This window comes from Egicoccus sp. AB-alg6-2, from assembly GCF_041821025.1.
Lineage (GTDB): Bacteria > Actinomycetota > Nitriliruptoria > Nitriliruptorales > Nitriliruptoraceae > Egicoccus.
The window spans coordinates 113,633-228,975 of the sequence record NZ_JBGUAY010000004.1 but is presented as its reverse complement, the minus strand read 5'-3'; the positions used below and the strand labels follow the sequence as shown (position 1 = coordinate 228,975).

General features: G+C 72.0%; 98 protein-coding genes and 1 tRNA gene (2 of these 99 running past the window's edge). 64 read left to right on the top strand and 35 right to left on the bottom strand.

Annotated features, from left to right (window positions below; genetic code table 11):
* Positions 1 to 957, bottom strand: the 5' portion of a protein-coding gene (locus ACERMF_RS08330) for an MFS transporter (protein ID WP_373668596.1). 432 nt of this gene lie to the left of the window's left edge; only the first 957 of its 1,389 coding nucleotides appear in the window; it begins with the start codon at positions 955 to 957; the stop codon falls past the left edge of the window.
* A 252-nt stretch (positions 958 to 1,209) separates the two neighbouring features.
* On the opposite strand from ACERMF_RS08330, the gene ACERMF_RS08325 reads away from it, so the two are divergent.
* The 5 genes from ACERMF_RS08325 (at position 1,210) to ACERMF_RS08305 (ending at position 5,426) form a co-directional block, all read left to right on the top strand.
* Positions 1,210 to 1,611 carry a BlaI/MecI/CopY family transcriptional regulator gene (locus ACERMF_RS08325; protein WP_373668595.1) on the top strand — a complete coding sequence of 134 codons (402 nt, stop codon included), beginning with the start codon at positions 1,210 to 1,212 and terminating at the stop codon, positions 1,609 to 1,611.
* 5 nt (positions 1,612 to 1,616) lie between these two features.
* The gene (locus tag ACERMF_RS08320) at positions 1,617 to 2,987 is read left to right on the top strand and encodes a M48 family metalloprotease (protein ID WP_373668594.1); all 1,371 of its coding nucleotides are present in this window, start codon (positions 1,617 to 1,619) and stop codon (positions 2,985 to 2,987) included.
* A gap of 86 nt (positions 2,988 to 3,073) precedes the next feature.
* Positions 3,074 to 3,301 carry a preprotein translocase subunit SecG gene (gene secG / locus ACERMF_RS08315; RefSeq protein ID WP_373668593.1) on the top strand — a complete coding sequence of 76 codons (228 nt, stop codon included), beginning with the start codon at positions 3,074 to 3,076 and terminating at the stop codon, positions 3,299 to 3,301.
* A 38-nt stretch (positions 3,302 to 3,339) separates the two neighbouring features.
* Positions 3,340 to 5,238 carry an ABC transporter substrate-binding protein gene (locus ACERMF_RS08310; RefSeq protein ID WP_373668592.1) on the top strand — a complete coding sequence of 633 codons (1,899 nt, stop codon included), beginning with the start codon at positions 3,340 to 3,342 and terminating at the stop codon, positions 5,236 to 5,238.
* Between the two features lie 104 nt (positions 5,239 to 5,342).
* Positions 5,343 to 5,426: transfer RNA gene (locus tag ACERMF_RS08305), tRNA-Leu, on the top strand.
* Between the two features lie 155 nt (positions 5,427 to 5,581).
* On the opposite strand, the gene ACERMF_RS08300 is transcribed toward ACERMF_RS08305, so the two are convergent.
* Genes ACERMF_RS08300 through ACERMF_RS08280 form a run of 5 tightly spaced genes read right to left on the bottom strand, consistent with a single transcriptional unit; the run spans position 5,582 to position 10,257 of the window.
* Positions 5,582 to 6,607 carry an NAD(P)/FAD-dependent oxidoreductase gene (locus ACERMF_RS08300; protein ID WP_373668591.1) on the bottom strand — a complete coding sequence of 342 codons (1,026 nt, stop codon included), beginning with the start codon at positions 6,605 to 6,607 and terminating at the stop codon, positions 5,582 to 5,584.
* Entirely contained in the window at positions 6,604 to 7,155 is a 552-nt protein-coding gene (locus ACERMF_RS08295) for an isoprenylcysteine carboxyl methyltransferase family protein (protein ID WP_373668590.1), read from the bottom strand. The genes ACERMF_RS08300 and ACERMF_RS08295 overlap by 4 nt, the downstream gene beginning before the upstream one ends.
* Entirely contained in the window at positions 7,152 to 8,240 is a 1,089-nt protein-coding gene (locus ACERMF_RS08290) for a type III polyketide synthase (RefSeq protein WP_373668589.1), read from the bottom strand. The genes ACERMF_RS08295 and ACERMF_RS08290 overlap by 4 nt, the downstream gene beginning before the upstream one ends.
* Positions 8,228 to 9,427: a geranylgeranyl reductase family protein gene (locus tag ACERMF_RS08285; protein WP_373668588.1), complete on the bottom strand. Its 1,200-nt coding sequence runs from the start codon at positions 9,425 to 9,427 to the stop codon at positions 8,228 to 8,230. The genes ACERMF_RS08290 and ACERMF_RS08285 overlap by 13 nt, the downstream gene beginning before the upstream one ends.
* Positions 9,424 to 10,257, bottom strand: a complete 834-nt coding sequence (locus ACERMF_RS08280; RefSeq protein WP_373668587.1) for a UbiA family prenyltransferase — start codon at positions 10,255 to 10,257, stop codon at positions 9,424 to 9,426. The genes ACERMF_RS08285 and ACERMF_RS08280 overlap by 4 nt, the downstream gene beginning before the upstream one ends.
* A gap of 181 nt (positions 10,258 to 10,438) precedes the next feature.
* Here ACERMF_RS08280 and ACERMF_RS08275 point away from each other — a divergent pair, with 181 nt between their 5' ends.
* From ACERMF_RS08275 to ACERMF_RS08265, 3 genes are all read left to right on the top strand, one after another.
* Positions 10,439 to 12,103: a LuxR C-terminal-related transcriptional regulator gene (locus ACERMF_RS08275; protein WP_373668586.1), complete on the top strand. Its 1,665-nt coding sequence runs from the start codon at positions 10,439 to 10,441 to the stop codon at positions 12,101 to 12,103.
* 124 nt (positions 12,104 to 12,227) lie between these two features.
* On the top strand, positions 12,228 to 12,821 hold the full coding sequence (locus ACERMF_RS08270) for a GNAT family N-acetyltransferase (RefSeq protein ID WP_373668585.1): 594 nt from the start codon (positions 12,228 to 12,230) through the stop codon (positions 12,819 to 12,821).
* A complete protein-coding gene (locus ACERMF_RS08265; RefSeq protein ID WP_373668584.1) occupies positions 12,818 to 13,675 on the top strand; it encodes a class I SAM-dependent methyltransferase in 858 nt (285 codons plus the stop codon). Before ACERMF_RS08270 ends, ACERMF_RS08265 begins: the two co-directional genes overlap by 4 nt.
* Before the next feature lie 16 nt (positions 13,676 to 13,691).
* On the opposite strand, the gene ACERMF_RS08260 is transcribed toward ACERMF_RS08265, so the two are convergent.
* From ACERMF_RS08260 to ACERMF_RS08235, 6 genes are all read right to left on the bottom strand, one after another.
* On the bottom strand, positions 13,692 to 15,875 hold the full coding sequence (locus ACERMF_RS08260; protein ID WP_373668583.1) for an alpha/beta fold hydrolase: 2,184 nt from the start codon (positions 15,873 to 15,875) through the stop codon (positions 13,692 to 13,694).
* A gap of 14 nt (positions 15,876 to 15,889) precedes the next feature.
* The gene (gene mddA, locus ACERMF_RS08255; RefSeq protein WP_373668582.1) at positions 15,890 to 16,678 is read right to left on the bottom strand and encodes a methanethiol S-methyltransferase; all 789 of its coding nucleotides are present in this window, start codon (positions 16,676 to 16,678) and stop codon (positions 15,890 to 15,892) included.
* 28 nt (positions 16,679 to 16,706) lie between these two features.
* The gene (locus ACERMF_RS08250; RefSeq protein ID WP_373668581.1) at positions 16,707 to 16,889 is read right to left on the bottom strand and encodes a hypothetical protein; all 183 of its coding nucleotides are present in this window, start codon (positions 16,887 to 16,889) and stop codon (positions 16,707 to 16,709) included.
* 15 nt (positions 16,890 to 16,904) lie between these two features.
* Positions 16,905 to 17,297: a carboxymuconolactone decarboxylase family protein gene (locus ACERMF_RS08245; protein WP_373668580.1), complete on the bottom strand. Its 393-nt coding sequence runs from the start codon at positions 17,295 to 17,297 to the stop codon at positions 16,905 to 16,907.
* Positions 17,298 to 17,367: 70 nt separating this feature from the next.
* Entirely contained in the window at positions 17,368 to 20,862 is a 3,495-nt protein-coding gene (locus ACERMF_RS08240; protein ID WP_373668579.1) for an AAA family ATPase, read from the bottom strand.
* Positions 20,863 to 20,957: 95 nt separating this feature from the next.
* Positions 20,958 to 21,125, bottom strand: a complete 168-nt coding sequence (locus tag ACERMF_RS08235) for a hypothetical protein (protein ID WP_373668578.1) — start codon at positions 21,123 to 21,125, stop codon at positions 20,958 to 20,960.
* Positions 21,126 to 21,264: 139 nt separating this feature from the next.
* On the opposite strand from ACERMF_RS08235, the gene ACERMF_RS08230 reads away from it, so the two are divergent.
* The gene (locus ACERMF_RS08230) at positions 21,265 to 24,432 is read left to right on the top strand and encodes an adenylate/guanylate cyclase domain-containing protein (RefSeq protein WP_373668577.1); all 3,168 of its coding nucleotides are present in this window, start codon (positions 21,265 to 21,267) and stop codon (positions 24,430 to 24,432) included.
* On the opposite strand, the gene ACERMF_RS08225 is transcribed toward ACERMF_RS08230, so the two are convergent.
* The gene (locus tag ACERMF_RS08225) at positions 24,392 to 25,435 is read right to left on the bottom strand and encodes a cyclic nucleotide-binding domain-containing protein (protein ID WP_373668576.1); all 1,044 of its coding nucleotides are present in this window, start codon (positions 25,433 to 25,435) and stop codon (positions 24,392 to 24,394) included. The two genes, ACERMF_RS08230 and ACERMF_RS08225, sit on opposite strands and share 41 nt — an antisense overlap.
* Before the next feature lie 85 nt (positions 25,436 to 25,520).
* Here ACERMF_RS08225 and ACERMF_RS08220 point away from each other — a divergent pair, with 85 nt between their 5' ends.
* Complete coding sequence (locus tag ACERMF_RS08220) at positions 25,521 to 27,431, top strand: caspase domain-containing protein (RefSeq protein ID WP_373668575.1); 1,911 nt, start codon at positions 25,521 to 25,523, stop codon at positions 27,429 to 27,431.
* A 13-nt stretch (positions 27,432 to 27,444) separates the two neighbouring features.
* On the opposite strand, the gene ACERMF_RS08215 is transcribed toward ACERMF_RS08220, so the two are convergent.
* Positions 27,445 to 31,110 carry a CHAT domain-containing protein gene (locus ACERMF_RS08215; protein ID WP_373668574.1) on the bottom strand — a complete coding sequence of 1,222 codons (3,666 nt, stop codon included), beginning with the start codon at positions 31,108 to 31,110 and terminating at the stop codon, positions 27,445 to 27,447.
* A gap of 178 nt (positions 31,111 to 31,288) precedes the next feature.
* Here ACERMF_RS08215 and ACERMF_RS08210 point away from each other — a divergent pair, with 178 nt between their 5' ends.
* Positions 31,289 to 32,464 carry an FAD-dependent monooxygenase gene (locus tag ACERMF_RS08210; protein WP_373668573.1) on the top strand — a complete coding sequence of 392 codons (1,176 nt, stop codon included), beginning with the start codon at positions 31,289 to 31,291 and terminating at the stop codon, positions 32,462 to 32,464.
* Between the two features lie 52 nt (positions 32,465 to 32,516).
* On the opposite strand, the gene ACERMF_RS08205 is transcribed toward ACERMF_RS08210, so the two are convergent.
* Positions 32,517 to 33,089, bottom strand: coding sequence for a hypothetical protein (locus tag ACERMF_RS08205; protein ID WP_373668572.1), 573 nt, complete (start codon positions 33,087 to 33,089; stop codon positions 32,517 to 32,519).
* A 169-nt stretch (positions 33,090 to 33,258) separates the two neighbouring features.
* On the opposite strand from ACERMF_RS08205, the gene ACERMF_RS08200 reads away from it, so the two are divergent.
* The 6 genes from ACERMF_RS08200 to ACERMF_RS08175 all read left to right on the top strand — a co-directional run bounded on the left by ACERMF_RS08200 (position 33,259) and on the right by ACERMF_RS08175 (position 41,604).
* Positions 33,259 to 38,208 carry a HAMP domain-containing protein gene (locus tag ACERMF_RS08200; protein ID WP_373668571.1) on the top strand — a complete coding sequence of 1,650 codons (4,950 nt, stop codon included), beginning with the start codon at positions 33,259 to 33,261 and terminating at the stop codon, positions 38,206 to 38,208.
* Positions 38,205 to 39,071, top strand: coding sequence for a protein-glutamate O-methyltransferase CheR (locus ACERMF_RS08195; protein ID WP_373668570.1), 867 nt, complete (start codon positions 38,205 to 38,207; stop codon positions 39,069 to 39,071). Before ACERMF_RS08200 ends, ACERMF_RS08195 begins: the two co-directional genes overlap by 4 nt.
* On the top strand, positions 39,068 to 39,655 hold the full coding sequence (locus ACERMF_RS08190) for a chemotaxis protein CheB (protein WP_373668569.1): 588 nt from the start codon (positions 39,068 to 39,070) through the stop codon (positions 39,653 to 39,655). The genes ACERMF_RS08195 and ACERMF_RS08190 overlap by 4 nt, the downstream gene beginning before the upstream one ends.
* Positions 39,652 to 40,026 carry a response regulator transcription factor gene (locus ACERMF_RS08185; protein ID WP_373668568.1) on the top strand — a complete coding sequence of 125 codons (375 nt, stop codon included), beginning with the start codon at positions 39,652 to 39,654 and terminating at the stop codon, positions 40,024 to 40,026. Before ACERMF_RS08190 ends, ACERMF_RS08185 begins: the two co-directional genes overlap by 4 nt.
* 153 nt (positions 40,027 to 40,179) lie before the next feature.
* Entirely contained in the window at positions 40,180 to 40,587 is a 408-nt protein-coding gene (locus ACERMF_RS08180; RefSeq protein WP_373668567.1) for a hypothetical protein, read from the top strand.
* 51 nt (positions 40,588 to 40,638) lie between these two features.
* Positions 40,639 to 41,604 (top strand): L-threonylcarbamoyladenylate synthase, encoded by a 966-nt coding sequence (locus ACERMF_RS08175; protein WP_373668566.1) that lies wholly within the window; start codon positions 40,639 to 40,641, stop codon positions 41,602 to 41,604.
* 38 nt (positions 41,605 to 41,642) lie between these two features.
* Here ACERMF_RS08175 and glgP read toward each other — a convergent pair whose 3' ends face one another.
* Positions 41,643 to 43,757 (bottom strand): alpha-glucan family phosphorylase, encoded by a 2,115-nt coding sequence (gene glgP, locus ACERMF_RS08170; RefSeq protein ID WP_373668565.1) that lies wholly within the window; start codon positions 43,755 to 43,757, stop codon positions 41,643 to 41,645.
* Between the two features lie 272 nt (positions 43,758 to 44,029).
* On the opposite strand from glgP, the gene ACERMF_RS08165 reads away from it, so the two are divergent.
* Positions 44,030 to 45,127, top strand: a complete 1,098-nt coding sequence (locus tag ACERMF_RS08165; RefSeq protein ID WP_373668564.1) for an AI-2E family transporter — start codon at positions 44,030 to 44,032, stop codon at positions 45,125 to 45,127.
* On the opposite strand, the gene ACERMF_RS08160 is transcribed toward ACERMF_RS08165, so the two are convergent.
* Positions 45,124 to 46,578 carry a DUF885 family protein gene (locus ACERMF_RS08160; protein WP_373668817.1) on the bottom strand — a complete coding sequence of 485 codons (1,455 nt, stop codon included), beginning with the start codon at positions 46,576 to 46,578 and terminating at the stop codon, positions 45,124 to 45,126. The two genes, ACERMF_RS08165 and ACERMF_RS08160, sit on opposite strands and share 4 nt — an antisense overlap.
* A 227-nt stretch (positions 46,579 to 46,805) precedes the next feature.
* On the opposite strand from ACERMF_RS08160, the gene ACERMF_RS08155 reads away from it, so the two are divergent.
* Positions 46,806 to 47,579, top strand: coding sequence for an SDR family oxidoreductase (locus ACERMF_RS08155; protein WP_373668563.1), 774 nt, complete (start codon positions 46,806 to 46,808; stop codon positions 47,577 to 47,579).
* A gap of 33 nt (positions 47,580 to 47,612) precedes the next feature.
* On the opposite strand, the gene ACERMF_RS08150 is transcribed toward ACERMF_RS08155, so the two are convergent.
* The gene (locus ACERMF_RS08150; protein WP_373668561.1) at positions 47,613 to 48,053 is read right to left on the bottom strand and encodes a universal stress protein; all 441 of its coding nucleotides are present in this window, start codon (positions 48,051 to 48,053) and stop codon (positions 47,613 to 47,615) included.
* A gap of 12 nt (positions 48,054 to 48,065) precedes the next feature.
* Complete coding sequence (locus tag ACERMF_RS08145) at positions 48,066 to 49,652, bottom strand: sodium/solute symporter (RefSeq protein WP_373668560.1); 1,587 nt, start codon at positions 49,650 to 49,652, stop codon at positions 48,066 to 48,068.
* A gap of 242 nt (positions 49,653 to 49,894) precedes the next feature.
* Between ACERMF_RS08145 and ACERMF_RS08140 the strand changes: the two genes are divergently transcribed.
* The 10 genes from ACERMF_RS08140 to ACERMF_RS08095 are packed head-to-tail and all read left to right on the top strand — an operon-like array spanning position 49,895 to position 58,089.
* On the top strand, positions 49,895 to 51,694 hold the full coding sequence (locus tag ACERMF_RS08140) for a protein kinase (RefSeq protein WP_373668559.1): 1,800 nt from the start codon (positions 49,895 to 49,897) through the stop codon (positions 51,692 to 51,694).
* Positions 51,694 to 52,779 carry an NAD-dependent epimerase/dehydratase family protein gene (locus ACERMF_RS08135; protein WP_373668558.1) on the top strand — a complete coding sequence of 362 codons (1,086 nt, stop codon included), beginning with the start codon at positions 51,694 to 51,696 and terminating at the stop codon, positions 52,777 to 52,779. Before ACERMF_RS08140 ends, ACERMF_RS08135 begins: the two co-directional genes overlap by 1 nt.
* A gap of 7 nt (positions 52,780 to 52,786) precedes the next feature.
* Positions 52,787 to 53,317: a hypothetical protein gene (locus ACERMF_RS08130; protein WP_373668557.1), complete on the top strand. Its 531-nt coding sequence runs from the start codon at positions 52,787 to 52,789 to the stop codon at positions 53,315 to 53,317.
* The gene (locus ACERMF_RS08125; RefSeq protein ID WP_373668556.1) at positions 53,314 to 53,568 is read left to right on the top strand and encodes a monovalent cation/H+ antiporter complex subunit F; all 255 of its coding nucleotides are present in this window, start codon (positions 53,314 to 53,316) and stop codon (positions 53,566 to 53,568) included. The genes ACERMF_RS08130 and ACERMF_RS08125 overlap by 4 nt, the downstream gene beginning before the upstream one ends.
* Positions 53,565 to 53,879, top strand: coding sequence for a monovalent cation/H(+) antiporter subunit G (locus ACERMF_RS08120; protein WP_373668555.1), 315 nt, complete (start codon positions 53,565 to 53,567; stop codon positions 53,877 to 53,879). The genes ACERMF_RS08125 and ACERMF_RS08120 overlap by 4 nt, the downstream gene beginning before the upstream one ends.
* The gene (locus ACERMF_RS08115) at positions 53,876 to 54,115 is read left to right on the top strand and encodes a DUF4040 domain-containing protein (RefSeq protein ID WP_373668554.1); all 240 of its coding nucleotides are present in this window, start codon (positions 53,876 to 53,878) and stop codon (positions 54,113 to 54,115) included. The genes ACERMF_RS08120 and ACERMF_RS08115 overlap by 4 nt, the downstream gene beginning before the upstream one ends.
* Positions 54,112 to 54,882, top strand: coding sequence for an MnhB domain-containing protein (locus tag ACERMF_RS08110; RefSeq protein WP_373668553.1), 771 nt, complete (start codon positions 54,112 to 54,114; stop codon positions 54,880 to 54,882). Before ACERMF_RS08115 ends, ACERMF_RS08110 begins: the two co-directional genes overlap by 4 nt.
* Positions 54,879 to 55,238 (top strand): NADH-quinone oxidoreductase subunit K, encoded by a 360-nt coding sequence (locus ACERMF_RS08105; RefSeq protein WP_373668552.1) that lies wholly within the window; start codon positions 54,879 to 54,881, stop codon positions 55,236 to 55,238. The genes ACERMF_RS08110 and ACERMF_RS08105 overlap by 4 nt, the downstream gene beginning before the upstream one ends.
* Entirely contained in the window at positions 55,231 to 57,036 is a 1,806-nt protein-coding gene (locus ACERMF_RS08100; protein ID WP_373668551.1) for a complex I subunit 5 family protein, read from the top strand. Before ACERMF_RS08105 ends, ACERMF_RS08100 begins: the two co-directional genes overlap by 8 nt.
* 54 nt (positions 57,037 to 57,090) lie before the next feature.
* Complete coding sequence (locus tag ACERMF_RS08095) at positions 57,091 to 58,089, top strand: aldo/keto reductase (RefSeq protein ID WP_373668550.1); 999 nt, start codon at positions 57,091 to 57,093, stop codon at positions 58,087 to 58,089.
* Here the strand turns inward: ACERMF_RS08095 and ACERMF_RS08090 are convergent, their stop codons facing one another.
* The gene (locus ACERMF_RS08090; protein ID WP_373668549.1) at positions 58,090 to 58,506 is read right to left on the bottom strand and encodes a hypothetical protein; all 417 of its coding nucleotides are present in this window, start codon (positions 58,504 to 58,506) and stop codon (positions 58,090 to 58,092) included.
* A 185-nt stretch (positions 58,507 to 58,691) separates the two neighbouring features.
* Here ACERMF_RS08090 and pgmB point away from each other — a divergent pair, with 185 nt between their 5' ends.
* From pgmB to ACERMF_RS08050, 8 genes are all read left to right on the top strand, one after another.
* The gene (gene pgmB / locus ACERMF_RS08085; RefSeq protein WP_373668547.1) at positions 58,692 to 59,351 is read left to right on the top strand and encodes a beta-phosphoglucomutase; all 660 of its coding nucleotides are present in this window, start codon (positions 58,692 to 58,694) and stop codon (positions 59,349 to 59,351) included.
* Entirely contained in the window at positions 59,348 to 59,743 is a 396-nt protein-coding gene (locus ACERMF_RS08080; RefSeq protein WP_373668546.1) for a DUF6220 domain-containing protein, read from the top strand. Before pgmB ends, ACERMF_RS08080 begins: the two co-directional genes overlap by 4 nt.
* Complete coding sequence (gene yaaA, locus ACERMF_RS08075) at positions 59,740 to 60,504, top strand: peroxide stress protein YaaA (protein WP_373668545.1); 765 nt, start codon at positions 59,740 to 59,742, stop codon at positions 60,502 to 60,504. Before ACERMF_RS08080 ends, yaaA begins: the two co-directional genes overlap by 4 nt.
* A gap of 106 nt (positions 60,505 to 60,610) precedes the next feature.
* Positions 60,611 to 62,122 (top strand): sodium-dependent transporter, encoded by a 1,512-nt coding sequence (locus ACERMF_RS08070; RefSeq protein ID WP_373668544.1) that lies wholly within the window; start codon positions 60,611 to 60,613, stop codon positions 62,120 to 62,122.
* The gene (locus tag ACERMF_RS08065) at positions 62,119 to 62,247 is read left to right on the top strand and encodes a MetS family NSS transporter small subunit (protein WP_373668543.1); all 129 of its coding nucleotides are present in this window, start codon (positions 62,119 to 62,121) and stop codon (positions 62,245 to 62,247) included. Before ACERMF_RS08070 ends, ACERMF_RS08065 begins: the two co-directional genes overlap by 4 nt.
* A gap of 140 nt (positions 62,248 to 62,387) precedes the next feature.
* Positions 62,388 to 64,352 (top strand): AAA family ATPase, encoded by a 1,965-nt coding sequence (locus tag ACERMF_RS08060; protein ID WP_373668542.1) that lies wholly within the window; start codon positions 62,388 to 62,390, stop codon positions 64,350 to 64,352.
* A gap of 218 nt (positions 64,353 to 64,570) precedes the next feature.
* The gene (locus tag ACERMF_RS08055; RefSeq protein ID WP_373668541.1) at positions 64,571 to 66,310 is read left to right on the top strand and encodes a bifunctional UDP-sugar hydrolase/5'-nucleotidase; all 1,740 of its coding nucleotides are present in this window, start codon (positions 64,571 to 64,573) and stop codon (positions 66,308 to 66,310) included.
* A gap of 118 nt (positions 66,311 to 66,428) precedes the next feature.
* Positions 66,429 to 66,839, top strand: coding sequence for a putative signal transducing protein (locus ACERMF_RS08050; protein ID WP_373668540.1), 411 nt, complete (start codon positions 66,429 to 66,431; stop codon positions 66,837 to 66,839).
* A 26-nt stretch (positions 66,840 to 66,865) separates the two neighbouring features.
* Here the strand turns inward: ACERMF_RS08050 and ACERMF_RS08045 are convergent, their stop codons facing one another.
* From ACERMF_RS08045 to ACERMF_RS08030, 4 genes are all read right to left on the bottom strand, one after another.
* Positions 66,866 to 67,684 (bottom strand): DUF3097 family protein, encoded by an 819-nt coding sequence (locus tag ACERMF_RS08045; RefSeq protein WP_373668539.1) that lies wholly within the window; start codon positions 67,682 to 67,684, stop codon positions 66,866 to 66,868.
* 42 nt (positions 67,685 to 67,726) lie between these two features.
* Complete coding sequence (locus tag ACERMF_RS08040) at positions 67,727 to 68,263, bottom strand: beta-class carbonic anhydrase (RefSeq protein WP_373668538.1); 537 nt, start codon at positions 68,261 to 68,263, stop codon at positions 67,727 to 67,729.
* Positions 68,260 to 70,860 carry an aminopeptidase N gene (gene pepN / locus ACERMF_RS08035; RefSeq protein ID WP_373668537.1) on the bottom strand — a complete coding sequence of 867 codons (2,601 nt, stop codon included), beginning with the start codon at positions 70,858 to 70,860 and terminating at the stop codon, positions 68,260 to 68,262. The genes ACERMF_RS08040 and pepN overlap by 4 nt, the downstream gene beginning before the upstream one ends.
* A 92-nt stretch (positions 70,861 to 70,952) precedes the next feature.
* Positions 70,953 to 71,723: a crotonase/enoyl-CoA hydratase family protein gene (locus tag ACERMF_RS08030; RefSeq protein WP_373668536.1), complete on the bottom strand. Its 771-nt coding sequence runs from the start codon at positions 71,721 to 71,723 to the stop codon at positions 70,953 to 70,955.
* A 171-nt stretch (positions 71,724 to 71,894) separates the two neighbouring features.
* On the opposite strand from ACERMF_RS08030, the gene ACERMF_RS08025 reads away from it, so the two are divergent.
* Complete coding sequence (locus ACERMF_RS08025; RefSeq protein WP_373668535.1) at positions 71,895 to 73,691, top strand: long-chain fatty acid--CoA ligase; 1,797 nt, start codon at positions 71,895 to 71,897, stop codon at positions 73,689 to 73,691.
* A 160-nt stretch (positions 73,692 to 73,851) separates the two neighbouring features.
* Positions 73,852 to 75,015 (top strand): CAP domain-containing protein, encoded by a 1,164-nt coding sequence (locus tag ACERMF_RS08020; protein ID WP_373668534.1) that lies wholly within the window; start codon positions 73,852 to 73,854, stop codon positions 75,013 to 75,015.
* Between the two features lie 33 nt (positions 75,016 to 75,048).
* On the opposite strand, the gene ACERMF_RS08015 is transcribed toward ACERMF_RS08020, so the two are convergent.
* From ACERMF_RS08015 to ychF, 3 genes are all read right to left on the bottom strand, one after another.
* Positions 75,049 to 76,458: an ABC1 kinase family protein gene (locus ACERMF_RS08015; RefSeq protein ID WP_373668533.1), complete on the bottom strand. Its 1,410-nt coding sequence runs from the start codon at positions 76,456 to 76,458 to the stop codon at positions 75,049 to 75,051.
* A gap of 67 nt (positions 76,459 to 76,525) precedes the next feature.
* Entirely contained in the window at positions 76,526 to 76,714 is a 189-nt protein-coding gene (locus tag ACERMF_RS08010; protein ID WP_373668532.1) for a hypothetical protein, read from the bottom strand.
* Positions 76,715 to 76,782: 68 nt separating this feature from the next.
* On the bottom strand, positions 76,783 to 77,880 hold the full coding sequence (gene ychF / locus ACERMF_RS08005; protein WP_373668531.1) for a redox-regulated ATPase YchF: 1,098 nt from the start codon (positions 77,878 to 77,880) through the stop codon (positions 76,783 to 76,785).
* 160 nt (positions 77,881 to 78,040) lie between these two features.
* Between ychF and nucS the strand changes: the two genes are divergently transcribed.
* Together nucS and ACERMF_RS07995 are read left to right on the top strand one after the other, a co-directional pair.
* Complete coding sequence (nucS, locus tag ACERMF_RS08000; protein ID WP_373668530.1) at positions 78,041 to 78,700, top strand: endonuclease NucS; 660 nt, start codon at positions 78,041 to 78,043, stop codon at positions 78,698 to 78,700.
* A gap of 225 nt (positions 78,701 to 78,925) precedes the next feature.
* A complete protein-coding gene (locus ACERMF_RS07995; RefSeq protein WP_373668529.1) occupies positions 78,926 to 80,023 on the top strand; it encodes an S-layer homology domain-containing protein in 1,098 nt (365 codons plus the stop codon).
* On the opposite strand, the gene ACERMF_RS07990 is transcribed toward ACERMF_RS07995, so the two are convergent.
* From ACERMF_RS07990 to ACERMF_RS07970, 5 genes are all read right to left on the bottom strand, one after another.
* Positions 80,020 to 80,571, bottom strand: a complete 552-nt coding sequence (locus tag ACERMF_RS07990) for an NUDIX hydrolase (RefSeq protein ID WP_373668528.1) — start codon at positions 80,569 to 80,571, stop codon at positions 80,020 to 80,022. The two genes, ACERMF_RS07995 and ACERMF_RS07990, sit on opposite strands and share 4 nt — an antisense overlap.
* Positions 80,568 to 81,926: a class I adenylate-forming enzyme family protein gene (locus tag ACERMF_RS07985; protein WP_373668527.1), complete on the bottom strand. Its 1,359-nt coding sequence runs from the start codon at positions 81,924 to 81,926 to the stop codon at positions 80,568 to 80,570. The genes ACERMF_RS07990 and ACERMF_RS07985 overlap by 4 nt, the downstream gene beginning before the upstream one ends.
* 70 nt (positions 81,927 to 81,996) lie before the next feature.
* The gene (locus ACERMF_RS07980) at positions 81,997 to 82,794 is read right to left on the bottom strand and encodes a chlorite dismutase family protein (RefSeq protein WP_373668526.1); all 798 of its coding nucleotides are present in this window, start codon (positions 82,792 to 82,794) and stop codon (positions 81,997 to 81,999) included.
* Between the two features lie 47 nt (positions 82,795 to 82,841).
* On the bottom strand, positions 82,842 to 83,447 hold the full coding sequence (locus ACERMF_RS07975; protein ID WP_373668525.1) for a 2,3-diphosphoglycerate-dependent phosphoglycerate mutase: 606 nt from the start codon (positions 83,445 to 83,447) through the stop codon (positions 82,842 to 82,844).
* A gap of 82 nt (positions 83,448 to 83,529) precedes the next feature.
* Entirely contained in the window at positions 83,530 to 84,861 is a 1,332-nt protein-coding gene (locus ACERMF_RS07970; RefSeq protein ID WP_373668524.1) for a M15 family metallopeptidase, read from the bottom strand.
* 255 nt (positions 84,862 to 85,116) lie between these two features.
* On the opposite strand from ACERMF_RS07970, the gene ACERMF_RS07965 reads away from it, so the two are divergent.
* The 3 genes from ACERMF_RS07965 to msrA all read left to right on the top strand — a co-directional run bounded on the left by ACERMF_RS07965 (position 85,117) and on the right by msrA (position 90,462).
* Positions 85,117 to 87,927, top strand: coding sequence for an aconitate hydratase (locus ACERMF_RS07965; RefSeq protein WP_373668523.1), 2,811 nt, complete (start codon positions 85,117 to 85,119; stop codon positions 87,925 to 87,927).
* A gap of 52 nt (positions 87,928 to 87,979) precedes the next feature.
* Positions 87,980 to 89,722, top strand: coding sequence for a DEAD/DEAH box helicase (locus tag ACERMF_RS07960; RefSeq protein ID WP_373668522.1), 1,743 nt, complete (start codon positions 87,980 to 87,982; stop codon positions 89,720 to 89,722).
* Between the two features lie 101 nt (positions 89,723 to 89,823).
* Positions 89,824 to 90,462 (top strand): peptide-methionine (S)-S-oxide reductase MsrA, encoded by a 639-nt coding sequence (msrA, locus tag ACERMF_RS07955; protein WP_373668521.1) that lies wholly within the window; start codon positions 89,824 to 89,826, stop codon positions 90,460 to 90,462.
* 110 nt (positions 90,463 to 90,572) lie between these two features.
* On the opposite strand, the gene ACERMF_RS07950 is transcribed toward msrA, so the two are convergent.
* Entirely contained in the window at positions 90,573 to 91,499 is a 927-nt protein-coding gene (locus ACERMF_RS07950) for a DUF389 domain-containing protein (protein WP_373668520.1), read from the bottom strand.
* Between the two features lie 136 nt (positions 91,500 to 91,635).
* Positions 91,636 to 92,211 (bottom strand): GrpB family protein, encoded by a 576-nt coding sequence (locus ACERMF_RS07945; RefSeq protein WP_373668519.1) that lies wholly within the window; start codon positions 92,209 to 92,211, stop codon positions 91,636 to 91,638.
* A 71-nt stretch (positions 92,212 to 92,282) separates the two neighbouring features.
* On the opposite strand from ACERMF_RS07945, the gene yihA reads away from it, so the two are divergent.
* The 7 genes from yihA to ACERMF_RS07910 all read left to right on the top strand — a co-directional run bounded on the left by yihA (position 92,283) and on the right by ACERMF_RS07910 (position 101,478).
* A complete protein-coding gene (gene yihA / locus ACERMF_RS07940; protein ID WP_373668518.1) occupies positions 92,283 to 92,882 on the top strand; it encodes a ribosome biogenesis GTP-binding protein YihA/YsxC in 600 nt (199 codons plus the stop codon).
* A 114-nt stretch (positions 92,883 to 92,996) separates the two neighbouring features.
* Positions 92,997 to 95,450, top strand: coding sequence for a glycoside hydrolase family 65 protein (locus ACERMF_RS07935; protein WP_373668517.1), 2,454 nt, complete (start codon positions 92,997 to 92,999; stop codon positions 95,448 to 95,450).
* 109 nt (positions 95,451 to 95,559) lie between these two features.
* Positions 95,560 to 96,747, top strand: coding sequence for an ATP-binding protein (locus tag ACERMF_RS07930; RefSeq protein WP_373668516.1), 1,188 nt, complete (start codon positions 95,560 to 95,562; stop codon positions 96,745 to 96,747).
* 3 nt (positions 96,748 to 96,750) lie between these two features.
* Positions 96,751 to 97,692 (top strand): tRNA (adenine-N1)-methyltransferase, encoded by a 942-nt coding sequence (locus ACERMF_RS07925; RefSeq protein ID WP_373668515.1) that lies wholly within the window; start codon positions 96,751 to 96,753, stop codon positions 97,690 to 97,692.
* A gap of 184 nt (positions 97,693 to 97,876) precedes the next feature.
* Complete coding sequence (gene arc, locus ACERMF_RS07920) at positions 97,877 to 99,673, top strand: proteasome ATPase (protein ID WP_373668514.1); 1,797 nt, start codon at positions 97,877 to 97,879, stop codon at positions 99,671 to 99,673.
* A gap of 58 nt (positions 99,674 to 99,731) precedes the next feature.
* Positions 99,732 to 101,219 (top strand): depupylase/deamidase Dop, encoded by a 1,488-nt coding sequence (dop, locus tag ACERMF_RS07915; protein WP_373668513.1) that lies wholly within the window; start codon positions 99,732 to 99,734, stop codon positions 101,217 to 101,219.
* Positions 101,220 to 101,277: 58 nt separating this feature from the next.
* The gene (locus ACERMF_RS07910) at positions 101,278 to 101,478 is read left to right on the top strand and encodes a ubiquitin-like protein Pup (protein WP_373668512.1); all 201 of its coding nucleotides are present in this window, start codon (positions 101,278 to 101,280) and stop codon (positions 101,476 to 101,478) included.
* 406 nt (positions 101,479 to 101,884) lie between these two features.
* Here ACERMF_RS07910 and ACERMF_RS07905 read toward each other — a convergent pair whose 3' ends face one another.
* The gene (locus tag ACERMF_RS07905; protein WP_373668511.1) at positions 101,885 to 103,516 is read right to left on the bottom strand and encodes an ATP-binding protein; all 1,632 of its coding nucleotides are present in this window, start codon (positions 103,514 to 103,516) and stop codon (positions 101,885 to 101,887) included.
* A gap of 207 nt (positions 103,517 to 103,723) precedes the next feature.
* On the opposite strand from ACERMF_RS07905, the gene prcB reads away from it, so the two are divergent.
* From prcB to ACERMF_RS07840, 13 genes are all read left to right on the top strand, one after another.
* Positions 103,724 to 104,563 carry a proteasome subunit beta gene (gene prcB, locus ACERMF_RS07900; RefSeq protein ID WP_373668510.1) on the top strand — a complete coding sequence of 280 codons (840 nt, stop codon included), beginning with the start codon at positions 103,724 to 103,726 and terminating at the stop codon, positions 104,561 to 104,563.
* Between the two features lie 44 nt (positions 104,564 to 104,607).
* Positions 104,608 to 105,300 (top strand): proteasome subunit alpha, encoded by a 693-nt coding sequence (gene prcA / locus ACERMF_RS07895; RefSeq protein ID WP_373668509.1) that lies wholly within the window; start codon positions 104,608 to 104,610, stop codon positions 105,298 to 105,300.
* Between the two features lie 74 nt (positions 105,301 to 105,374).
* A complete protein-coding gene (pafA, locus tag ACERMF_RS07890) occupies positions 105,375 to 106,733 on the top strand; it encodes a Pup--protein ligase (RefSeq protein ID WP_373668508.1) in 1,359 nt (452 codons plus the stop codon).
* A gap of 100 nt (positions 106,734 to 106,833) precedes the next feature.
* Positions 106,834 to 107,895: a helix-turn-helix transcriptional regulator gene (locus tag ACERMF_RS07885; RefSeq protein ID WP_373668507.1), complete on the top strand. Its 1,062-nt coding sequence runs from the start codon at positions 106,834 to 106,836 to the stop codon at positions 107,893 to 107,895.
* Positions 107,892 to 108,818: a helix-turn-helix transcriptional regulator gene (locus tag ACERMF_RS07880; RefSeq protein WP_373668506.1), complete on the top strand. Its 927-nt coding sequence runs from the start codon at positions 107,892 to 107,894 to the stop codon at positions 108,816 to 108,818. The genes ACERMF_RS07885 and ACERMF_RS07880 overlap by 4 nt, the downstream gene beginning before the upstream one ends.
* Positions 108,819 to 108,921: 103 nt before the next feature.
* Positions 108,922 to 109,284: a hypothetical protein gene (locus ACERMF_RS07875; RefSeq protein ID WP_373668505.1), complete on the top strand. Its 363-nt coding sequence runs from the start codon at positions 108,922 to 108,924 to the stop codon at positions 109,282 to 109,284.
* A gap of 95 nt (positions 109,285 to 109,379) precedes the next feature.
* The gene (locus ACERMF_RS07870) at positions 109,380 to 109,619 is read left to right on the top strand and encodes a hypothetical protein (protein WP_373668504.1); all 240 of its coding nucleotides are present in this window, start codon (positions 109,380 to 109,382) and stop codon (positions 109,617 to 109,619) included.
* A gap of 54 nt (positions 109,620 to 109,673) precedes the next feature.
* Positions 109,674 to 109,892, top strand: a complete 219-nt coding sequence (locus tag ACERMF_RS07865) for a twin-arginine translocase TatA/TatE family subunit (protein WP_373668503.1) — start codon at positions 109,674 to 109,676, stop codon at positions 109,890 to 109,892.
* On the top strand, positions 109,876 to 110,661 hold the full coding sequence (gene tatC, locus ACERMF_RS07860) for a twin-arginine translocase subunit TatC (RefSeq protein ID WP_373668502.1): 786 nt from the start codon (positions 109,876 to 109,878) through the stop codon (positions 110,659 to 110,661). The genes ACERMF_RS07865 and tatC overlap by 17 nt, the downstream gene beginning before the upstream one ends.
* Positions 110,658 to 111,326 (top strand): hypothetical protein, encoded by a 669-nt coding sequence (locus tag ACERMF_RS07855; RefSeq protein WP_373668501.1) that lies wholly within the window; start codon positions 110,658 to 110,660, stop codon positions 111,324 to 111,326. The genes tatC and ACERMF_RS07855 overlap by 4 nt, the downstream gene beginning before the upstream one ends.
* 116 nt (positions 111,327 to 111,442) lie before the next feature.
* Positions 111,443 to 114,196 (top strand): DEAD/DEAH box helicase, encoded by a 2,754-nt coding sequence (locus tag ACERMF_RS07850; RefSeq protein WP_373668500.1) that lies wholly within the window; start codon positions 111,443 to 111,445, stop codon positions 114,194 to 114,196.
* 68 nt (positions 114,197 to 114,264) lie between these two features.
* Positions 114,265 to 115,194, top strand: coding sequence for a diacylglycerol kinase family protein (locus ACERMF_RS07845; protein ID WP_373668499.1), 930 nt, complete (start codon positions 114,265 to 114,267; stop codon positions 115,192 to 115,194).
* Positions 115,195 to 115,287: 93 nt separating this feature from the next.
* Positions 115,288 to 115,343, top strand: the start of a protein-coding gene (locus ACERMF_RS07840) for a M24 family metallopeptidase (protein WP_373668498.1). The gene runs 1,063 nt beyond the window's last position; the window shows 56 of its 1,119 coding nt (coding positions 1–56); it begins with the start codon at positions 115,288 to 115,290; the stop codon falls past the right edge of the window.

Below are 115,343 nucleotides of genomic sequence, written 5' to 3'. Positions count from 1 at the left end.
CAGCGACCCCGTCGCCCCGGCCACGAACAACAGCCCGAAGGCGGCCTGGCCCAGTTGGAGGACCGACTCGGGGCCGACGACGAACAACGCGAGGATGGAGTAGCCCATCATCGTGGCACCGTTCATCGCGGCCGTCAGCAGGGCGAAGGTGCGCAGGAGGCGATGCTGTCGCAGCCACGCCAGCCCCTCACGGATCTCCGCGACCGCCCGGGGGCGCCCGGGGGAGGAGATGGTGCCGGCCGGGCTGGCCACGGAGGGGTCGGTGGCGACCTGGTCGCCATCGGCGGGCGCGAGCGACTCCGCCTCGACCGACAACCGCGTCGTGCGGCGATGTGCACGGGAATAGGTCCCGGTCATGGCGAAGATCAACCCGGCCGAGACCAGGAAGGTGCCGGCGTCGAGCAGGATGGGCAGCGCCGCCGCGAGGCCGAACAGGTAGGCGCCGAGTGCGGGGCCGACGAACTGGTTGGTGACCACCTCACCTGCGAAGAGGCGGCCGTTGGCCTTCTCGAGCTGGTCGCGGCGGACCACGGCGGGCATCAGGGCGTTGGCGGCGTTGTCGAACAGCACCTCGAAAGTGCCGAGTCCGACCGCGACCGCGTACAGCAGCCAGACGTTGGCGACGTCGAGGACGATGGCGGTGCCGAGGAGCGCCATCAGCGCGAAGCGGACGAGATTGCACAGATACATCAGCCGGCGACGGTCGACACGGTCGGCGATGACGCCGGCGTGCAGGGAGAACACCAGCCACGGCAGCCGGCCAGCGATGGCGACGCCGGCGAACAGCATGGGGTTGCGTGTCAGCGCCTCGGCGAGCAGCGGAATGGCCGCGGAGTCGATCCCGTCGCCCAGATTGGAAACGGTGGAGGCGGTCCACAGCTTCCGGTAGTTGGCCCCCAGCCCACGCGGCCGCGCGGGGTCGGCCTGGCTCCGCGCCGTCCCGCCTCGTTGGCCCACGTTCGACAACTTCGCTCGCCCCTTCGGTGGCCGCCTCCTCCCACGACCCGCGTGTGGGCGTCCCCCACGCCGGGGGAGACGATAAGGAATGGCTAGTCCCCACCGCTCCCCGGGGCGCTTGGCGCACGGCGGCACGACCCACGCCGTCGCCTCGTGCGCGGATGCGATCGGTCCTGTCCAGCGGGCCGGATGCCGGCTAGCATCGGGCGCGGAGACGTGGGCCACGGACCTGCGGAGAGGCGAGGTGTGCGCGTGACACGACGCAACGAACCCCTGGAGACGCTGCTCGGCCCGCTGGAGCAGGAGGTCATGGACGTCTCGTGGCGCCTCGGCGACGCCACCGTCCGTGACGTGCACGACGAGCTCGCTCGTGTACGCAACATCGCCTACACCACGGTCATGACCACCATGGCCCGGCTCGCGAGCAAGGGGCTGCTCGAGCGCGACACGGCCGGACTGGCCCACCGCTACCGCCCGGCCGTCAGCCGCGAGGACTACGCCCAGTCGGCGGTCGGGGACGTGCTCTCCTGGCTCTTCGAACGCTATCCCGAGCCCGCAGCCGCGTATCTCGCCGACGTCGTCGACGACGTCGACGGGGTCACGCTCGACGATCTCCGGGCAGCGGTCGAGCGCCGCCGTAGCGCCGAACGCTGACGCCCGTGGACCTCGGTGTCCTCCTGACGCTGCCGCTGGAGTCGGTGGCGGTGCGTGCGGTCCTCGCGACCGTGGGCAGCATGCTGCTCGTGCGCAGCCTGCTGCGCACCGGCCTCCGAGCGCCATCGGTGCGCGTGGCGACGGCCATGGCGCCGGCCGCGGCCGTCGCGGGCGTGGTGGCGCTCACCTGGGGCAGCCTGCATCTGCCGTCGCTGATGCTGCCCGTGGACGGTGCCGACGCGCTGCCGATCCCGGTCCGGGACGGCTACCTCCACTTCGCCCCGATCGCCGCACCGCTGCTGGTGGGCGTGTGGGCCTCGGTCGCCGGCGTGAGGCTGTGGCGGCGCGGCCAGGTGTTCCGGTCGGCGCGACGTCACGCGATGCTCGCCCGGCGCGAGGGCACCGCCGCCCCGCAGCTACAGGCGATCACCGAACAGTTGGCGGCGCGCCTGCGTGTGCCGGCGCCGGCGGTCGCGTTGCTTCCGGCGTGCCCCGGCGGGGCGCTCGTCGTCGGCACGCGGCGCCCGGTGGTCCTGCTGGGGCAGGACCTGCTCGAGCGGCTCGATCCGGCCGAGCTCGAGGGGGTCCTCGCCCACGAACTCGCGCACGTGCGCCGGCGCGACAACCTGGTCTCGGGGGTGCTCGGCGCGGTTCGCGACCTCACCTTCTTCGTTCCGGGAGGGGGCTGGGCCGTCCGGCAGTTGCACCGGGAACGCGAGCTGGCCGCGGACCAGGTCGCGGTGGCCGTCACCGAACGGCCGGGCGCGCTCGCCAGTGGGCTGCTCAAGGTCATCGAGGCCGGACCGTCGGTGTCGCATCCGTGTGCGGCCCTGGCGCCCGGCGGGTCGCTGGTCGACCGGGTCCGGATCTTGGTGGAGGAGCAACCGCCGATCTCGCGTCCCCGCAAGATCGCCGAGTCGTTCGCGCTGACGGGCACGGTCGTGCTCGCCGTCGCCGGTGCGCTCGTGGTCCCGGGGGTGCTCACGGGCGCCGAGCACGAACGTGACGCGGTCGCGCTGGTCTGGTCGGGAACCGCGCCGACCGTGGCCGAACGCAATGCCGAACCCGTCGTGCCGGCCCGCGCCTTCGACGTCTACCGGCGCAGCCACCTCGACGTCGGCAAGCCCAGCGTGACGGGTTACGCGCAACTCGACGAGCGCAGCTACGAGAACCGGCGCAGCACCCTGCGTGCCTGCGGCGTCGACGGCGCCGAGTGCCCCGTCGGCGAACGCCGCGTCGGACTCGGCCTGCGTCCGCGCCCCGACATCCGCGTCGACGATGCGTTGACGCGACGGTGGTCGAACCCCACGCCGGTGGTGGCCGGCCAGGGCCGCGAGGGGTTCCGTGCCTACTGGCTGCCGCTCGCGCCCCAGTGACGCCTGCGGGCAGGCGGCGGCAGGGAGCCCTTCGCCGCTGCTACCCTCGCCCCACTTCCGTCCCGTGACCCTCCGGGGGACCACCCGTGCTCGTCGGCATCCTCGTCACCCTCCACGTGCTGCTCTCGCTCGTGCTCATCCTGTTCATCCTGCTCCACCGTGGGCAGGGCGGCGGGCTCTCCGACATGTTCGGTGGCGGGGCGGGCGGCGGCCTGCAGGGCTCGGCGGTCGTCGAGCGCAACCTCGACCGGCTCACGATCTTCACGGCCCTGCTGTTCGGCGCCACCAACTGCGCACTCGTCGTCCTGCTCTGACCCCTTCCGCCACGGCGCGCCGGCTGGCGGCGTTCGTGATGGGAACGTTGCTGTTCGGCGCCTGCACGGGTGGTGCGGTGGGCGACCCCGAACCGCCCGCCACGGCCCCGACCCTGCCGTCGGCGGGCGCCACCGGTGACGCGTCCGGGGGGACGCTGCGGATCGGCCTGGCGCTCGACCCCGTCAGCATCGACCCGCGGTTCGTCGCCGACGACGAGGGCGAGTTGGTCGTCGGCTCGCTCTTCGAGCCGCTGGTGACCTTCGACGAGCGCCTGCAGGTCGTGCCGGCGGCCGCGACGCACTGGGAGATGCTCGACGAGGGCGCACGGTGGATCTTCCACCTGCGGGAGGCGCAGTTCCACGACGGCACGCCGGTCACCGCACGGGACTTCGTCCGCACCTTCACCCGGCTGCTCGACGGGGCGGCGCGCCCGCCGTCCTACCTCGGTTTCCTGCTCGAGTCGGTCGAGGGAGCGGCCTCGGCCCAGCAGCGCGGCGGCACGGTGTCGGGCCTGCGTGCCATCGACGAACGGACGCTGCAGATCGAGCTCGTCGGCCCCGAGCCCGGGTTCCTGCGCACCCTGGCCGACCCGAGCCTGGTGCCGGTCCCTGCCAGCGCCGACGAGGACCTCGAGGCGTTCGCGCTGCAGCCGATCGGCAACGGTCCCTTCGCGATGCGGGAACCGCGCGAGCCGGGGCAGTTCCTGCGGCTGGCGCGCTTCCCCAACCACCACCGGGCCCCGCTGCTCGACGAGGTCGTCCTGTCGGTGTACGCCGAGAGCGCTCCCCAGGACCAGCAGTGGGACGACCTGCTGGCCGGGCAGCTCCACGTGGCCCAGATCCCGCCCGAACGGATCGAGCCGGCCCGCGATCGCTTCGGCACCTCTCCGGACGGCTACCGCGGGCCCGGACTGCTCGACGGCATCACGGCGACCGTCTACCTGTACGGCTTCGACACGTCCCGGCCTCCCTTCGACGACGTGCGCGTCCGACGTGCACTGTCGCTGTCGATCGACCGTCCCCGGCTGGCCGGGCAGGTGCTGGCCGGCTCACGCGTCGCCGCGTACGGCATCGTCCCGCCGTCCGTGCCCGGCGCGCAGGCCCGCGCCTGCGCCTATTGCCGCCACGACCCGGTGCAGGCGCGGTCGCTGTGGCAGGAGGTCGCCGCGGAGTACGCGGCTGCCGAGGCCGAAGGGGCCGAGGATGGCGAGGCCGGGGGGGTGACCGGGGAACCCGGCGAAGGCGCTGAACCCGGTGAGGTCACCGCCCCGGACGACGCCGCCGGCTCGGACGTCGCCGAGGACCCCGACGACGGGGACGAGCCCACCGATGCCGCCGGTGACGGCGACGATCCCGAGGCAGCGGAGGGAGCCGAGGGCGGAGAAGGTGGAGCCGAGGCGGACGATGGGGACGAGGAAGGTGTCGAACCGGCGCCGCTGCCCGACGAACTCGCACGGATCACCCTGACCCACAACCGCGGTCGGACCCACAGTGCGGTCGCCGAGCGGATGGCCGATGACATCGAGGCGGCGCTGGGGATCACGGTGGACCTCGAGGCCCTCGACCTGGGTCCCTTCGTCCAGCGTGTGCGCGAGCGGGGGGCCGGCGTGTTCCGCATCGGGTGGGAGAGCGGTGACCCCAGCCCCGGCGCCTACCTACGCCCGTTGTTCCACAGCGGCGAGATCGGCCGCGAGAACCTCACCGGGTACGCCGACGAGCGGGTCGACGCGCTGCTGGACGAGGCGAGATCGCTGGAGCAGCCCGCCGCGGCGCGGACCCGCTACCGCGAGGCCGAGCGCCTGATCCTGCAGGACCAGCCGGTCCTGCCGTTGCTGTGGTATCGCCAGCCGCGCGTGGTCGCTCCCGAGGTCGAGGGGCTGCGGTGGGCCCCCTTCGGCCGCATCGACCTGACCGAGGTCCGCGTCGTCGGAAGCTGAGCCGATGGCCGCCTCGGACAAGCCGCTGCGAGGACCTGCGCATTGGCGGGGGGTGGCCCCAGCGGCTACGCTTCGCGACTCCGCGGGCGGTCTCGCCCGCACACGCGCGAGTGGCGGAATAGGCAGACGCGCACGGTTGAGGGCCGTGTCCTCGAAAGAGGGTGGAGGTTCAAGTCCTCTCTCGCGCACTTCATGGCACGACCGGTCACTGCGGCCGGTCCGACAACCACACCGAAGCGCCCCCGACCGAGGTCGGGGGCGTTTTCGTCGGCCGTGCACCAGGTCGACACCCTCGTCGCGAACCCCGCGGCTGGCGGGTCCGCTCAGGTCGACGGCGCCGCGGTCACGTGGGCCTCGCGATGGCGTTGACCGCCGCGGAGAACACCCCGGGCAGGCGCTCGGCGGTCGGGACCAGCGCCCGGCGGATCGGGTGCAAGCGCGTGGCGCTCAGCAGCGAGGCCGTCAGCAGGCGGTACCGCCGCGTGATGGTGTGCCACTCGCGCTCGTAGCGGCTGGGGTCCTCGGCCACGATGGCGGCGACGGCCGCCCGAGCCTGCAGCACGGCCATCGCCACGCCTTCGCCGGTGAGGGCGTCGACGTAGCCGCCGGCGTCCCCGACGAGCAGCACCCTTCCGGCCACCCGCGACCGGGCCCGCTGGCGCAGGGGACCGGCGCCGAGGACGTCGCCGATCGGGGCGGCGTCGCGCAGCCGCGCCCGCAGGAGCGGGAACCGGGTCAGATGGTCGTCGAACGCGCCGCGTGCGGAGGTCAGCATGGCGACGCCGACGACGTCTGCGGTCACGGGGGTGACGTAGGCCTCGACCGACTCGGCCCAGTGCACCTCGACGTACGACGTCCAGGGCGGAAGCCGGTAGTGCCGTCGCACGCCATAGCGCCGCCGAGGGGAAGGTCGCCCGTCGAGCCCGAGTGCGCGCCGGACCGGTGAGTGGAGTCCGTCGGCGGCGGCGACGTACCGGAAGCGCTGACCGTCGACCGCCACTCCGTCAGGATCCTGTCGGATCTGCCGAGCGCGCCGCTGTTCGAAGGAGATCCCGGACGCCCTGGCCGCGGACCGCATCGCCGCGTGCAAGGTGGTGCGGCGGACGCCGCGGCCGAGCCCGCTTCGGAACGCCGCCTCGACGGCGCGGTGCCCGGCCAGGTAACGGATCCCGACGAGGTCTTGGCCGTCTGGCGCGATCCCGAGGTCCGCGAGCGCGGAGACCGCACCGGGCATCAGCCCCTCCCCGCACGCCTTGTCGATGTCGCCGGAACGTTTGTCCCACAGGGTGACGTCGAGCCCTGCACGCGCGGCGTGGAGCGCGGTGGCCAGCCCGGCGGGGCCGCCTCCGATCACGAGGAGGTCGCTCAAGGCGCCAGCTCCGCGGCCGGCGGTCCTGCGCGTGCCGCGGACGGCAACGCGTGCAACGCCCGGTTCTCGACGCGGATCCGTACCGCCAGCAACACCGCGTTGCCGAGCGTGAACACGACCGCGGTGATCCAGGCGGAGTGCACGAGCGGCAGCGCGAACCCCTCGACGACGACCGCCACGTAGTTGGGATGGGACAGGTACCGGTACGGGCCACCGGTGACCCGCGGCAGCCCCGGTACGACGATCACGCGGGTGTTCCACTGGCGGCCGAGCGTGCAGATGCACCACCATCGCAGCGCCTGGGCCGCGAGCACCAGCGCGAGCATCGTCCATCCGAGGGCCGGGACGAACGCCGGCCTCCGCAACCACACCTCGACCAGGGCGCCGACCAGCAGACCGCTGTGGATCACCACCATCACCAGGTAGTGCCGCCGACCCGTTTCCACCCCGCCCCGAGCGAAGCTCCACGCCGCGTTGCGCTTGGACACCACCAGCTCGGCCAGTCGCTCCAGCCCGACGGCGACGATCAGCAGCGTGAACCAGGTCATGTGGCCGCCTCTGGCATCCGGAGCAACACGAGTTCGGAGCAGAAGCCCGGCCCCATGGCGAGCATCAGACCGTAGGATCCCGGCCTCGGTGGCCGGTGCTCGAGGGTGTCGGCCAGCACGTGCAGCACCGACGCCGAGGACAGGTTGCCGATCCGGGCCAGGGAGTCCCAGGTCACCTGCAACGCCTCCCGCTCGAGTCCGAGACTCTCCTGCAGGGCCTCGAGCACCTTGGGTCCTCCCGGATGGGACACGTACCACTCGATGTCCTCCTGCGTGAGCCCGCAGTCGGCGAGGAACGTCCGGACGTCGTCGCCGACGTAGCGGTGCACGAGCGCCGGCACGCTGCTGTCCAGCACGATCTTCAGTCCACTCGCGCCGACGTCCCAGCCCATCGTCCGCTCGGAGTCGGGGTAGAGCCGGCTTCGGGCGCCGAGCACCTCCGGTTGGGGCGTGGTGGGCCGGTGGTCGATCGCGCGAGCGCGCTCGGCGCCGACGGCGACGACGGCCGCTGCGCCGTCGCCGAACAGCCCGCTGGCGACCAGGTTCGCCAGCGAGTCGTCGTCACGCTGCAGGGTGAGCGAGCACAACTCGACCGCCATCAGCACCGCCACGCCGTCCGGGCGTCCGCGCAGGTAGTCGTGGAGTCGTGCCACCCCGGATGCGCCGGCGACGCAGCCCAGTCCGACCAGCGGCATGCGCACGACGTCGGGACGCATCCCGATCAGGGCGGCGACGCGTGCGTCGAGGGAGGGAACCGCGAGGCCGGTGACGGTCGCGGAGACGATGAGATCGACGTCGTACGGGGTGAGGTCGACGGCCTTCAGTGCGTCGGTGACGGCCCGGGCGCCGAGTTCGACACCGGCCCCGATGAACACGTCGTTGGCCGCGGTGAAGTCGGCCAGTTCGGCGTACCGCTCCAGCGGCAGTGCGAGGTGCCGCGTCCGGACCCCGGCGTTGCCGTGCAGACGCCGTACGAGTCGGTCGTCGACGGCTGCGCTCAGCAGCGTGTCGGTGAAGGCCTCGGTGATCTCTGCCTGGCTGTACCGGTGCTCGGGGAGGATCCCCTGGACGCTCAGGATTCGCATGCTGGTGTGTCCTCGTGGTCGGTCCGGCGTCCTCGGATGCGCCGGTCGAGGGTGGCGCTCCCCAGCTCGCGGGTGAGCCCACGGACCATGATGGCCGTGATGCGCCCGCGCGCCAGCCCGAGTTCGACCAGGTCGTCGAAGACGCGCTGCTCGGCGGTGGCTGCCCGCAGTCCCGCGTCGATCACCCGGGGATGGCGGCAGAGCCACGCCGCTGCCGCCACGTGGCGGAGGTGGCCGGCCAGGAGCGTCTTCGTGGTCCGGGCGTAGCGTGCACCCGCGGTCGCGGGCTCACCCGCGACCAACGCCTCGGCGGCGGCTCGACCTGCGGCGAGCCCGGTCGCGACGGCGTAGTAGATGCCCTCGCCGGTCATCGGGTTCACCAGCCCCGCCGCGTCACCGGCGAGCAGAATCGGCCCGTCGGGTGGACGCCAGCGCCCCGTGGAGAGGGGCAGCTGGTGGCCCTTCCAGCAGCCGGGCCCGCCCTCGGTCGCCCCCGGCAGCAACGTTTCGAGCCGCTCCATGAGCTGGCCCCGGTTGGGACGGGCACGCTGGCCGCCGAGCAGTTCGCCGTACCCCACGTTGGCGAGGCCGTCGCCGCGGTCGAAGGACCAGGCGTATGCCGGCTGCCGTGCGGTGTCGTAGACGATGATCTGTGCATTGGAACGGTGCGACGGCGTGGGGGAGTACCCGCGGAGCGCGACCGCCATCGGGCCTGCGGGCAGGCCGAGGGCCTGCCGGACGCTCGAGTGGGCCCCATCCGCGCCGACGACCGTCCGCGCCTCCACCTCCCCGTCCAGCACGACCGGGGAGCCCTGGGCGACGTCGCGGACCCGGTGACGCAGCAGTGTCGCGCCCGCTGCCTGCGCCGCGTCGACCAGTCGCAGGTCGAATTCGGTCCGCGGGATCACCCACGTGGGTCGCACCATCTCGCGGTCGACGCCGAGGGAGCCGCGGTCGAGTCGCAACCGGGGCACCGGCACGTGGTCGTCGACGATCCCCGTGACGCCGGCCCCGACGAGGAGGTCGATGACGCGCGGGGCGATGCCGTCGCCACAGGACTTGTCGCGGGGAAATCCGGCGCGGTCGAGCAGCGCCACCCGGAGCGAAGGCGCGGCGCGAAGGGCGCCGATGGCGGCGGCGGAACCGGCCGGTCCGGCGCCCACGACCGCCAGGTCCCAGGCCGTCATCCGGCGACCACGGCGAGGAGCGCGACGTCGACGAGCGCGATCGCGACCGCCGCGTTGAACGGCGTCCTGCCGTCGGCGAACAGGGCCACGGCGGCGAGCGCGACCACGACGGCAAGTGCCGTCCACCCCCAGACGGTCGGTGCGTCCGCGGGGCCGAGGACCGCGACCGCGGATGCGAGGACCAACAACGCCGTGGCGATGACCCGACTCGGGACGGCGCCCAGCCGGTGCGGAAGCCCCTGCACGCCGGTGGCCGCGTCGTCCTCGAAGTCGAGGAGCGTGTTCAGGAAGTGCGCGGCGACCCCGAGCGCCGCCGCGGTGCCGACCATCCACGCCGGCGGCCACCGGGACGGGCTGCCCGCCAGGCTCACGACGGCGGGCAACGAACCGAACGCCACCGCGTACGGCAGCCAGGACCAGGCGGTCGCCTTGAGGTGCACGTTGTACAGGTGACCGAAGGCGACCAGGAGCGCCAGGTGGGTCAAACCGCTGCGCCAGCCTGCCAGCATCGACAGCGCCACGCAGACGACTGCCGCCACGATGAGCCAACGGAGCACGAAGGAGGGCGTCAGGTCGCCGTTCGCCAGCGGCTTGTCCGCTCGGCCGACCTCGCGGTCCCGATGGACGTCGAGCAGGTCGTTGCCCCAGCCGATGGTCAGCTGCCCCGCGAACACGGCCCCGGTGACGACGGCGCCCTCGGCGGGGGAGAGATCGTGGGCGAGGGCCAACAACGCCGTGATGGTCGTCACCGCGACCGACGGGCCGACGTGCGCGGCGCGGAGGAGCAGGACGAGGTCGGCGCGACGGTTCGCTTCCGCGCCGGTGGTCACCGTGCCGTCCGCGTCGCGGTGGCGCGCGCCGGAAAGGAGTTGCGGCGGACCGTCATGGCCCGACCCTACGTGACCCGCCCAGCTCAGGGAAGCGGTGGCCGTTGCCGACGGCGGGTGTCGGAGGACGCTGCCATACTCGGAGTCGAGAGGAGGTCGTCATGGGGACGGCGCAGGTGGCCCCGTGACCGACGCCGAGGTGGCTGGGTCCGCCCGCGGCGACGGGGATGTCCTCGACCGCGCCCGGGAGGCCTACGTGCGCCGCGACTGGGTCACGGCGCGCGGTGACTTCACGGAGGTCCGCCGTACGCGCGACCTGCACCCCGACGACCTGTACGCACTTGCGAACTGTTCCTGGTGGCTCGGCGACCTCGACGCCTGCCTCGCGCTCCAGCGGCAGGTCCACCAGCGCTACCTCGACCTCGACGACCCGGTCCGTGCGGCGCTCGTCGCGATCGACGTCGGCTACACCCACCTCATCCGCGGTGAGGAAGCGCAGGGGTCCGGCTGGATCGGCCGTGCCGTGCGGCTGCTGGAGGACCGGACCGACACGATCGAGTACGGCTTCCTCGAGTACCTCGACTTCGAGTCGGCGTTCCGGGCCAGCGATCCCGATGGTGCCATGGAGGCGGCGCGGCGTGTCCAAGCGCGGGGCCGGCGGTTCGCCGACCCGACGCTGACCGCCCTGGGGGTGCTCGGTGAAGGACGGGTCCTGGTGCGCCGGGGTGAGGTGGCGGCGGGCATGGCGCTGCTCGACGAGGCGATGGTCGCCGCCATGTCCGAGGAGCTCGACCCCGGATGGGCCGGCAACGTCTACTGCCATCTCATGGTCGCCTGCCACGAGATCGCCGACCTGCGTCGCGCAGGCGAGTGGACGCAGGTGACCGCCGACTGGTGCCGGTCCATGCCCGGGGCCGGCCCGTTCATGGGCATCTGCCGGGTCCACCGGGCCCAGATCCTGCAGGTACGGGGTGACTGGGACGCCGCGGAGGGCGAGGCGGTCCACGTCTGTGGGGAGCTGGCGCACTTCGACGTCGAGATCGTGGCCGAGGCACGGTACCTGCTCGGTGAGCTGAAACGCCTTCGCGGTGACCTCGCGGGGGCCGAGGCGTCGTATCGCGAGGGGCACCGGTTGGGACGCGACCCGCAGCCGGGCCTGGCGCTGCTGCGCGTCGCCCGCGGGGAGGCGGACACCGCCTACGCCTCGCTCCACGCGGTCCTCGCCGCGACCGAAGGAGACCTCTGCGGACGAGGTCGGCTCCTGCCGGCAGCGGTCGAGGTGGCGCTGGCCGTCGGCGAGTCGGACCAGGCCCGGCGCTGGAGCGGGGAATTGCGCGACATCGCGCGGCGCTACGGCACCACGGGGTTCACGGCGGCGGCCCTGCAGGCGGAAGGTGCCGTGCTCCTGGCTGGTGGCGAGGTCGAGGAGGCCCGGCGCGTCTTGCGCGACGCGCTGCACGCGGCGCGAGAACACGAGGCGCCCTACGACGTCGCCCGGATCCGCCTGCTGTTGGCAACCGCCTGCGAGCAGCTGGGGGACCGGGAGTCGGCGCTCCTCGAGCGCGACGCCGCAGCCGAGGTGTTCGCGCGGCTGGACATCGCCGATCCGAGGTCGCGACTCGGCCGCCGATCGTCACCGGCGGGACTCACCCCTCGCGAGACCGAGGTGCTCGCCCTGGTGGCGGAGGGACGCTCGAACCAGGACATCGCGGCCGAACTGGTGCTGAGCATCCGCACGGTCGAGCGGCATCTGGCGACCGTCTACCAGAAGTTGGGGCTGCAGGGCCGCAGTGCCCGGGCCGCGGCGGTCAGCTTCGCCCTCCGCGAGGGGATCCTCACCCGCCGATGACGCAGCGGACCGACGCGCCCACGGCGCGGACGGAACCTACGTGGTCGTTTGCGTGCCAGCACCCAGGTGGGGACCGGGCGTCGTCCGTAGGTTCGACCGGGTCCCTCGTTCCAGGAGAGAACCGATGCGCGCCCCCGTCACCGAAGTATCCACCCCGCCGCCCGCCCTCCAACGGGAGCGGAGCATCGCGACCCTGGTCGTGGCCTTCGCCGACGACCCCGTCATCCGCTGGTTCCTTCCGGACGCGCCCAGCTACCTGCGCCGCTTCCCGGAGCTGCTCGACCTGTTCGCCGAGACGGCCCTGCAGGCGGGTGACGTCGATGTCGCCGGCCAGGATGCCGGCGCCGCGTTGTGGCACGCACCCGACGCGCAACTCGACGACAAGCGGCTCGTCGGCCTGATGTACGCGACGGTCGCTCCCGAGCGTCGCCCTGCGGCGTTCGGCATGCTCGAACAGATGGCGGAGCACCATCCCACCGAACCGCACTGGTACCTGCCTTTCATCGGGGTCGACCCCACGTGTCAGGGGCAGGGGCACGGCTCGCGGTTGCTCGAGCAGGGCCTGGCGCGGAGCGATCGCGACCGCCTTCCGGCCTACCTCGAGGCCAGCAGCCCCAGGAACCGGGCGCTCTACGAGCGCCACGGCTTCGTCGCCTTCGCCGAGCTCCAGGTGGCCGACTCACCGCCGCTGTGGCCGATGCTCCGGCTGCCCGCATGACGACCATCACCGAGGACGTGGATCCCATGGGCACCCAGCCGTCGCTCACTCCCGCCGCGGCCTATCAGGCCTACTACGGTCCGGCCATCTTCGAGCCGCTGGCTTCCATCCTGCTCTCGCGCGCGCGGCCGTCACCGGGCGAATCCGTGTTGGACGTCGCCTGCGGCACGGGGATCGCCACGCGGCGAGTCGCAGTGAGCGTCGGAACCACCGGGCGGGTCGTCGGTGTCGACGTGAACCCGGCCATGCTGGACGTGGCCAGGGCCGTCACCTCGGAGACCGACCTCACGGTCGAGTGGCAGCACGGCGACGGAACCGCGCTGCCGCTGCCCGACGCCGCCTTCGACCTGGTCCTCTGCCAGCAGGGGCTGCAGTTCTTCCCGGACCGGGATGCGGGGGCGCGCGAGATGCGACGGGTGCTCCGCGTGGGGGGACGCGCCGTGATCGCCGTCTGGCAGGGCCTCGAGCACCATCCGTTGTTCGCCGCGCTCGCCGACGCCGAGCTTCCGGAGCTGGCGCGTTTCGACGTGCAGGCCTCGTACGGCGACCTGGTCGCCCCCTTCTCCTTCGGCGACGCGGCGGTGCTCCGCGACCTGTTGGTGGCGGCCGGCTTCCGGCAGGTCGAGGTGGTGCAGGCGTCCGTCGTGGCCCGCTTTCCCGACCCCGACCGCTTCGTCGAACGCCTCGAGTACGCCTACGCCGCCGTCGTACCCGCCTTCGCCGAGGACCCCGCCGCGTTCGCCGGCTACCTCGAGGCCGTCGACCGGAGGACGAGAGACGTCGTCGACCGCCACCGGGACGGCGACCACGTCGTCATCCCGATGCAGACCAACATCGCCATCGCGCGCGGGTGACCGGCACGCCGAAGCTTCACAGCAAGTCGGCGAGCAGCGCGGCCGCCCGGGCGGCTCCGTCGGTCTCGACCGGGCGGTAGTGCACCTCCCGACCGATCTCGCGGGCGATCAGTCCGGCGAGGTGATCGGGGTCGGCCTGGGCATACTCCAGCCGCCGGCCCGCCCGGTAGCGGTCCAGCCGATGGCGGACGTGGTGGTTCTGCTCGAAGTGGTGGCGCAGCGGCACGTACACGAACGGCCGACGTGCGGCCGTCAGCTCCATGCACGTCGTGAGCCCGCCCTGCACGACGGCGAGATCGCAGGCCGCCAGGTGCCGGTGGAGCTCGGGGACGAAGCTGCGCACCTCGAGGCCGTCCTGCCGAGGCAGTTGGTCGGCCGCGATGCGTGGCCCGGTGACGACGACCATGCGAAGCCCCGGCACGTGCCGGCGCGCGAGGGGGAGGGCCTCGATCGTCCGTCGTAGCAGGTCGACGCCGACACCCGACCCGCCAACGGTGACGAGGCAGACCTGTTCGTCCGGTGCGTAGCCGAGCTCGGCTCGCAGCGACTCGCGGTCTTCGACGTGGGCCGGGTCGAAGCCGGTCACGTACCCCGGGAAGTCGTAGTGCGCGCGCGTCCAGCTGCGGATCTCGGGCAGGTCCGGCCCGAACCGCAGCGGGACGACGTCGGACGGGTTGCCGACGAAGATGGCGCGGTCGCGCACGTTGGGGAACCGTTCGATGTGCTCGATCATCTGGGCGTTGACGTCGGATGCCACGAGCGCCTCACGGACGTCGGCGTCGACCGATCCGGAGGGTGGCCAGCGGCCGCTGCCCGGCATGGGAAGCATCCCGACGAAGTCGGTGAACCAGGCGTAGGCGAAGCGCTTCAGCTCGGGGTTCTCGTGCAGGAAGTAGTCGACGTCCCAGGCTTCGTCGCCCACGACGAGGTCGTAGTCACGCTCGGTCGTCACCTCGTCGAACAGCATGAAGTTCGCCACGAGGATCTCGTCCATCTCGCGCAGCGCCTGGAAGCAGTGCAGGTCGTGTTCACCGGCCTCCGCCTCGATGTGGCTGGACTCGTTGGCCAGCCAGCGACTCGCCGGATGGATCGTCTCGCCGGCTCGCTCGAGCACGGCGGTCACGGGGTGTTGGGCGAGCCACTCCACCTCCACGTCGGGGTGGTGCCGGCGAAGTTCCTGCGCGATGGCGAGGTCCCGACGCGCGTGCCCGAGGCCGATGGGTGAGGAGAGGTAGAGCACCCGCTTCGACCGGCCGGTGGCGCGGCGCCAGCGGAGGTGCCCGGCGGGGGCAGGTCCGAGCCGCGCCACGAACCGTCGGATGGCGAGGTTGACGGCGACGGGATCGCGCGCGGCGGGCAGGTGGCCGCCGCCCTCGAGCACCAGGAGCTGTCCGCGCGTCAACGCGGCCAGCCGCTCGGCGCGCCTCAGCGGCGACACGTGGTCGTGGTCGCCATGGATCACGAGCACGGGACAGCGGACGCGTCCGCACGCCTGCTCGAGTTCGGATCGGTCGGGGGCCTTCTCCCCGGCCTGCTCGGCGGCCAGCACATCGGGCGTGGTGTCGAGTCCCCACGAGACGCAGTCCTCGATCTGCTTGGTCGAGTGCGCCTCGGGAAAGCACTGGCCGAAGAAGAACCACAGGTAGTCCTCGTGGTGGTCCCGCATGTACCGCAGGTCGTGCTTGGCCCAGTGCCGGGGCGGATCGCTCCCGCCCAGGGGGACGGCCGATGGCGGGAGGGTCGGCGTGGGGGCGTCGGTCCCGGTCTCGCCGCGCTCCCGGGCTCCGGCCTGGTCGGCGAGGTCCAGCGACGGTGCGATGAACACGCATCCGAGCACGCGTTCGGGATGCTCCGCGGCCAGGGCGAGCGTCCAGTACGAACCCTTGGACAGCGACACGATGCAGGCGCGGGCCGTCTCGGTCGCGTCGAGGACCGCGAGCGCGTAGGCGCACTGGGTGTCGTGGAAGTAGGCGGCGGGATCGAGTGGGCGCGCCGACCGCCCGTTCCCCGGGCCGTCGTAGGTCACCACCCGGAAGTGGCGGGCGAGGTAGGCCAGCTGCGGCTTCCAGAACCGTCGGTGGATCAACGTCCAGGTGGGGAGCAGGAGCAGCGTGGGCGAGCCCGTGCCGTGCACCTCGTAGTGGATCTTGACGCCGCCGTGCTCGACGTACCCCTCGACGTCGGCCTCTCGCGCGCGCATCTCCCCGCCCTCCCTCAACCATCCTGCGCAACGGAGGCGCCGACGTCCACCGGTACCTGCCCACGGCCGTGACGGCGACGTAGCCGCGGGACGAAGCGGGGCACCTCGGCCTCGTAGCGGCGATACGGCTCACCGAGCTGTGCACGCAGGTCGTGCTCCTCGAAGCGCACGCCGACGACGATGTAGGCCGTGCCGAGTGCCGCGAACAGCAGGCGACCCTGGCTCATGTCCGGCGTGGCCCAGAACACGATCAGGAAACCGACCATGATCGGGTGGCGCACGAAGGCGTAGAGCAGCGTGACCCGGAACGGCGGGGGCGTGTGGCGGCGCTCGCGGGCACGCGCCACCACCTGCCGCAGACCGAACAGTTCGAAGTGGTCGATCAGGAAGGTGCTCGCCACGACGACGATCCAGCCGAGGGCATAGGTGGCCCACAGCAGCATGCGTGGCACCGCGGCCTCCACCGTCCACACCGGCGTGGGCAGCGGTCGCCACTGCGCGAGCAGCAGGATCAGCACCAGGCTCGCCGCGAGCACGAACGTGCTTCGTTCGAGCGCCGGCGGGACGAATCGCGTCCACCACCGCTTGAAGGCCGGGCGGGCCATCACGGTGTGCTGCAGGGCGAACAGGCCGAGCAGTCCTGCATCCACCAGCACCGCGAGCCAGACGGCGCCCACCGCACCGTCGTCGATGCCACGGGGCACGAATGCATTCGCCAGGAACCCCATCGTGTAGGCGAATGCTCCCAGGAACACGAGGTAGGCGAGCACGCCGTACCCCACGATCATCACGCTGCGCGTCATCGTCTTCTCCCATGTTCGACGTCGTGCGTCAGCTGCGGTTGACGGCCTCGTCGTAGCGGTCGAGCACCGCACGCAGCTGCTTCCTGGCATCGGGCGGCAACTCGCCCTCCGCCCCCGCCTCCGCCCAGCGGGCGGCCGAGATCAGCGCCGCGAGCTCGAGCGGATGGAACGTGACCCGCCAGGCCGTCGGTCGCATGCGCTCGAGCTTCACGGCACCACCTCCCGGTCAGGCGCTGAGGTGCTCGCCGATCTGGGCCAGCTCCTCCGCGAACCGGCCTTCGTCCTCGCGCATGCCGTTGAGATAGACGCTCCACCCGACCGTGTACTTGGCGAGGTGGACCGCTTCCTGGATCTCTTCCTCGGTGGCGCCGAACAACTTCGCGGCTTCGGTGTGGAACAGGGTGCAGTAGCGGCACCGCGTCTCCGCGTGGACCGCCAGCATCAGCAGTTCCTTGTACTTGTTGGGGATGACGGTCTCGCCGAGTTCCATCCGCCGGAACAGCTGCCACTCGTGGTCGAGCGTGTCCTCCGGCAGCGTGCTGAAGAAGCTCGGGACGAGCCCGAGCGTGTCCTTGATCTCGGCCTCCACCTCGCTCGTCGGTCGTGCGGTCGTCGTCATGCCGGTCCTCCTTATCGGGTGTCCGGACACCGTGACAGGAGCTGTTGCAGCGCCGTTGCAGAGGAGCGGATCAGCCGGCAGGTTCACCGCTGGGCTCGGTGCGGCGGCGGGCAGCGACGGCTAGCAGCCCTGCCCGCAGACCGGCGTCGGGGATCGAGGCGGCGACGACTTCGAGGTGGACCGTCGCAGCCGCCTCCTCGCCGGTGGTCCGCTGGTGGTCACCCTCGTGTCGCTCGAGGTGGGCAAGCGCCTCGTGGAACTCCCAGGCGAGCGGGCGCAGGGATGCCTGCTCCGCCAGGCGGACGCCCTCGTCGAGGCACCGGCGTGCCGCTCGGGCGTCGCCGTCCAGCAGCCGCGCTCGTCCGCGGAGCAGGCGGTCGCTGGCGACCACCTCGACCCAACCGGACCGCTCCGCGGCCGGTCGCAGCCGGTCCAGCAGTTCGAGCGCTTCGGCGAGCGCTCCCTTCGCGATCAGCAGCCGAGCGACCGCACCATAGGCGTGGGCCGCATGGAGAAAGGCCGTGCCCGGGGGGGTTCGCACCTGGTCGAGCAACCGTGCTGCGCGGGCGAGATGACGGTCCGCCGTGCAGACGTCGCCCGCCCGCCAGCAGGCGAGCGCGAGGTGGCTGACACACCGCAGCAGGTAGCTGTCCATGCCGTCCCGTTCGACGGCTGCCAGACCCGCCTCGAGGGTGGCGATCGCCGCTTCGTGCGCACCCGCGTCACTCAGCACCCACCCGAGCATGGCGTGCGAGAACGCCGTCCACCAGGGGTGGTGCCCCGCGATCGCGGCCCGACCCGCGCTCCCGGCATCGTCGACGGCTGCCCCGTAGTGGCCGCGGGCGCGGTGCAGCCAGGAACGTTGGGCGAGGAACAACGATCCCCACGGGTGGCCGGTACGGCGGTTCAGGGCGAGCGCGCGCGCCAGCACCAGGTCGGCTTCTCCCCAGTTGGCCGCCGCCAACGGCGGGATGACCGACTCGAAGACGCACCACTGCAGCAGCGTCAGGTCGCCGGTCTCGTGCAGCAGCGCCTCGAGTTCGGGCAGGACGCGACGCAGTCGCGCCACGTCGCCGGTGTAGGCGCCCACGTTCTTGACGGCGTCGAGTGCCACCGCCGTCGTCCGCGCGTCCTCGATCGCTCGCGCGCGGCGCAGGGCACGCTCGGCCATCTCCGCCGCGAGGTCGAACCGGGTCCGGTTGGTCCACACGACCGCGATCCGGCCCATCAGGTCGACCTCGAGCGGTCCCAGGGCGGCCGACTCGGCCACCGCGAGTCCCACCTCGAGGTAGGGCAGGCAGTCGGAGGAGGGTCGACCCAACCCGACGATGACGTCACCACCGAGTGCGCGGAGCGCGGCGGCCTCCAGCTCCGGCCGGGCGCTTCCGCGCGCGAGTTCCGCGGCGGTCTCCAGGTCCTCGAAGGCACCCTGGTAGTCGGCCAGGGCCTCCCGGACCCGGGCGCGGCCGAGCCGGGCACGGGCGATGCCGACGGGGTCGGCGGCGGCCTCGCCGGCGACGATGGCCCGGTGCAGCAGTTCCTCGGCGTCCCGGTTGGCGTAGCGCTCGGCGGCGCGGTCGGCTGCGGTCAGCCAGGCCACGTGTGCCGCGGCCCAGTCGCCCACGGCTGCCGCGTGGTTCGCGGCCGCTTCCGGTTGGCCGATCAGCAGCTCGGCGGCGCGCTGATGGCGCAGTCGTCGAACCGCAGCGGGCGTGTCCTGGTACACGATCTCACGCGTCAGGTCGTTGCTGAACCCGAACCTCGGTCCCTCCTCGACCACGAGCCCGGCCGACATCGCCTGCTCGACCCGCTGGGCCGCTGCGTCGGGTGCGAGCCCGAGCAGTGCCGCCAGCGTCTCGAGGTCGAAGGTCGCCCCGAGCACCGCGGCCGTGCGGAGCAGGTGCTCGACGTCGGGACCGGCACGCTCGACCCGTCGCAGGACCGCCGCGCGCAGCGACGACGGCACGGGCGGTTCGGCGACGTCGGGTCCGGCCTCGGCCAGCGCGCGCAGCGACTCCACGACCGAGAGTGCGTGCCCGCGCGTGAGCGCGAGGATGCGTGGCAGGAACCGCTCGGCACCGGCCCGCTCGACGAGCGCGGCGACGGCCCGGTCCGAGAGTCGCCCCACGTCGAGGACCTGCGCGGTCGAACCGAGGTCGGCGAGCACCGACCGGCCCTCCTCGGCGCGGACGGTGGCCAGCACGAGCAGCCGGTGGTCGCTGGTGTGCCGATGGATGTAGTGCAGCAGCTCGACGGTCGCCGCCCCGGCGTGGTGCAGGTCGTCGACGAAGACCACCACCGGCCGCTGGGCGGCGAGCTGTCCGACGAGGAAGGTGATGGCCTGAAAGGTCCGTTGCCGCGCGACCTCGGGGTCTGCGCGCTCGCGTGCGGGAGTTCCGAGGAGCTCCTCGAGCTCCGGCGAGAGCGCGGCCAGGGCGGCGGCCCAGGCCCCGGCCGACTCCCGGACGCGCGCTGGCGGCGTCTGCCGGACGAGCTCGTGCACCACCTCGACGATCGGTGCCAGCAACAGCGAGCGCTCCGCCTCGTAGCACCGCACCCGCGCGACGGTGCCGCCGGTGGCCTCGGCGGACGTCAGCAGTTGCAGGGCCAGTCGGGTCTTGCCGACGCCGGCTTCCCCGACCAACAGCACCATCCCACCCCGGCCCCCGGCGGCCTCGGACCATCGACGCTCGAGTTCGCGCAGTTCGGCGGCCCGGCCGACGAACTCGCCAGCCGCAGGCTCTCCGGGGGAGACCGATGGTCGACCGAACGCGGGCACCGGGTCCGGCGACTCCTCGCGCAGGAGCGCCGTGTGGACCCGTAGCGTCTGCACCGACGGGTCGGTGCCCAGCTGTTCCGCCAGCGCACGCCGGAGCCGATCGAACGCGACGAGCCCGACGGGCGGTTGACCGCGCAGCTGGGCCGCGCGCATCACGGCCCGCGTCGCCTCCTCGTCCAAGGGGTCGTCCGCGCAGGCGGCCTCGGCGAGCTGGAGTGCGACCTCGTGGTCACGCAGCAGCAGGGCCGCGTCCCAGCCGACCCGCCGCAGCGTACGGCGCAGGGTGAGCAGCGCGGCACGGTGCGGTTCGACCCACGGCGCATCGGTCTCGTCGGCGAGCAGCGCGCCGCTGCCGACGAGCTCCAGTGCACGGGTCGCCGCGGACAGGGCGAGCGAAGGTTCCCGCGCGTCGAGACGTGCGACGGCGACCCGTGTCAGCCGTTGCGCTTCGCACAGATCCGTCTCGAGCGACGGATGCATCAGCAGCCGGTATCCGCCTGCGGCGCCCTCGAGGAGATCGCTGCCGAGCCGCGCACGCAGGCGGCTGACGAGGCTCGCGACGGTGCGCTTCGCCGTCGCGGGTGGGGCACCGTTCCAGAGGATGTCCTCGATGCGGTCCAGCGACACCACCTCGTCGGGGTGCAGGAGCAGGACCTGCAGCAACGTCCGTTCCTTGCGGCTGCCGAGGTCCCGCAGCGGCAGCCGGCGGCCGCCGCGGGACACCGTGAACGGGCCGACGAGGTCGAAGCGCAGGCGTTCGGACGTCGGCGACCGCTTCGCGCCCACGACGTTCCCACCTGTCCGCCGGTTCCTCCCGACACCAGCATGGCAGGCGCGACGCGAGGGAGCGACCGATCAGGGGATCTCGGCGTGCCCGGGCGTCACGCGACCCGCAGCCGGCCCTTCGCTCCCTTGCCGTCCACGTCCTGCCACCACTGGGCGATGGCGGTGTAGAAGGACGCGAGGTCGTCGACATGCACGTGCACCGAGACGGGCACGAACTCGTTCGCGGTCAACTGGTCCATCTCGCCATACACGTTCTCGCTCACGGCTCCCCTCCGGTTCCCCGTGGACACGCGCCACGGTGCGGGCGACGCTAGCGGCGACCCCCGATCGGGGTGACCGGACGGCAGGACGTTTCTCCCGGGCGCCGGCCCGGCGGAAACGCCCCGGGAGTACGCTTCGTCGGTGGACACGTGTGGGACGTGTGGGGAGCAGAACCCGGCGCACGCCAGGTTCTGTCTCGGCTGCGGTCAGCCGCGGCACGCCGGCGACGACGAGGCTCGGAAGGTCGTCACGGTGCTGTTCGCCGACGTGGTCGGGTCGACGGACCTCGGCGAACGGCACGATCCCGAGGCCTACCGCGCCGTGCTCAACCGGTACTTCGAGCGGATCCAGACCATCGTCTCGCGCCACGGCGGCGTCGTGGAGAAATTCATCGGCGACGCCGTGATGGCCGTCTTCGGCCTGCCGACGGTGCACGAGGACGACGCGCTCCGGGCCGTGCGCGCCGCCGTCGAGATTCGCGACGAGGTGGAAGGGATGGCGGCCGCCGCCGTCCCTGGACGTGTGACCCTGCAGTGGCGACTGGGTGTGAACACCGGTGAGGTGCTCGTCGGCGGCGCCGGTGGGCGCACGCTGGCCACCGGTGATGCCGTCAACGTCGCGGCCAGGCTCGAGCAGGTCGCGGCGCCCGGGGAGGTCCTGATCGGTGAGACCACCTGCGGACTGGTGCGTCATGCCGTGGTCGTCGACGTCCTCGAGCCGCTGCGCGTCCGCGGCAAGGCGGCGCCACTGCGTGCGTACCGGGTGCGCGAGGTCGACGCCGGTGCCGTCGCCCAGGCGCGCCGGTTCGACCTGCCGTTCGTGGGCCGCGAGGCCGAGCTGGAGCTGGTCGCGTGGACCGTGCGTCGGACGCTGCAAGCCGGCGCACCCCACCTGCTCACCGTCTACGGGGCGGCCGGGATCGGCAAGACCCGGCTCGCGACGACCGCCCTCGAACAGGCGCCCGTACGGACGCTCTACGGCCGGTGTCTGCCCTACGGCGACGGGGTCACCTACTGGCCCCTGGCGGAGGCGCTCGCATCCGCCGCCGGCATCACGGACGCGGACACGCAGGAGGAGATCCACGACAAGCTCGCGACGCTGGCAGGTGGAGCGGTCCCATCGGAGACCCTGTCGACCGCCGCAGCGGCGGTGGGTCTGACCGACGCGGTGCTCTCGGTCGATCCCGACGATGCGCTCGCCGACCTTCTCGCCGCCTGCGCCGGCGACGCTGGTCTCGCGATCGTGATCGACGACCTCCACAACGCCGAACCGCCACTGCTCGACCTGCTCGACCGCCTCGCCCGGTCGCGATCCGGTCCGTTGCTGCTGCTGGGGATCGCCCGTCCCGAACTCCTGGAACACCGGCCGGGTTGGGCGGGCGGCACGACCGGCGCGCTGTCGCTCACCCTTGCTCCCCTCGAGGATCGTGACGTCGCCCGCCTGGTCGACGACCGCCTGGATGGGCCGGTCGACCCCCTCGCCGTCGAGCGCCTGACCGCAGCCGCGGCGGGCAACCCGCTCTTCCTCGAGGAGCTCGTCGCCACCCTGGTCGAGGCCGGATCGCTGCGCCGGACGACCGACGGCTCGTGGTCGTTGGCCGAACCCGAGGGGCAGCTGGCCCTGCCCGCCAGTATCCACCTGCTGCTCGCCTCCCGTATCGACCGCCTCGACGCCGAGGACCGCGCGTTCCTGGGGCGCGCGGCGGTCTGCGGCGAGGCGTTCTCGTGCGACGCCGTCGCGGCACTGACCGCGGAGGCCGAGCACGACGACGTGGTCGCGCGGGCCGAGCGACTCGTGGACCGCGAGCTGTTGCGCCCGGGCCCCGAGGGCTACGAGTTCCGGCACAAGTTCGTCCGTGACGCGGTCTACGCCGGGTTGCCGCGGCGGCTGCGTGCCGATCTGCACGAACGGCACGCCGCCGCGCTCGAGGCCAGGTCACCCAGCCCACGCGTCGACGAGTTCGTGCTCCTGCACCTCGAGCGGGCCCTCGACGAACGCGTACGGCTCGAGCCGACCGACGTACGCATCGGGCTGCTCGCGACCCGACACGGCCAGCGTGCCGCCGACGCAGGGTGCCGCGCCCTCGCACGTGGTGACATGCCCGCGGCCGTCCGGCTCCTCGGCCACGCCGTCGACCGCCTTCCTCCCGACGATCCCCGCCTGGCCCAGCTGCTCACCGATCGCGGCCGCGCCTTCGCCGAGGTCGGGAACTTCGCCGCAGCCGAGGACGAGCTCCGGCGCGCCATCCGCACGGCCGAGCTCGCGGGTGACCGCCACGTCCGGATGCATGCGCTGCTCAGCGCCGCCTGGGTGCGCTCCAACGTCGATCTCGACGGTTGGGCGGCCTACGCCACCGAGGTGTCCGACGAGGCCATCGCGGTCTTCACGGCCGCCGCCGACGATCGGGGTCTCGGTCGGGCGTGGGGGCTGCGCGCGGAGGTCCACTTCCTGCGGGGGCGGTTCGCCGACGCCCTGCAGGCGATGGAGCGGGCCGAGAGCCACGCGCGCGCCGCGGGTGATGAGGCGGAGGAGCGGGAGAATGCCGTCGCGGCCGCATTCGTCCTGCCGCTGGGGCCGTGGCCGGTGGAAGAGGCGCTGGCCCGGTGCACGTCGTTGCTCGAGCGCTACGCCGGCGAGCCGGCCCTCGAGGCCCGCGTCCTGCAGATCGTGGCCCTCCTGCGGGCGATGTCGGGGGAGGGTGATGCTGCCCGGGACGCGCTGGTCGGCGCGCAGGTGCGCTTCGCCGAGCTGGGGCAGCGGTACTGGGCGGCGGCGGCGACCGTGTTGCAGGGGCATGTCGAACGGCTGGTCGGCGTGCCGGAAGCAGCTCTCGATGCCCTGCGATCCGGCATGGCGCTGCTCGAGGAGATGGGCGACCACGCCCAGGCGGCCGTGGTCGCCGCGACGGTCGCGGTCTGCCTGCCGGACCCGGACGACCCCGAGGTCGTCCGACTCACCGAGCAGGCACGGCGCAACGCCGCGGCGGACGACGTCGAGGCCCAGGTGCGTCTGCGTATGGCGGAGGCCCGTCTCGCCAGGGGGGCCCGGGACCATTCGGCGGCGGTGACGTCGGCGCGGGACGCCGTCGCCATCGCCTCGACCACGGACAGTCCCGTCCTGCAGGGGGATGCGTCCCTGCTGCTTTCGGAGATCCTGGTCGACGAGGGTTCGCCGGCGGCCGCCGCCCGTGCGCTCGACGTCGCCGAGGACCGCTACGCGGAGAAGGGCCACGCGGTGGGGCTCCGTGACGTGGCGCGGCTCCGTGCCCTCAGCTCGACCGGTGCTCCTCGCGCCGGTGACCCTCGCTGAGCTCGGCCAGCGCTGCGCGCTCGACCTGATCGGCGGCGACCACGGCGACCTTGGCGCGGGTCGTCGCCCGCAGCGTCGCGGTGCGCCGCTCACCCTCCAGGACGGCCCGTTCCCCGAGGATGGCGCCCGGCCCGAGCTCCGCCACGGGTTCCCCGTCCACCTCGACCATGAGCAGCCCGTCGAGCAGGAGGAACAGCGCGTCGCCGGGCTCGCCCTGCTCGACCAGGGTCTCCTGCGGTTTGAGCGTGCGGAACGCTGGTTCCTTCCCACCGCGCATGACCGTCTCGGACAGTCGCCGCTCCAGCGCCGACTCCGCGGGTACGAGCACGGGCGCACGGTCGTCGCCGGTGCCCCAGGGCGTCTCACCGGTCAGGGTCTCGCCCGCGAACTCCAGCAGCCCGAGTACGCCGGTCTTGGCCACCAGCCGGCCCTCGCCGTCGTAGAGCCAGTGGCGCGGGAAGGGGCTGGCCTGGACGATCTCCTGCTCGGCCCGTCCATCGGCATGGAGGGTCAGCGCCAGGGTCGTCCACACCGGTGGCGCCACCACCTGTACGTAGGGCTTGCGTTTCACCGGACGGGGCATGGGCACGCCGGTGCGGCACCCGACCGTCTGCAGGAATCGCACCGAGGTCTCGGTGACCTGGGGCGCGGGCTGCTCGATCGGGTGCTCGACCGCGGCGAACGACACGTCGCGCTTGCCGAACGAGAGGGTGGTGACACCCATGTGGAACGTTCCGTCGTACCCGTGGTCGACGATGCGACCGTCGCGTACCTCGATCCAGGCGCTGAGGCGGTTCGCGAAACGGAAGGCGTTCTGCGCCTGTAGTGCGTCAAGGTCGGTGACGACCTCGGGTGGCGGCGGATCGAAGTGCGCCAGGCCCAGGTCGAACGCCGCGCGGACGACCGGTGGCATCGATTCCGAGGGGATCCACGACAGCACGAGTGCCGACGACTCCACCCTGGTGCCCGTCCCCGTCCCCTCGACCCCCGTCGCCTCGCCCATCCCGAAGCCCCCTCTGCCGTGGTCCTCAGGTGGCATCATGCACGGGTCGGCCGACGACGACCAGCACGAACCGCGAGGGCGGACGATGAACGCACCGCTCTTCGCGCTCCTGGTCGGTGTCGATCGATACTCGCATCCTGACGTCCCCGGCCTCGCGGGCTGCGCCAACGACGTCCGGGCGATGCGCCAGGTACTCGTCGACACGTTCGACGTGCCCGGCGACCACGTCGTCGAACTGGTCGACGAGGAGGCGACCAGGTCGGCGATCGTCGAGGCGTTCGCGACCCATCTGCGCGCACGTGGGGAGGCGTGGCAGCGTGTCGGCGGGGGGACCGAGCCCCCGGCCTTCCTGTTCTACTTCAGCGGCCACGGGTCCAGGGCACGCGACGTCACCGGCCGGGAGCCCGACGGCTACCACGAGACCATCGTGCCCCACGACGCGCGCCATCCCGACGTCTACGACATCCGCGATCTCGAACTGGCGGCGTGGCTCGAGGACCTGCCGGGCGAGAACACGACCGTGGTCCTCGACTGCTGCCACAGCGGTTCGGGGACGCGCGGCCGCCGAAGTCAGCGTGTGCGGGCCGTCCCTCCCGACCCGCGCCCGCAGACCGATCTGCTCGATCGGCAACGGTCGCCGACCACGCGTTCACGGACGCGCGGCGTGACGACCGGTGGACCGGTCAGGCACGTGCTGCTCGCCGCCTGCACCGCCGAGCAGGAAGCCTTCGAACACGTCGGTGACGACGGCACCGTCCGCGGCGCCTTCACGTACTTCCTCGTCCCGCAACTGGCCGCGATGGGTGCGGGGCCCCGGTTGACCTACCGGCAGCTCCACGAGCGCGTTCGCTTCGCGGTCAACGACGCACGGAGGAACCAGACGCCACAGTGCGAGGGCGACGTCGACCGCCTGGTCTTCGACCATCGCCGCCGCCCCTGGAGCGTCCAGGCGGCCGTCATCGGCATTCGTCGAGAGCGGGTCTGGCTCGACGCAGGCCGGGTGCACGGTCTGACGCCGGGCAGCACGATGGCGCTGGAGCGAGCAGACGGCAGATCCGCGATCGTCGCGCTCGAGCACGTCGAGCCGGTTCGGTCCGCCGGTCCGGTGCTCGGCCGGGTGGCACTGCCGGAGCGGGGCACCGGTGCACACCTCGACCGCCTCGATCTCGGGGCTCACCGGTGGCGGCTTCACGTCACTGCCGCCGACCAGCCCGCGACGGCGTCGTTCGTCGCCGCGATGAGATCGGGACCCCTGGCCGGCGTGGTCACCCACGCGGACGCCCTCGACGACGCCGACATGGTCGTCACCGTCGAGGATGGCCGGCTCCTCCTCGCGGACGCTTCGGGGCGGCGGCTCGTCGCCGCCGACGACCCACTGGCGTTCGTCGCCGCGGTCGCGCACGTGGCGCGATTCGCGTGGCTGTTGCGTTCGGAGCGGCCGACGCTCCAGCGTGGAATGCCGCCGCCCGTCCACCTCCGGGTGAAGGCGCTCGTGGCGGACACCTTCGGCGAGCGACAGCTCACCGAGGTCTCCCGGCGCCCGGACGGCGCGCACGAGGTCGTGGCGGGTACACCGCTCGTCGTCGAGCTCGCCAACGACGCACGGGTGCCGCTGTACGCCGCGCTGATCGCGTTCACCTCCGATTGGGCCGTCACCGTGCTCCACCCGTCCGTCCGGGGCGCACAGGACCGAATGGCACCCGGCGCAACCGTCACCGTCGGCGGCGCACCCGAGCGGTCGTTGACCGCATTCCTGCCGGACCACGCCGACGAAGCCATCGATCACCTGCGGGTCGTGGCGACCACCCACGCGACCTCGTTCGATGCCCTTGCGCTCGCTCCGCCGCCAGCGGAGTGGTCGGCCGCCGGCCCGCTCCCGCCGCCCCCGACCGGCCGTGAGGCCCTTGCCGAGACCGCGACGCCGCCACGCCGGGGAAACGGCGTGCCGAGCCTGTGGGTCACCACCGACGCCGTGCTCGTCACCCGAAGGGACTGAGAGCGGCTCGTGCTCATACGGGCGCGGCTGGGCCTGCCGGGTGTGCACCGACGTAGATGAACGGGGCCCAGTGGTAGGGGTGGGTCCGTGGGATGGCCGGCGGCCCACCGCTGGCGAGCCCGCGCGGCATCGACGCGTCGGGGAGCCCCGCGGCGAGTTCCTGGACGGCGTCGCGATGGCCGGCGGCGTCCAGCGAGCGGTACCAGCGCTGTCCTTCGCGGAGGGCCGTGACCGGATCGCTGCCCGCGGCCACGGTGGCGGCGAACCGGGACATGAGCAGGCCCGTCGACACGTCGTCGACGGGCCACAGGCTGACGACCGCCGACGAGACGCCGGCTGCCAGCAGTGCCCGGGTCATGCCGAGCACCTCGTCCCCTCCCGCCAGCTGCCCGCGGCCGCTCTCGCATGCCGACAGCACCACGAGTTGGGCCGACATGCGGGCCCCGATCAGGTCGACCAGTCGCAGCGCGTCGCCGCGTGCGAGCAACAGCGCGCTCGCGGCAGGCACCGCGACGTCGACGTGGGCGTGCGTCGCCAGATGCACCAGGCCGGCTCGGCTCAGCTCCGCCCGAACGGCGGCGGTGGTGGCCTCCGGCCCGGTGAGCAGCACCGGGTCGTCGAGCCACCGGGCGACGGCGACCGCCTCGGCCCGGGCGTACGGGAGCGGCGGTTGGGGCACGGGCGCACCGCCGGTCAGCGACCGCAGCACCATGTCCTCGGGGTCGCCGACCACGAGGCTCCCGCCGCCGCGCGCCACCACCGGTGCGCGCAGATGTGACAGGGTGGTCGCGCTCGGCACCACGGCCACCGGTGCCCGCTCGAGGAGGACGTCGTCGCGCCAGGGGAGGGCGTGGAGCGGTGCCGCGTGGCCAACGCCCGTCGGCACGAACGTGAGGCGGTCGGCGTCGTCGAGCACGTCGGCAACGGGATCGAGGAGCAGTCGTGCCGCCGATCGCCCGGCTTCGACCCAGTGCCCGCCGGTCGCGCAGCCCTTCGAGAAGGCCAGCAGCGTTCGTGTGAGGTCGCGGGCGTCGACCCGCTGTCGGTGCGCGATCGCGAGTCCCTCCGGTGTCGCCGCGAAGGTCAGCAGGTCGTCGTCCACGAGGAGGTGGCTCACCAGGACGGCTCCCGGCGTCAAGGTGGCGCACACCTGCTCGAGCGTCACCTCGGCGGGCGGCGTCATGGCGTGCGCGACCGAAGGGGCCCGCTCCTGCAGTGCGTCCGTGGCGGCGAGCAGCTCCCGTTCCGCCTCCCGTAGCCGGTCGTCGAGTTGGCCGACGGCGCCCTCGTTCCGGTGTTCCTGAACCTGCGTGAGGAGGAGCTGCTGCCAGAGCGAGACGCGTGCGCTTGCGGCCATCCACGCCGCGACCAGATCGTCGGCGTCACCGTCGTCGGCGCGCGTCCGCACCAGGGGACTGGTGGCAGCGAGCAGCTCGGCGAGGGCGCGTGCCCTGCCCGTCTCGGCCAGCACGAACGAACGCTCCGCACGAGGGCCGGAAGGGGTTGCGACCGGGGCGGACGTTTCGGCCAGTCGGAGCTCGGTTCGCGCCGCCCGCCCGAAGACGCGGGCAGTGCCGGCGTGCAGGGCCGTCCTGGCTTCGTCGCGCGCGAGGTTGGCGGCGCGGTGTCCCAATGCCTCGATGGCGACGGCGTGACGCTCGGCCGCCCGGGCGTGCTCGCCTCGTTGTTCGGCCACGTGCCCCTGGTCACTGAGCAGCTCCCAGGGCCGCGTCTCCGCGTGCCACCAGCCCGGCTCGTGGGCATCGAGCGCGTCGAAAGCCTCGGCGGCCGCGTCGAAGAGCTCGACCCGGGTCAGGAACGCCGCTTCGCGCCGCAGCCGTCCTCCCCGCGGGTCGGGCAGGGCCGGAGCGTCTGCACCGAGCGCGGCGCGCAGTTGCTCCTGCAGTGACTGCTGCTGCGCTTCGACCGCGGTCTCGTGCGCGTGGTAGGCGGCCAGGGCCTCGTGTGGCCGTTGCAGTCGGGCGAGGGTGACGGCCCGGCCGAGGTCGTCGCCGGCGGCGTCCGCCGCCGCGAGCGCCACCCCGTACCGCTCCGCCGCGACGTCACTGGCGCCGTCGTCGCGGGCGCGGTCGCCCTCGGCGAGCGCCGCGTGCAGCTCTGCGCCGACGATCGCCGTCTCCGCCATCGTCCGGAGTTGCCCGTCGAGCAGATCGGCAGGATCGCCCGCTGGCTCCGACGGCTCCGCGCTGAGCAGGTCCTGCAGCCGCATCGCGGACCGACGGAGAGCGGCTGGTTCGCCGCCGCCGAGGGCGAGTTGATGCAGCCGTTGGCCGAGCGAGATCGCGCGGCGCCACGCGTCGCGACCGAACGTGGGGTCGACGAGCCGGGGGTGGAGCTCCTGCAGCGCGCGATCGAACTCGTGCGCCGCCGAGTGGGCGTCCCCGACGGCGGCCGCCACCACGCCCCGGTCGGCCAGGCTCTGGCTGCGCTGCAGCCTGGCGTCGAGTCCGGCGAAGATCCGGCCGGCGAGCGCGTGGCAGGTCGAGGCGCGGTCCGGATCTCCGGCGCGCACGAGGAACTGCCTCCCGGCCCGCGCGAGCAGCAGCCCGAGCCCGAACGCCTGGCTGTAGCTGCCGGTCGAGATGCCCCACGCGGCCACCTCCTCGGGCAGCGACAGCGAAGCCGTGGATCGTCCCGCTCCGGTCCGGGCGAGCAGCGTGTGGACCTGTGCCGTGCGGAGGAGCCACGCGTCACCGGCTGCGGCAGCCTCGTTCGCCGCACGCTCGGCGAGTTGCACGGCCGCCGTGTCGTCGCCCGTCAGGCGTGCGAGCAACGCTTGCCGGAGCGCGACGGCCACCAGTCCACGCGGTGCGACCGCCCGTGCGTAGGAGGAGGCGGCCGCCTCGTACGCCGCCGTCGCTACCGGGACGTCGACGGCGGCGGGGTCGGCCTCGGCGTACTCGACCGCCCACGGCAGCTCGCTGGTGTCGCCGGCGGCCTCCGTCAGGGCCAGGTCGGCCGCCAGCGGATGCGAGAACGGTGCCAGGACCAGGTCACCCCTCAGCAGATCACACGCCGCCGCCGCAGCGTGGTCGTCGCGGCCGATCGCCTCGCGAGCCACGTCGTCCAGCAGGCGCTCGGCTGCTGCCCGGTCGCCGACGAGATGGAGGAGTTCGGCACGCCATCGCAGGACGGCAGCGGCGAGTGACAGCTCGTCGGCATCGACGGCCCGCTGGTGGAGGTCGGCGAGTTCGTCGAGGGCGCCCTGGCCGACCTCGGCCGCGTCCACCTGGAGCATCGGTGCACGCAACTGGGAGCGCACGAAGCGCAAGCGCGGAGCCATCCGCGTCAGCACCAGCTGTTCCAATTCGACGAAACCCGGCTCCTGGTCCGGCACCGCCGGGTGCGAAGCAAGTTCGGGCCAGCGCGCGAACACTTCGAGTCCGTCCGCCACGGTGTCGCCCGGGAAGGTGTTCGACCGCCGCGTGGCGGCCCACGCCGCCCAGGCTGCTGCGCGGCCACGCGTCCTCTCGTCGCCGCCGCGTCCTGCCTCGCGCAGGTGCACCACGGCGGACGCCGCTTCGCCGGCGAGGGCGTCGACGATGCCACGCAGCAACGGGTCGGGCGCACACTCGTCCAGGGCGGCCGCGGCGGCCGCGGGGCTCCCGCGCAGGTCGTCGGCCAACAGCGAGCCACCGAACGCGGCGGTGACGGCCACCTCGAGGTCGGATCGTTCCCCACGAGCCGATGTCGTGCCCACGCTGCCCCCGCACGCCCCGTGGTGGCTCACCCGGGGCCCTCGGCAGTTGTACCCGGCGCGGGACCGTGACGGGCGGATTCGATCGGCGTACCGTGGCTCCTGGCACACGACGGGGGTCGGGTGCGAGGAGGGGACCATGGCGAGCCTCCAGGCGCCGGTGGTGGTCGTCGGCGCGGGCATCGGCGGCCTCACGACGGCCATCGCACTGGATCGGCTCGGGCTGCCCGTCGAGGTCTACGAGCGGGCCCCGGCGTTGGCCGAGGTCGGGGCGGGGATCGGCCTGTGGCCGAACGCGGTCCGGGCACTCGACCGCCTCGGCGTCGGCGACGCCGTGCGGAGCCTGGCCGTGCCGGGCACCACGGGCAGCGCCCGGACGCCGTCGGGCAAGGTCCTGCTCACGCTGCCAGCGGAGTCGCTGCACGTGCGCTACGGCGCGCCGACGACGGGCGTCATGCGGGCCGAGGTGCAGCGACGCCTCGCCGAGCGGTTCGGAACCGACCGCATCCACCTGGGGCGCGAACTGGTGGGCTTCGAGCAGGAGGACGAACACGTCCGCGCCCGCTTCCTCGACGGCAGCGACGTCGAGGGCTCGGTCCTCGTCGGCGCCGACGGGCTGCGCTCGACGGTACGGAGCAAGCTCCTCGCCGACGGCCCGCCCCGGTACCGGGGGGACACCGCCTGGCGTGGTCTTGCCCCGTGGCCGGCGGACGAACCGCTGGACGACGTCTTCGAGACGGTCGGTCGGGGAGCGCGGTTCGGCGTCTTCCCGCTCCACGACGGCCGGATCATGTGGTTCGCCGGCGCCGTGCGGCCCGAGGGAGAACGCGACGGGCCGGACGTGCTCGACCGACTGCGGACACGGTTCGCCGACTGGCACCATCCGATTCCGCGGGTGCTCGAGCGAACCGACCCGGCCAGCATCCTCCGCAACGACATCTACGACCGTCCCGTCGGGCGCCGATGGGTCGACGGGCGGGTCGCGCTGCTCGGCGACGCGGCGCATCCGATGGGGCCCGATCTCGGCCAGGGCGCCTGCCAGGCGATCGAGGACGCCGAGACGCTGGCGCTCGCGCTCCGCACCTTCGTGGAACCGCGGACCGCGTTGCGGGTCTACGAACGCATTCGCGTCCGACGGGTCCGCACCGTCGGACGGATCGTCGGCGCGACGAGTTGGCTCGCGAGCCGCCAGCATCCGGTCGTGTGCTCCGTACGGGACGCCGTACTGGCGGCGACCCCGTCGGCGGTGGCACGTCGGCAGACCGAACTGGTCGCCGGCTGGGACCCACCCGAGCGGCTCCGCGCGCCCGCCTGAGCCCTCACGACACACGCCACGTTCGCCGCGGTCCGGCTGCTGCCGATCCGCGTCAGTCGAGGTGCACGGTGTCGGTGGCGTCGACGCGGGTCACGTACCCGTCGGTCGTCACCTGATCGCCCGTCATGCCTTCGCCGTTCTCGCCGTAGCGTTCGCGCACCTCGGCCGGCTGTTCGGCACCGACCAGCTCGGTCTGGAACGCGACCCACACCTCCACGTCGCCGGCGGGCCAGTCGCCCAGGTCCTGGCTGAAGGTGTAGGTGCCGTCCTGCACCTCGGTGTAGCCGTCGATCACCTCGAAGGTCTCGTCATGTCGGAGCTCGAAGGCGAGCAACGCGCCGTCCGGCACCGTCGCCGTGCCCTCGGCGGTCACCGCACCGTCCTCGACGGTTGCCGAGACGGTGACGGCGACGTCCGTGGACGTTTCCTCCACGTCCTCCACGTCCTCCGGGTCGACGGTCGTCGCCGGCGACGAGTCGTCCTCCGCCGGTTCTGCGTCCGTACCGGCATCCGCCGTGGGCCCGACCGCGTCGTCGACCGCGATGCCACAACCGAGGAGCACCGAGGCGGTGAGCGCCAACGCGCCCGAAGCGCGTCGACGGCCGTGCTGCGCCGATCCGACCATGTCCTCCCCGATCCCGCTCGCCCTGCACGCTATGCCGCCCAGCCGCGGCGCGCAGCGGCCGACCGCCCGGGGCGTGACGACCGACGGACCGACCGGGTCGCAGGCGCGGCTAACGTCGCGGGCCGATGGCGGCGCCGTGGCGGCACGTCGCCCGACGTCAGGAGCGGACTTGACGAGCAAGCAAGCGGTCAGCGGGCGGGCCGGATCCTCCGGGGCGGCCGACGGCGGCCTGACACTGGCCGAGCAGGAGCAACTGCTCGAGGCCCTCGAGGCCGCGGTGGAGGGGGACTTCACCCAACGGCTGCGTTTCCGTCGCGACGGCGTGGCGGGTGAGCTGTCGGCCACCTTCAACGAGTTGATGAAGCGGCGGGTGGCCGTCACGGACGAGCTGCGCCGCGTGAGTCAGCGCGTCGGTCGCGACGGACGCATCAACGAACGCGCCTCGGTGGGCCGCGTCGGAGGTGGCTGGGACGAGCAGATCGAGGCGCTCAACGAGCTCATCGACCACCTGGTGCAACCGATCTCGGAGATCTCGCGCGTCCTCACGGCCATCGCGGAGGGCGACCTCGGACAGCGCTTCTCCCTCGACGTCAACGACCACAAGATGAGCGGCGAGTTCCTCAGCATCGGCCGCAGCGTCAACAAGGTCGTCGACCAGCTGTCGGCATTCGCCGACGAGGTCACCCGGGTCGCCCGCGAGGTCGGGACCGAGGGCAAGCTCGGAGGTCAGGCCCGGGTCAAGGGCGCGGCGGGAACCTGGCGCGACCTGACCGACAACGTCAACTCGATGGCGCGCAACCTCACCGACCAGGTCCGCAACATCGCCGAGGTGACCACGGCCGTCGCCCAGGGCGACCTGTCGCGCAAGATCACCGTCGATGCCCAGGGGGAGATCCTCGAGCTCAAGACGACCGTCAACACCATGGTCGATCAGCTCTCGGCGTTCGCCGACGAGGTGACCCGGGTCGCCGGCGAGGTCGGCTCCGAGGGGAAGCTCGGCGGTCAGGCCCGGGTCAAGGGCGTGTCGGGGACGTGGAAGGACCTGACCGACAACGTCAACTCGATGGCGCGCAACCTCACCGACCAGGTCCGCAACATCGCCACGGTCGCGACCGCGGTCGCGCACGGTGACCTCTCCCAGCGCATCACGGTCGACGCCCAGGGCGAGATCCTCGAACTCAAGACCACGCTCAACCGCATGGTCGACCAGCTGTCCAGCTTCGCCGACGAGGTCACCCGGGTCGCCCGCGAGGTCGGCTCCGAGGGCAAGCTCGGGGGGCAGGCGCGGGTCAAGGGCGTGTCGGGGACGTGGAAGGACCTGACCGACAACGTCAACTCGATGGCGCGAAACCTCACCGACCAGGTCCGCAACATCGCCGAGGTGACCACGGCGGTGGCCCAGGGCGACCTCAGCCACGAGATCACGGTCGACGCCCAGGGCGAGATCCTGGAGCTCAAGGACACGATCAACCGGATGGTCCGGCAGCTGTCCAGCTTCGCCGACGAGGTCACGCGGGTCGCCCGCGAGGTGGGGACCGAGGGCAAGCTCGGCGGTCAGGCCAACGTCGCGGGCGTGTCGGGGACGTGGAAGGACCTGACCGACAACGTCAACTCGATGGCGCGCAACCTGACGGACCAGGTCCGCGACATCGCGGCCGTGACGACCGCCGTCGCGCAGGGAGACCTCAGTCGCGAGATCACGGTCGACGCCCAGGGCGAGATCCTGGAGCTCAAGACCACGCTCAACCGGATGGTGGGGCAGCTGTCGAGCTTCGCGGCCGAGGTCACGCGGGTGGCCCGCGAGGTGGGGACCGAGGGCAAGCTCGGTGGCCAGGCCACGGTGGCGGGGGCGTCGGGCACCTGGGAGGACCTGACCGACAGCGTCAACTCGATGGCGCGCAACCTGACCGACCAGGTCCGCAGCATCGCCACGGTCGCGACCGCGGTCGCCAACGGTGACCTGTCGCAGGAGATCACCGTCGACGCCCAGGGCGAGATCCTGGAGCTCAAGACCACGCTCAACCGGATGGTGGGGCAGCTGTCGAGCTTCGCCGCCGAGGTCACGCGGGTCGCCCGCGAGGTGGGGACCGAGGGCAAGCTCGGCGGTCAGGCCAACGTCGCCGGGGTCTCGGGGACGTGGGAGGACCTGACCGACAACGTCAACCAGCTCGCCGCCAACCTCACCACCCAGGTCCGCGCGATCGCCGGGGTGTCCACCGCGGTGACCCGCGGTGACCTCAGTCAACGGATCGAGGTCGACGCCAGCGGTGAGGTGGCCGAACTCAAGGACACGATCAACCAGATGATCGTGAACCTGTCCCGGACCACGGAGCAGAACACCGCCCAGGACTGGTTGAAGACCAACGTGGCCCGCATCTCCACGATGTTGCAGGGCCAGCGTGACGTCGGTGCCGTCGCCAGCCAGGTGATGTCGCACGTGACGCCGTTGATCGACGCGCACAGCGGCGCCTTCTTCTGCCCCCAGCTCGAGGACGGGGCGCCCGAGGCCGAGACCGAGCTGCGTCTCGTGGCGAGCTACGCCTATTCGCAGCGCCGCTCCGTCTCCAACCGGTTCCGTCTCGGGGAGGGGCTGGTCGGCCAGGCGGCCGTCGAGCGCATCCCGATCCTGGTGACCGACGCGCCCGAGGAGTACGTGGTGCAGTCCGGCCTGGGCGAGGCGCGCCCGGTCAACGTGCTCGTCCTCCCGATCCTGTTCGAGGGGGAACTGCTCGGCGTCCTCGAGTTCGCGTCGTTGCGCGCCTTCGACGACGTCGCGAGGCAGCTGCTCGACCAGCTCGCCGAGACGCTCGGCATCGTGTTGAACACGATCCAGGCCACGATGCGGACCGAGGAGCTGCTCGAGCAGTCGCAGGGCCTCACCCAGGAACTGCAGGCACAGTCCGAGGAGCTGCAGGCGCAGCAGGAGGAGCTGCAGCAGACAAACGAGGAGCTCGAGGAGAAGGCGGAGCTGCTCGAGGCCCAGAAGCGCGCCATCGAGCTGACCAACGCCGAGATCGAACGCGCCAGGGCCGAGGTCGAGGACCGGGCCGAGCAGCTCGCGCGGTCCTCGCGATACAAGTCCGAGTTCCTGGCCAACATGTCGCACGAGCTGCGTACGCCGCTCAACAGCATGCTGATCCTGTCACGCCTCCTCGCCGACGACGGCGACGGCCTCAACGGCGAGCAGCGTGAATTCGCCGAGACCATCCACCGCTCGGGCAACGACCTGCTCGAGTTGATCAACGACATCCTCGACCTGTCGAAGATCGAGGCCGGGCGCATGGACGTCGAGGCCGAGCTGGTCACGCTGACCGATGCGATCGAACCGGTTCGTCAGGGCCTGGCCCAGGTCGCGGCCGACAAGGGGCTCTCCCTCGAGGTCGATCTCGCGGCGGCGCCCGAGTCGATCTACACCGACGTCCGGCGGCTGCAGCAGATCCTCAAGAACCTGCTCTCGAACGCCATCAAGTTCACCGACACCGGCGGCGTCCGTGTCGAGGTGACCAGTGATCTCGACACCGATCCGGTTCCGACCGGCCTGGGCGGCGGCGACTACGTCGCCTTCCGGGTGATCGACACCGGGATCGGCATCAGTGACGAGCAGCGGTTGGTGGTGTTCGAGGCGTTCCAGCAGGGCGACGGTTCCAAGAGCCGTCGTCATGGCGGTACGGGCCTCGGCTTGTCCATCAGCCGTGAGCTGGCCGCCCTGCTCGGTGGCGTCATCACGCTCGACAGCACCCCGGGCGAGGGCTCCACGTTCTCGCTGTACCTGCCCATCACCTACACGGCGGATCAGCGAGCCACCCCCGCCGCGCACGAACCGTCCGCGCAGCGACTCACGCTGATCCCGACCGATGCGGCGGCGGCTGCGCCCAGCGAGGACGGCGTCGTGGCCACCGAAACGCCGAGTCACCTCGACGATCGTGAGCACCTGCGGGCCGGTGATCCGTGCCTGCTCGCGATGGTCGCGGACGAGGAGCAGGCCGAGCGCGTCGTCCGGCTCGCACACGCGAAGGGTCACCGCGTCGTCGTGGCCCTGGATCGGTCGGCGGGATTCGCGCTCGCGACCGGCTTCCGGCCCAGCGGCATCCTGCTGGACGCCGGCACCCCGGCGGAGTCGTTGACGACGCTGACCTATCTCAAGCGGCGTCGCGAGACGCGGCACGTCCCGGTCTGCGTCGTCGGCGGCGACGAGGTCGAGCGCATGGCGTTGCGCACCGGTGCCGCCTTCACCACCGGACCCGAACCCAGCGACGAGGCCCTCGACCTGGCCATCGGGCGGGTCATGTCGCTCGGGCTGAACACCGACCGCAAGGTGCTCGTCGTCGAGGACGACGACGCCGCGCGCCGCGCGGTCAGCGAGTTGATCGGCCGTGGCGAAGGCATCGAGGTCGTCGACGCCGGTGGCCTCGACGGTGCCCGCCGCGAGCTCGCCGAGGGCGACGTCGACCTGCTCGTCCTGGACCTCCACCTCGCGGGCGAGAACGGGTTCGACCTGCTCGAGGAGATCCGCGACCACGACGAGTTGCGCACGCTGCCGGTGATCATCCACACCGGCAAGGAGCTGGGGCGGGACGAGGAGGCCCACCTGCGCCGGTATGCGGAGACGATCGTCGTGAAGACGGTCGGCTCGACGGCCCGCCTGCTGGACGAGGCCCTGCTGCACCTGCACCGTGCGCCCTCGGCGTTGCCCGAGGAACAGCAGCAGCAACTCGAGGAGCTGTACGCCGCAGACGAGGCCCTGCGCGACAAGCGCGTCCTGGTGGTCGACGACGACGAACGCAACGTGTACGCGCTCACCCGTGCGCTCGAGGCCCAGGGGATGATCGTCGAGGCAGCCGAGCACGGACGGGCGGCGCTCGACCGGGTCGCACGCGCCGGGGTCGCCTACGACCTCGTGCTCATGGACATCATGATGCCGGAGATGGACGGCCACGAGGCGACCCGGCAGTTGCGCCAGCATCCCGGATACGCCGAGACGCCGATCATCACCCTGACCGCGAAGGCGATGCGCGAGGACCGGGCCGAGAGCCTGGCCGCGGGCGCGTCGGACTTCATCACCAAGCCGGTGGACATGGACCAGCTGCTCTCGCTGCTGCGTGTGTGGCTCTACCGATGACCGACGCCGACGACCTCGCCGCACGTCCTTCGGGCATGGCGCCCGAGGACGTCGAGGACGTCGAACTCGACGTGCTGCTCGAAGCGGTCACCCGCGTGTACGGCTACGACTTCCGCAACTATGCCCGGGCGTCGTTGCGCCGCCGCCTGTGGCGGCGCGTCACCGCCGAGGGGCGGAGCAGCCTGAGCGGGCTGCTCGAGTGCGTGTTGCACGACCCGCAGGCGATGGAGCGGCTCCGGGTGGACCTGTCGGTCACCGTCACCAGCATGTTCCGCGATCCGCCGTTCTTCCTGGCGCTGCGCCGACAGGTGGTGCCCTTGCTGGCGACCTACCCGTTCGTTCGGATCTGGGTTGCGGGCTGCGCCTCGGGCGAGGAGGTCTACTCCCTGGCGATCGTGCTCCGCGAAGAGGGGATGGGCGATCGCGTCCGCATCTACGCCACCGACGTCAGCGACCCCATCCTCGACCATGCCCGTGACGGCCGGGTCGCGCTGGACAAGATGCGCGCCTACTCCTCGAACTACCTCGAGGCCGGAGGGCGCGACGGGCTCTCGCGTTACTACACCGTCGACGGGCGTTGGGCACGGATGGACCCCTCCCTGCGCGACGGGGTCGTGTTCGCACGCCACAATCTCGCCACGGACGGCACGTTCAACGAGTTCCACCTGATCCTGTGCCGCAACGTGCTGATCTACTTCGACCGCACCCTGCAGGAGCGCGTCCACCGCCTCTTCGACGCGAGCCTGGTCGATCTGGGGCTGCTGGCACTCGGGGCGCGGGAGTCGCTCGTCGGATCCGTGCTCGAGGAGCGCTATGACGCCCTCGACACCGAAACCAGGCTGTACCGGAAGATGGGGGCGTGAGCGAGGTTCGGCGTCTGGTCGCCCTGGGTGGGTCGTGGGGAGGCATCACGGCGTTGCAGACGATCCTGCGCCGACTCGATCTGCCCGACGACGCCGCGATGGTCGCGGTGCTGCACCGGCAACCGGTCAGGAGCCCGCTCGTCGACGTCCTGACGCGGGGCAGCGGCTACCCGGTCGAGGAGGCCGAGGACAAGACGTCGTTGCGGCCGGGTAGGGTCTACGTCGCTCCGCCCGACTACCACCTGCTCGTCGAACCGGGCTGGCTGTCGCTCTCGACCGAGGAACCGGTCCGCTACAGCCGGCCGTCGATCGACGTGCTGCTGGAGTCTGCGGCCGACGCGTTCGCGGACCGAGTGGTCGCGGTGATCCTCACCGGCGCGAGCGACGACGGCACCGCCGGGGCACGAGCGGTACACCGTCGCGGAGGAACGGTCATCGTGCAGGATCCGAAGTCGGCCGAACAACCGGTCATGCCTCGATCCGTGGTCGAGGCGGGGCTCGGCGACCACGTCGCCCCCTTGGGCGATCTCGCGGCCGTGATCGCCGCCGCGGTCCGTGGCCGCAGCCGGAAGGGGCCGGCGTGAGTGCCACCCGGATCCTGATCGTCGACGACGATCCACAGTTCCGGCACCTCGTGCGTCTCGTGCTGCGCCAGGCCGACGACTTCGAGTTCGTCGGCGAGGCGGCCGACGGCCAGGCCGGTGTCGAACAGACCGAGGTGCTCCGGCCCGACGTCGTCCTGCTCGACCTCATGATGCCGGGCATGGACGGTTTCCACGCCCTGCCGCTGATCCGTTCGGCACATCCGGACACGTCCGTCATCGTGCTGACGGCCCTGGACGCCGACGAGGCGGCCGAAGGCATGCTGCTGGGCGCGAGCGGGTTCGTGGAGAAGCGCCACATCACCGAGCGGCTGGAACCGCTCATACGTCGCTGTGCGGATCGCTCCGGCTGACGCCGGAGCGCCGGCGACGTGCCGGCGTACGGCGGGCGTGTCCAGTTCAACGTGCACAGCCCACGTCCGAACGCCGCCCTCCGGGATCCGCTGCCGTCTACGCGGCGCCACACTGAGACCCCCCGGGACGCCGGAGCACGAGGGAGGATGCGGATGTCGGTGCGCGCCGTACCTCTCCGCCGGCTCGCCGTCGACGGCAGGGACCCCCTCGTCGTCGAGGGAACCGATGCGCATCAGCCGGACCTGCGGCAACTCGCGCGGCAACGCGACGGGACCGGGGACCCGTTCCGGATTCGTGTCGAGTTGGAGCCACATCGGCCCGAGCGCCTGCTGGCGGCGCGCGAGGTCGGTGTCGTCGGTCCGGGCGGGCACGAGCTCGGGCTGTTGCCGCCGAGCGTCGGCGAGGAACTGCATGCGGGCCTGCAGTTGCTCGCCTCGCTCGAACCGCCCTACGTGCTCAGTTGCGAGGCTCTCGCCTGGCACGCGCACGGACGTCCCGACGGTGATCTCCGCCTGACGCTGTACCTGGACCTCGACGAGATCGGTCGGCTCACCGGTTGAGCGGCGTCGCCCGGTCCGTCGACGCTGTCCTACCCTCCCGGGCGCCCGACCGTGGATCCGCCGTTGGACAACGTCGTCGCCCCGGACGCGCACGGCCTCGCCCGTGCGTGCGCGGCGCTGTGGGCCGGCGAGTTGGTCGGATTCCCCACCGAGACCGTCTACGGGCTCGGTGCCGACGCCATGGACGAGTCTGCGGTCGCCCGGATCTTCGCCGCGAAGGGCCGGCCGGCCGACAACCCGCTCATCGTCCACCTGCCCGACGCCGAGCACGTTGGCCCGGTGGTCGATGCGTGGACGCCCCTCGCCCGGCGCCTCGCCGAGGACTTCTGGCCCGGCCCGCTGACCCTGGTCCTGGACGCCGCGTCGCAGCTGCCCAGGGTGACCACCGGGGGGCTGGCGACCGTGGCGGTGCGCGTCCCCGACCATCCCGTCGCCCAGACGCTCCTGTGGGACGTGGGGCGCCCGCTCGCGGCGCCGTCGGCGAACCGCTCGGGACGCCCCTCGCCGACCGAGGCCGCGCACGTGTCCCAGGACCTCGGCGACGCGGTGCGGGTCGTGCTCGACGGTGGCCCGTGCCCCGTCGGCGTCGAGTCGACGGTGGTCGACGCACGTGGACGGGTGCCGCTGGTGCTGCGCGAGGGCAGCATCACCCGCGAGGACCTCGGGGCAGCGGAGACGGTGACCGACGGTGACCGACTGCGCGCCTCACCAGGTACGCGTTATCGCCACTACGCGCCCACCTGTCGGGTGGCGGTGGCAGCTGCGGGAACCGCCGCGGCGACCGCCCACCGGCTGATGGGCGAGGGTGTCACGGTCGGACTCGTCGCGACCGAGCCGCCACCGCCAGGCGTGGTCGGTGTCGCCCGATTCGTCGATGCCGCGGACCTCGCGCGTCAGCTGTACGCGGCGCTCCGGACGGCCGAGACCGCCGGGGTCGGCGTGGTCGTGGTCGAGGCGGTCGGCGAGGCCGGTGTCGGCCGTGCGGTCATGGACCGGCTGCGGCGCGCCGCCGGCTGAAGCCGGTCGGCGCGCCCCCGGGCGTGTGTGTCGGATCGCTACGCGACCTCGAACTCGGGCTCGAGCAGGCCGTAGGCCTGCGTGACGTAGTCCGCCACCATGCGGTGGGTGGAGAACTGCGGCGAGAGCAGCGCGATCGCGTCACGCATCATCTCGACCCAGCGTGTCGGGACGCCGGCGTCGTCGCGGCGGTAGAAGGTCGGGACCAGCTCATCGGCGAGCAGGTGGTACAGCGCGTCGGCGTCCGCGGCCGTGCGCTGGTGCTCCTCGCCGTCCTCGCGACGATCACCGATCGCCCAGCCGAAGCCGGCCGCGGCACGGGGGGCGAGGTCCGCGATGGCCTCGTCCCACCAGCCGTCGAGGATGGACAGGTTCAGCACGCCGTTCATGGCCGCCTTCATCCCGGACGTGCCCGAGGCCTCGAGCGGGCGGAGCGGGTTGTTGAGCCAGACGTCGACCCCGGCGACCAGCGACCTGGCCAGCTCGAGGTCGTAGCCCTCGAGGAAGACGAGGCGACCCTTGAGTCGTGGATCGCGCGAGAGGCCGACCAGCTGCTGGATCAGGTGCTTGCCGGCTTCGTCGCGAGGATGTGCCTTGCCCGCCACCAGGATCTGCACCGGGCGTGCGTCGTCGCCGACGATGCCGGCGAGACGGTCCAGGTCGTGTGCGAGCAGCGTGGCGCGCTTGTACGTCGCGAAGCGACGCGCGAACCCGATCGTCAGCGCGTCGGGGTCCAGACCGCGGCCGTCGTTGCCGATGCCCAGCCGACGGCTCTGCGCGCTGAGCCGGTCGCGGGCCTCACCGACGAGCCGTCGACGCGCCGCGACGTGCGTCCGCCACAGCACGGCCGGTTCGACCTCGCGGATGCGTTCCCAGGCCTCCGGCCCGGCACTCGTCCGCCAGCCGGGGCCGAGCCGGGCGTCGAAGAGATCCGCGAGCTCCCCGCCGACCCACTGGCCGGGGTGGACGCCGTTGGTGACGTGCCCGATCGGGACCTCGGTCACCGAGCGCTCGGGCCACAGGCCGGCCCACATGCGTCGCGAGACCTCACCGTGCAGGCGCGCGACGCCGTTCGCCTTGCCGGCGAGCGCGAGCGCGAGCACCGTCTGCGACCAGCGATCGTCGCCGGCCCCCGTGGCGAGATCCCACAGGGCGCGGAACTCGACGCCGAGCTGCTCGGCCAGCGGGGTCAGGTGATAGGCGGCGAGGTCCCAACCGAAGGCGTCGTGGCCGGCAGGGACCGGCGTGTGGGTCGTGAAGACGAGTTCGCCCCGCACCAGCTCGATCGCCGTGCTCAGGGAGTGCCCGCCCACGAGGTGGTGCCGCAACCGCTCGATGCCGGCGAACGCGGCGTGGCCCTCGTTGAGGTGGTGCACGTCGACGTCGATGCCGAGGGCCGCCAGCAAGCGGGCGCCGCCCACGCCCAGCACCAGCTCCTGGCGCAGACGCATGTCGTCGTCGCCGCCGTAGAGCTGGCCCGTGACCTCGCGGTGGTGCGGCTGGTTGTCCGCCACGTCGGTGTCGAGCAGGTACAGCGAGACGCGGCCCACGGCGACGTGCCAGGCCTGCACCGTGACGACGCCGTCACCGAGCCCGACCTGGACGGTCACGCGGCGGCCGTCGGTGTCGAGCACGGGGGAGACCGGTGCCACCTCGAAGTCGTTGCGGGCGGGGTCGGCATGCTGCCAGCCCGAGCTGTCGAGGCGCTGACAGAAGTAGCCGTCGCGGTAGGCGAGCCCGACCGCGACCAGCGGGATGCCGAGGTCGGACGCCGACCGCAGGTGGTCCCCGGCCAGCACGCCGAGGCCGCCGGAGTAGGTGTGCAGGCTGTCGGCCAGGGCGAACTCCGCCGAGTAGTACGCGACCACCCGCGACGGGTCGCCGCCGGCGCGCCGGTACCAGGTGTCGTCGCTGTCGAGGTACTGCTGCAACTCGTCGGCGGCGTCGTGCACGCGCGCGCCGTAGCCCGGTCGCTCGACCGCGGTCTCGAGCCGTCCGGCGGCCTCCTTCAGCAGGCGGACGGGGTTGCGGCCGGTGCGTTCCCAGGCGGGGGGGTCGAGTTCCTCGAGGACGCGGCGAGCCGGTCCGTACCACGCTGAGCGCAGGTTGGTGGCGAGCCGTTCGAGGTCGGCGGCGAGGCGGGCACGATGCATCGGGAGATCCTGACGAGGGCGCCGCCACGGTCGGGCGACTCCTGGTGGACGTCGGCGGACCGGACCGCGACTCCAGGGGCGATGGTCACGGATGCCGAGGACGTCCGGCTGCTGCACGTGCGACGGTCGCGACGTGTCGGCCCAGCGTACGGGCGCGCGCCTGCGCTGGCGCGCGGCAGCGCGGAACTGCGCCGTCCCCGACCAAGGTCGGTGTCCCGGTGCGGGTACCGCCGCGCCGAGGTCCTACGGTCGGCGGGGACCCAGGAGGCCGCGTGAGCGACCAGCAAGTTCCGCCCCCCGGCGCACAACGCCTGTGGCGAGTGGGTCGGAGCGCCTGGGCGTGGCTGGGCATCCTCGGGATCGCCGCCGTCGTCCTGTACGTGATCTCCACCGTGTCGCTGTTGGTGATCCCCGTCGTGCTGGCGCTGTTCCCGGCCACGCTGCTGCGCCCGGTCGCGGACGCCCTGCGCAAGGTCAACGTGCCGGACGCGCTGGCCTCGCTGTTGGCCATCCTGCTCGCCATCGGGGTCATCGCCGGCGTCATCGGCGCGATGGTGCCGCTGGTCGCGGGCCAGATCCCCGAACTCGTCGAGTCGGCGAGCGAAGGGGTGGACGAGATCGAGGCCTGGCTCGACCGCGAGCCCTTCGGCCTGCAGGTCGGCGGCGTCGCCGACCTGATCGAGACCGCCCAGGAGCAACTCGGCGACATGGGGGAGTACGCCGGCCAGGCCGCGGAGGCGGCCTACGCCGCCTTCGAGGCGTTGATCGCGTTCGTCCTGCTGTTCGTGGTGCTGTTCTTCTACCTCAAGGACGGTCGGCGGCTGCGCGACGGGTTGGTCGCCACGGTGCCCGAACGCGGCCGGGCGCGCGCCCGCCAGGTGTTGGACCAGGCCTGGGACACCCTGGGGTCCTACTTCCGCGGCCAGCTGCTGGTCGCGTTCGTCGACGCGGTCTTCATCGGCATCGGCCTGGTGATCCTCGGTGTGCCGCTGGCGCTGCCGTTGGCGGTCCTGATCTTCTTCGGTGGGCTCTTCCCGATCGTGGGTGCGGTGACGACCGGTGCGCTGGCCGTCCTGGTCGCGCTCGCCGACGGCGGCCTGACCACCGGCCTGATCGTGCTGGGCCTGGTGCTGTTGGTGCAGCAGCTGGAGAGCAACGTCCTGGAGCCGCTGATCCTCGGTCGCGCCATCCACATGCACCCACTGGTCGTGCTGCTCGCGATCACCGCCGGTGCCATGCTGCTGGGCATCCTCGGGGCATTCCTGGCCGTCCCGGTCGCCGCGATCGTGGCGCGGATCCTCGACGACGTCCGAGCCGGCCCGCCGCCGCCGTTGCCCGCCGACGCGGTGCCCGCCCCCGGCGACAACTAGGGCGTGAGCGCCGCCGGCAGCAGTCCGAGCGGCGGTGCGCCGAGCGCGAGCACGGCCTCGTGGAACCGCCGCAGCGTGAAGCCGGGGCCCCACTCCCGCCGCGCCTGGTCACGCAGCCGGAGCAGTTCGAGCTTGCCCCACGTGTAGCGGCCGTACGTGGGATCGAAGGTCGCCCGGGCCGCCTCCGCATCGGCGGGAGCCTCGCGCAGCAGCGCGTCCGTCCGAAACCGCGTCACCGCCTCGGGCACGGTCATGGTGCGCCGATGCAGCCCGATGGCGACGGCGAGCCGGGTCACCCGCAGCAGGGCCTTCAGCGCCACGCCGGCACGGAACCGTGGATCGTGGTCGCGATAGCCCTCCTCGACCAGCAGCTCCTCCGCGTAGTGGGCCCAGCCCTCGACGAACGCCGAGGAGTGCAGGCTGCGACGCACGTCGCTGTCGAGGTGTCGCAGGGCGCGCCCGTGCGAGAAGTGGCCCGGGGCGACCTCGTGCACGGTCGTCGACGGCAACGTGGTGTAGGAGAACGCCGACAGCCACGAGCGCTGCAGGTGCTCGTCCCAGGCCGGGTCCGGCGGCGTGATGTAGTACCAGGACGGCCCGTCCGGCTCGTAGGGGGCGGCCCACGACATCATGGCCGTTGCCCAGCGCCGAGACGGAGGACTGGGGGCCACCTCGCAGCGGCCGCCCCAATCGGGCAGCAGGTCACGTTCGTCGACCCAGGCGATCACCTCGGCGGTGAGCGCCCGCGCCGTGGTCAACACGCCGTCGGCGTCGGGATGGTCGTCGAGAAGGCGCCCGACCACCTCGGCAGTCGGGGCGTCGGGGTCGATCGCACGGCACGCCTCCTCGAGCAGCGCGCGCAGCCGGTCGCGCTCGCGGTCGGCGGTCTCCTCCAGCGCGCCGAGGTCGACGTCCATCGCCTCGCCGGCGCCCAGCCAGCGTGCCAGGACCTCGCCCCCGAGGGCCGCGTCGGGATCGCCGTCGCGGGCGAAGCGCTCGAGGTGGCCGACCAGCCGTCCGTGCGCGGCGATGGCCTCGGTCGCCTCCGGCTCGGCGGGATCGATGCCGACGGCCACGCCGTGGACCGAGCGCAGCAGGCCCTGGGCGAGTGGTGCCGGGACGCGGTCGAGTGCGCCGAGACCAGCTTCGATGGTCGCAGGCCAGGCGGCGAGGTGCTGCCGTCGCGCGGCCGCCCGCTCGGCCTCCGGGGCGTAGGGACGGGCGTAGCCGGAGACGTCCAGTGCCTGCAGCAGCGGTCGTGCGCTGCGACGATGCATACCCGCCTCGCCGTATTCGACGCGGACGAGGTCCTCGAAGGCGGCGAGGTGCGCCTCTTCGTGCGCGTCGGACAGGGGGGTGCCCCCAAGGCCCGCGACGGTGGCCATGACGCCGTCCGGTGAGAGGTCGGGGACCCGCCCGTCGAGGTCGTGGCGGCCGGCACTCTCGCGCATCGCCGGCAGCAGCAGCGGCTCCAGCTGCCGGAGCCGTTGGGAGAAGCGGTCGCGGTCGGGACGGTCCGGATCGGTCACGGGCGGCTCCCGGGTCGGGGACGGCGATGCTGGCAGTCGCGACGCGTCGGCGCGGCCGGGTACCCGGCCATTGGTGCGGTCGCCGGTGCACGCCGGCGGTGCGGGTCGCGCAGGCTCGACCTTCCCGCCCCGTCAGCAGGAGCGTCGCCATGATCCGCACCGCAATCGTCACCGGCGCGAGTTCGGGGATCGGCAAGGCCACCGCCGTCGTCCTGGCCGAGGCGGGCTACGACGTCGGGCTCACCTACAGCGCCAACGAGGACGGTGCGCGGGAAACGGCGCAGGAGATCGAGGAGCTCGGTCGACGCGCGTTCGTGGCGCAGCTCGACCTCAGCTATCCGCAACGGGGACCGGACGTCGTGGCGGGGCTCGTCGAGCAGCTCGGCCACCTCGACGTCCTGGTCAACAACGCCGGCGAGGGTTCGGGGACGCCGTTCCTCGAACAGGGGCTGGACGAGTGGCGACGCGTGCTCGACGTCGACCTCACCGGCGCCTTCCTCGTGATGCAGGCGGCCGCACGACACATGGTCGAGCGTGGTCAGGGTGGTCGTATCGTGGCGGTCACCTCGGTGCACGAGCACGTGCCGCTGGTGGAATCGTCGGCCTACTGCGCCGCGAAGGGCGGCCTGGGCCTGCTGCTGAAGGTGATGGCGCTCGAGCTCGGCGAGCACGGCATCACGGTCAACGCCGTTGCGCCGGGCGAGATCGCGACGAAGATGACCGGGCAGCACGACGAGCAGCCGGAGCCGGGCAGCCGCCCCGGGCTGGCGATCACCCGTCCGGGCGACGCGTTCGAGATCGCGCACGCGGTGCGCTACCTCGCCTCCCCGGAAGCGTCCTACACGACGGGGGCGTCGCTGAACGTCGACGGTGGCCTGCTGCTGATGGGGGCCGAGGCGAACCGCCGCCTCGCCGCCTCCTGACGCCGCACGGCTCGCGCGCGGCGGACCATCCGCTCAGCTGCGCACGACGAGCACCGAGCCAGGAGCCTGCCGAACGGTGCTGCCACCGGCCGGCGTGAGCACGCGGTCGACGAGCGAGCCGCTGCGGCTGCCGGCGCCGACCACCAGCAGGCCGGCGTGCAGTTCGTCCTGCACCGCCGCCAGGACGCGGTCGGTCCGTTCACCGTGACGCAGATGGGTGCCCGCGACCTCGTAACCCGCTTCGGCCGCGGCGCCGGCTTCGCGTTCGAGCAGTGCCGCGCCCTCGTCCTCGGTCGTGCGCCGCTGGGTCGGCGTCATCGGCCGTCCTCGCAGGGGCGACGCCGTCACCTTGGCGTGGACCAGGTGCAGCGGTGAGTTCGTGGCGCGACAGATCTCCACGGCCGCCAGCAGCGCGGCGCGGCTGCGGGCGGTGCCGTCCGTGGCGACGAGCACGGGGGTCGGGAACAGCGTCATGCGTGCGCCTCCTCAGATGAACGGGACCACGACCGCGACGGTCAGGACGAGCAGGGCGAGCGACAGCCAGCGGTAGTTCTTGTAGACCGGTTTGCCCTGCAGTTCCTCGCTCTCCCTGGCCCAGGTGCCGCGGTCGAAGACGACCTCGGAGATCGCTTCGCGGTCGGGAGCAGGCGTGGCGAGGGAGATGCCGACGAGGCTCGCCACGCTGAGCACGACCATGATGCCGGTGGCGTAGAGGAACTGGATGTCGTGGAGGTCGAAGATCTCGCCGGCGAAGAACCCGGCGATGCCCAGCGGCGTCACGACGACCAGGGTCCAGAACGCGCCCTGGGCCGATGCCCGCTTCCAGAAGATCCCACCCAGCAGGACGATCACGACCGGCATGGTCACGTAGCCCAAGAACGACTGGAAGTACTCCACGAGGGTGTCGAAGCCGAGGATCACCGGAGCCCAGGCGGCCGCGATGACCATGAAGACCCCGACCATGATGCGTCCCATGCGCAGCAGCTGCTGCTCGGAGTACTCCTTGTCCCGGGTCTTGACGAAGTCGTTGATGACCAGGCTCGAGGCGCCGTTGAGGACCGAGTCGAGCGTGGACATCAGGGCGGCGATCAGTGCGGCGACGATCAGCCCGCGCAGGCCGACGGGGATGAACTCGAAGATGAGGGCCGGCCAGGCGAGGTCCGGGTCCTCGAGGTCTTCGAAGACGGCCCGCGCCAGGATGCCCGGGAAGATCAGCAGGACCAGCAGGGGCAGCTGCATCAGCCCGGCGAACAGCGCGCCCCAACGCCCGTGGTCGAGGTTCTTGGCGGCCAACACGCGCTGGACGACCACGTGGTTGGTGACCCAGACGTAGAACCCGAGCCAGATGGCCCCGGTGAAGATGCCGGGCCACGGCAGGAAGTCGTCGTCGGGCGGCGGGGCGACGGTGAAGCCGCCCTCGGGGGCGAGCTCGGGGATCGCGCCCCAGTCGAAGTCGAACTCGCGGAACACCAGCACGAAGATGACGCCGCTGGCCACGAACAGCAGCACGCCCTGGATCGTGTCGGTGATCATGACGGCCTTGAGCCCGCCCAGGATGACATACACACCGCCGAGCAACGCGATCGCGATGATGTGCACCATCAGCGGGACGTCGGGGAACAGCAACTGCAGCACCAGGGCACCCGCGAACATGGCACCCGCGGAGTCGATGAGCATGCCCGAGATCACCGTGAAGCCGGAGAAGGCGTAGCGGGAGCGTCGGTCGTAGCGCTTCTCCAGGAACTCCGGAACGGTCTGGATCTTCGATTGCAGGTAGATCGGCAGGATCAGCACCGCGAACGCGAGCAGGACCAGCGTGGCCATCCACTCGAAGTTCCAGACCGCGATGCCGGTGTCGTACCCGGCGCCGGCCAGGCCCAGGAACTGGGTCCCCGAGAAGTTGGTGACGATCAGCGAGAACCCCACCAGGGGCCAGGCCATGCCGCGACCGGCGAGGAAGTACCCCTCGGAGTCCTCGGTGCCGCGAGCGACCCAGAAGCCGATGGCCAGGATGCCGACGACGTACAGGCCGATGATGACCAGGTCGATGGTCTGGAGCTCGAACTCGGGCATCCCGCCTCCTGTCGGTGGTCGCTCGTCGCGGTCCGCACCGCGACCCGTGCCGGAGCCAAGTCGGCGGTGACCAGCGGCGCGGCGGCCAGGACGGTGTTCGACCACCAACCTGGTCGCGCCCAGCCCGGCGAGGTGGTGCCGCCACTCGGGAGACGCCCCGCCAGACCGCCCTGCGCGTCGTCGCCCGTTCGGCGGTGACGGACACACGCCCGTGCATCCGACGGACGCTTTCCTCGGGGACGATGACCCCCACGAGCCCTCCACTGCGTGTCGGCGGACGCTATGAACTCGTCCGCCGCATCGCCCGTGGCGGCGGAGGGACGGTGTGGGAAGCCAACGACGAGGTGCTCGACCGCGTGGTCGCGGTCAAACAGGTGGAGATTCCCGACGAGCTCTCCGACGACGAACGGGATCGCCTGCGCCGACGGGTGATGGCCGAGGCCCGTGCGGCGGCGCGGCTGGAACATCCCGCCGTGGTCGTGGTCCACGACGTGCTCGACGGCGACGACGTCGTCAACCTGGTCATGGAGCACGTCGGGGCGCCGACGCTGCGGGAGGTGGTCCAGCAGCGCGGCCCACTCCCCGAGACCGCGGCCGCAGCCATCGGCTACGGCCTGCTCGACGTGCTCACCGAAGCGCACCGGCGCGGCGTGGTCCACCGGGACGTGAAGCCGAGCAACGTCTTCGTGCTCGACGACGGCAGCGTCAAGCTCGGCGACTTCGGCATCGCCGCCCTGGCGGGGGAGGTCAGTCTGACCCGCACCGGCGTCGCGCTCGGATCACCCAGCTATCTCGCCCCCGAGCAGGCACGTGGAGAATCCGCGGCGCCGCCGGCCGACCTGTGGGGGCTCGGGGCGACGCTGTACTACGCGGTCGAGGGTGCGCCGCCGTTCGATCGCCGGACGGCACTCGCCACGGTGCACGCGGTCGTCAACGAACCGATGCGACCGTTCCAGCACGCCGACGCCCTGCGCGAGCCGTTGACGGCGCTGCTCGACAAGGATCCATCGGCCCGCCCCGATCCCGCGCGGGTGCTCGCCCTCCTCGCCGCCGTCGCCGGCATCCCGGCCAGCGCCCTGCCCCCAGCGGCCGAGCCGACCGCAACGTCGGCGCCGGTGACCGCGCCCCTGCCGTCACCGCTACCCGCCGCCGAACCGGCGTCGGCGCCAGGGGCGCCGTCGGATGACGAGGACGAGGTGGTGCGCGCCTCCGAACCCGGGCACGGCGTCGGCCGACGGGCCTGGCAATGGCTCGTGCCGGCCGCGCTGCTGCTCGTGTTCGCCGTCGTCGCGTTCGCCACGCTCGGCGGCGGGACGGATGGGGCCGAGGACGAGCCGCCGCTCGCCGACCGCCCCGACGGCACGTCGGATCCGACCGAGCAGGACAGCGCTCCGACCGATGGTCCCGCGGCACCGGAGCAGGACGAGCAACCGGAAGCCGACGAGGACGCGACGGGAACGGACGATGCGCCGGTGTCCGACGACCCCGGGGAGTCGGTCGACGTGACGGCGGAACCGACGGAGCCCGACGAAGCGCCCGACGGCGGTGACGGCGCCGCGGCCCCGACCGGCGGTTACGTCATTCCCGAGTCGTCGCCACCGGGCGACTGGCAGGTCGTCGAAGGGCCGACCTACCGGGTCGCGGTACCGGCGGGCTGGCAGGAACGCGCCGCCAGCGGCAACCGCACGGACTGGGTGGAGCCGGGTACGGGCGCCTACCTGCGCATGGACTGGACCGACGCGCCCGCCTCCGACCCGTTGGCCGACTGGGAACAGGCCGAGGCCGGCTTCGCGCAGCGCCAGAGCGACTACCAGCGTGTCCGGCTCGAGCCGGCGACCTACCGCAACTGGGAGGCCGCCATGTGGGAGTACACCTACACCTCCGGCGGCGCGGCGCTGCACGCCATCAACCTCAACGTCCTCGCCGACGACCTCGGTCACGCGTACGCGCTCAACCTGCAGGCGCCGGCCGGCGAGTGGGACCGCATCGCCGACCAGTTCCCGGCGATCGCCGGCAGCTTCGAACCGACGGTGGGCGGCTGATGCGGGTCGTGGTGTTCGGCGCGACGGGCAACGTGGGCACCAGCGTGGTCCGGGTGCTCGCCGCGGACCAGACGGTCACCCAGGTGGTCGGGGTGGCCCGCCACCTCCCGGCGGTCGAGCCGCTTCCGCAGGTGGCGTGGCGGGTGGGCGACGTGACCGACCCCGGTGGCGTGCGTGCGCTGGTCCGAGGTGCCGACGCGGTCGTCCACCTCACGTGGTTGATCCAGCCCAGCCGCGACGAGACCCGGTTGTGGCGCGTCAACGTCGAAGGAAGCGCGAACGTGGTGGCGGCCGTCGAGGACGAGGGCGTCTCCGCACTCGTCCACGCGTCCTCGATCGGCGCCTACTCCCCGGGCCCCGCCGACGGTCGCCCGGTCGACGAGTCCTGGCCCACCCACGGCATCGCAACGTCGTCGTATTCCCGCGAGAAGGCCTACGTCGAGCGTCTCCTCGACGCGTTCGAGGCCAGGGAGCCCTCGCGGCGGGTCGTGCGCCTGCGCCCGGCGCTGCTGTTCAAGGCCGAGGCGGCCGCACGCATGCGGCGGCTCTTCCTCGGTTCGCTGTTTCCCAAGGCACTGGTCCGACCGGCAGCGGCCCCGATCGTGCCCGACATCCCGGGACTGCGCTTCCAGGCGCTGCACACCGGCGACGTCGCCGAGGCCTTCCGGCTGGGGGTCGTCCGCGAGGTGCGCGGGGCGTTCAACCTCGCCGCCGAACCCGTCCTCGACCTCGCCACCGTCGCCGAGGTGCTCGAGGCCCGCACGGTGCGGGTGCCGGTGCGCCTGGCGCGGGCGGCGACGCGCGCCACCTGGACCGCCCGGCTCCACCCGGTCGACGTCGGCTGGTTCGACCTGGCGTTGCGTTCGCCCGTGATGGACACGACCCGGGCGAGGACCGAGCTCGGCTGGGTGCCGCGACTGAGCGCCCGCGACGCCCTCCGGGAACTGCTCGCCGGCCTGCGTCACGGCGCCGGCGGGGCCACCCCGGCGCTGCAACCCGACGACTGGCGTGGACGCGTCACCGAGCTCGCAACCGGTCAGGGCGCCCGGGAGATCGACCCGCACCCTGACACCCCGATCGGCTGAGGCACCCATGGACGATGGCAGCGAGGGCACGGGGCGCCGTGGCACCGGGGGCCGGCTCCTCCTCGAGGGCGTCCTCGTCGCCGGCATCTGGCTCCTGTTCGCCGGCAGCCTGCACTGGCACGACCTGCTGGCGGCGGCCGCCCTGGGCGTGGCCGCGACCGTCGGCGGCGCGGCGTTGCGGCGTCGCGTCGGGCACCGCCCCGCCACGGTCGCGATCTGGCTGCCGTTGCTTCCGTCCGTCGCCGTCGGCGTGCTGCGCGACAGCTGGACCGTGTGCCTCGCGCTCGTCGACCTCGTGCGCGGCCGTCCGGTCGGCGGGCGCATCGAGCAGGTGGCCTTCCATCCCGGTACGCCGGACGGAGACGGGGATTCGGCCGCCCAGGCGACCACGCGCCGGGTCGTGGCGACCATCGCCACCACGCTGCAGCCGAACTCGATCCTGGTCGGTTTCGACCGCGAGGCCGGCACGGCGATCCTCCACCTGCTGCGGCCCACCGACGCCCCGAGCATCGACCGGCGTCTCACGGAGCCACGATGACGACCCCCTGGGTCGTGGCGGCCGGTGTCCTGTTGTCCCTGCTGGCGGTGGGCTCGATCACCGTGCTGCGCGGAGACACCCTCGCGCGGGTGGTCGGGCTGCAGCTGGCCAGCGTGCTGTCGCCGATCATCGCCGTGGTGGTCGCGATCGCGACGGGCCGTCACGTCTTCCTCGAGGTGGCACTCGCCCTTGCGGTGCTGTCGCTTGCAGGCTCCCTGGTGTACGCGCGCTCCCTGGAGCGGTGGCTGTGACGGTGGTGGCCGCGCTCGCGCTCGCGGTGGTGGTCGCCACGGCGTTCGTCGCCGTCGGTGGTGTGCTCCTCGCCGACGACGCCCTCGACCAACTGCACTTCCTCGGGCCCCTCGCACACGTCGGTTCCGCCGCGCTGGTCGTGGCCAGCCTGGCGACCTTCGGCCCCGGCGCCACCACCGGGCGCGTCGCCGTCGTCGTCGGTGTCCTGCAGGTGGCCGCTCCCGTCGCGACGCACGCGACCGCCCGGGCCGGCCTCGTCCGTGGCGACGTCGACCGTCTGCGCGGTCATGCCCCGGACCTCGTGGAATGACCATCGCCCGGATCCTGGCGGTCCTGCTCGCCGGCGTCATCGGCACCGCCGTCGTCCTCACCCGCGACGTCGTGCACCAGGCCCTGGTGTACGGACTGTTCGGGCTCGTGCTCGCCCTGGTGTTCCTGCTCTACCAAGCGCCGGACGCCGCCCTCGCGCAGGTCGTCGTCAGTGGCCTGGTCGTGCCGCTGCTGATCTTCGTCACGCTCGCCGAGCTCAAGGGACGGGCCGAGTGAGCCTCGATGCCGGCGCTGCCCGCCGCCGCCTGCTGGTCTTCGCCGCGGCGTCGGGTGTCCTCGTGATCGCGTTCCTGGTGGGCCTGGCCGACCTCGCACCGGCGAGCTCGGCCGAAGGCGACCTGGCGGCGGCGCTGGTGGACCGCGCCGTCGAGCGACGCTCGCCGAACACCGTCTCGGGCGTACTGTTCGACCTCCGTGCCACGGACACGCTCGGCGAAGCACTGGCGCTCTTCGCGGCCTCGGCCGGGCTGCAGCTGGTGCTGCGGGAGCTTCCCGACGAGCGCCGCCGCCGCACACCGCGTCGCGGTGCACCCGGCCGTGACGCCCCGCCGACCTCCGACGCGGTCCGTGCCGCGGCCCTCGCCCTGGTGGTCCCGACCGCCGTCTTCGCGGTCTACGCCACCTTCCGAGGCCACCTCAGCCTGGGCGGGGGGCTGCAGGCCGGCGCCCTGGCCGTCACCGCGCTGGCGCTGGTGTTCCTCGCCGGCCGCTACCGCGCCCAGCGCCACTTCGCCCCCGACCGGCAACTGGACCTGCTCGAGGCCGTCAGCCTCGGTGGCTACGTCGTCGTCGGCCTGGCGGGGCTGGTCGTCGCGGGCGCCTTCCTCGCCAACGTCCTGCCGGTGGGCAGTCTCGGCGTCCTCGTGTCGTCGGGAACCATCCTCGCCCTCAGCCTGCTGGTCGGCATCGAGGCGGGCGCCGCCGTGTTGCTGATCGTGGCCGAGGTCCAGGAGGAGCCGCTCGAGCGGGAGGAAGGCGGGTGAGCGCGTTCGTCGAGATGCTGCCCGTGGTCGTCGCCGCCTGGCTGGTCCTGGTCGGGCTGTACGGCATCGTCACGACGCGCGACCTGCTGCACGCGGTGCTGTGCACGTCCCTGGTCCACTCGGGCGCCTGGTTGCTGCTGGTGGGCGTCGGGTACGGCGCCGGGACGACGGCGCCCGTGGTCGACGACGACCTCGCCGAGGGCGCCGTCCTCGCCGACCCGCTCGTCCAGGCGCTCACCGTCACCGACATCGTCGTCGGGGTGGCCGTCAGCGCGCTGCTGCTCGCGTGCGTGGTCCGGGTGCAACGCCGCTTCGGTTCGCTGGACCCCTCGGAACTCGACGTGCTGCGTGGCTGACGGGACCGGGCTGCTGCCGTTGCTGCTGGCGATCCCGCTGTTGGGGGCCGCGCTGACCCGCCTGCCCCGCGTGCACGGCACCCGCGGCGTCCCCGATGCGATCGCGGTCGTGGCGGCCGCCGCGACCGCAGGCGTGGGCGCGATCGTGACGTGGCGGTCGATGCAGGGACCGATCGTGCACCACCTCGGCGGCTGGGCCCCACTCGACCGCCTGCCCGTCGGGATCCCGCTGGTCGCCGACCCCATCGCCGCGGGTTTCGTGACCCTCACCAGCCTGCTCATCGGCGTGGTGTTCGTGCACCTCGCCGCGGCCGGCGCGCGGGGCGGTGGCCTCACGCACGTCCTGACCGGGTTGCTGCTGGCCGCGGCCAACGGGTTCCTGCTCGCCGGGGACCTGTTCACGATGTTCGTGTTCCTCGAGTTGCTTGGCATCACCGTCTACGCCATCACCGCCGGGAAGACCGACGACCCCGCGGCGCTGCCCGCCGCCATGAACATGGCGGTCACCAGCACGATCGGCGCCGTGCTCCTGCTCATCGGCGTGGCGCTGCTGCACGCGCACCTGGGCACCCCCAACCTCGCGGCGATCGCCGAGGTGATCGACGGACGCGCCCTGGGGACGGGCGCTGGCCTGGCGGTGGGGCTGCTGGTCACCGGCCTGGCCGTGAAGGCGGGGCTGACGCCGTTCCACTTCGCCCACGCCGACCTGCACACCGCCACCACCGTGCAGCACGCGGGCCTCTTCGGCGCCATCCTGCTGCCGTTGGGGATCTATGGTGTGGCCCGCGTCAACGTCGTGGCGCTGGGCAGCGGCGACGCCAGCGGCCCGGTCGCACAGCTGCTCGTGGTCGGCGGCGCGGTGACCGCCGTCGTCGGCGGGGTGCTGTCGCTGTGCCAGAACCACCTCAAACGGCTGCTGGCGTTCTCGAGTGTCTCGCACCTCGGGGTGACCGCCGCGGGACTCGGCGTGACCACCTCGGAAGCCACCGCCGCGGTCGGGCTCTACGTGCTCGGCCACGCCCCGATGAAACTGGGGCTGCTGCTCACCGCCGCCCTGGTGCTCCACCGGACGGGTGCGCTGCAGGTGGGCGAGCTGTCGGGACGCGCGCGCGAGATCCCGCTGGCGACCGGGCTGCTGGCGGTCGGTGCACTCGCCCTGGCGGGTGCACCACCGTCGGGGCTCTTCGCCGGCAAGGCGGCCCTGAGCGAAGCGGCGCAGGCCTCCGGTCAGTACCCCCTGATCGTGGTGTTGTCGCTGTCGGCGGTGCTCACCGGCGCGGCGCTCATGCGACACGTCGTCCACCTCGTGACGGGTTGGCCCGTCCCCGCGGACCCGGCGGGCAGGGTGGCGGAGGCCGACCACGAGCCGCATGCGGACCGCTCGCCGACCCTCGCGCTGCTCCCCCTGTCGCTGGTCGCAGCCGGGCTGCTCACCGGCGTGCTGCCGGGGCTGCCCGACGGTGCGGCCGTCGCGGCGACGTGGTTCCACGACCAGGGCGCCTACGTGGCGGCGGTGCTCGACGACGCCGTGGCCCCGGGCCGCCCACACGTCGAGGGCATCGACGTGTGGAAGCGCAGGGCGGTCGGCAACGGGGTCCTGGCGACGCTGGCGGCGGCGGCCGGCGGCGTGGCCGTGGCGCGGTGGCGCGGCGCCCGTCCGCCCGGTCGCCTCGGCGCGCCGGTGCGTGCGCTACGTGGCCTGCACACCGCGCACATGGGGGACTACACGGCGTGGCTGAGCGCCGGAGCGGCGGTGACCGTGGCATGGATGGTGCTGTCCGGCCGCGGTGTCGGCTAGCCGCCTCGCCGCTCGACTGGTACCTGTCGCCGTCCGCGACCACGAGGAGCCCGCATGACCGACGCCCCACGACCTCTGGGCCGCATCGGTCGCAGCGTCCCCCCGATCGGCCTCGGTTGCTGGCAGTTCGGTGGCGACTGGGGCCGGGTCGGCGACGACGACGCCCTGGCCGCCCTGCACGCGGCGGTCGAGGCCGGGGTGAGGCTGCTGGACACGGCCGACGTCTACGGCGACGGCCGCAGCGAGCGGCTCGTCGCACGACTGCGTCGCGATCTGGGCAGTGACGCCGATGCGTTGTTCGTCGCCACCAAGGTGGGGCGCCGTGCCGACCCGCACGTCCCCGAGGCATACACGCCGTCGGCCCTGCGTGCATGGGTCGAGCGCAGCCGCGAGAACCTCGGCATGGACGCCCTCGACCTGGTGCAGTTGCACTGTCCGCCCCCCGAGGTGCTCGACGACGACGCGGTCTTCGCCGCGCTCGACGACCTGCAGGCGCAGGGCGTCATCCGTGCCTACGGCGTCAGCGTCGAGACGGTCGCCGAGGCGACGCGAGCGATGCAACGCCCCGACGTCGCGAGCCTGCAGGTCATCGTCAACGCCTTCCGGCAGAAACCGGTCGACGAGGTCCTTCCCACGGCGGCCGAGCGGAAGGTCGGCATCCTCGCCCGGGTGCCCCTCGCCAGCGGGCTGCTGTCGGGCCGGTACACCGTCGACACCGAGTTCGCGCCCGACGACCACCGCAACTTCAACCGCCACGGCGAGGCCTTCGACGTCGGCGAGACGTTCGCCGGCGTGCCGTTCGAGGTCGGCGTCCGTGCGGCGCGCGAGTTTGCCGCCCTGGCCCCGGATGGCGTGTCGCCGGCACAGCTCGCCCTGCGCTGGCTGCTCGATCGCGACGCGGTGACGGTGGCCATCCCGGGTGCGCGCAATCCCGAGCAGGCGCGCAGCAACGCGGCGGTCATGGACCTGGCCCCGCTGGACGCGACGACCACCGCGGCCATCAGCGACCTGTACGACCGGCACGTGCGCGAACACGTCCACGACCGCTGGTGATCAACGCGTGAAGGTCTCCGGCCCGTCCGGCAGCTCCACCACGACGCCGACGACGCGGAACGTGCCGTCCGCGTCGGCTTCGAGGTCGACGGTCTTGCGCCCGAGCCGGTAGTCCTCCGTGAGCGCCATCTGCTCGTCACCGCGACGTCCGATGCGCACGTCGGGAGCCAGTTCGTCCTCGGCCAGCCCGAGCATCGCCTCGGCGACCTCGCGTTCGGCCTCCGCGTCGAACACGTCGCCGGTGTCGTTCCCGCCGAGATCGGCGTCGACGCAGTCGGGCATGTCGGGCGCGCACATCCCCGCGGCCGGGTCGGTGCCGACGTCCGAGGCGGCTGTCTGCGCGGCATCGCCGCCGCACCCGGCCACGACGAGTGCCAGGGCGGCGACGGCGGCTGTCAGGTGGGCCTTGCAGGTCATCGTCGACGCCTTTCCGGTCCGCGGACCGTCCTTCGGCACCGCGCTCTACCGGTGTGACGTCCGAGGTGTGCGTCGGGTTGCGAGGTCGCCGCCCGACGTCGGGGACTCGTCGCCTGTGCCGGTTGGCCGCGCCGCCACACGGGCAAGTACCGTGCCGCCCACTTCGCGAGCGACTGGATCCGACCGTGCCCGACGTGCGTCCGCGCGCCGTCATCTTCGATCTCGACGGTGTCCTCACCGACACCGCGGAACAGCACTACCTCGGCTGGCAGCGGCTCGCCGACGAGGAATCGCTGCCCTTCGACCGTGCAGCCAACGAGGCCCTGCGCGGGCTGTCGCGACGTGAGTCGCTCCTCGCGCTGCTCGGCGGTCGCGAGGTCGACGAGCCCACCCTCGAGGCCTGGATGGAGCGCAAGAACCGCTACTACGTCGAGTCGCTGGCCGACATGGGGCCGGCCGACGCTCTGCCGGGCGCGGTCGAGCTGGTCGAGGACGCCAGGCGCCGTGGTTGCCGGGTCGCGATCGGCTCCTCCAGCAAGAACGCGCCGATCGTGCTGGACAAGCTCGGCATCGCCGACCTGTTCGACGCCGTCGCGGACGGCAACAGCGTCGAGCGCGCCAAGCCCGCGCCGGACCTGTTCCTGGAGGCGGCGCGGCTGCTGGGCGTCGCCGCCGGGGACTGCGTCGTGGTGGAGGACGCCGCCTCGGGCGTGGACGCGGCGCTGGCTGCCGGGATGACGGCGGTCGGTGTCGGACCCGCCGATCGGGTCGGCCACGCCGATTACCGCTTCGACCGCACCGCGGACGTCGATCTGGGCGTCGTCCTGCAGGGGAACCCGTCATGACCGCGACGACCGAGCGATCCGACGTTCGCACCACGCTGATGCGGGTCGTCGCGTGGCTGGTGGCCGCCGGCATCCTGGCGCAGGCGGTGCTGGCCGGCCAGGGACTGTTCGTCGACGGCGCGCTGTTCGGCCTGCACGGCGGAATCGGTCACGGCGTCCTGCTGCTGTCGGTCGTCCTGGTCGCGCTCGTGCTGCTGACCGGGACGACGCGGACGACGCTGGTGCTCGCCGTCCTGCTGGTGCTGGGCCTGATCGGGCAGACGGGGCTCGGCTACGCGGGGCGCCGATCGGGGATCGCCTTCGCCTCCTCCCTGCACGTTCCGCTGGGCGTGACGCTGCTGGGGGTGTCCGTCGCCATCGCCGTCCTCGTCGGCCCGCGGCCACGGGCGTGAGTCGGCCGCTCGTCCTGCTGCCGCCGTCCAAGGGCAAGGCGGTCGGCGGCGACGGGCCGCGCTACGAGGACGTCGTCGCGTGCGACCGCGGCCCCCTCGCAGCCGCGCGGCGCGTGATGCTGGACGCGGTGCTCGCCGACGTGCGCGACCTCGGTGGCGCCGAGGTGGCACGGCTCGCCGGGGTCGCAGCCGAGCGGGCCGAGCAGGCACGGGGCCAGCTGCTGGCGCTGGCCGACGCGCCGACCCTGGCGGCGCACGCCCGCTACACCGGCGTGGTCCACGGCAACGCTGGCCTGGCTTCGCTCGACCCCCGGGCTGCGGGTGCCGACGTGCGGGTGGTGTCGCCGCTGCTCGGCCTGGCGGCCCTCGACGACCCGACCCCGGACTACCGCCTGGAGTTCACGGCACGCCTGCCGTCGCTCGGCGGCGTGGCACCGTTCTGGCGGGCCCGGGTCTCCGGGCTGCTCGCGGAGCTCGGTGCCGGACGGCGGGTGTGGGACCTGCTGCCCGGCGAGCACGCACGCATCTGGGAGCCCGGGGTGCGCGACGCACTGGCGGACCTCGTCGCCGTCAGCTTCGTACGCCCGGACGGGCGGCCCGCAAACGCGGCGAGGACGAAGGTCTGCAAGGGTCGGCTCACCGCGGTGCTCCTGCACGCCCCCGACCTCGACGCCCCCGGTCTCGCACGTCGCGCCAAGCCGGGGGAGGGCTGGACGCTGCGGGCGGAACCGGGCCGCGTGATCGCCACGTGCCACCTCTGAGGTCGACGCACGCACCGCGTCGGGGCACCCGCCCGGGGCGGCCATACGCAGCGGCGTCCGAACTGACCTAGCTTCGCGCACGTCCTTCGGCACCGACGAGGTTGGCATGGAACGAGAACGTGAGCAGTGGGGGACCCGCGCCGGCTTCCTGCTGGCGGCGATCGGCTCCGCGGTCGGCCTCGGCAACATCTGGCGCTTTCCCTATGTCGCCTACGACAACGGGGGCGGCACCTTCCTCGTGCCCTACCTGATCGCGTTGCTGACCGCGGGCATCCCGATCCTGGTGCTCGAGTACGCGCTCGGGCACCGGTTCCGTGGCAGCGCGCCGCTGGCGCTGCGGCGTCTGCACCGCCGTGCGGAGTTCCTCGGCTGGTGGCAGGTCGGGGTCTGCTTCCTGATCTCGAGCTACTACGCCGTCGTGATCGCCTGGGCCGTGGCCTACACCGGGTTCGCCTTCGACCTGTCCTGGGGCGACGATCCCGAGACGTTTCTGTTCGAGAGCTACTGGGCTGCGACCGAACCGTGGCAGCTGGGCGGCGTCCGGTTGGGCGTTCTGCTGCCCCTGATCGGGATCTGGGCCGTGACCCTCGCCGTCCTCGTCGGTGGCGTGCGCCGCGGGGTCGAGCGGGCGAACCGGGTCCTGATCCCGCTGCTGCTGGTCACCTTCGGGGTCCTGGTGGTGCGGGCGCTCACCCTGCCGGGCGCCACGGACGGCCTCGAGGCGCTCTTCGCCCCGGAGTGGGGCGCCCTCGGCGACAGCAGCATCTGGGTCGCGGCCTACGGGCAGATCTTCTTCTCGCTCTCCGTCGGCTTCGCGATCATGATCACGTACGCCAGCTACCTGCCGCGACGAGGCGCCGATCTGACCACCAACGCGTTCATCGCGGGCTTCGCGAACTCGTCGTTCGAGCTGCTGGCCGGACTCGGGGTCTTCGCAGCGATCGGGTTCCTCGCCGGCGTCCAGGGCGTCGGGGTCGGCGACGTCGCGGCGGGTGGCGTCGGGCTCGCCTTCGTGATCTTCCCGGCGATCGTGTCGGAGTTGCCGGCGTTGAACCGGTTGTTCGGGGTGCTGTTCTTCGCCTCGCTGGTGGCGGCGGGGCTCTCCTCGCTCATCTCGATCACCGAGGCCAGCACCTCGGCCGTCATGGACAAGTTCGGGTGGTCGCGGCCGCGCGCGGTCGGCGTCTTCGGCGGCGCGACCGCCGCGATGTCGCTGGTGTACGCGACCGGCCTCGGCCCGACGCTGCTCGACGTGGTCGACAACTTCGTCAACAGCTTCGGCGTCGCGGCCGTGGGGCTCGCCCAGGTCGTCGTCATCGCGTGGTTGCTCCGCCGGCTCGGGGAACTGCGGCGACACGCCGACGCCGTGTCCGAACTGCCGCTCGGCCGCTGGTGGACCATCGCGCTGGTCGCTGTCACGCCTGTGCTCCTGGGGGCGGTGACCCTCGACAACCTGCGCCGCGAGCTGGCCGAACCCTACGAGGGGTTGCCCACGGAATTCCTCGTCGTCTTCGGCTGGGGGGCCGCCGCACTCGCCGTGGTCATCGGCGTGATCTTCACCGCCCGGCCCTGGCACGATCCCGCCGTCACCGACGACGAACCCGAGGTGTCGCGATGAGTACCGGTGCCGTCGTACTGATGGTGCTCGCCCTGCTGCTCGTCTGGGGTGGGTTCGCCGCCAGCATCACGTTCGCCGTCATGCGCTCGCGCGGTCGTCGAGCACTGGGCGGACGCGACACCTGACGGCCAAGCGGCCGTTCCGGGCGACAGCGCGCGCACGAGCGCGCGCCTGGACAGCTGTTGGCCGTTGGCCGAAGCCGAGGGTCCGCCACCGCCGTTCACTGTGCGTGGAAGAGCAGCCGCGGAGCGTAAGAGGTGGGCGCATGGGGAGCGAGTCGGTGGCATCGACCGGAACCGGGGCGAGCGCGAGCGTGGCCTCGGCACTCGGGGGTGCCTTCCTCGGCTCCTCGTCGGCCGACGTCGGCACGGCCCGTGAGCAGCGCCGTCAGGCCCGGTTGCGCCGGCTCGCGCTGCTGCTGTCGTTGCCGCTGCTGTTCCTGTGGTACCGGATCCTCGACGGGCGCCCGTTCCAGGTGTTCGCGTTGCCCGGGATGCCGGAAGACCCGATCCTCTACGTCATCCCGGCCGTGTTCGTCGTCGCGATCCTCGTCATCGTCGCGATGCCGCTGGCCAGCGGACGCTCGCCGCACCTGACGTTCCGCCCCGAGCAGATCGAGGTCGGTCTCGCCGACGTCAAGGGCATCGATCCGATCGTCGAGGAGGTCGTGCGCACCCTCAACACGTTCATGGGCTACGCACGGTTCCGCGACCAGCTCGGCGGTACCCCACGCCGGGGCCTGCTCTTCGAGGGACCGCCGGGGACGGGCAAGACCCACCTCGCGAAGGCGTTGGCCCGCGAGGCGGGGGTTCCGTTCCTGTTCGTTTCGGCGACCAGCTTCCAGTCCATGTGGTACGGCGCGACGGCCCGCAAGATCCGGGCCTACTTCCGGGCACTGCGCAAGGCCGCACGCAAGGAGGGCGGCGCGATCGGCTTCATCGAGGAGATCGACGCGATCGCGACCGTCCGCGGCGGCATGAACGCGACCCCGATCGGGACCCTGCGCGTCGAGGGGATGATGAGCGAAGGCACCGGCGGGGTCGTCAACGAGCTGCTGATCCAGATGCAGTCGTTCGACCAGCCTCCGTGGTACGAGCGGGCGCGCAACACCGTCACCGACGGTCTCAACAGCCTCCTGCCGGCCCACCGTCAGCTGCGACGGCGCCCGTCGGTCTACAACAACCTGTTGCTGATCGCCGCGACGAACCGCGCCGACCGGCTCGACCCCGCCATGCTCCGCCCGGGCCGCTTCGACCGCCGACTCACGTTCGAGCCGCCGGCCCGGGCGGCCCGGCGCGACCTCGTCGACCACTTCCTCGGCCGGAAGGCGCACGCCGACGAGCTCGGTGGGGACGAGTTGCGCGACGCCCTGGCGGCGCAGACCTTCGGCTACACGCCGGTGATGATCGAGCATCTCCTCGACGAGGCACTGCTCAACGCGCTCCGCGACGGCCGCGACGCCCTCAACTGGCGTGACGTGCAGTCGGCCCGCCTCAACGAGGAGGTCGGCATGAAGCACCCGGTCGCCTATACCGAGCACGAGCGCCGGGTCGTCGCCACCCACGAGGCGGGGCACGCCACGATCGCCTTCCTGACCCGGCGGCGCAAGCTCGAGATCCTCTCGATCGTGAAGCGCTCCGGCTCGCTCGGCCTGCTGGCCCACGGAGATCTGGACGAGGTCTACACCCGCTCGCGCAGCGAACTGCATGCCCTGGTCGACATCGCCATGGGCGGCATGGCGGCCGAGGAGCTGTACTTCGGCGAGTCCTCGACCGGACCCAGCGGCGACCTGCAGGCGGCAACGCGGGTGGCCTGCGAGGCCATCGGCGCCGCCGGTATGGGTGGCAGCCTGGTGTCGCTCGCCGCCGTCGAGAACGGCCCGCTGGGCGACACCAACCTGGTCGGGCGCACGCTCGCGGACCCCAACACCCGTCCCGAGGTCGACCGGCTGCTGGCCGTTTCGAAGGCCCGGGTGCGCGCACTGCTCGACGCCAACCGTCACATCCTCGAGGCGCTCCGGGACGCGTTGCTCGACCGCGACGAGCTCGTCGGCGACGAGATCCTGGAGGTGGCACGCGCCGCCGGTGCGCCGGTCACCGACGGACTGCAGGTCGAACGGCGCGGCCAGGACCGCCGCCGCAACGACCACCTCGCCGACGGCGACCTCGACGCCCCCTGGCTGGAGGTTCCCCCCGACGCCGATGCGACGGACGGGCGCGTCCGCCGCTGAGCGGCCGCCCCGGCCGCCCCGACGTGTGTGGAGTCGAATTGCGGCACAGGATCCGTCGGTCGCGCCTAGACGACAACGACCGGGATGGCCATGCCGGGCGCGGTCGGCGCGCCGGATCGCCCCCGGCGATCAGCAAGTCTGGGCCTTCAGGGGGAATTCAGGTTTGATGGCGGTGGGCCGGAGCATCCGGCCGCTCCGCCGATCACCGAGGTACCAACGTGTCCGGACCTTCACGTGTGTGGCGGCGGGCGGCGCCTGCTCTGGCCGCCTTCGCCGCGCTCTCCATCGCCGTACCCAGCGTCGCTGCCGCTGCGCCCGGCGGCATCCCCGGCCGGCCGGCAGCCAAGCCGAAGCCGCCGATCGAGGTGCAGATCCTCGCGCTCAACGATTTCCACGGCAATCTCGAGGGTGGCACGCTGAACACCGGCGGCACTCCCTCGGGTGGTGCCGAGTACCTCGCCACCCATGTGGCGCAGAAGCGGGCCACGAACCCGAACACCGTGGTCGTGTCCGCCGGTGACCTCATCGGCGCCAGTCCGCTGCTGTCCGCACTGTTCCACGACGAGCCGACGATCGAGGCGATGAACGCCATCGGCCTCGACATCAATGCGGTGGGCAACCACGAGTTCGACGAGGGAGCCGAGGAACTGCTGCGGATGGCCAACGGTGGCTGTCGCGAGGGCGAGGCAGGCGATGTCTGTCGCGAGCTCCGGACCTTCACCGGGGCCGACTTCGACTTCCTCGCCGCCAACGTCCGCTGGGAGGACACCGGGAAGACGGTGTTCCCGCCCTACGTCGTCAAGGACTTCGAGCGCGGCGCCAAGATCGCCTTCGTCGGCATGACCCTCGAGGGCACGCCGACCATCGTCACGCCCGAAGGTGTGGCGGGGCTGACGTTCGCGGACGAGGCCGACACGGTCAACGCGCTGGTGGGCGAGCTCGAGCGACGTCGTGTCGAGAACATCGTGGTGCTTCTGCACGAGGGTGGGTTCGCTGGTGGCGGCATCAACGGTTGTACCAACATCTCCGGCCCCATCGTCGACATCGTCAACCGCATGCATGCCCAGATCGACGCGGTCATCACGGGCCACACGCACGCCGCGTACAACTGCATCATCAACGACATCCCGGTCACGAGCGCGTCGTCCTTCGGGCGGGTGCTGACGGACATGGACGTCACCATCGACCCCGACACCCGTCGGATCACCAAGATCAAAGCGAACAACGGCATCGTGACCCGCGACGTCCCGCCAACGACCGCGATCACCGACATCATCGAGCGCTACCGGCCGTTCTACGCGCCGCTGGCGAACCGGATCATCGGCCTCATCCAGGGCGGCACGGTCATCAGCCGCAGTACCGATGCGGCCGGCGAGTCACCGATGGGGCGGGTCATCGCCGACTCGCAACTCGAGGCGACGACGCCCGCCCATCTCGGCGGCGCCCAGGTCGCCTTCATGAACCCGGGCGGTGTGCGCGCCGACCTGGTGGGCAATGCGAACGGCGAAGTGACCTACGAGGCGGCGTTCACCGTCCAGCCGTTCGGCAACAGCCTGGTCACCATGAACCTCAGCGGAATGCAGATCGACCGCATGTTGGAGGAGCAGTTCTGCGGCGGCAACGACGGCGTACGGGCCGGGCACAAGGTGCTGCAGGTCTCCGCTGGATTCACCTACACCTACGACGGGCTCGCTCGCGGTACTGCGAACTGCGACGACGCGAACGCCGTCGCCTTCGAGTCCATCCAGCTCCACGGCCAGCCGCTGGTCGCCACGCAGATCTACCGCGTGACGGTCAACAGCTTCCTTGCAACGGGCGGGGACAACTTCCCGGTGCTGGCCCAGGGCACCAGCCGGCTCGGTGGGGCACTCGATCTCGACGCCCTCGAGTCGTACTTCACCGCCCGCCCTGAGGGCGTTCTCGCGCCGACGGACCCACGGATCACACGGCTGAACTGAGGCTCCGGGCTCTGTGGAGTCGTTCGGCCATACTGGTCGAACGACTCCACGGACCAGGCTGGGCTCCTGCCCGTGGCTGGCGTCGTACCCTGCTCGGGGACGACGACGCGGAGGCGGCATGGCCAGGATCGACCGGTTCACGAGCCGCACCGAGGCCGAGCTCGCGCGGGCCGTGCTCGAGGCGAACGGCATCCACGCCTACGTGTCCGGCGACGACGCCGGCGGGTTGCACCCCGAACTGCCCTACGGCATCGGTGGGACCGCCGTGGTGGTCTCCGACGACCACTACGCGGACGCCATCGCCCTGCTCGACCACGAGTACGGCGCGGACCCGGCCGACGCCGCGGCGCTCGAGACGGAGGCGCTCGCCTCCGGCGGCGAGGTGCGCGACGACGTCCGTTCGCGGGACACCGCCGACGCAGGGACCGCTCCGCGGTCGAACTGGCGGCCTGCGGTCGTCGTGCTGCTCGTGGTCACCCTCGTCGTCGCCGTGCTCGCCACCGACGCGATCTCGACCCTGCTCGGCTGACGGGCGCGGGGGCCCGCCGGTGCCGGTCATGACGTCGGCGGCTCGGTCACGAAGTCGATGAGCTCCTCGACGGCACGGATCAGCGAGCGGTCGAGATCGCGCCAGGTCGTCACCGACGTGCGGATGCGGCGCCACACCTCGTGGTGATCGGGGAAGCCGAGTCGCCGAGCCACCCCCTCCTTCCACGGCTCGCCGTGGGGGACCTCGGGCCAGGCGTCGATCCCGATGACCTCCGGCCGCACGGCCTGCCAGACGTCGACGAACGGGTGGCCCGTGACCAGCACGTGGGGGTGACGGACCGTCGTGGCGATGCGCGACTCCTTGGTGCCACCGACGAGGTGGTCGAGCAGCACGCCCAGTCGGCGCTGCGGCCCGGGTGCGAAGGCGCGCACGACGGCGTCGAGGTCGTCGGCACCGTGCAGCACCTCGACGACCACCCCTTCGACGCGCAGGTCGTGGCCCCACACCTGCTCGACGAGTTCGGCGTCGTGCACCCCCTCGACGAGGATCCGGCTGCTGCGTGCCACCCGGGCGGGGGCGTCGGGAACGGCCACCGACCCGCTGTTGGACACCGGCGCGGCGGTCGGAGGCGCGGCCGGGCGGGACGGGGCGACGAGCTTGACCTGGGTGTCGTCGACGCGGAACAGGCCGGGCTCGAGCGCGAAGCGGCGTTCACGGCCACGACGATCGCGCAGCACCACCTCGCGCGCGGTGCAGCCGACGACGCTGCCGACGAACCCGCCGTCGGCCTCGACCACCAGACCACGCGTCACCGTCACGGTCGGCACGACCCGGCGATGGGCACGCGGATCGGCCAGGACGTCGTCGCCGTAGGGGTCACGCATCGCGGTGATCGCGGTCGGTGGTCGCCGTCGAGCTGATGCCGGTCACACCGGAGGCGCCGCCTCCGGCGCCACGACCTGCTCGAGCGCACCCGTCTCGACGTCGAACAGATAGGCGGCCAGTCCGAACCCGTCGGGGCGGTCCGGCCACTCGAGCAGGGTCCGTGCATCCTCGCGCAGCGCCTCGCGTGGGTCCCGGAAGGTGCCCCACTCGCGACCCGCCGGGGCCCGCCCCATCGTGGCGGCGAGTCGTTCGTCGATGGTGCCCGCGGGGTCCAGCACGCCGCAGTTGGTGTGCGCGATGAGGGCCACCGACCGGGTGTGCAGCAGATGCGTCGACAGCGCCAGCGACCGCAGGACGTCGTCGGTGACGCGGGCGCCGGCATTGCGGATCACGTGGGCGTCGCCCAGCTCCAGCCCGAGCACCGCGAACACGTCGATGCGCGCGTCCATGCAGGTGACGACCGCGAGGTGTCGCGACGGCGCCACGGGCACCATGTGGTGGCCGCCTTCGCGCGCGTAGGCGTCGTTGGCCGCGGCCAACTCGTCGAAGATCGCCAGGTCGGCGTCGTGGCCGCTCATGCTGCGGCGTCGCAGGCGCGGGCGTCGAGCGTGCGGACGAGGGTGTCGCGCTGCTCGAGCAGGACGCGTCGCAGGGGACGGAGCAGATCGTCGCGCTGCAGCGTGGTGTCCACGGTCTCGAGCAGGTCGGGCGAGGCGGCCCACTGCGGGAACATGCCCTCGGAGAACTCCAGTGCCCAGTCCAGCGACCGGTCGCGCCAGACCCCGTCCAGCGCTTCGAAGTACCGCGCGGTGTAGGGCGCCAGGACCTCGACCTGGTCGAGCTGGCTGAATCCGCCCCACAGCTGGCGCGACACCGTGTGCGACAACGAGGTGTCCTCGATGAGTTGACGCCAGGCGGCCTCCTTGGCCTCGGCGCTCGGCCGTACCGCCCGGGCGGTCGCCGCCTGTCGACGGCCCAGGTCGGTGTCGTCGCGTTCGAGTTCGGCCGCGATCCGTTCCTCGCCGACGACGCCGGCGCGCGCGAGGGCGGTCACCAGGTGCCATCGCAGGTCGGTGTCCACCTCGACGCCCTCGAAGCTCAGATCGCCGTCGAGCAGGCGCTGGACGTCCGCGATCTGCGTCGCGTCGGTGCGAGCGGTGGCGGCCCAGTGCCGCAGCACCGCCAGCTGGTGGTCGCTGCCCGGCTCGAGCTCGCCCAGCAGGTCACGGGCGTGCATCGTCAGGCGGCGCAGCAGGCTGTCCCGGGCCGAGGGCGCCGCGTAGCGTTCGGCCGCTCCGACAGCCCGCAGCAGCAGGCGCTGCAGGACGCCCACCTCGGACTCCGAGGCGACGTTGCTGACGACGAGGTCCACGTAGCGGCTCGCCGGCAGGCGTCCGTCGCGCACCATGTCCCAGCTGGTCGCCCAGACGAGGGCGCGCGCCAGCGGGTCGACCAGCGCGTGCAGGTCGGTGGTCAGCACGCCGGTACTGGTCGGGTCGAGCTCGACCTTGGCATAGGTCAGGTCGTCGTCGTTGACCAGCAGGACGTCGCCGGCCGCGACGCCGACGAGGTCCTTGACGCTCGTACGCTCGCCCTCGACGTCGAGTTCCACGCGCTGGTCGCGCACCAGACCGGCATCGGTGCGGCGGTACACGCCGACGGCGACACGGTGGCTGCGCAGGATCGGCTGCTGGTCGGGGACGCCGGGCAGGCCGTGCCACGTCGGCGCCGGGGCCGACTGCACGATGGTCACCTCGGCGTAGGTGCCGTCGTCGGCGAGCTCGATCTCGGGGGTGAGGGTGTTGACCCCCGTGGTGAGCAGCCATTGGTCGCGCCAGGTGGCGAGATCGCGGCCGCTGGTGCGCTCGAGTGCGGCCAGGAAGTCCCCGAGGTCGGTGTTGCCCCAGGCATGGCGCTGGAAGTAGTCGCGCACGCCGGCCAGGAAGGCGTCCTGACCGACCCAGGCGACCAGCTGACGCAGCACCGAGGCGCCCTTGGCGTAGGTGATGCCGTCGAAGTTCTGGTGCACCGACTCGACGTCGGGCATCTCGTCGGCGACCGGGTGGGTCGACGGGAGCTGGTCCTGCATCTTCGCCCACGCCTTCTCGGCGTCGAGGAAGGTCACCCAGGCGTTGGTCCAGCGGGTCGCGTCGGCCTGGGACAGCACGGCCATGAAGGTGGCGAACGACTCGTTGAGCCACAGGTCGTCCCACCAGCGCATGGTGACCAGGTCGCCGAACCACATGTGCGCCATCTCGTGGAGGATGGTCTCGGCACGCCGCTCACGGTTGGCGTCGGTGACCTTGCTGCGGAAGATGTAGACCTCCGAGAAGGTGATCGCGCCGGGGTTCTCCATGGCGCCGGCGGAGAACTCGGGCACGAACAGCTGGTCGTACTTGCCGAACGGGTAGGGGGCGTCGAACACGTCCTCGAAGTAGTCCAGGCCCTGCTTCGTCACGGTCAGGATCTCGGGCGTGTCGAGGTAGTCCGCCAACGAACGTCGGACGTAGACGCCGAGCTCCATGCCACGGTGTTCGTCGGTCACCGTCGCATAGGAGCCGGCGACCACGGCGGTGACGTAGGTCGACAGCACGGGCGTCGTCTCGAACACCCAACGTCCTGCCTCGCCCTCCTCGGGACGCTGCACCGCGCGACCGTTGGAGACGACCACCCATTCCTCGGGCGCGTCGACGCTGAGCGTGAAGGTCGTCTTCAGGTCGGGCTGGTCGAAGCAGGGATAGACCTGGTGGGCCTCGAACGGCTCGAACTGGCTGTGCAGGTACACCCGGTCGTCGGTGGGGTCGACGAAGCGGTGCAGCCCCTTGCCCTCGTGGCGGTACGCCATCGTCGCGACCACGGTCAGCTCGTGCTCGCCGGCCGGCAGCTCGGGCAACCGGATCCGCGTGGGCTCGATCACGGCGTCCGACAACGCGCGGCCGTCGAGCTCGACGCGCTCGACCTCACGCGCGGTGCAGTCGAGGAAGGTGCTGCCCTCGGCGGCCGTGCGGAACCGGATCGTCGAGGTGGCACCGAAGGTCTCCGCCCCGGTCGTCAGGTCGAGGTGGACCGTGGTCCGGACGTCGCTGACCAACGCGGCACGTTCACGCGCTTCGTCACGGGTGAGGTTCTCCCGAACGCTGCCGTTGCCGGCATCGGGGGTGGTGTGGCTGCTCAAGGTCGACGTCCTCGGAGAGCTGGCGGAAGGCGGCAGGCTAGGGGAGCGACACCACCCGACGGCAACGTCGGCGAGCGTCCCTCGCCCGTGGCTCACGTCCCTGCCGGGTCGCCGTGTCGTCCGGCTCCGGCCCGGAAGCGGGCGACGGCGGCCATGCCACCGTCCTCGATGGCCGCCATCCCGCCGTCGTGCTCGGCGAGCAACGCCTCGGGCAGGGCCCGGTCGAAGGCCGCGCGCGTGCTGGCGAGGTCCGCCGACAGCGTGCGTTGCGGCAGGGCGGCCAGTTCGGAGGCCAGGGCGACGGCCGCTTCGAGTGCGCTGCCCGGGGCGACGACACGGGTCACCAGGCCCATGGCGAGGGCCTCGTCCGCGGCTACGGCCCGGCCGGTCAGCACCAGGTCCAGGGCGCGCCCCATCCCGACGACGCGGGGCAGGCGGGCGGTGCCGCCGTCGATCAGCGGGACGCCGAAGCGGCGGCAGAAGACCCCGAGGACGGCGTCCTCGGCCGCGATGCGCAGGTCGCACCACAGCGCCAGTTCGAGGCCGCCGGCGACCGCATGGCCCTCGATGGCGGCCACGACCGGCTTGCCCGGGCGGCGGCGGGTCGGCCCCATCGGGCCGAGATCTGAGCGTTCGAGCCGGTTGCGGCGATCCGGGTCCTCGAGTGCGTGCAGGTCCGCCCCCGCACAGAAGGTGCCGCCCGCGCCGGTGAGGACGATCACGCGTACCTCGGCGTCGGCGTCCGCCGCCTCGACCGCGGCGAGCAGGGCGTCGGCCGTCGGCCGGTCGACGGCGTTGCGGACCTGCGGCCGGTCGATGGTGACGACGCGCACGGCTCCGACGGTCCGTTGCAGCACGTTCATGGAGGAGTCGTTCCTGCAGGCGGCGAATACCGGAGTTCGGCAGGTGCGCGACCGTAGCGGCCGGACCCGCCGCACCGCCCCGCAGCCTGCGGTTCGGTGGATGCTGCTTGCTAGGCTCGAACGCGATGTCCAGGCGAGTGGGACGACGCCGACGAGGCGAGGGGAGTGGTCATGCAGGAGTACACGAGTCCGGGTGAGGTCACGATCGCGGACGATGCCAATCTGACGCGTCCGCTGTTCGAGGCGGCGCGCACGTCACCGGACCGCATCGCCGTCTCCCACCGGGTGGGCGACCGCTTCGTGGACTGGACGACGCGCCAGTTCGTCGACGAGATCAAGGCCGTGACCAAGGGCCTGATCGGGCTCGGCATCGAGCCGGGACAACGGGTGTGCATCATGTCGGCGACCCGGCTCGAGTGGACGGTCCTGGACTACGCCATCTGGAGCGCGGGCGCGGTCACCGTGCCGATCTACGAGACCTCCTCGGCGGAGCAGGTCGAGTGGATCGTCTCCGACTCCGACGCCGTCGCGATCGTGATCGAGACGCCCGAGCTGCGAGGCATCTACGACGAGGTCGCCGGCAAGCTGCCCAACTGCGGTCACGTGTTCGTGATCGACGAGGGCGGGATGGACGCCATCAAGGCGGCGGGCGCGGACGTCAGCGACGAGGACGTCGATGCCCGCGCGACCGCGGTGACGGCGGACGACCTGGCGACACTGGTCTACACCTCCGGGACGACGGGCCGGCCCAAGGGTTGCGAGCTCACGCACCGCAACTTCGTCTGGAACGTCGCGCAGAGCGAGGCGTCGATCAGCGAGCTGATGCGGCCGGGCGAGACGACGCTGCTGTTCCTGCCGCTGGCCCACATCTTCGCGCGCTACATCCAGGTCGCGGTCATCAACGCCGGGGTCAAGCTCGGCTACTCGACGGGCATCCCGCAGTTGCTCGAGGAACTGGGGCTGTTCAAGCCGACCTTCCTGCTGGCGGTGCCCCGCGTCTTCGAAAAGGTCTTCAACGGGGCACAGCAGAAGGCGCACGCGGACGGCAAGGGCAAGATCTTCGACAAGGCGGCGGCGGTCGCCGAGCAGTTCTCGCGGGAGCAGGCGGCGGGCAAGGTCGGACTCGCCACGAAGGTCCAACATGGCCTGTTCGACAAGCTCGTCTACGGCAAGCTCCGCAATGCCATGGGCGGCAACGTGCGGTACGCCGTCTCGGGTGGCGCGGCGCTCGGCGAGCGGCTGGGCCACTTCTTCAACGGGATCGGCATCCTGATCCTCGAGGGGTACGGCCTCACCGAGACCACCGCGCCGGCCACGGTGAACCGTCCCGACGCCTACAAGATCGGCACCGTCGGCAAGCCCCTTCCCGGCGCGTCGGTCAAGATCGCCGACGACGGCGAGATCCTGCTCCGGGGCGGCAACATCTTCCGCGGCTACTACCACAACGAGGACGCCACCAACGAGGTACTGGAGTCGGACGGCTGGTTCCACTCCGGCGACATCGGTCAACTCGACGGTGAGGGCTTCCTGCGCATCACCGGCCGCAAGAAGGAGATCCTGGTGACCGCCGGCGGCAAGAACGTCGCGCCGGCCATCCTCGAGGACCGGATGCGGGCCCACGCCCTGGTGAGCCAGTCGATGGTGGTCGGCGACAACAAGCCGTTCATCGCCGCGCTGATCACCATCGACCCCGAGGCGTTCGGCGGCTGGGCCGAGGCCAACGGCAAGTCGGGCAAGACGGTGGCTGACCTCGTCGACGACGCCGACCTGCGCGCCGAGGTGCAGAAGGCCGTGGACGAGGCCAACCAGGCCGTCTCCAAGGCCGAATCGATCCGCACCTTCCGGATCCTGCCCGAGGACTTCGAGGTCGGGGTCGAACTGAGCCAGAAGATGTCGGTGAAGCGCCACGTGGTCAGCGAGAAGTACGGCCACGTCATCGACGACATCTACGCCACCGCGAAGTCGTAGGGGCGCGTGACCCCGGGGTCCCGATGCGGCGCACGACCTGCGCCGCTCGGGACCCCGCTGCGTGCGGGAACTCTCCGCCGGCCGGGGTCGTTGGTACAGGAGGTCGATCTGGGACATACGTCCCGGTTCTCGCTCCCGTTCCCGACGATCGCAGGAATGCATGCTGCACTCGCGCCGTCCGTTGTCGCTGTTCGCCCTGCTGTCGGGCCTGCTCGGTCTGATCGCCACGCTGCTGATCGCGAGCCCCGCTCCCGCCGAGGCCGCGCGGGCACGCAGCGCCGACGAGTCCGCGGCCGAACGGCACCTGGTCGCCGAGCACAACCGGATCCGCTCGGGGGCGTCGCGCGCGTCGCTCACCGCCGCCTCCGACCTGACCGAGGCGGCCCGGGCCTGGTCCGACGAGATGGCGCGGACGGGCACGTTCGTGCACAACCCCTCGGTCGGGCGGCAGATCTGCTGCTGGACCGCGTGGGGCGAGAACATCGCCTGGGCCGGTCCGGTCGACGCCATCGGCGGCTGGAAGCCGACGGCGGACCGGATCATGCGCGGGTGGATGGACTCCACCGGTCACCGCGACAACATCCTGTCGTCGACGTTCGACGAGGTCGGGATCGGTATCAGCGTCGCCGCCAACGGTCGCATGTACGCCACCGCGGTCTTCCGCCGCGCGGACGGTTCCGCGAAGACCTCGAGTCTGCCGACGCCGACGGTGCGCAGCGGGGACGCGGCGTGCCCCGCCGGCTCCGTCCCGACCTCCGGGTTCACCGACGTCGGGCGGTCGCAGACGCGGGCGGTCGACTGCCTGGCCTGGTGGTCGGTCGCCGAGGGCACGACGGCGCACGCGTTCTCGCCCGGCGGTGACGTCACCCGGGCGCAGTTGGCGACCTTCGTGACCCGGGCGATCGAGCGCAGCGGCGGTCGTCTGCCCGCTGCCCCGCTCCGCTTCGCGGACGTTGACGCCAACTCCTCCCATGCCGACGCGATCGCCCGGCTGGCGGGCGCCGGCGTGGTCGGCGGCTTCGGCGACGGCACCTTCCGGCCGAGCGCCACCGTCGAGCGCGACCAGATGGCCTCGGTGCTGGTCGCCGCGGCGGAGTACCGCACCGGCCAGCGGTTGCGTTCGCCCTCACGCGACTGGTTCCTCGACGACGCCGGTACGCACGAGCGCGCCATCAACCAGGCGGCGGACGCGGGGTGGACCGCCGGGGACGGCAACGGCCACTTCGGCCCGTCGCAGGGACTGCAGCGCGGCCACCTGGCGCTGTTCCTGACCCGGTGGCTGGACACCATGGTCGCCGAACACGGGGCACGGCTCCCGAGCTGACCGCCGGGTGAGCCCGCGGGCGGCGGTGCCGGTTCAGGCCGGGGGATCGACCGTGGGTTCGCGCGTGTGCCACCACGCCGCGTCCAGCTCGCCGAGTGGGGTCGCGGGCGGCGCGTCGGGATCGACGTACTCGTCGCGGATGGCGCGCCAGTCGTTGGTGGCGCCGAGGCGCCCGAGCACCGAGTTGAGCCCCCACTGGATCCGGTTGAGCAACAGGTAGTCCGGCGGCAGGTTGAGCTTGCGCAGGACGTCGCTGTACGGGCTGCGTGGATCCGTCGTCGAGCGGATCACCTCGGCCGCGTACTCGGGGGTGAAGGTGAACGGCTGGTCCGCCACGACCGGACGGGTGTAGAGCCGGAACCACGCGTGGACCAGGTCCTCGTCGACGCGGGCCGTCTTGGGCAGGAAGCCGGCCTGGCGCAGCGCCTCGAGGGCCTCGCCGCGGTCCGCGCGGGCAACCGATTCCTCCACGGCGCGCATCGAGTCGTAGCGCTCACGGGTGAACATCTTCACCGAGCCGTAGTCGATGAACGCGACGCGGACCCCGCCGTCGGCGGCCGAACCCTCGGGCTCGATGAGATAGTTGCCCGGATGCGGGTCGCCGTTGAACAGCCGGAAGCGGCCGATGGAGCCGAAGGCGTAACGGAAGACGATCTCGCCCACCCGTTGACGCGTGGCCTCGTCCGCCGTCTCGGCGACGTGGTCGAACTTGGCGCCGTGGATGCGCTCACTCACGAGCACGCGCCGGCGGCACAGGTCGCCGACGATGTCGGGAACCCGGATGAACGGATGGTCGGCGTACCGGGTGGCGAACGCCCGCTGGTAGCGGGCCTCGCGCTGGTAGTCGAGCTCGTCGTCGATCCGCTCGCGCAGCTCGTCGAGGAGCGGCTCGATCTCCTGGTTCGGCGCCATCATCCGGGCGATGGGCCGGAACGTCTCGGCGTTGCGAAGGTCCGATCGCACCGCTTCGGCGACGCCCGGGTACTGCACCTTGACGACGACGTCACGCCCGTCCTCGAGCGTGGCCGCATGCACCTGCCCGATCGAGGCCGCAGCGAGCGGCTTGCGGTCGAAGGCGGCGAACACCGTCTCGGGGGCGGCGCCGTACTCCTCGCGCAAGACCTGGTCGATCGCGCCGGGATCGAACTCCGGGGCGGCGTCCCGCAACTGGGCCAGGGCCTCGTGGTAGACGTTCTTGACGTCGGGCGGCAGGTCGAGATCGACGAAGCTCAGCAGTTGGCCGAGCTTCATCGCGGCCCCCTTCATGTCACCGAGGACCTCGGCGAGGTTGGCGGCGAGCTCACGGTGGGCCGCGTCCTCCCCGCCCGGACGCCCGGCCAGCTCGCGCGCCTTCGCGCCGGCGAACCCCGAAGCGCCGCGCACGCCGGTGCGGGCGAGCCGCGCACCGCGCTGGAACCGTCCGCCGAGTCCTCTGCCTGCCACACCTGGTGCCGTTCGTCGGGGCTGCGAAGGTGCCGCACGGTTCGTACCGCGGCGGACGCGCGGTTGGCTACTCGGCCATCTCGGCCAGCGGGTTGCCCTCGGCGCGGGCCTGGGCCAGTCGCTCGGCAAGTGCGGCGCGGCGCTCGTCGTTGAGGCAGGCACAGCCGACCTCGAAGGGGCCGTAGTGCCTGACGTCGACGCGGTGGGTGGGACAGGCGGCCACCTCGAGTCGGGTGATGGGCTCTGTCCGGGCCATGCGAATCGCCTCCAGGTGTCGCCCGCTCGGGGCGGCTCGTTGCGGTGGGTGTCGGACGTCTGCGGCCGTCAGACGTTGAAGCGGAAGTGGACGACGTCGCCGTCCTTGACGATGTACTCCTTGCCCTCGATACGCAACCGGCCGGCCTCGCGGGCCGCGGCCTCGGTACCGAGACGGTCGTAGTCGTCGAAGGCGATGACCTCGGCCTTGATGAAGCCGCGCTCGAAGTCGGTGTGGATCTCGCGCGCTGCGCGGGGCGCCGTCGAGCCGGCCGGCACCGTCCACGCGCGGGTCTCCTTCGGACCGGCCGTGAAGTAGGTCAGCAGGCCGAGCAGCCGGTACGCCCGTTCGATGAGCCGCTCCAGCCCCGAGCGCTCCAGGCCGAGCGACTCGAGGTACTCGGCCCGTTCCTCGCCGCCGAGCTCGGCCAGTTCCGCCTCGACCTGCGCCGAGATGACGACGAGCTCGGCACCCTCGATCTCGGCGAGCTTGCGCACGACCTCGACGTGCTCGTTGCCCGCGGCGTCGGGGAGTTCGTCCTCGGCGACGTTGGCCGCGTACAGCACCGGCTTGGCCGTGAGCAGCGACAACTCGCGGGCGACCGACGGTTCGAGTTCGCCGGGGAAGGTCCGGGCGACGTGACCTTCGGCGAGGTGGTCGCGCAGGGCGAGCACCTGGTCGCGTTCGCGCACCAGGTCCTTGTCGCCGGTCCGTGCCGAGCGCGTGGCGCGTTCGAGCCGCTTCTCGGTGGTCGCGAGGTCCGCCAGCACCAGCTCGGTGGTGATGATCTCGACGTCACGCGCGGGGTCGACCGAGCCGCTGACGTGGATGATGTCGTCGCTCTCGAAGCAGCGCACCACGTTGCAGATCGCGTCGACCTCGCGGATGTGGGCCAGGAACTGGTTGCCCAGCCCCTCGCCCTGCGAGGCACCCGCGACCAGCCCCGCGATGTCGACGAACTCGATCGCCGTCGGGACGACCTTCTGCGACTTCGCCAGCTCGGCCAGTCGGTCGAGGCGCGCGTCGGGGACCGCGACGACCCCGACGTTGGGGTCGATGGTGCAGAAGGGGAAGTTCGCGGCCTCGGCCCCGGCCTGGGACACGGCGTTGAACAGGGTCGACTTGCCGACGTTGGGCAGGCCGACGAGACCGACCTGGAGCGCCACGGTGGGACCTTTTCGAAAGAGTGGACGAAGAGCTGTCCGGCCACGACGGTCGCACGATCGACGCGTGGCCCGGGCCCGGCCCTCGAGCGTAGCCGACGGCCCGCCGCCCTCCCGCGGCGGGGGTTGGTGGCGCGGGCGGCCGCCGCTACCGTCCGCCGCCATGCGTCTGCTCGTCGCGCGGTGCTCCGCGACCTACGAGGGCCGACTGTCGTCGACCCTGACCAGTGCTGTGCGCCTCGTGATGGTGAAGGCGGACGGTTGTGTCGCCCTGCACGCCGACGTCGGGGCCTACAAGCCGCTCAACTGGATGAATGCGCCCAACACCCTGTTCGAGGAGGAGGGGCGTTGGGTCGTCACCAATCCGAAGGGCGAGAAGCTCATCATCGAGCTCGAGGAGGTGTTCGAGGACGTCAGCTACCAGCTCGACACCGAGCGCGGTCTCACCCTCGACGGTGTCGAGCGTGAGCTGCAGGAGCTGCTCGCCGCCCATCCCTCGCACCTCGAGCAGGACCTCGTGTGCATCCAGCGCGAGTTCCGCACCGATCTCGGGCCCGTCGACCTGCTCTGTCGCGATCCGAGCGGAGGCGCGGTGGCGGTCGAGATCAAGCGCATCGGCGAGATCGACGGCGTGGAGCAGTTGACGCGCTATCTCGAACGCATGCAGCGCGACCCCCTGCTCGCGCCGGTGCGCGGCGTCTTCGCCGCCACGATCATCAAGCCCCAGGCGCGGGTGCTGGCCGAGTCGCGCGGTATCGCATGCGTCGAGGTCGACCTCGGACGGTTGCGCGGCGAAGAGGAAACCAACCTGCGCCTGTTCTGACGGCCGGGCGGCCAGGGGAAGCCCGCGTTCACCCGACCGGAGTGTCCGAATTGCCGGGGATGGTCGTCCCGCCGGATGGCGCCGGGGCGGCATGGTCCCTGCCGCAGTGCCGCGTCGATGACGACCGTCCGACGCGGGGGAGCGGCGGTGGAGCGGGCGATGGGGCGCGGGGCGGAAACGACGTGGGGGCGTACGCGCCGAAGCGGGCTCACGGCGCTGACAGCGATGGGACTCCTGGTCGCAGCGGCGCCAGCGGCCCTCGCCCAGCCGGACGGGTTCCCACGGAACCTCGACCGCGCCTGCGACCGCGGTGCGCAGCAGGCTGCGCCGTTCGTCGACGTCGACCCCGCCTCTGACGTCGGCGCCGCCGTCGGGTGTCTGTGGGTCCACGACGTCGTCGCCGGGCGCTTCGTCGGCGACGAACTGCGCTTCGATGCCGATGCTCCGCTGACCCGGCAGCAGATGGCCTCGTTCCTGGGCAACGCCCTGCACGTTCTGCCGGCAGCGAGCTATGCCGCGCCGGCCGTGACCACGCCCGACTTCGTCGATGCCGCGACGATCAGCGGCGCGCATCGGGTCGCCGTCGCCCGGCTGCAGGCCGACGGCATCGTCGCCGGCTACGGGGACCGGACCTTCCGCCCCGGGCGAACCCTCGACCGGGCCCAGATGGCGAGCTTCGTGGCCGCTGCCGTCGAGGCGGTGCTCGCGGAGCCCCTCGCCCGCGACGCGGCCTTCGACGACGTCGCCGGCACGCATGCCGCCAACATCGAGAAGCTCGCCGCGGCCGGGATCGCCGATACGTCCTCCGCCACCTTCGCGCCCCACCGTTCCGCCACCCGGGGCGAGATGGCGCAGTACATGGCGCGCGCCCTCGATCTCCTCGCCGAGCGTGGCCACCTGCAGGCGATCTCGTACGCCCCGCACAGCCCGGACGCATGGCTGGGGCTGCGTGAGGTCACGGCGACCGAGCATCCCGGCTTCGATCGCCTCTCGTTCGTGATCGATGGCGGTGCCGGAACCCCGGGCTGGCGGGTCCGGTACGTGGACGCCGCGATCGAGCACGGTCGCGGACACGAGCTCGCGGTCCGTGGCGAGGCGATCCTGCAGGTGCACCTGACCGGGATGGCGCTGCCACCCGAGCTGGCGTTCGCCGACTGGGACGCCGGCCGGCTGGCGGTCGACGGTGCCGGCATCGTCGAGGTCGTGGATGCCGGTGTCTACGAGGGCCGCCGGCTGCTGTTCGTCGGCACGACGGGACGACACGCGGTGACGGTGAGCCGGGCGGACCCGGGACGGATCCACCTCGACGTCGCCGGACGCTAGTGCCGGCCACGCCCGAGTCGTCCGAGGGCGGCCTCGGCTGCGGAGACCAGGGAGGCGTCGCCGACCGCGCGGACGCCGTCGAGGTCGAACCAGCCCACGTGGGGCGACTCGCCCGCGAGCGGGGCGAGCTCGGCGTCGCCGTCGGCAAGGAGCAGGTAACGGACATCGAGGTGGACGTGGCCCCGCGGTCCCTGGTGGACGTCGACGTGCGCCACCACCGGTCCCTTCGCTGGGTGTTCGGCCGACAACCCGGTCTCCTCCCGTGTCTCGCGGACGGCGGCGCCGGCCGTGGACTCCCCGGGGTCGACGTGACCGCCGGGCTGGAGCCAGATGCCGAGCCGCTTGTGCCGGTGCAGCAGGAAACGCGCGCCCGCGTCGACGACGATGGCCGATCCGGTGACGTGCGTCGGGTCCGCCGTCTCCGACAGGGGATCGGTCAGCCAGTCGAGCAGCGCGAGGGTCCGGCGCAGGGAGGAACGCTCGCGGGCGTCACGGGGGACGTGCGCGTCCAGGTGACGGCGCAGCTCGGCGACCGGGTCGCCGCTCACGGCTGCTGCTCCCAGAGCGATTCGAGGGCTCGATCGGCCCGACGGACCTTCCCGGTCGGCGTCCGCGGCAGGGCGTCGACCACCGCGATGCGCTTTGGCACCTTTGCCGCGGCGAGGTGGCCGGTCAGCGAGCGTCGCAGCGACTCGCCGTCGAGGGAGGCGCCGGGCCAGGGGACCGCGAACGCCACGAGCCGCTCGCCCCACTCCTCGTCAGGGACGCCGAACACGGCCGTCTCGGCGACACCGGGCTGCTCGAGCAGGTGACGTTCCACCTCGGCGGGATAGACGTTGACGCCGCCGGTGATGACCAGGTCGCCGGGGCGGCCCGAGAGGAACAGCCGCCCGTCCTGGTCCAGGTGGCCGAGGTCGCCGACCGTGAAGGCGTCGCCGTCCCATGCGGCAGCGGACCGCTCGACGTCGCCCCAGTAGGTGAAGCGCGCGTGCCCCGGCGCCCGCACCCACACGGTGCCCACCTCGCCGGGGGGCAGCGTCGCGCCGTCGTCGCCTCGGACCTCGAGACGACGTCCGGGCCTCGCGTGCCCGACCGTCCCCGGCGCCTCGCACCACACCTGCGGCGGGCAGACCGTGAACTGCCCCTCGGTCGAGCCGTAGAACTCCCACACCGCGTCCGGCGGGGCCGCCGCCAGCACGCGGCGCTTGAGCGGCGCAGGGCAGGGCGCGCCGGCGTGTGCGAGCAACCGCAGCGACGCGAGGTCGTCGTCGGGGGCGGAACTGGTGGCCAACAATCGGTGCAACTGGGTCGGCACGCAGAACAGCGAGTCAGGTCGCAGTTCGCGCAGTGCCGCGGACCAGGCCCGTGCGTCGAACCGTGACAGCACCGCGATCCGACCGCCGAGCAGGGCGGTCACCAGCGCGAAGCGGAAGGGGCCCGAGTGGTACAGCGGGGACACCACCAGGTGGGTGTCGCCGTGCCGCCCCTCGAACGCCGCGCGCTCGTCCTCGATGACCGACCGGCCCCAGTCGGAACCGTGGACGCCGACGTGGACGCCCTTGCGGCGGCCGGTCGTCCCCGACGTGTAGGCCATGGGACGGGTTCGGGGCCAGTCGGCGGAGGGGTCGGTGCCCGGCAGCGCCGCGATGTCGGCGGGCGTCAAGGCGTGCACGCGCGGGTGCCATCGCGACAGCGCCGCGGCACGGCTGGGGGTGGCCAGCACGGCCGCCGGCGTCGCGTCGTCGAGGATCTCGCGGGCCTCGCCGTGGCCGAGATCGGGCGGGAGCGGCACGGCCACCACGCCCTCGAGGCAGGCGGCGGCGAGGACGCCGAAGGTGGTCGGGTCGTTGCCGAGTGACACCGCCAGGCGGTCGCCCGCGCCGAGGCCCAGCTGTCGCAGCACGGTGACTCCCCGCGCGAACAGGGGCTCGGCCTCCAGCAGAGGAGGCGGCGCGTGTCGTCCGGTTCCGCGGTCACGTGCCGCGTGTGAGCCCCACCTCGACGACCAGGTCGGTCGGGGAGCGACGGATCCCGATGACGAAGTCCCCGAACTCGGCGTAGCGCGCCGACGCCTCGTCGTAGCGCATCGTGTAGACGATGTCCTTGATGTCGGCGAGGTCGTGGGCGAACAGGGTCACGCCCCACTCCCACTCGTCGAGCCCCGTGCTGCCCGAGACCAGCTGCAGGACCCGCCCGGTGTAGGCACGGCCGGACCTGCCGTGGTCGTGCATCAGCCGGCGACGTTCGGCGAAGTCGAGCGAGTACCAGTTGTCGTCTCCCGAGCGCCGGTGCGACATCGGGTAGAAGCAGCCGAGTTCCCAGGCCGGCATCCGTGGATGCAGCTTGTCGTCGGTGTACTTGGCCATCCGCTCGGCGAACTGCGTCACGCGGCGTTCGAGGTCCTCGCCATCGACCCCTTCGGCGACGAGGTACTCGCGGTACTCCTCGGGGCTCTGCGTGTACTCGCTGCCCTCGGTGAGCGACAGGTACGACCAGGTCAGCCGCAGCGCCGGTGCCGCCTGGTTCGCCAGTACCTCGGTCTGCAGTGTCCGCAGCAGGCTCAGGTCCGAGTCGACGGCCATCAGCATCACGTCGGCCTTGTGGCCGAGCACGCTGAAGGTGTGCAACTGCGTGCGCTCGGACCACCGCTCGAGGACGGCGGCGAACTCCTTGGCGGCCCCGGGAGGCAGGGAGGGGACCGCAGCGTGGTCGACCTGCAGGAACAGGTGCAGCACGCCCCAGCCTTCACCGGGGCGAACGGGATCCAACACGGGCAGCCTCCTGGCCGACGATCGGTTCCGACGAGGCTACCGACGCCTCACGCGAGGATGGACTTGCCCAGCAGGGTGCCGTCCTCGTCGAGGTCGTAGACGAGCGGGACCCCGGTCGCCAGCTCCACGCCCGGGATCTCGTCCTCGGGCACGTCCTCGAGCCGCATCACGATGGCGCGGTTGGAGTTTCCGTGGGCCACGACCAGGACGTTCTTGCCCTGCCGGATGTCGCCCAGGATGGCACGCTCGAAGAACGGCAGCGTCCGGGCCGCGGTGTCCTTGAGCGACTCGCCGTTGGGGGGTGGCGTCGCGAAGGAGCGCCGCCAGATGTGCACCTGCTCGTCGCCGTACTTCGCGGCGGTGTCGGCCTTGTTCAGGCCCTGCAGGTCGCCGTAGTGCCGCTCGTTGAGCGCCTCGTCACGGATGACCGGCAGCTGCAGGCCGGCGGTCGCCTGCAGCAGGTCGAGCGTCTCCTGCGCCCGCGTCAGGCGCGACGTGTAGGCGACGTCGAAGGTCGTGCCGCGCAGCCGTTCTCCGCCCTTGCGGGCCTCCTCGCGTCCGAGTTCGGTCAGTGGCACGTCGACCCAGCCGGTGAAGCGGTTCTGCAGGTTCCACAGGGACTGACCGTGGCGGACCAGGGCGAGGGTGGGCATGTCGCACTCCGTGGGGCGGGACGTCGCGGATGGGACGAGCCTAGTGACCGTGCGGCCCGGCGAGACCGGCGCCCCTCGCCCGTCAGCCGACCTCCACCACGCGGGCCAGTTCGAAGTGCATCCCGTCGGGGGTGCTCCACCATCCGCCCCAGGCGAAACCCCACTTCTCGAAGATCTCCACGATCCGCAGGTCCATCCTGGGTGTGGCGCCGTAGGCGTTGTCGCGGGCGTTGAAGTCGATGGCCAGGCCCCAGGCGTGCATCGACAGGCCCCGTTGCGGGTTCCACAGGATGTGGCGCGGCACGAAGCACCCGGCGAACTGGCTCCGGTCGAAGTGGTCGTACAGGCCGGCCTCGGCGATCTCGCGGAGTGCGGCTTGCAACTGCGGCACCATCACCCGGTGACAGCGCGTGGTGCCCATGCCCGGGATCTCGACCGTCACGATGTTCTTCGCGACCCAGGCGGGGTCGATCGCGATCGTGCCGTCGCCCCGTGAGGTGTACGAGAACGGCTCGAGCGTGACGCTGCCCGAGCGCTTCGGGCCGGCCTGCCGTGGTGCGGGGGGTCGCACCACCTCGGCGCGGGCCCCGAACTGCTCGCCGAGGTGGTCCGCGAGCGTCTGGGCGTCGCCGTCCGCTCCCACGATGAGCGTGTTCACGGCGTCGGCCCCCAACAGTTCACCCAGGTCGTGGGGGACGAGCAGATCGGCCAGCGGAGGTGCGCCGTTGGCGGCGAAGGCGCCGACACGGGCCGGGACCGCGGCATGCACGGTCCGAAGCGTGATGGTGCCGCCGAGTTCGAGACCGAGCTCCTGTGCGACGTCATGGCGCACGACGACGTCGCCGTCGGTGATCCGCTCCCAGACGCCCACGTTCTGGGCCGTGACGTCCGGCGTGAAGGGGCGCACGTCGGCCGGTCCCGCCGTCATGGCGCGCAGTTCAGCGGTTTCGCCGGACGGCCCGACGGCCTCGAGGTCGAACGCGGTGACGGCGGCGGTCGTGAGTGCCTCGTCGCCGGCGACCTCCTCCAACGCCGCGTCGGACAGCGGTGCGTCCCCGCCGTGGACGATCACGCTCGGCGTGACCAGCGGTACCTCCTCGGGCAGCGGCGCGGGCGGCTCCGCCGATGGCTCCACGGCCTGAGGCGCGGCGTCCTCGACGGGCTCGTCGGACGCGAGCGGCACCTCCGGGGCGGCGGGAGCGTCGACCTCGGGTGCTGCGGCGAGCGAGGGGATCGGCGGCGGCGTCGTGACCGGAACCGGTGCCGCGGTGACGACGTCGGTGGCTGTCCGGGACACGCCTGCCTGCTGGGCCGTGCGCGACGTCGTGCCACTACAGGTCGTCAGCGCCAGGGCAGCGCTCGCGGCGATGACCACCAGGCGGTGGCGCAGCATGATGCGCAGCGACTCGGTCACGAACGGCCTCGACGGGGGAGCGGGCGATTCGCGGTACCAACGCACGACGGGGCCTGCGGTGACGAGGGCGCGGTCTCCCGTCCGGACGACCGGGCGCGGGGCGCGCTCGGGTATGTTCGACGACCAGGCCCGCCTCCCCCGTACGTCGGTACCGGGCGGGAGGCCGGCAACGCGCGAGCGCCGGCAGTCGGCGTGTCCGCGCCCCGCCACCAGGACGTCGCCCCGCCGCTCGGGGCGCTCGGATGAGGAGCCCCCGTGAGCAGCATCGACAGCTTCGGCGCGAAGAGCCACCTCGACGTGGACGGCCAGCAGTACGAGATCTTCCGCCTCGACGCGGTCGAGGGCCAGCAGCGGCTGCCCTACAGCCTCAAGGTGCTGCTCGAGAACCTGCTGCGGACCGAGGACGGCAGCAACATCACCGCCGACGACATCCGGGCGCTCGCGAGCTGGGACGCGTCGGCGCAGCCCGACACCGAGATCCAGTTCACGCCTGCCCGGGTGATCCTGCAGGACTTCACCGGCGTGCCGGCGGTGGTCGACCTCGCCGCCATGCGCGAGGCGATGGCCGACCTCGGTGGCGACCCGGCCCGCATCAACCCGCTCGTGCCGGCGGAGCTCGTCATCGACCACTCGGTGGTCGCGGACTCCTTCGGACAGGCCAACTCGCTCCAGATCAACATCGACCTCGAGTTCGAACGCAACCGCGAGCGCTACCAGTTCCTGCGCTGGGGCCAGGAGGCCTTCGACGGCCTCAAGGTCGTTCCGCCCGGCACCGGCATCGTCCACCAGGTCAACATCGAACACCTCGCACGGGTCGTGTTCCCGAACGAGCGGCCCGACGGCACGGTGCAGGCCTACCCGGACACACTGGTCGGCACCGACTCCCACACGACGATGGTCAACGGGCTCGGCGTGCTCGGCTGGGGCGTCGGTGGCATCGAGGCCGAGGCGGCGATGCTCGGCCAGCCGGTGTCCATGCTGATCCCGCGCGTGGTCGGCTTCAAGCTCTCGGGCGCGCTGCCCGACGGCGCCACCGCGACCGACCTCGTGCTCACGATCACCGAGATGCTGCGCAAGCACGGCGTGGTGGGCAAGTTCGTCGAGTTCTACGGGCCGGGCGTCACCGCGGTGCCGCTCGCCAACCGCGCCACCATCGGCAACATGTCGCCCGAGTACGGCTCGACGGCCGCGATCTTCCCGATCGACGACGAGACGCTGAAATACCTGCGGTTCACCGGCCGCTCCGAGCACCAGGTCGCCCTGGTCGAGGCCTACGCCAAGGAACAGGGCATCTGGCACGACCCGCAGGCCGAGCCCGACTACTCCGAGCATCTCGAACTCGACCTGTCCACGGTCGTGCCGTCGCTGGCCGGACCGAAGCGCCCGCAGGACCGGGTCGACCTGTCCGACGCCAAGCGCGCCTTCCGGGTCGCCCTGCAGGACTACACCGGTGAGGTGGAGTACGAGGGTCTCGACGACGCGGTCGACGACACCTTCCCCGCGTCGGACCCCGCGATCGGCGGGCCGGCCGACCACGAGGACGAATCGGCCAAGCCGCACGAGTTCCACGGCACCCCCAACGGACGCGCGTCGAGCCCGGCGGAGGTCACGCTCGAGGACGGCAGCAGCTTCACGATCGACCACGGCGCGGTCACGATCGCCGCGATCACCTCGTGCACCAACACCTCGAACCCGAGCGTGATGATCGGCGCGGCGCTGCTGGCCAAGAACGCGGTCGAGAAGGGCCTGCAGCGCAAGCCGTGGGTCAAGACCACCCTGGCGCCGGGTTCGAAGGTCGTCACCGACTACTTCGACCGCGCCGGCCTGACCCCCTACCTCGAGAAGCTCGGGTTCAACCTCGTCGGCTACGGGTGCACCACCTGCATCGGCAACTCGGGTCCGCTGATCCCCGAGGTGTCGCAGGCGGTCCAGGACCACGACCTCGCGGTCGTGTCGGTGCTGTCGGGCAACCGCAACTTCGAGGGGCGCATCAACCCGGACGTGAAGATGAACTATCTCGCGTCGCCGCCGCTGGTCGTCGCCTACGCGCTGGCGGGTTCGATGGACCTCGACATCACCACCGAACCGCTCGGCACGGGCAGCGACGGCGAGCCGGTGTACCTCGCCGACATCTGGCCGTCCCCGCAGGAGATCCAGGACACCATCGGCCGGGCGCTGCAGTCGCAGACCTTCACCGACGAGTACGCCTCGGTGTTCGAGGGCGACGCGCAGTGGAAGTCGCTGCCGACCCCCGACGGCGACACGTTCGCATGGGCGGACGACTCGACCTACATCCGCAAGCCCACGTTCTTCGACGGCATGGGCGCCGAGCCCGAACCGGTCGAGGACATCGCCGGCGCCCGGGTACTGGCCAAGCTCGGTGACTCCGTCACGACCGACCACATCTCGCCGGCCGGCGCGATCAAGTCGGACAGCCCGGCCGGTCACTACCTGACCAGCCACGGCATCGAGCGGCGCGACTTCAACAGCTACGGCTCCCGCCGCGGCAACCACGAGGTCATGATCCGCGGCACCTTCGGCAACATCCGCCTGCGCAACCAGCTCGCGCCGGGGACGGAGGGCGGCGTCACCCGCGACTTCACCGCGGGCGGCGAGGTCACCTCGATCTTCGAGGCCTCCGAGCACTACCAGCAGCAGGGCATCCCGCTGGTCGTGCTCGCGGGTGCCGAGTACGGCTCGGGCTCCTCCCGCGACTGGGCCGCCAAGGGCACCCTGTTGCTGGGCGTGCGGGCGGTCATCGCCACCTCCTTCGAACGCATCCACCGCTCCAACCTGATCGGGATGGGGGTGCTGCCGTTGCAGTTCCCCGACGGCGAGAGCGCCGACTCGCTCGGCCTCACGGGCGAGGAGACCTTCGACATCGCCGGTGTCACCGGTCTCAACGACGGCGAGGTCCCGGCCACGGTCGCGGTCACCGCACGTCGCGAGGACGGCAGCGAGGTGACGTTCGACGCGCGGCTGCGCATCGACACCCCGGGCGAGGCCACCTACTACCGCCACGGCGGCATCCTGCAGTACGTCCTGCGGTCGCTGCGGGACCGCTGACAGCACGGCACCATCCGTCCGCGGGCCCCGGTGAGCACCGGGGTCCGCGCGCATGCGCGGCCCACCGCCGCACGTCCCACCGAGGAATGCCATGTCGTCCGACCCGAACGCCACGCCGAGCTTCGACGAACTGCCGCTGCGCGCGGAACTCCTCGAGGTGCTCGGGGCCCTGGGCTACGAGGAGCCCACGCCGATCCAGTGCCAGGCGATCCCGCCGATGGTCGCGGGCAACGACCTGCTCGGGCAGGCGGCGACGGGGACCGGCAAGACGGCCGCCTTCGCGTTGCCGCTCTTGCAGCGGCTCGCCGACGGTGACCGTGGCAAGCGGCCGACGGCACTGATCCTGGTGCCGACCCGTGAACTGGCGATGCAGGTGTCGCAGGCCGTCCACCGCTACGGCCGCGTCCTCGGGGCGCGGGTCCTGCCGATCTACGGCGGTCAGCCGATCGGACGCCAGCTCAAGGAGCTGTCGCGCGGCGTGGACGTGGTCGTGGCCACCCCGGGCCGGGCCATCGACCATCTCAGCCGCGGCACCCTCGATCTCACCGACGTCGAGGTGGTCGTGCTCGACGAGGCCGACGAGATGCTGGACATGGGGTTCCAGGACGACCTCGAGGCCATCCTCGACGAGGCCCCCGTCGAGCGGCAGACGGTGCTGTTCAGCGCCACGATGCCGCCCCACATCGACCGTCTCGCCCGCAAGCACCTGCAGGACCCGGTCAGGATCACGATCGGCCGCGACGTGGCGGCTCCGGGCGGCGCCGACGGCCCGCGCATCGAACAGACCGCCTACGTCGTCACCCGCCAGAACAAGCCCGCCGCTCTCGGTCGCATCCTCGACGTCGAGGCACCGGGCGCCACGATCGTGTTCTGCGGGACACGCAACGAGGTCGACGAACTCACCGAGACCATGAACGGCCGTGGCTACCGCGCCGAGGCGCTGCACGGCGGGATGAGCCAGGAACAGCGTGACCGCGTCATGGACCGGCTGCGGAACGAGACCGCGGACCTGCTCGTGGCCACCGACGTCGCGGCGCGCGGGCTCGACATCGACCACCTCACCCACGTGGTCAACTACGACGTGCCCTCCGCCCCGGAGTCCTACACCCACCGCATCGGACGCGTCGGCCGGGCCGGTCGCGAGGGGGTCGCCGTCACGCTCGTCGAGCCGCGACAGCACCGTCTCCTCAAGGCGATCGAGCGGCACACGGGCCAGAAGATGTCGGTGGCCAAGATCCCGACCGTCGCGGACCTGCGCGCCCGGCGGCTGGAACTGATCCGGGCCGCGCTGCGCGAGGAACTGCTCGACGGCGAACTCGACCAGTTCCGCGTCGTGGTCGACACGCTCTCCGACGAGTTCGACCTGGTCGAGATCGCGCTCGCGGCGATCAAGCTCGCCCACGACACCACGGGTGGCGACGTCGACGACGAGCCCGAACTGCCCGACATGAGCCTCGCCCCGGGCAGTGGTGGCGGCGCCGGCGGCGGCGGGAAGGGTCAGGGCCGGACCGGGGGACGGCGGCCGCCGCGAGGTCAGGCCGCGGGCGACTCCGCCCGGATCTTCGTCGGACTCGGGCGCGGTGCGGGGATCCGCCCGAAGGATCTGGTCGGCGCGATCGCCAACGAGTCGCCCGTCAGCGGTCGTGACATCGGCGCGATCCAGATCACGCAGAACTTCTCGCTGGTCGACGTGCCCGCCGACCGGGTCGACGCCGTCATCAGCGCCCTGCGCAACACGACCATCAAGGGTCGGCGTGCCAACGTGCGTCGCGACGCCCGTGATCCCAACAGCTGAAACCCGGCGGACAAGGCCGCCCGCACGGTGGGAAGGTCACGGCAGCGCCCGGCGTTGCACCGTTCCCAGCCTCCCGGCGCCCGTCGACGAAGGATTGCCCCATGTGGTTCGGTGACCGCAGCAAGGTCGAGTTGGTCGGCGCCGAGGACGCGCTCCCCGGGCGGGAGACGTCCCCGTTCCCCATCCCCGACACCCACGTCGTCAACGGTCGGAGCCTGACGCCGCCCTGGCCCGATGGCCACGAGGTCGTGGCGTTCGGCATGGGCTGCTTCTGGGGTGCGGAGCGGATCTTCTGGAAGCTGCCGGGCGTGTTCACGACCGTGGCGGCGTACGCCGGCGGCCACACACCACATCCGACCTACCGTGAGGTGTGCACGGGCCAGACCGGCCACGCCGAGGTGGTCGTCGTCGTGTACGACCCGGCGGTGATCGACCTCGACGGTCTGCTCGGTCCGTTCTGGGAGAACCACGACCCGACCCAGGGGATGCGTCAGGGCAACGACGTCGGGACCCAGTACCGCTCGGCCATCTACACCACCAGCGACGCGCAGTCCGACGCCGCCGAGGCCTCCCGCGCGCGCTACCAGGCGAAGCTGCAGGAGAACGGCTTCGGGGCGATCACGACGGAGATCGCCCCGCTCGGACCGTGGTACCACGCCGAGCCGGAGCACCAGCAGTACCTGGCCAAGAACCCGGGTGGCTACTGCAACCACGGCTTCTGCCAGGTCGCCTACCGCTGACGGCGGTGCGAGGGACGGCGGCGGGCATGTCACCGCTCCCCGTCGATGTCGCGCCGCTGCGGCAGAACTGACGAGCTGACGCGACATCGACGCTTTCATGCGACATGGCGTCAGTCGCTGGTGCCGTGGCGCTTGTCGAGGCGGCGCTTCACCAGGAACATCAGCGACGTACCGGCGAGCACGAGGGCGACCTCGATGGCGAAGCGCACGGCGGCGTCGCCGGCCAACCCGACGTCGCCGGCGATCAGGGCCATGGGGACCAACGAGGCGGTCGGCACGAGCGCGAGCGCGACCATCACGCCGGCGGTCAGCACCGTGCGGTTGAGCGACACGAGGATCCCGCCGCACACGGCGCCCGCCGCGCCCACCGCCACCCCGGTCCAGCTCACGGTCGTCCAGAACGTCACCAGCTCACCGGCGCCGAGATAGCGGCCGCCACCGGCGTCCAGCGCGTCCGCGCCGAAGACCAGGCCGAGCACCGCCGCCAGCGACGCCCCCGCCATCAGGGCCCCGTAGGCGAGCCCCACGTCCCGGACGCCACCGCGCCACGCCTCCGAGCGCGTCACCACCCCGAGCACGACCCGGGCGAAGGGCTGGAAGCCGGGCGCGATGATCATCGCACCGACCACGACGTGGAGCTGGTCGCTGATGATGCCGACGCCGGCGATGAGGCCGGCCAGCAGCATGACCAGCGTGCGGTCGCGGGTCATCGTGCTGTCCTCGCTCATGGACAGCTCGAGTTCCTCCCAGGTCGTGGCACCCGTCTCGCGCGTGAGGCGCTGGAAGGCGGGGGTCACCACGCTCAAGGGGACCGAGGTCGCCATGGTGAAGCCCTCGTCGCGTCCGAGGCCGAACTCGTCGGCGATCCGCATGATGACGCCGAGTTTGCCGTTGGTGACCTGCATCGTGACCACGTCGCCCGGTGGTTGCAGCGATCCTCCGCGCTGCAGCTGCAGGCTTGCGGCCTCGATACGACCGAGCTCGGCCAGGACGGCATCGGTCCGCTCGCTGGGAACGGTCAACTCGATGGTGCGCATGGGTGCCTCCGCCGCGTCTTGGAACACCGGTCTCGGCCGGCTCCGGCGCGCGAGCGAAGCCGCCCCACGCGGCCTGCGGGGAGCTCCGACCCCGCCGCTCGACGGTCGTACCGGCCACGGAGTGCGGCCGGAGGTGTCACCGCGTCCGGTGCTGGGCGAGCACGCCGAGGACGAACGCCGTCTTCGCGGCGGTGTAGGCCTCACGGTCCCCGCGGTGGTCCGTGGCGGCCGAACGCTTGTGCGTGGCGTACGCCGCGGCCAGCTCTGCGTCGCCACGCAAGGCATCGCGGAAGGCGAGGAGTTCGGCGACGTGCGGATCGTCGCCCGCCACCAGGTGCAGGTGTGCCAGGCGCCGGGCTCCGGACGGCAGCACGAAGAGCCGGCGCCACGGACGCCCGTCGAGGTCGGGCGGCACCAGCGCCCAACCTTCGTCGGCCCGGGGCGTCGAGTGCCACGGCTGCGGTCGTGGGAGGGCGGGAGCCACGTCGTCGGCGGCGGCCAGGCGCTCGACCGGGGCGAGCAGGTCGACGATCGGCTTGGCCGCCAGTCCGGCGACGGCGGTGCTGCCGACGTGCTCGATCCCGCCGACGAGCCACGGGCCCAGGACCGGCGTCAAGCGGCGCCGGAGGGCGGCAGCCAGTGCGGGCCAAGCCGGGTCCGGCGGCACCACCTCGACGGCCTCGGTTGCCCAAGCGGGCCAGTCCTGCTCCACGTCGTACCTCCGTCGGCCCTCCCGATCGTAGGTGGAGGGCGAGGGCGCCCGACCCTGCAACACTGTGCGCCATGAGCCTGCCCCTGCCGATGCGCTTCGTGCTGTCCGCTCCCGACGTCGCCGACCTTCCCGCCAGCCCCGCGGAGGTCGCCGTCGTCGGGCGTTCGAACGTGGGCAAGTCGTCACTGCTCAACGCGTTGGCGCGGCGCAAGGACCTCGCCAAGGTGTCGGGAAAGCCGGGCAAGACCCGGTTGCTGAACCTGTTCGAGACCGAGGGCGGCACGCTGGTCGACCTGCCCGGCTACGGCTACGCCAAGGTGTCGCAGTCGGACCGACAGGCGTGGGAGCGGCGGATGCACCGCTATCTGCGGGAGCGGCAGCCGCTGGCACTCACGCTGCTGCTCGTCGACGGCGAGGTGGGCCCGACCGCGCTGGACAAGGAGATGCTCGACTGGTTGCGCCAGCACGACGTCACCTTCCGGGTCGTGGCGACCAAGCACGACAAGGTGAAGTCGTCGAAGCGCGACCGTCGCAAGCGCGACCTCGCCGCGGGATGCCAGGTGCTCCCGGGGGAGGTGCTGTGGGTCAGCGCCGAGAAGGGGGTCGGCATCGACCGCCTGCGCGCACTCGTGCGCGACACGCTGGCCCCACCGCCGCGCGCGGCGGAGTAGCGTCCCGCCCTCCCGGCATTCGCCACGTCCCCGTCTTGTGGAGCCCGATCCCCGTTGATCCCCCGTGAACTACGCCTGCCCCCCGAGCACCTGTTCCCGGCCGACGAATGGCGCTTGTCCGAGATCGGATTCTCGAAGCGCTGGATGGGCAACGCCGAGACCGTCTTCGCGCTCTCCAACGGGTTCATCGGCATGCGCGGAACGTTCGAGGAAGGTCGGCCCGGGATCGAGACCGGCACCTTCCTCAACGGCTTCCACGAGACCTGGAACATCGAGCACGCCGAGGAGGCCTACGGCTTCGCGCGGACCGGGCAGACCATCATCAACGCACCCGATGCGTCGCTGCTCAAGCTCTACGTCGACGACGAGCCGCTGTTCCTGCCGACCGCACGGCTGCCGGGCTACAAGCGCGAGCTGGACTTCCGCGACGGCGTCCTGCGCCGCGACCTGCACTGGTCGACGCCGGCGGGCAAGCAGGTGCAGATCTCGTCCACGCGGTTGGTCTCGCTCGAGCAACGGCATCTCGGGGCGATCAGCTACGAGGTGACCCTCGACACCGACGCGCCGGTGGTCATCTCCTCGCAGTTGCTCAACCGCCAGGACGCGCAGGCGGTCGACGAGCCGCGCGGCAACGGCAACGATCCGCGTCGGGCGAAGGCGTTCCGTAGCCGGGTGCTCAACGCCGAGGACCATCACACCGAGAACCTGCGGCTCGTCACGGGCTACCGCACCACCAACTCGCGCATGACGCTGGGCGTCGGGGTCGACCACGTCGTCGAGACGGACAACAGCTGGAAGTCCTCGGCGACCTGGTCCGAGGACCTGGCCAAGATCGTCTTCACGATCGAGGCAAAGGCCGGTGTGCCCTTCCGGATCGTGAAGTACTTCACCTACCACATGTCGCGTTCGGTGCCGCCCCGCGAACTGGTCGACCGCTCGCGCCGGACGCTGGACCGTGCCGTCCGCGACGGCTACGCCTCGCTCTTGGAGGCACAGCGCCGCTATCTCGACGACTTCTGGCACCGCGCCGACGTGCAGGTCGAGGGCCCCCGTCGCGTCCAGCAGGCCATCCGGTGGAACATCTTCCAGCTGGGACAGGCCTCGGCACGGGCCGAGACGGCCGGCATCCCCGCGAAGGGCCTGACCGGACAGGCCTACGAAGGCCACTACTTCTGGGACACCGAGATCTACGTGGCGCCGTTCCTGACCTACACCCAGCCGCGGATCACCCGCAACCTGCTGCGGTTCCGGCACACGATGCTGCCACTGGCGCGCGAGCGCGCCCGGGAGCTGTCCGAGCCGGGCGCACTGTTTCCGTGGCGGACCATCAACGGCGAGGAGGCCTCGGCCTACTACCAGGCGGGCACGGCGCAGTACCACATCGACGCCGACATCGCGTACGCGATCAAGCGCTACGTGGACGTGCGCGGCGACGACGAACTGCTCGCCGAGGTCGGCGCGGAGATCCTGGTCGAGACGGCCAGGCTCTGGATCGGCCTGGGCTTCTACAGCCCCGACGACGAAGCCTTCCACCTGCACGGGGTGACCGGGCCCGACGAGTACACCACGGTCGTCAACGACAACGCCTTCACCAACCTGATGGCGCGGCAGAACCTGCGGTACGCGGCCGAGGTGGCGCAGTGGATGCGCGACGAGCAGCCGGCGGCCTATCGCCACCTCGTGCACGAGACCGACCTGCGGGAGTCCGAGGTGGCCGCATGGCAGCGGGCCGCCGACGCCATGTTCGTCCCGTACGACGAGGAGCGGGGCATCCACCCGCAGGACGCGAACTTCCTCGAGAAGGAACGGTGGGACTTCGCGGGCACCCCGATCGACCGCTACCCCCTGCTGCTGCACTACCACCCGCTGGTGATCTACCGCCACCAGGTGATCAAGCAGGCGGACGTCGTGCTGGCCATGGTGCTGCTGGGCGACCAGTTCTCGCAGGAGCAGAAGCGGCGCAACTTCGACTACTACGATCCGCTCACGACCGGCGACTCGTCGCTGTCGGCGTGCGTGCAGTCGATCCTCGCGGCCGAGATCGGCTACGAGGAGAAGGCGCTCGAGTACTTCCAGTACGCGCTGTTGATGGACCTCGCCGACATCGCCGGCAACGTCGTCGACGGGGTCCACATCGCCTCGACCGGTGGCGTGTGGATGGCGTTGGTGTACGGCTTCGGCGGTCTGCGCGACCACGACGGCCGGTTGCGGTTCGACCCGCGACTGCCACTGCCGTGGCAACGGCTCGCGTTCCCGCTGCGGTTCCACGACCGGCGCATCGAGGTCGAGCTCACCCACGAGGCGATGTGCTTCACCATCACCGAGGGCGAGTCGCTGACCATCGAGGTGCGCGGCGTCGACCACGAACTGCAGCCGGGAGAGACCCTGACGCTCGACTCGCCCGGCGACGCCGAGGCCGACGACGCCGACGCGCCGGGCCTGGGCCAGGAGCCCGACGGCCCGGTCGTCAAGGTCACCGAGGCCAGGGAGGGCGATCTCAGGAGCGGGCGCCGCGGATCCCCACTGCCCGACGAGATCACCGACCGGCCCGTCCGCGACGAGGCCTGACGGGCCCGGGCGCCCGCTCGCTAGGCTGTCGGGCCGCCGACCGCGTCGGCACCAGGTGCCCGAGCCGAGCTCTCCGGCATCGCCCAACCCACCCAGGAGGTCGCGTCCCGTGGTGCGCGTACGCCTGCGCAATCCCGACCGCGTCGAGCAGCTCGAAGGGGCGCTCACCGTCGGAGAGCTGCTCGATCGGCTCGACATCAACCCGGCCACGGTGCTGGTCATCTGTGCCGGCTCGCTGGTCACCGCCGACCACCAGCTCGGCGACGCCGACGAGGTCGAGATCCGCCCGGTCATCTCCGGTGGCGCGGGCGGACCGACGTGCGTCGTCTGCCGGCGCGCGGCGGTCATCGAAGAGCCCCGCCATCGCGCGGCGTGGTGTCCGACGCACTTCGTCGACCACGTGCACAACCAGATCCGGAAGGCGATCGACCATCCGCAGGCCTCGCCGTCGCGCGAGCGGATGTTCTCCTACGCCGACCGCATCCTCGTGGCCGTTTCCGGCGGCAAGGACTCCCTGGCCCTGTGGGACGTCCTGCTCGACCTCGGTTACCGGGCCGACGGGCTCTACATCGGTCTGGGCATCGGGGGGTACTCGCGCCGCAGCCAGCAGATCTGCGAGGACTTCGCCGCCGCACGCGGCGCCCGACTGCACGTCGTCGACCTCGCCGAGACCTATGGCTACTCCACCGTCACCGGCTCGCAGGCCACGACCCGCTCCACGTGCGGGGTGTGCGGTCTGAGCAAGCGGTACGTGTTCAACCGGGTCGCGGTCGAGCACGGCTACGACGCGGTCGCGACCGGGCACAACCTCGACGACGAGGCGGCGACCCTGCTGGGCAACGTGTTGCGCTGGCACGACGACTTCCTGGCCCGTCAGCGTCCGGTGCTGCCCGCCATGGGCACCAACCAGGTTCGCAAGTGCAAGCCGCTGTACCGGCTCTCCGAACGTGAGATGGCCGCCTACTGCGTCATCCGGGGCATCGACTACGTGGTCGAGGAGTGTCCGCTGGTCGACGGCAACACCGGCCACGAGCACAAGAACATCCTCAACGCGCTCGAGCGGGCGGCGCCGGGCGCCAAGGCGCAGTTCCTGTTCGGGTTCCTCGACCGCCACGACCGCTTCGGCGAGGCCGACCGCGACGGGGACGCCCCCGTCGTGGGGGCCTGCACCCGCTGCGCCATGCCAACGGTCGGCGAGGTCTGCGCGTTCTGCCGCCAGCGCGAGCGCATCCTCGCCGCCCTGCCCGTTCTGAGCGGCGCCACCGCCGCCCCGACCCACCCGACCACTGGATCCTGACGTATGACCGACGCCGAACCGCAGACGATCGCCCCGCTCCTGCCCGGAACGGACGCGCCGATCGCTGCCGGCGAACTGGTGGTCCTCATCGACCGACGCCGTCGCCGCTACCTGCTCGAGCTGGTACCTGGGTCGGAGTGGCACAGCCACGCCGGCCTGGTGCCGCACGACGACCTGATCGGGGTCGCCGAGGGAACGGCCGTGCGCACCAACCGCAACATGGAGATCGTGGTGCTGCGCCCGACGCGTGAGGACTACGTGCTGAAGATGAAACGCGGTGCGCAGGTGGTCTACCCCAAGGACCAGGCGGCGATCGTCGCCGCCGCCGACATCCGTCCCGGTTGCACGGTCGTCGAGGCCGGCGCCGGGTCCGGCGCGCTGACCCTGGCGTTGTTGGCGGCCGTTGGTCCGAGCGGCCGCGTGGTCTCGTTCGAGCGACGCGAGGACCACGCCGCCCATGCCCGACGCAACGTCAGCCGCTTCCTCGGCGGGATGCCCGACAACTGGGACCTCGTCGACGGCGACCTCCAGGAGGGCCTGACCGAGCTCGGGGTGCGGCCCCACCGCCTCGTGCTCGACCTGCTCGAACCGTGGCTGCTCGTCCCCGGTGCCGCGCAGGCGCTGCCGCCCGGCGCCATCGTGCTGGCCTACATGCCAAGCGTTCCGCAGGTCATGCGGTTCAGCGAGTCGCTGTGGGCGGACGGTCGCTTCACCGACGTCCGCACCACCGAGACGCTGGTGCGCCCCTGGGACGTGGACGGGCTGGCGGTGCGGCCCGCCCACCGCATGGTGGCGCACACGGCGTTCCTGACGACCGCACGCCGGGTGCCGTCGCGCGACGAGGGCGGTCCGCCGCCCCCGCGGCGCAAGGCCGACCTCGGCCCGGGCGTGGTCTGGAGCGAGGCCCCCGCGGTGGAGTCCGACCACGTCGACGGCCGCTCCTGACCCGTCCGCGCCCCGGCTGCGCTCGTTGCTCGCACGCTTTGCCCGGCGTGGACGCGGGGTCCGCCAGCCGCGGCGGGGGTGTGCCATACACTCGCCCGTCATGAGGCACCTGGACGGACGCGCCTCGGTTCGCCCGCCCGGAGGCCTCGACGAGAGGGTTCGTCACCCTGCGGTAGGAGGCCCCGTGAACCAGCGTCCGGACCGCCCCTCGCACGATCCGCGCCCGGCGAGCGACCCGCATGCGCTCGGGCGGCAGGCGGGCGGTGACCAGGATCCCGACGAGCTCGCCGCGGAGCTGAAGTTCCTGCGCGAGGAGGTCGACCTGCTGCGGCGCCGGCTCGAATCCGCGCCGACCCGCATCCGCCTGCTCGAGGAACGGCTGCTCGAGACCAAGGGCAAGCTGCAGGGCGCGTTGGCGCAGAACGACAAGCTCAGCGAGACCCTGCGCGCCGCCCGCGACCAGCTCGCGCAGATGCGCGAGGAGGTCGAGCGGCTCGCCGCGCCCCCGCAGTCCTACGCGACCTATCTCGGCAAGGCCGACGAGGCCGACACCGTGACGGTGATGGTGTCGGGCCGCAAGCTCGAGGTGGGCATCAGCCCCGAGATCGACCTGGACGCGCTGCGCACCGGCCAGGAGGTACTGCTCAACGAGTCCATGAACGTGGTCGCCGCAGGCGCGTTCGAGAGCCGCGGTGAGCTGATGGTCATCGCCGAACTCCTCGGCGACGGCCGCGCGGTCGTGCTCGGGCACACCGATGACGAACGCGTCATCCACCTCGCCGACCCGTTGCGCGACCTGCCGTTGAAGGCGGGGGACTCCCTGCTGGTCGACACGCGCTCCAACACCGCCGTCGAGCGCATCCCGAAGGCCGAGGTCGAACAGCTCGTCCTCGAGCAGGTCCCCGACATCTCCTACGAGCAGATCGGCGGCCTGAAGGAACAGGTCGAGGCCATCCGCGACGCGGTCGAGCTGCCGTACCTCCATGCCGATCTGTTCGTCGAGCACGAACTGCGGGCACCGAAGGGGATCCTGCTCTACGGCCCGCCCGGGTGCGGCAAGACCATGATCGCCAAGGCCGTGGCCAATTCCCTGGCGCAACGCGTGCGCGACAAGACCGGACGCCAGGACGTGCGCAGCTACTTCCTCAACGTCAAGGGACCCGAGCTGCTCAACAAGTACGTGGGCGAGACCGAACGCCAGATCCGCCTGATCTTCCAGCGGGCGCGCGAGAAGTCGGCCGAGGGCTTCCCCGTGATCGTCTTCTTCGACGAGATGGAGTCGCTGTTCCGTACCCGCGGCTCCGGCGTCTCCTCCGACGTCGAGACCACCATCGTGCCGCAGCTGCTCGCCGAGATCGACGGAGTCGAGAGCCTCAAGGACGTGGTGGTCATCGGCGCCTCCAACCGCGAGGACATGATCGACCCCGCGATTCTGCGGCCCGGCCGGCTCGACGTGAAGATCAAGGTCGACCGGCCCGGCACCGAGGCCGCCCGCGAGATCTTCGGGATCTACCTGCACGAGCGTCTGCCGCTGCACCCGGACGAGATCTCGACCCACGGGGACGCGGCGACGGCCGTGCGGGCCATGATCGACCGCACCGTCGACAAGATGTATGCGGCCGACCGCGACAACGAGTTCCTCGAGGTGACCTACGCCAACGGCGAGAAGGAGGTCCTGTACTTCAAGGACTTCAACTCCGGCGCCATGATCGAGAACGTCGTGGCGCGCGCCAAGAAGTACGCCATCAAGCGGGTGCTCGCCGACGGTCCGAAGGGGTTGTCCACCGACGACCTCCTGCGGGCGATCCGCGACGAGTTCCGCGAGAACGAGGACCTGCCGAACACGACCAACCCCGACGACTGGGCCCGTATCTCGGGCAAGAAGGGCGAGCGGATCGTCTACGTGCGCACCCTCATCAGCGGCGACAGCGCCACACCGGGCCGGGCGATCGAGAACCTCAACCCGGGCCAGTACCTGTAGGCCCGCTCCACGGCGCCGCGTCGGGCGGGGAGCGAGGAAATCCGAAAGGGGCTGCTGGGTGGCATCGAAGAAGTTCGTCGGCGTCGAGACCGAGTACGGGATCACCGTCGACGGTCCGCGCGAGGTCAACCCCGTGTTGGCGTCCTCGCTGGTCGTCGGCGCCTACCGCGGCGCCGGTGACCGCGACGTCCGCTGGGACCACACCGACGAACACCCGATGCGTGACGCGCGTGGCTACGACACCCCGGACCCGCACGAGCCGGTCACGGACGACGAACTCGGGCTCGCCAACACGGTGCTGACCAACGGCGCGCGGTTCTACGTCGACCACGCCCATCCCGAATACGCCTCGCCGGAGTGCTCGAACGCGCGCGACCTGGTGGTGTGGGACAAGGCGGGGGAGCGGATCCTCGAGGACGCCGCCCGTCGCGCCGCCCTCACCCTGCCCGACGGTCATCGGGTCCTGGTCCACAAGAACAACACCGACGGCAAGGGGGCCGCCTACGGCACCCACGAGAACTATCTCGTGCCACGCGAGGTGCCGTTCGGGCGCCTTACGCGCCAGTTGCAGCCGTTCTTCCTCAGTCGCCTGCTCTATGTGGGCGCCGGCCGTCTCGGCACCGAGTTCCGGGGCGAGGACGTGCCGTTCCAGCTGTCGCAGCGCGCCGACTTCTTCGAGGTCGAGGTCGGTCTCGAGACCACCCTCAAGCGGCCGCTCATGAACACCCGCGACGAACCCCATGCCGACCCCGAGCGCTACCGGCGGCTGCACGTCATCAACGGCGACGCGAACCTGTGCGAGGTGGCGACGTTCCTCAAGGTCGGCACGATGCTGCTCGTGCTCGACCTCATCGAGGACGGTGCGCTGCCGGAGCCGCCGGCGATCCACCGGCCGGTGCAGGCCTTCCACGCCGTCAGCCACGATCTGACCGGGCGCGTGCCCCTGCCGACCGACGACGGCCGGCGGGTCACGCCGCTCGAGCTGCAGTGGCACTACTTCGAGGCGGCCGCCCGCTACGTCAAGGAACAGGGTCGCGCCGACCCGTCCGCGCAGGACGTGCTCGACCGCTGGGAGGCGCTGCTCACCACCGCCGAGCACGACCCCCGTCGGCTGGCGGGCCAGGTCGACTGGGCAACCAAGCTGCAGTTGCTGGAGCAGTACGCGGCCCGCCACGGGCTCGGCTTCGACCACGACCGGCTGAAGATGGTCGACCTGCAGTACCACGACGTGCGCCAGGACAAGGGGCTGTACCAACGCCTCGCCGCACGGGGACGGGTCGAGCGCCTCGTGTCCGAGGCCGAGGTGCGCGCGGCGATGACGACCCCACCGGCCGACACTCGGGCCTGGTTCCGGGGCGAGTGCCTGCGCCGGTTCCCGTCCGAGGTGGTGGCCGCGGGCTGGGACTCGTTGATCTTCGACACCGGCAAGGACGCCCTGCAGCGGGTGCCGATGATGGAACCCGGCCGCGGGACGCGCGAGCACGTCGGCGAGTTGCTGGACCGCGTCGACGACGCCGCCGAGTTGCTGCAGGCGCTCAAGGGCTGAGATGTCGGCGGGCACCCGGGGGGTACGCTGCGGCTTCGCGCTCCCGGGGAGGTACCGCATGAGCGAGGGTGGCCAGGTCCGCAAGGGCGGCAGCTCTCAGGACGAGGTCGACGAGGTCGAGCAGACCACGACCGAGACCGACGAGACCGCCAAGGACCTCCTCGACGACGTCGACGAACTGCTCGACGAGATCGACGACGTCCTCGAGGAGAACGCCGAAGAATTCGTCCGCGGCTACGTCCAGAAGGGCGGCCAGTAGCTGGCACCCGATTCAGTCACGCTGCGCGGTCGTTCGTGGGGCTCCGGTGACGCTCCGTCCTCATCGGAGCTCATTGGAACGCCGGTGGCGCACCGGAAGGCATCCGCGCAGGACTACCGCCAGAGCAGGTGACCGGCATGGTCTCGGCCGTCGAGCCGGCGATGTGACGTGAGGACGCGGCTGCGACGCCAGACCGAGGTTGGCCCCGATCTGGCATCACGTCCTCGATCTGGCGTCTGGTCGTGTGACCGACATGCGCGGAACGGCCGTGTTGCTGCGGATGCCGCAACGCGACTTCTTCCCAACGCGATCACATCGGGGGGTGTCCCCGCCGCCGTACCGTCAGAAGGGTGGCCAGTAGCTCCGCGCCCCTCGGGCGGGACACGCGCCCGTGCGGCAGGCGGCCTCATCCCGGCTGGACGTCAGCCTGCTTGACGGCGGCGGTCGAGGGCCCGTCGACCACGGGCGGGGCCGGTGGTGCGGTGCGCGGCAGCGTGAACGTGAAACGGGTTCCGCCACCCGGACGTGGCGCGGCGGAGATCTCGCCGGCGTGCTGTTCGACGACGCGCTGGCAGATGGCCAACCCGATGCCGGTGCCGGGGTAGCCGGCGCGGGCGTCACTGGTGCGCACGAACGGTCGGAAGATCTCCTCCGCCCGCTCGGGATCGATCCCGATGCCGTTGTCGTCGACGTGGACGGCGTAGGTGCCCGACCCGAGCTCTTCGGACCACAAGCGCAGGTGCGGTTCCACCCCGGGCGGGACGTACTTGATCGCGTTGCCGACGAGGTTGTCCAGCAGCTGACGGAGCCGGATCCGGTCGCCGAGGATGGCCGGCAACGGTTCGATGGTGGCCACCTCCTCCGCCCCCCGCTCGCGGACGACCTCGCGGCCGAGTTCGGTGAGGTCGACCCACTCGCGCTGCAGGTCGGCGTTGGCGACCTCGGCGTACTCGAGCAGGTCGGTGATCAGGCTCGCCATCCTGCGGTGCTGGATGCTCGCGCGGTCGAGGAAGTCCGCGACGTCGGGTGGCAGGTCGTCGGGAAGGGAGCGGGCGAGGTCGACGAAGCCCGACGCGCTGGTCAGCGGCGAGCGCAGGTCGTGGGCGACGACGTGGGCGAACGCCTGCAGTTCGTCGTTCGCTGCGGCGAGATGGTCCGCGGCTCGCGCCCGCTCCTGCGCGACGTCGGCGATCTCGTCCGCGAAGTGGTCGAGGGTGCGGAAGACGCGGCGGAGGCCGGCGAGCAGTCCCAGCGCCAGGGTCGCGAAGGCGGCCAGCCGGATACCGAGGCTCGCCCACCATGCGATCGAGAAGCGCCGCTCGGCGAAGCTGTACAGCACGAGGTCCCAGGTCTGCAGGCCGAGGCTGACCGTGACCCACGCTCGCGGCCACGACGGGTGGCGGCCGGCGGCGGCGACCCAGCGCCAGGTCGCGATGGCGGTGAGCACGGTGACCACGGTGAGCAGGCCGCGGAAGCGCAGCGAGTACTGGCCGTCGGGCTCGACCAGGACGCCGGGTCCGGCATCACCCCAGGCCGCCACGAAGGTGACCGTGAGCGCGACCGCGATCACACCCCGGCGCCAGCGCTGGTCCGCGGCGACCGGCGAGAGCGCGAGGATCGCCATCGTCGCCAGCACCGTCTTCCAGGTCAGGTACAGCGCTGCCACCTCGGACGGACCGGTACCCAGCGGCCCACCGTCGGGGAGCAGGGTCGGGAACCCCAGCACGACCAGCCCGAGCCCCACCGCCGCGACGAGGATGCCCGCCACCATCCAGCACAGGGCCGGGTCGTGGTCGATCTCGTCGTAGACCTGCAGCAACCACGCCGAGGCGATCCCGGCGACGATCGCGAAGGTGACCACGGCCGGGACGGCGGTGACGATGCTCGGCAGTGCCGGTCCGACGGCCAGGAAGACCATGAACGCGAGTGCGGCGGCAGCGGCCGTGGCGAAGAGCATCCCGCGACGCAACGTCGAGGTGGGACGTGTCAGCCCCAGGACGTCGAGGCGATCCTCCGCGGGCTCGGGATGATCGTTCACGCACTGCTCCGGACTCGGCATGCCTCCCCGCAGCCGTTCGAAACCAACGACCGACGGCGGAGGGCGCTGCAGCCTATGTGCGCTCCTCGCATCGGCCGTGCCCGCTGCGCAAAGCGCACTCGCCGGTGTGGGCCGCCCCTCGCCGACGTCCCGACGCAGGATCCGCACGCCGCCAGCCGCCCGGGCCTACGCTGCCGGGTCCCCGGTATGGAGGAGTGCGCGTTGACGTTCCGAGCCGACGAGTTGCTTGCCGGCCTGCCATCACCGTTCGACGCCCGCGGCAGCTCCTTCTTCGAGGCGTTGCGTCGCCAGGCACCCGACGCCGTGCCACCGGCCCTCAACGGGACGATGCACGAGCACCTGCGGGAGCGGCTCGTGGACGGTACGACGGTGCTCGCGGTGCGCTCGGCGCAGGGCGTGGTGATCGCGGGTGACCGTCGGGCGACCGCCGGCAACCTGATCTCGCGCACCGACATGCGCAAGATCTTCCCCGCGGACGACTGGTCGGCGGTCGGGATCAGCGGCACGGCCGGCCCGGCGATGGAGCTGGCCCGCATCTTCGCGACCGAGCTCGAGCACTACGAGAAGGTCGAGGGCGAGCCGCTCTCCCTCGAGGGCAAGTCCAACAAGCTCGCCGGCCTGGTGCGCGCCAACCTGCCGCTGGCGATGCAGGGCCTGGTCGTCGTCCCGCTGTTCGCGGGGGTCGACCCTCGCACCGGCGAGGGTCGCATCTTCGAGTACGACCCCGCGGGGGGCCGCTACCGCGCCACCACCCACGCGGCGACCGGGTCCGGCTCCCTGGCGGCCAGGGCGACCCTCAAGCGGCTCGTCGATGCGGACGGCGACCTCGAATCGGCCGCCGCCGTCGCCGTCGAGGCGCTCTTCGACGCGGCCGAGGAGGACAGTGCGACCGGGGGACCGGACCTGATCCGCCGCATCTACCCGATCGTGGCCCACATCGACCGCGCCGGCTACCGCGAGCTGACCGAGGAGCAGGTCGCCGCGCACGTCGAGGCGACCGTCGAGCGCCGTCGAGCGCGCGGCTGATCCGCCGACCCGCTACCTCCGAGCACCGCAGGAAGGTCTGATCCGTGGCCAGTCCGTACTACGTCGCCCCCGAACAGTTCATGAAGGACCGGGCCGAATACGCCCGCAAGGGCATCGCCCGTGGCCGTGCCCTGGTCGCCGTGGAGTACGCCGACGGGGTGGTGTTCGTCAGCGAGAACGCCTCGCGTTCGCTGCACAAGACCTCGGAGATCTACGACCGGATCGGTTTCGCCGCCGTCGGGCGCTACAACGAGTTCGAGTCCATGCGCGTCGCCGGGATCCGTCTCGCCGACGTCAAGGGCTACCAGTACGCCCGGGAGGACGTCACGGCCAAGGCGCTCGCCAACGCGTATTCGCAGGCGCTCGGCGCCATCTTCATGGGCGGCGAGGCCAAGCCCTACGAGGTCGAGCTGCTCATCGCCGAGGTCGGACACGGCTCCGACGGCGGTGAGCTCGAGCTCTACCACATCCTCTACGACGGCTCGATCGTGGACGAACACCGTTTCGTCGTCATCGGTGGCGAGACCGAGCCGATCGAGCAGGCCCTCGAGGAGCGCTGGGCACCTGGCATGGACCGTGACGCGGCGGTGCGCACCAGCGTGCAGGCGCTCGCGGGGGCCGCGGGACGCGCCATCGAGCCGGCGGACCTCGAGGTGTCCGGACTCGACGTCACCCGGCCCCGCCGGCGGTTCTTCCGGCTACGCGACGAGTCATTGCGCGCCGCCCTGGAGGGATGACGGTTCCCGCTGCGCACGCCGGCGGTCCGGATCGGGCACCATCGCGGCATTCCTGCGAGTGAGATGAGGGCCGCGTGCGCCGACGGATCTTCGGGATCGAGAACGAGTACGGGGTGACCTGCACGTTCCAGGGCCAGCGACGCCTCAGCCCCGACGAGGTCGCCCGGTACCTGTTCCGTCGCGTCGTCTCCTGGGGGCGCTCGTCGAACGTCTTCCTCGAGAACGGTGCGCGGCTCTACCTCGACGTCGGCTCTCACCCCGAGTACGCCACCCCCGAGTGCGACAGCCCGCGCCAGGCCGTCATGCACGACAAGGCGGGGGAGCGCATCGTCGAGGACCTGGTGCTGTCCGCCGAACAGCGGCTGCACGAGGAAGGCATCTCGGGAACGATCTCGCTGTTCAAGAACAACACCGACTCGGCCGGCAACTCCTACGGCTGCCACGAGAACTACCTCGTGGCCCGGGTCGGCGAGTTCCAGCGGCTCGCCGAGGCGCTGATCCCGTTCCTGGTGACCCGTCAGGTGTTCTCCGGCGCGGGCAAGGTGCTGCAGACGCCGCGAGGTGCGGTGTTCAGCCTTTCGCAGCGCGCGGAACACATCTGGGAGGGCGTGTCGTCGGCCACGACCAGATCGCGCCCCATCATCAACACGCGCGACGAACCGCACGCGGACGCCGAGCGCTACCGGCGCCTCCACGTCATCGTGGGCGACTCGAACATGTCGGAGTACACGACCTGGCTCAAGGTCGCGACCTGCGACCTGGTGCTGCGGATGCTCGAGGAGCAGGCGGTCATCCGCGATCTGACCCTCGACAATCCGATCCGTGCCATCCGGGAGATCAGCCACGACCTGACCGGCACGCGCCGGATCCGGCTCGCCAACGGCCGTGAGATGTCGGCGCTCGAGATCCAGCAGGTCTACCTCGAGCGGGTGGAGCGGTTCGTCGAGGCGTCCCACGACGCCGACGACGAGGCCAAGCGGGTCGTCAGCGAGTGGCGACACGTGCTCGAGCACCTCGTCGACGACCCGATGTCGCTCGGCCGCCAGCTCGACTGGGTCGCCAAGTACCGCATGATCGAGTCCTACCGGGCCAAGCACGAGTTGCCGCTGTCCCACGCCCGGGTCCAGATGCTCGACCTCGCCTACCACGACGTCGTCCGCGACCGCGGGCTCTACTACCTGCTGGCCCGCCAGGGGCGCGCGCAGCGACTGCTCGACGACGCCGAGATCGAGCATGCGATCACCCACCCACCGGCGACGACGCGTGCGGCCCTGCGCGGCCGGTTCATCACCCACGCCAAGGCCAAGCGCCGCGACTACACCGTCGACTGGGTCCACCTCAAGCTCAACGACCAGGCCCAGCGCACCGTGCTGTGCAAGGACCCGTTCCGCTACGAGGACGAGCGGGTCGACAAGCTGATCGCGGCCATGTGAACCACGCCGTCGCCACTACCCTGCCGCCCGATCGAGGCGCCGGCGTGGCCGGCGGGGCGACGAGGGGCGGGTCGAGGTGACGGCGAAGGTCGAACGTCTGGTGAATCTGACCGTCGCGTTGCTCGAGACCCGCCGGCCGATGACGCTGGCCGAGATCCGGCAGCGGACCGGGTACTACCGCCAGGGCGATTCGGAGTCGTCACGCCGGATGTTCGAGCGCGACAAGGACGACCTGCGGCGCCTCGGGGTCCCGATCGAGACCCGCGAGGTCGCCTTCGGCGACGAGCTCGGCTACGTCGTCGACCGCTCCACCTACGAGCTCGCCGACGTCGACCTCACCGCCGAGGAGGTGGCGGCCCTGTCGTTGGCGGTGCAGCTCACCGGCAGCGAGGGGGCACACCTGGCGTTGGCGAAGCTCGCCGCCCGCGCTCCCGACCCCTCCGAGCTGGCGACCTCGCCGACGACGCGTGTCAGCCTCGCACCAGACCCCGTCGACGCCGTCGCCGACGCGGTGGTCTCGCGCACGCCGGTGCGCTTTCCGTACCGGACCGCCGGTGGGGACACCGCGGAGCGGACCGTCGACCCCTACGCGATCGTCCAGCGCCGAGGCGCCTGGTACCTCGTGGGACGCGACCACGACCGCGACGCGGTCCGGGCCTTCCGGCTCGACCGTTTCGTCGGCCGCGCCCGCGAAGCCGGTGGACCGGGCGGCTACCGGGTGCCGGAGGGATTCGACCCGGCGTCGGCGGTGTCGGGCCCCGAGGGGGAGCGCACCGACGTGGAACTGGCGGTGCGTCCCGCGGCGCGCTGGGCGGTCGAGCTGCGTGGCGGCGTCGACACGGGGCGGGTGCACGCCGGCCAGCCGGTGCTCCGACTGCCGGACCTGGATCCGGTCCGCGACCGCTCGTGGCTGCTGGGTCTCGGCGCCGACGTCGAGGTGCTCGAACCCGCGCAGCTGCGCGGTGAGGTCGTCGACGCTCTTCGACGCCTCACCGAGCGCAGCGAGCGAGACGCCCGGGGTGGCGGGCGGGAGGAGTCGGGCGAGGCAACGAGCGAGCGCAGCGAGCGAGACGCCCGGGGTGGCGGGCGGGAGGAGTCGGGCGAGGCAACGAGCGAGCGCAGCGAGCGAGACGCCCGGGGTGGCGGGCGGGAGGAAACATGAGCGCGGCGGGGGATGTGGCGCGGATGCTGACGTTGGTGCCGTGGCTGCTCGAGCGTCCGGGGGCGTCGATCGAGGAGACCGCCAGCGCGTTCGGGGTCAGCGAGGCGACGATCCGTCGCGACCTGGGACACCTCGACTTCTGTGGCCTGCCGGGCCTGGGAGGCGGCGACCTGTTCGAGGTCGACATCGTCGGCGACCGCGTGGTGGTCCAAATGGCCGACGAGCTGAAGCGACCGATGCGTCCGACGGCGCGCGAGGCGTTGCGACTGGTGCTCACGCTCGACGCGGTCACCGAGGCGCTCGGCGACGAGTTGCCGGCCCTGCGCACCGCGGTCGACAAGGTCCGTGCCGCCCTCGGCATCCCCGAGACCGTCGCCGACGTGCTACGACCCGGCGACCACGCGGTGGTGCCCGGGCTGCGGCGCGCGATCGCCGACGAGCGCCGCGTACGGCTGCTCTACCAGGGTCGGGCCGACGAGTTCCCTCAGTGGCGCACCGTCGATCCCTGGACGCTGCAGGTCGCCGACGGGCTCTGGTACCTGCGCGCCCACGACGTGGACGTCGAGGCGCCGCGCACGTTCCGCCTCGACCGTGTCGCGCAGCTCGAGGTCAGCGATCAGCCGCGCGCGGTGGCCGCTCCCGAGCAGTTGCCACCGCCCGGGTATGCTCCCGGCCCCGACGACCTCGAGGTCGAACTCGAACTGTCGGTCGCAGGACGGTGGGTACTCGACGCCGTCACCCCCGACTCGGTCGAGGACCTGCCGGACGGCGGCGCCATCGTGCGTCTGCGCACCGACGCGCCCGGCTGGCTCGCCCGAGTGGTGCTGACCGCGGCCGGTGAGGCGCGCGTGCTGGCCCCCGAGACGCTGCGGCACGACGTGGCCGCGCTTGCATCCGAGGCGCTCGCCCGCTATCAACGCTGACTAGTCAAGGCCGCCCACCTTCGGGGGATTTGTGGGTTGATCACCTGAATTCGAGGTCATGTCCGGCCGAAAGGTTGGTCACTGGCGCCGAAGGAGGCCCGACATGACCAGGATCCGCGCGAACTGCCCCGGTTGCGGCGAAGTCGACCTGACGCCGCCCGAGGTCACGTTGCGCATCGTCCGCGCTCCCGACGGACTCGTCGGCGAGGGCAGCACCTACCGCTTCCTGTGCCCCGACTGCGACGAACTGGTCACCAAGCCGGCCGACGAGCGCATCGCGCAGCTGCTCAGCAACGGCGACGTCCCGATCGAGGAGTTCGGCGACATCGACCAGCTGCTCGAGCTGCTGCTGCCGCCCCACCCCGAGGCGCCGGCCGACGCGCCGCGGCTCACCGCCGACGACCTGCTCGACCTGCACGAGCTGCTGGCCGGCGACGACTGGTTCGAGCGGCTGCTCGCTTCCTGACCCGTCGCGGCACCGGCCTAGACTCCGGGGCGCCTCCCAGCAGGGGGGCGCCCCGTTCCATGTCGCGCACCCGCGACCGCCACCGTCGAGGCCCCATGCCCGCGCCCGTCGTCTTTGTCGTGGTCGGCGTCCTGCTCGCGACCCTGCTCGCCCTCGTGGTGGTCGTGGTGGTGCTGGTACGTCGCCTCGCGCGCATGGCCGGTGAGATCCGTGACATCGAACGCCGCATCGGGCCGACGCTGGCGCAACTGCAACAGGATGCCGAGCTGACGACGTCCGAGCTCGACCGCGTCGGCGAGGCCCTGTCCCGTCTCGGTCGGGACGCGAACGGCTAGACTCGTTTCCGCGAGCGCACGTGTCCGCCAGCATCCACGACGGCAGGAAATCGCATGACCTTCCCGGGCGGTTGGGAACTCCTGGTCATCCTCTTCATCGTCCTGCTGCTCTTCGGTGCCAAGAAGCTGCCGGACCTCGCCGGTTCGGTCGGCAAGAGCATCAAGGAGTTCCGCAAGGCCTCCGACGAGGCGGACGCCGAATCCCGGGCCCGCGAGGAGTCGAGGGCCCACGAGGAGCGCCCGCCTGCCACGCCCCGTGACCCGGAGTCCTGACGCCATCGCCGAGGCGGACACCGCCGGTGAGATGACGCTGTTCGAGCATCTCGCCGAACTGCGGACGCGGCTCTTCCGGGCGTTGCTCGCTCTCGCCGTCGGCACGGTCGTCGGCTACATCGTCTTCCCCTGGGTGCTGCAGGCGTTGACCGAGCCCTACTGCCAGGCGCTGGCCGTCATCCGTCCCGAGGCGTCGTGCAACCTGGTTGCCCTGCGACCGCTCGAGCCGTTCTCGGTTCGGATGAAGACGGCGGTGGTGATCGGGTTGTTCGTCGGCGGGCCGGTGATCTTCTACCAGTTGTGGCGGTTCATCACGCCCGGGCTGACCCGCTCCGAGCGGCGGTACGCGCTGCCGTTCGTGGTGCTCAGTCAGGTCATGTTCGCGCTCGGCATCGGGTTCGCCTACCTCGTGATCCCGCAGGGGCTGCGCATCCTGCTCGGGATCGGTGGTCCCGACATCGAGACCCTGCTGTCGGCAAACGAGTACCTGTCGTTCTTCCTGACCACCTCGGTCGCGTTCGGCCTCGTCTTCGAACTCCCGCTGGTCCTGATCTTCCTCGCGCTGGTCGGGGCCGTGAAGTCGCACATGTTGCGCCAGTGGCGGCCCTACGCGGTGGTCCTCATCGTCATCGCCGCCGCCATCATCACGCCGACCACCGATGCGGTGACCCTGTTGCTCATGGCCGGCCCGATGATCCTGTTCTACGAGTTCTCGATTCTGGCGGCACGGCTGATCGAGCGTGCCCGCCGGCGTCGGAGCGAGCCATGAGCGCACCCGAGAAGACCCCGGGACTGACGGGGCACACCGGCGAGTTCGGCGACTCGACCATGATGCGCCTGCGCCGCGTGGTCTACCGCGCCCGGCGCGCCGGCATGGGCCGCGCCCTCGTCCTCACCGCGCTCGCGCTGGTGGCCGGCTTCCTGATCGGACGGGAGACCGCGCCCGAGTCCGGTCCCGGCGTGCGCCTGCAGTTGGAGCAGCAGGCACTGCCGCTGGTCTTCGACGCCGACGGGATCTGGAGCTCGTCCGGTGGCGACGCGCCCGCCGTCAGCGAGGCGATGGTGGCGCTGCGCAACGATGGAGACCCGACCGCCGTGACCGAAGGCCTGGAGCGGTGGCTCGTGGCCTACGACAACGTGCTGGGCCAGCTCGCCGCCGTCGACGTGGCGCCCGAGGGCCGCCCCGTGCAGCGACAGTTCATCACGGGCATCACCCTGTCCCGCGACGCCGTCGTCGTGCTCGGTCGGGCCGCGACGATCCAGGACGAGGACCGCCGGGCCGGTCTGCTCACCGAGGTGGCCCGACTGCGCATGCGCGGCGAACAGGTGGTGCAGTCGGCGCGGGCCGGCATCCACGACCTCGACGGGGGAGCGGCGCCGGTCGCACCGTTGCCCGACCTGCCCGATTTCCCCTCCCTGGACACCTCGGGCTGACCTCGGGCCGGCCGGGTGTCGGTGCCGCCGGTCGCGACCGGTCCGCACCAGCCCTTAGCCTTGCGTGGCCGCCGCCCGTGTGGCGCGGCACGTCCGACGAGCCAGGGGAACCGACAGTGGCCGACGCCATGGCGCACGACGACGAGGTTCGGCGGCCCGTGCTCGAGGACCCGGTGGTGGCCAGCTTCCTCGACGAGCTGGGGTTCGCGCCCGACGACTTCCAGGTGCGTGCCATCGAGGCACTGCTGGGCGGACGATCCGTGCTCGTCGCCGCTCCCACCGGCGCCGGCAAGACGGTGGTGGGCGAGTTCGCCTGCCACGAGGCCCTCCACCACGGTGGCAAGTGCTTCTACACCACCCCCATCAAGGCGCTGTCGAACCAGAAGTACCGCGACCTGGTCCAGCGCTACGGCGACGACAAGGTCGGCCTGCTGACCGGCGACCGGTCGGTGAACGGCGAGGCGCCGGTCGTCGTGATGACCACCGAGGTCCTGCGCAACATGATCTACGAGGCCTCGCCGACGCTGCGCGGGCTGCGGCACGTCGTGCTCGACGAGGTGCACTACCTCGCCGACCGCTCGCGGGGCGCGGTGTGGGAGGAGGTCATCGTCCAGTTGCCGTCGTCGGTGCAGTTGGCGGCGCTGTCGGCCACCGTCAGCAACGCCGAGGAGTTCGGCCGCTGGCTCGACGAGGTGCGTGATCACTGCGAGGTGGTCATCGAAGAGGCGCGTCCCGTCCCGCTCCGTCACCACTACTTCGTCAACGACAAGGTCTACGACACCTTCCGCGCCGGCCGCAAGGGCGGCGCCAGCCGCGAGCACCGGGAGCGGGCGGCCCAGGCACTGGGCGGCGTCCCCAATCCCGACGTGGTGATGCTCGAACGTCGGGCGCGCACGCGCAACCGCGTCAGCAACAAGGGCCGGCGCATGGGTCCCGACGTCCGGTTGCGATGGCCGTCGCGACCCCACGTCGTCGAGGAACTCGCGCACCGGGGCTGGCTCCCGGCGATCCTGTTCGTCTTCTCGCGGCAGGGCTGCGAGGACGCGGTGGCGCAACTGACCCAGGCCGGCGTGCGCCTGACCGACCGCCACGAACGCGACGAGATCGCCGCGACGGTCGACACGATGCTGGGCGACCTGCCGGCCGGCGACCTGCGGGTGCTGGGCTTCGACCGCTGGCGGGCCGCACTGCTCGACGGCATCGCTGCGCACCACGCCGGCATGGTCCCCGCCTTCAAGGAGACCGTCGAGGTCCTGTTCCAGCGCGGGCTGCTCAAGGTGGTCGTGGCGACCGAGACGCTGGCGCTGGGCATCAACATGCCGGCCCGGACGGTCGTCATCGAGCGGCTCGAGAAGTGGAACGGCGAGTCGCACGTGCTCCTCACACCGGGGGAGTACACCCAGCTCACCGGCCGTGCCGGCCGGCGCGGGATCGACACCGTCGGCCACGCCGTGGTGCTCTACCAGCGCGACCTCGACTTCCCGACCGTCGCCGGGCTGGTCGGCACCCGCACCTACCCGCTTCGCAGCTCGTTCGCGCCGTCGTACAACATGGCCGTCAACCTGCTGCGGCGCCACGACCTGGTCCAGGCCGAGGCGCTGCTCGGCGCGTCGTTCGCGCAGTTCGAGGCGGACGAGTCGGTCGTTCGCAGTGCCGAGAAGCTGACCGAGCTCGACGAGGCACTGGCCGGCTACGGCCGGCACCTGACCTGCGAGCTGGGGGACTGGGCGGCGTACTGGGACCTGCGTCGCTCCCTCAGCCGGCTCGAGAAGAGCGAGGCGAAGGCGCGTCGCCGAGCGGCCGAGGACCAGGTCCGCGCCGGTATCGCGGCCCTGTCGCCCGGCGACGTGCTGCACCTGCCCTGGACCGGTCGACGCGGGCTGGTCGCGGTGGTCGGGGTGCACATGACCAAGAAGGGCACCCCGTTGCTGCAGGTCGTCACCGACGAGCGTGCGCTGACCAAGGTCGGCCCGCGCGAACTCGACGGACCGCCGGTGCCCGTCGAGCGGATCCGCCTGCCGGGCAAGGGCAACCCGCGCCAAAAGGAATACCGCCGCGACATCGCGCTGCTGCTGCGCGGCCTCGAACCGCCGGGCATCGACGACGAGCAGCGCCCGACCCCGCGGCCGGCGGACGCCGGGCCGTCCGAGGAGGTCCGGGAGCTGCGCGAACAGGTGCGCCTGCACCCCTGTCACGGCTGCCCGGACCGGGCCGAGCACGAGCGGTGGCAGTACCGGGCCGACGACCTGCTCGACCAGGCCGCGACGCTGCGCCGCTCGATCGAGCGCGCGACCGGGTCCTTGGTGCGTCAGCTCCATCGGATCCTGCGGGTACTGACCCGACTCGGCTACCTCGAGGACGCCGAGGACGGGATCGCCCCCACCGACGAGGGGTTGCGCCTGGCCGGGATCTACAGCGAGGTCGACCTGCTGGTGGCCGAGGCGATCCGTCGCGGTGTGCTCGACGACCTCGATCCCGCCGAGGTGGCCGGCATCGCGTCGTTGTTCCTCTACGAGCCACGCGGCGGCGACCCGACCGAGCGGCCCGAACTACCAACGCTGGCCATCTACGAGGCCGTCGAGGAACTGCAGGAGCTCGCCGAGGAGTTGCGCGGCCACGAACGGGACGCCGGCGTCCGCCCGCTCCGTGACCTCGACGCGGGCTTCGTCGCGCCTGCCTACCGCTGGGCCTCCGGCGACGACCTCGACGAGGCCCTCGGCGGTCTCGACCTCACCGGCGGCGACTTCGTTCGGAACGTCAAGCAGGTCGCCGACCTGGTGGGGCAGCTGCGCAGCGTCGGCGGGGACCCGCTGTCGACCAACGCGGCCGACGCCGTCGACGCGTTGCGGCGCGGCATCGTCGAAGCCTGAGCGATCGTCCTCGGGGGTCCGGCGGGACGATTACCCTCCCGCCTCCCTCGTCTGGAGTCGCCCGCCCCGTGTCCCCACCGCTCGGTCCGCCGCTGCTCATCGCCAATCCGAGTGCCGGTGGCGGCCGCGAGGGCGTGCTGCCGCGACTGACGGCCGCACTCCATGCCCGCGGACTGGCACACGACGTGGTCGTCACCGACGGACGTGGTCACGCCACCGAGCTCGCACGCGCAGCGGTCGTCGACGACGGGCGGCGCTACGTGGTCGCCGTCGGCGGCGACGGCACGGTGCAGGAGGTGGTCAACGGCCTGGTCGACGCGGGGACGGGCGCCGTGCGCGGGGACGATCCCGTGCTCGGGGTGGTCGCGGGTGGTACCGGCTGTGACTTCGTGCGCACCTTCGGGCTCGATCGGGCTCCGGAGGTGATGGCCGACCACCTGCTCGGCGAGCAGACCCTGCCGATCGACCTCGGCCGGGTCCGCCTCGTCGGGCCCGACGGGACGCCGCGGACCGTGCTGTTCGCCAACGTCGCCGAGGCCGGCTACGGCGGCTCGGTGACCGCGCTGGCCAACCGACTTCCGCGGCGGCTCGGCACGGCCCGCTACGCCGCCGCGATCGTCGGGGCGGTCGTCCGCTTCCGCCGCGTCGACACGACCGTCACGGTCGACCAGGGCACGCGCACCGAACCGCTGTGCAACGTGGTGGTCGCCAACGGACAGTTCTTCGGCGGCGGCCTGCAGGTGGCGCCGCGGGCACTGCCCTACGACGACCTCTTCAACGTGCAGTCGTGGGGGGGCGCGCCCATCGACGTCCTGCGGGCAGCCCCGCAGCTGCGCAAGGGGACCCATCTCGGCCGCAGCGACGTGCGCGAATGGCAGTCGACCCGCGTGGAGGTGGCTGCGGATCGTCCGCTCGTCGTCGAGGCGGACGGCGAGGTCCTGGGGCGCACCCCGGCCAGCTTCGACCTGCTGCACCGGGTGTTGCGCCTCAAGCTCTGATCCGACGTCCGCCCGTGTTCTCCCGCTCGCGCTCCCGCCGGACGACGCCCTCCCTGTCGGCGCCTAGACTCGGCGCCCGAACGAGGAGGAACGGTGACCAGCGAAGCCAGCGTCGACCCGGCGACCGAGCGGGTGGTACGTGCGCAGCA

What these genes read in the sequence shown, in the direction of transcription:
- ACERMF_RS08310 (WP_373668592.1), top strand. Translation starts at nt 3,340, where the DNA reads ATGGGAACGTTGCTGTTCGGCGCCTGCACGGGTGGTGCGGTGGGCGAC.
- ACERMF_RS08295 (WP_373668590.1), bottom strand. Translation starts at nt 7,155, where the DNA reads ATGACCTGGTTCACGCTGCTGATCGTCGCCGTCGGGCTGGAGCGACTG.
- ACERMF_RS08290 (WP_373668589.1), bottom strand. Translation starts at nt 8,240, where the DNA reads ATGCGAATCCTGAGCGTCCAGGGGATCCTCCCCGAGCACCGGTACAGC.
- ACERMF_RS08285 (WP_373668588.1), bottom strand. Translation starts at nt 9,427, where the DNA reads ATGACGGCCTGGGACCTGGCGGTCGTGGGCGCCGGACCGGCCGGTTCC.
- ACERMF_RS08270 (WP_373668585.1), top strand. Translation starts at nt 12,228, where the DNA reads ATGCGCGCCCCCGTCACCGAAGTATCCACCCCGCCGCCCGCCCTCCAA.
- ACERMF_RS08265 (WP_373668584.1), top strand. Translation starts at nt 12,818, where the DNA reads ATGACGACCATCACCGAGGACGTGGATCCCATGGGCACCCAGCCGTCG.
- ACERMF_RS08260 (WP_373668583.1), bottom strand. Translation starts at nt 15,875, where the DNA reads ATGCGCGCGCGAGAGGCCGACGTCGAGGGGTACGTCGAGCACGGCGGC.
- mddA (WP_373668582.1), bottom strand. Translation starts at nt 16,678, where the DNA reads ATGACGCGCAGCGTGATGATCGTGGGGTACGGCGTGCTCGCCTACCTC.
- ACERMF_RS08245 (WP_373668580.1), bottom strand. Translation starts at nt 17,297, where the DNA reads ATGACGACGACCGCACGACCGACGAGCGAGGTGGAGGCCGAGATCAAG.
- ACERMF_RS08225 (WP_373668576.1), bottom strand. Translation starts at nt 25,435, where the DNA reads ATGGGCGAGGCGACGGGGGTCGAGGGGACGGGGACGGGCACCAGGGTG.
- ACERMF_RS08220 (WP_373668575.1), top strand. Translation starts at nt 25,521, where the DNA reads ATGAACGCACCGCTCTTCGCGCTCCTGGTCGGTGTCGATCGATACTCG.
- ACERMF_RS08210 (WP_373668573.1), top strand. Translation starts at nt 31,289, where the DNA reads ATGGCGAGCCTCCAGGCGCCGGTGGTGGTCGTCGGCGCGGGCATCGGC.
- ACERMF_RS08205 (WP_373668572.1), bottom strand. Translation starts at nt 33,089, where the DNA reads ATGGTCGGATCGGCGCAGCACGGCCGTCGACGCGCTTCGGGCGCGTTG.
- ACERMF_RS08195 (WP_373668570.1), top strand. Translation starts at nt 38,205, where the DNA reads ATGACCGACGCCGACGACCTCGCCGCACGTCCTTCGGGCATGGCGCCC.
- ACERMF_RS08180 (WP_373668567.1), top strand. Translation starts at nt 40,180, where the DNA reads ATGTCGGTGCGCGCCGTACCTCTCCGCCGGCTCGCCGTCGACGGCAGG.
- glgP (WP_373668565.1), bottom strand. Translation starts at nt 43,757, where the DNA reads ATGCATCGTGCCCGCCTCGCCGCCGACCTCGAACGGCTCGCCACCAAC.
- ACERMF_RS08160 (WP_373668817.1), bottom strand. Translation starts at nt 46,578, where the DNA reads ATGCGCGAGAGTGCCGGCCGCCACGACCTCGACGGGCGGGTCCCCGAC.
- ACERMF_RS08155 (WP_373668563.1), top strand. Translation starts at nt 46,806, where the DNA reads ATGATCCGCACCGCAATCGTCACCGGCGCGAGTTCGGGGATCGGCAAG.
- ACERMF_RS08150 (WP_373668561.1), bottom strand. Translation starts at nt 48,053, where the DNA reads ATGACGCTGTTCCCGACCCCCGTGCTCGTCGCCACGGACGGCACCGCC.
- ACERMF_RS08145 (WP_373668560.1), bottom strand. Translation starts at nt 49,652, where the DNA reads ATGCCCGAGTTCGAGCTCCAGACCATCGACCTGGTCATCATCGGCCTG.
- ACERMF_RS08140 (WP_373668559.1), top strand. Translation starts at nt 49,895, where the DNA reads ATGACCCCCACGAGCCCTCCACTGCGTGTCGGCGGACGCTATGAACTC.
- ACERMF_RS08135 (WP_373668558.1), top strand. Translation starts at nt 51,694, where the DNA reads ATGCGGGTCGTGGTGTTCGGCGCGACGGGCAACGTGGGCACCAGCGTG.
- ACERMF_RS08130 (WP_373668557.1), top strand. Translation starts at nt 52,787, where the DNA reads ATGGACGATGGCAGCGAGGGCACGGGGCGCCGTGGCACCGGGGGCCGG.
- ACERMF_RS08125 (WP_373668556.1), top strand. Translation starts at nt 53,314, where the DNA reads ATGACGACCCCCTGGGTCGTGGCGGCCGGTGTCCTGTTGTCCCTGCTG.
- ACERMF_RS08115 (WP_373668554.1), top strand. Translation starts at nt 53,876, where the DNA reads ATGACCATCGCCCGGATCCTGGCGGTCCTGCTCGCCGGCGTCATCGGC.
- ACERMF_RS08095 (WP_373668550.1), top strand. Translation starts at nt 57,091, where the DNA reads ATGACCGACGCCCCACGACCTCTGGGCCGCATCGGTCGCAGCGTCCCC.
- ACERMF_RS08090 (WP_373668549.1), bottom strand. Translation starts at nt 58,506, where the DNA reads ATGACCTGCAAGGCCCACCTGACAGCCGCCGTCGCCGCCCTGGCACTC.
- ACERMF_RS08080 (WP_373668546.1), top strand. Translation starts at nt 59,348, where the DNA reads ATGACCGCGACGACCGAGCGATCCGACGTTCGCACCACGCTGATGCGG.
- ACERMF_RS08070 (WP_373668544.1), top strand. Translation starts at nt 60,611, where the DNA reads ATGGAACGAGAACGTGAGCAGTGGGGGACCCGCGCCGGCTTCCTGCTG.
- ACERMF_RS08065 (WP_373668543.1), top strand. Translation starts at nt 62,119, where the DNA reads ATGAGTACCGGTGCCGTCGTACTGATGGTGCTCGCCCTGCTGCTCGTC.
- ACERMF_RS08060 (WP_373668542.1), top strand. Translation starts at nt 62,388, where the DNA reads ATGGGGAGCGAGTCGGTGGCATCGACCGGAACCGGGGCGAGCGCGAGC.
- ACERMF_RS08050 (WP_373668540.1), top strand. Translation starts at nt 66,429, where the DNA reads ATGGCCAGGATCGACCGGTTCACGAGCCGCACCGAGGCCGAGCTCGCG.
- ACERMF_RS08045 (WP_373668539.1), bottom strand. Translation starts at nt 67,684, where the DNA reads ATGCGTGACCCCTACGGCGACGACGTCCTGGCCGATCCGCGTGCCCAT.
- ACERMF_RS08040 (WP_373668538.1), bottom strand. Translation starts at nt 68,263, where the DNA reads ATGAGCGGCCACGACGCCGACCTGGCGATCTTCGACGAGTTGGCCGCG.
- ACERMF_RS08030 (WP_373668536.1), bottom strand. Translation starts at nt 71,723, where the DNA reads ATGAACGTGCTGCAACGGACCGTCGGAGCCGTGCGCGTCGTCACCATC.
- ACERMF_RS08025 (WP_373668535.1), top strand. Translation starts at nt 71,895, where the DNA reads ATGCAGGAGTACACGAGTCCGGGTGAGGTCACGATCGCGGACGATGCC.
- ACERMF_RS08020 (WP_373668534.1), top strand. Translation starts at nt 73,852, where the DNA reads ATGCTGCACTCGCGCCGTCCGTTGTCGCTGTTCGCCCTGCTGTCGGGC.
- ACERMF_RS08010 (WP_373668532.1), bottom strand. Translation starts at nt 76,714, where the DNA reads ATGGCCCGGACAGAGCCCATCACCCGACTCGAGGTGGCCGCCTGTCCC.
- nucS (WP_373668530.1), top strand. Translation starts at nt 78,041, where the DNA reads ATGCGTCTGCTCGTCGCGCGGTGCTCCGCGACCTACGAGGGCCGACTG.
- ACERMF_RS07995 (WP_373668529.1), top strand. Translation starts at nt 78,926, where the DNA reads ATGGGACTCCTGGTCGCAGCGGCGCCAGCGGCCCTCGCCCAGCCGGAC.
- ACERMF_RS07975 (WP_373668525.1), bottom strand. Translation starts at nt 83,447, where the DNA reads ATGCCCACCCTCGCCCTGGTCCGCCACGGTCAGTCCCTGTGGAACCTG.
- ACERMF_RS07960 (WP_373668522.1), top strand. Translation starts at nt 87,980, where the DNA reads ATGCGCGGCCCACCGCCGCACGTCCCACCGAGGAATGCCATGTCGTCC.
- msrA (WP_373668521.1), top strand. Translation starts at nt 89,824, where the DNA reads ATGTGGTTCGGTGACCGCAGCAAGGTCGAGTTGGTCGGCGCCGAGGAC.
- ACERMF_RS07950 (WP_373668520.1), bottom strand. Translation starts at nt 91,499, where the DNA reads ATGCGCACCATCGAGTTGACCGTTCCCAGCGAGCGGACCGATGCCGTC.
- yihA (WP_373668518.1), top strand. Translation starts at nt 92,283, where the DNA reads ATGAGCCTGCCCCTGCCGATGCGCTTCGTGCTGTCCGCTCCCGACGTC.
- ACERMF_RS07925 (WP_373668515.1), top strand. Translation starts at nt 96,751, where the DNA reads ATGACCGACGCCGAACCGCAGACGATCGCCCCGCTCCTGCCCGGAACG.
- ACERMF_RS07910 (WP_373668512.1), top strand. Translation starts at nt 101,278, where the DNA reads ATGAGCGAGGGTGGCCAGGTCCGCAAGGGCGGCAGCTCTCAGGACGAG.
- prcB (WP_373668510.1), top strand. Translation starts at nt 103,724, where the DNA reads ATGGAGGAGTGCGCGTTGACGTTCCGAGCCGACGAGTTGCTTGCCGGC.
- ACERMF_RS07880 (WP_373668506.1), top strand. Translation starts at nt 107,892, where the DNA reads ATGAGCGCGGCGGGGGATGTGGCGCGGATGCTGACGTTGGTGCCGTGG.
- ACERMF_RS07875 (WP_373668505.1), top strand. Translation starts at nt 108,922, where the DNA reads ATGACCAGGATCCGCGCGAACTGCCCCGGTTGCGGCGAAGTCGACCTG.
- ACERMF_RS07870 (WP_373668504.1), top strand. Translation starts at nt 109,380, where the DNA reads ATGCCCGCGCCCGTCGTCTTTGTCGTGGTCGGCGTCCTGCTCGCGACC.
- ACERMF_RS07865 (WP_373668503.1), top strand. Translation starts at nt 109,674, where the DNA reads ATGACCTTCCCGGGCGGTTGGGAACTCCTGGTCATCCTCTTCATCGTC.
- ACERMF_RS07855 (WP_373668501.1), top strand. Translation starts at nt 110,658, where the DNA reads ATGAGCGCACCCGAGAAGACCCCGGGACTGACGGGGCACACCGGCGAG.